This window comes from Mucilaginibacter sp. OK283 (assembly GCF_900110415.1).
GTDB lineage: Bacteria > Bacteroidota > Bacteroidia > Sphingobacteriales > Sphingobacteriaceae > Mucilaginibacter.
Genome location: NZ_FODR01000014.1, coordinates 1 through 115,343 on the forward strand (window position 1 = coordinate 1; position 115,343 = coordinate 115,343).

General features: G+C 40.9%; 87 protein-coding genes (1 of these 87 running past the window's edge). 16 read left to right on the top strand and 71 right to left on the bottom strand.

Annotated elements, in window-relative coordinates; genetic code table 11:
• Window positions 1–689 precede the first annotated feature (689 nt).
• From BMX56_RS25080 to BMX56_RS25090, 3 genes are all read right to left on the bottom strand, one after another.
• Entirely contained in the window at window positions 690–1,298 is a 609-nt protein-coding gene (locus tag BMX56_RS25080; protein WP_090652458.1) for a porin family protein, read from the bottom strand.
• Between the two features lie 532 nt (window positions 1,299–1,830).
• Window positions 1,831–3,027, bottom strand: coding sequence for a glycoside hydrolase family 88 protein (locus tag BMX56_RS25085; RefSeq protein ID WP_090652459.1), 1,197 nt, complete (start codon window positions 3,025–3,027; stop codon window positions 1,831–1,833).
• A gap of 202 nt (window positions 3,028–3,229) precedes the next feature.
• Window positions 3,230–4,141 (bottom strand): AraC family transcriptional regulator, encoded by a 912-nt coding sequence (locus BMX56_RS25090; protein WP_090652460.1) that lies wholly within the window; start codon window positions 4,139–4,141, stop codon window positions 3,230–3,232.
• 124 nt (window positions 4,142–4,265) lie between these two features.
• Between BMX56_RS25090 and ppsA the strand changes: the two genes are divergently transcribed.
• Both ppsA and fbp read left to right on the top strand, forming a co-directional pair.
• Entirely contained in the window at window positions 4,266–6,758 is a 2,493-nt protein-coding gene (ppsA, locus tag BMX56_RS25095) for a phosphoenolpyruvate synthase (RefSeq protein WP_090652461.1), read from the top strand.
• Window positions 6,759–6,788: 30 nt separating this feature from the next.
• Window positions 6,789–7,835: a class 1 fructose-bisphosphatase gene (gene fbp, locus BMX56_RS25100; protein ID WP_090652462.1), complete on the top strand. Its 1,047-nt coding sequence runs from the start codon at window positions 6,789–6,791 to the stop codon at window positions 7,833–7,835.
• Between the two features lie 73 nt (window positions 7,836–7,908).
• Here the strand turns inward: fbp and BMX56_RS25105 are convergent, their stop codons facing one another.
• The 15 genes from BMX56_RS25105 to BMX56_RS25175 form a co-directional block, all read right to left on the bottom strand.
• Window positions 7,909–8,271 (bottom strand): cupin domain-containing protein, encoded by a 363-nt coding sequence (locus BMX56_RS25105; RefSeq protein ID WP_090652463.1) that lies wholly within the window; start codon window positions 8,269–8,271, stop codon window positions 7,909–7,911.
• Between the two features lie 216 nt (window positions 8,272–8,487).
• Complete coding sequence (locus BMX56_RS25110) at window positions 8,488–10,920, bottom strand: glycoside hydrolase family 2 TIM barrel-domain containing protein (RefSeq protein WP_090652464.1); 2,433 nt, start codon at window positions 10,918–10,920, stop codon at window positions 8,488–8,490.
• A gap of 360 nt (window positions 10,921–11,280) precedes the next feature.
• Window positions 11,281–12,486, bottom strand: coding sequence for an alginate lyase family protein (locus BMX56_RS25115; RefSeq protein ID WP_090652465.1), 1,206 nt, complete (start codon window positions 12,484–12,486; stop codon window positions 11,281–11,283).
• 478 nt (window positions 12,487–12,964) lie between these two features.
• Window positions 12,965–13,876 carry an SDR family oxidoreductase gene (locus BMX56_RS25120; RefSeq protein WP_369829654.1) on the bottom strand — a complete coding sequence of 304 codons (912 nt, stop codon included), beginning with the start codon at window positions 13,874–13,876 and terminating at the stop codon, window positions 12,965–12,967.
• A 6-nt stretch (window positions 13,877–13,882) separates the two neighbouring features.
• Window positions 13,883–14,659, bottom strand: coding sequence for an enoyl-CoA hydratase/isomerase family protein (locus tag BMX56_RS25125; protein ID WP_090652466.1), 777 nt, complete (start codon window positions 14,657–14,659; stop codon window positions 13,883–13,885).
• 8 nt (window positions 14,660–14,667) lie between these two features.
• Complete coding sequence (locus BMX56_RS25130) at window positions 14,668–16,482, bottom strand: AMP-dependent synthetase/ligase (RefSeq protein WP_090652467.1); 1,815 nt, start codon at window positions 16,480–16,482, stop codon at window positions 14,668–14,670.
• 31 nt (window positions 16,483–16,513) lie between these two features.
• Window positions 16,514–17,689 carry an acetyl-CoA C-acyltransferase gene (locus BMX56_RS25135; RefSeq protein ID WP_090652468.1) on the bottom strand — a complete coding sequence of 392 codons (1,176 nt, stop codon included), beginning with the start codon at window positions 17,687–17,689 and terminating at the stop codon, window positions 16,514–16,516.
• A 28-nt stretch (window positions 17,690–17,717) separates the two neighbouring features.
• Window positions 17,718–20,099 carry a 3-hydroxyacyl-CoA dehydrogenase/enoyl-CoA hydratase family protein gene (locus tag BMX56_RS25140; RefSeq protein ID WP_090652469.1) on the bottom strand — a complete coding sequence of 794 codons (2,382 nt, stop codon included), beginning with the start codon at window positions 20,097–20,099 and terminating at the stop codon, window positions 17,718–17,720.
• A gap of 29 nt (window positions 20,100–20,128) precedes the next feature.
• Window positions 20,129–20,581, bottom strand: coding sequence for a DUF2147 domain-containing protein (locus BMX56_RS25145; protein WP_090652470.1), 453 nt, complete (start codon window positions 20,579–20,581; stop codon window positions 20,129–20,131).
• A gap of 357 nt (window positions 20,582–20,938) precedes the next feature.
• Window positions 20,939–21,208: an acyl-CoA-binding protein gene (locus BMX56_RS25150; protein ID WP_090652471.1), complete on the bottom strand. Its 270-nt coding sequence runs from the start codon at window positions 21,206–21,208 to the stop codon at window positions 20,939–20,941.
• Window positions 21,209–21,218: 10 nt separating this feature from the next.
• Complete coding sequence (locus tag BMX56_RS25155; RefSeq protein ID WP_090652472.1) at window positions 21,219–21,668, bottom strand: acyl-CoA thioesterase; 450 nt, start codon at window positions 21,666–21,668, stop codon at window positions 21,219–21,221.
• Window positions 21,669–21,681: 13 nt separating this feature from the next.
• Entirely contained in the window at window positions 21,682–22,659 is a 978-nt protein-coding gene (locus tag BMX56_RS25160) for an electron transfer flavoprotein subunit alpha/FixB family protein (protein ID WP_090652473.1), read from the bottom strand.
• Window positions 22,660–22,719: 60 nt separating this feature from the next.
• Complete coding sequence (locus BMX56_RS25165; RefSeq protein ID WP_090652474.1) at window positions 22,720–23,463, bottom strand: electron transfer flavoprotein subunit beta/FixA family protein; 744 nt, start codon at window positions 23,461–23,463, stop codon at window positions 22,720–22,722.
• A 437-nt stretch (window positions 23,464–23,900) separates the two neighbouring features.
• Window positions 23,901–25,697 (bottom strand): acyl-CoA dehydrogenase family protein, encoded by a 1,797-nt coding sequence (locus BMX56_RS25170; protein ID WP_090652475.1) that lies wholly within the window; start codon window positions 25,695–25,697, stop codon window positions 23,901–23,903.
• A gap of 411 nt (window positions 25,698–26,108) precedes the next feature.
• Entirely contained in the window at window positions 26,109–26,996 is an 888-nt protein-coding gene (locus BMX56_RS25175; protein WP_090652476.1) for a helix-turn-helix domain-containing protein, read from the bottom strand.
• A 234-nt stretch (window positions 26,997–27,230) separates the two neighbouring features.
• Here BMX56_RS25175 and BMX56_RS25180 point away from each other — a divergent pair, with 234 nt between their 5' ends.
• Together BMX56_RS25180 and BMX56_RS25185 are read left to right on the top strand one after the other, a co-directional pair.
• Window positions 27,231–28,454 carry an OmpP1/FadL family transporter gene (locus tag BMX56_RS25180; protein ID WP_090652477.1) on the top strand — a complete coding sequence of 408 codons (1,224 nt, stop codon included), beginning with the start codon at window positions 27,231–27,233 and terminating at the stop codon, window positions 28,452–28,454.
• A gap of 19 nt (window positions 28,455–28,473) precedes the next feature.
• Window positions 28,474–29,793 carry an SGNH/GDSL hydrolase family protein gene (locus BMX56_RS25185; RefSeq protein ID WP_090652478.1) on the top strand — a complete coding sequence of 440 codons (1,320 nt, stop codon included), beginning with the start codon at window positions 28,474–28,476 and terminating at the stop codon, window positions 29,791–29,793.
• A gap of 138 nt (window positions 29,794–29,931) precedes the next feature.
• Here BMX56_RS25185 and BMX56_RS25190 read toward each other — a convergent pair whose 3' ends face one another.
• A complete protein-coding gene (locus tag BMX56_RS25190) occupies window positions 29,932–30,741 on the bottom strand; it encodes a patatin-like phospholipase family protein (protein WP_090652622.1) in 810 nt (269 codons plus the stop codon).
• A 217-nt stretch (window positions 30,742–30,958) separates the two neighbouring features.
• Entirely contained in the window at window positions 30,959–31,339 is a 381-nt protein-coding gene (locus BMX56_RS25195) for an RNA recognition motif domain-containing protein (protein ID WP_090652479.1), read from the bottom strand.
• Between the two features lie 172 nt (window positions 31,340–31,511).
• On the opposite strand from BMX56_RS25195, the gene BMX56_RS25200 reads away from it, so the two are divergent.
• Window positions 31,512–34,187: a DUF7133 domain-containing protein gene (locus BMX56_RS25200; protein WP_090652480.1), complete on the top strand. Its 2,676-nt coding sequence runs from the start codon at window positions 31,512–31,514 to the stop codon at window positions 34,185–34,187.
• A gap of 354 nt (window positions 34,188–34,541) precedes the next feature.
• Here the strand turns inward: BMX56_RS25200 and BMX56_RS25205 are convergent, their stop codons facing one another.
• The 32 genes from BMX56_RS25205 to glmS form a co-directional block, all read right to left on the bottom strand.
• Window positions 34,542–35,501 carry a hypothetical protein gene (locus tag BMX56_RS25205; protein ID WP_090652481.1) on the bottom strand — a complete coding sequence of 320 codons (960 nt, stop codon included), beginning with the start codon at window positions 35,499–35,501 and terminating at the stop codon, window positions 34,542–34,544.
• A 3-nt stretch (window positions 35,502–35,504) separates the two neighbouring features.
• Window positions 35,505–36,785, bottom strand: a complete 1,281-nt coding sequence (locus BMX56_RS25210) for an MBOAT family O-acyltransferase (protein ID WP_255369917.1) — start codon at window positions 36,783–36,785, stop codon at window positions 35,505–35,507.
• A 581-nt stretch (window positions 36,786–37,366) separates the two neighbouring features.
• A complete protein-coding gene (locus tag BMX56_RS25215) occupies window positions 37,367–37,795 on the bottom strand; it encodes a helix-turn-helix domain-containing protein (protein ID WP_177183913.1) in 429 nt (142 codons plus the stop codon).
• Window positions 37,796–38,110: 315 nt separating this feature from the next.
• Window positions 38,111–38,491 carry a response regulator gene (locus tag BMX56_RS25220; protein ID WP_090652484.1) on the bottom strand — a complete coding sequence of 127 codons (381 nt, stop codon included), beginning with the start codon at window positions 38,489–38,491 and terminating at the stop codon, window positions 38,111–38,113.
• Window positions 38,492–38,555: 64 nt separating this feature from the next.
• Entirely contained in the window at window positions 38,556–40,031 is a 1,476-nt protein-coding gene (locus tag BMX56_RS25225; RefSeq protein ID WP_090652485.1) for a PAS domain-containing protein, read from the bottom strand.
• A 151-nt stretch (window positions 40,032–40,182) separates the two neighbouring features.
• A complete protein-coding gene (locus tag BMX56_RS25230; RefSeq protein ID WP_090652486.1) occupies window positions 40,183–42,138 on the bottom strand; it encodes a polysaccharide biosynthesis protein in 1,956 nt (651 codons plus the stop codon).
• A gap of 26 nt (window positions 42,139–42,164) precedes the next feature.
• Window positions 42,165–43,202, bottom strand: coding sequence for a GNAT family N-acetyltransferase (locus BMX56_RS25235; RefSeq protein WP_090652487.1), 1,038 nt, complete (start codon window positions 43,200–43,202; stop codon window positions 42,165–42,167).
• 26 nt (window positions 43,203–43,228) lie between these two features.
• On the bottom strand, window positions 43,229–43,735 hold the full coding sequence (locus BMX56_RS25240; RefSeq protein ID WP_090652488.1) for a GNAT family N-acetyltransferase: 507 nt from the start codon (window positions 43,733–43,735) through the stop codon (window positions 43,229–43,231).
• Complete coding sequence (locus BMX56_RS25245; RefSeq protein WP_090652489.1) at window positions 43,732–44,703, bottom strand: hypothetical protein; 972 nt, start codon at window positions 44,701–44,703, stop codon at window positions 43,732–43,734. Before BMX56_RS25245 ends, BMX56_RS25240 begins: the two co-directional genes overlap by 4 nt.
• A 31-nt stretch (window positions 44,704–44,734) precedes the next feature.
• Window positions 44,735–45,538 carry a phytanoyl-CoA dioxygenase family protein gene (locus BMX56_RS25250; RefSeq protein ID WP_090652490.1) on the bottom strand — a complete coding sequence of 268 codons (804 nt, stop codon included), beginning with the start codon at window positions 45,536–45,538 and terminating at the stop codon, window positions 44,735–44,737.
• A gap of 16 nt (window positions 45,539–45,554) precedes the next feature.
• Entirely contained in the window at window positions 45,555–46,709 is a 1,155-nt protein-coding gene (locus BMX56_RS25255) for a glycosyltransferase family 4 protein (protein WP_090652491.1), read from the bottom strand.
• A 189-nt stretch (window positions 46,710–46,898) separates the two neighbouring features.
• The gene (locus BMX56_RS25260) at window positions 46,899–48,329 is read right to left on the bottom strand and encodes a pectate lyase family protein (RefSeq protein ID WP_090652492.1); all 1,431 of its coding nucleotides are present in this window, start codon (window positions 48,327–48,329) and stop codon (window positions 46,899–46,901) included.
• A 205-nt stretch (window positions 48,330–48,534) separates the two neighbouring features.
• Window positions 48,535–49,617 carry an NAD-dependent epimerase gene (locus BMX56_RS25265; protein WP_090652493.1) on the bottom strand — a complete coding sequence of 361 codons (1,083 nt, stop codon included), beginning with the start codon at window positions 49,615–49,617 and terminating at the stop codon, window positions 48,535–48,537.
• Between the two features lie 233 nt (window positions 49,618–49,850).
• Window positions 49,851–50,327 (bottom strand): hypothetical protein, encoded by a 477-nt coding sequence (locus BMX56_RS25270; RefSeq protein ID WP_090652494.1) that lies wholly within the window; start codon window positions 50,325–50,327, stop codon window positions 49,851–49,853.
• A 41-nt stretch (window positions 50,328–50,368) separates the two neighbouring features.
• The gene (locus BMX56_RS25275; RefSeq protein WP_090652495.1) at window positions 50,369–51,442 is read right to left on the bottom strand and encodes a glycosyltransferase; all 1,074 of its coding nucleotides are present in this window, start codon (window positions 51,440–51,442) and stop codon (window positions 50,369–50,371) included.
• 2 nt (window positions 51,443–51,444) lie between these two features.
• Window positions 51,445–52,353 (bottom strand): glucosamine inositolphosphorylceramide transferase family protein, encoded by a 909-nt coding sequence (locus tag BMX56_RS25280; protein ID WP_090652496.1) that lies wholly within the window; start codon window positions 52,351–52,353, stop codon window positions 51,445–51,447.
• Window positions 52,350–53,081, bottom strand: coding sequence for a hypothetical protein (locus BMX56_RS25285; RefSeq protein ID WP_090652497.1), 732 nt, complete (start codon window positions 53,079–53,081; stop codon window positions 52,350–52,352). The genes BMX56_RS25280 and BMX56_RS25285 overlap by 4 nt, the downstream gene beginning before the upstream one ends.
• Before the next feature lie 15 nt (window positions 53,082–53,096).
• Entirely contained in the window at window positions 53,097–54,938 is a 1,842-nt protein-coding gene (gene asnB, locus BMX56_RS25290) for an asparagine synthase (glutamine-hydrolyzing) (RefSeq protein WP_090652498.1), read from the bottom strand.
• A 32-nt stretch (window positions 54,939–54,970) separates the two neighbouring features.
• Window positions 54,971–56,032, bottom strand: a complete 1,062-nt coding sequence (locus BMX56_RS25295) for a glycosyltransferase (RefSeq protein WP_090652499.1) — start codon at window positions 56,030–56,032, stop codon at window positions 54,971–54,973.
• Window positions 56,033–56,067: 35 nt separating this feature from the next.
• Window positions 56,068–57,279, bottom strand: a complete 1,212-nt coding sequence (locus BMX56_RS25300) for an O-antigen ligase family protein (protein ID WP_090652500.1) — start codon at window positions 57,277–57,279, stop codon at window positions 56,068–56,070.
• A gap of 13 nt (window positions 57,280–57,292) precedes the next feature.
• Window positions 57,293–57,886: a sugar transferase gene (locus tag BMX56_RS25305; RefSeq protein WP_090652501.1), complete on the bottom strand. Its 594-nt coding sequence runs from the start codon at window positions 57,884–57,886 to the stop codon at window positions 57,293–57,295.
• Between the two features lies 1 nt (window position 57,887).
• The gene (locus tag BMX56_RS25310; protein ID WP_090652502.1) at window positions 57,888–59,132 is read right to left on the bottom strand and encodes a DegT/DnrJ/EryC1/StrS family aminotransferase; all 1,245 of its coding nucleotides are present in this window, start codon (window positions 59,130–59,132) and stop codon (window positions 57,888–57,890) included.
• Between the two features lie 67 nt (window positions 59,133–59,199).
• Window positions 59,200–60,003, bottom strand: coding sequence for a DUF2334 domain-containing protein (locus BMX56_RS25315; protein WP_090652503.1), 804 nt, complete (start codon window positions 60,001–60,003; stop codon window positions 59,200–59,202).
• Window positions 60,004–60,012: 9 nt separating this feature from the next.
• A complete protein-coding gene (locus tag BMX56_RS25320) occupies window positions 60,013–61,155 on the bottom strand; it encodes a glycosyltransferase (protein WP_090652504.1) in 1,143 nt (380 codons plus the stop codon).
• 24 nt (window positions 61,156–61,179) lie between these two features.
• Window positions 61,180–62,037 carry a glycosyltransferase family 2 protein gene (locus BMX56_RS25325; protein ID WP_177183915.1) on the bottom strand — a complete coding sequence of 286 codons (858 nt, stop codon included), beginning with the start codon at window positions 62,035–62,037 and terminating at the stop codon, window positions 61,180–61,182.
• Entirely contained in the window at window positions 62,034–63,203 is a 1,170-nt protein-coding gene (locus BMX56_RS25330) for a DegT/DnrJ/EryC1/StrS family aminotransferase (protein ID WP_090652506.1), read from the bottom strand. Before BMX56_RS25330 ends, BMX56_RS25325 begins: the two co-directional genes overlap by 4 nt.
• Window positions 63,200–64,639 (bottom strand): lipopolysaccharide biosynthesis protein, encoded by a 1,440-nt coding sequence (locus BMX56_RS25335; protein ID WP_090652507.1) that lies wholly within the window; start codon window positions 64,637–64,639, stop codon window positions 63,200–63,202. The genes BMX56_RS25330 and BMX56_RS25335 overlap by 4 nt, the downstream gene beginning before the upstream one ends.
• Before the next feature lie 10 nt (window positions 64,640–64,649).
• Window positions 64,650–65,948 carry a nucleotide sugar dehydrogenase gene (locus tag BMX56_RS25340; protein WP_090652508.1) on the bottom strand — a complete coding sequence of 433 codons (1,299 nt, stop codon included), beginning with the start codon at window positions 65,946–65,948 and terminating at the stop codon, window positions 64,650–64,652.
• Window positions 65,938–66,501 carry a UpxY family transcription antiterminator gene (locus tag BMX56_RS25345; protein ID WP_090652509.1) on the bottom strand — a complete coding sequence of 188 codons (564 nt, stop codon included), beginning with the start codon at window positions 66,499–66,501 and terminating at the stop codon, window positions 65,938–65,940. Before BMX56_RS25345 ends, BMX56_RS25340 begins: the two co-directional genes overlap by 11 nt.
• 285 nt (window positions 66,502–66,786) lie before the next feature.
• Complete coding sequence (locus BMX56_RS25350) at window positions 66,787–69,036, bottom strand: GumC family protein (RefSeq protein WP_177183916.1); 2,250 nt, start codon at window positions 69,034–69,036, stop codon at window positions 66,787–66,789.
• 97 nt (window positions 69,037–69,133) lie between these two features.
• Window positions 69,134–69,880: a polysaccharide biosynthesis/export family protein gene (locus BMX56_RS25355; protein WP_255369918.1), complete on the bottom strand. Its 747-nt coding sequence runs from the start codon at window positions 69,878–69,880 to the stop codon at window positions 69,134–69,136.
• A 485-nt stretch (window positions 69,881–70,365) separates the two neighbouring features.
• On the bottom strand, window positions 70,366–72,204 hold the full coding sequence (glmS, locus tag BMX56_RS25360; RefSeq protein ID WP_090652512.1) for a glutamine--fructose-6-phosphate transaminase (isomerizing): 1,839 nt from the start codon (window positions 72,202–72,204) through the stop codon (window positions 70,366–70,368).
• A 678-nt stretch (window positions 72,205–72,882) separates the two neighbouring features.
• Here glmS and BMX56_RS25365 point away from each other — a divergent pair.
• From BMX56_RS25365 to BMX56_RS25375, 3 genes are all read left to right on the top strand, one after another.
• Entirely contained in the window at window positions 72,883–73,740 is an 858-nt protein-coding gene (locus tag BMX56_RS25365; RefSeq protein WP_090652513.1) for a glycosyltransferase family 2 protein, read from the top strand.
• Between the two features lie 628 nt (window positions 73,741–74,368).
• Window positions 74,369–75,445: a GNAT family N-acetyltransferase gene (locus tag BMX56_RS25370; protein WP_090652514.1), complete on the top strand. Its 1,077-nt coding sequence runs from the start codon at window positions 74,369–74,371 to the stop codon at window positions 75,443–75,445.
• Between the two features lie 21 nt (window positions 75,446–75,466).
• Window positions 75,467–76,270, top strand: coding sequence for a phytanoyl-CoA dioxygenase family protein (locus BMX56_RS25375; protein ID WP_090652515.1), 804 nt, complete (start codon window positions 75,467–75,469; stop codon window positions 76,268–76,270).
• A 287-nt stretch (window positions 76,271–76,557) separates the two neighbouring features.
• Here the strand turns inward: BMX56_RS25375 and BMX56_RS25380 are convergent, their stop codons facing one another.
• The 17 genes from BMX56_RS25380 to BMX56_RS25460 form a co-directional block, all read right to left on the bottom strand.
• Window positions 76,558–78,711: a glycoside hydrolase family 31 protein gene (locus tag BMX56_RS25380; protein WP_255369919.1), complete on the bottom strand. Its 2,154-nt coding sequence runs from the start codon at window positions 78,709–78,711 to the stop codon at window positions 76,558–76,560.
• Window position 78,712: 1 nt separating this feature from the next.
• On the bottom strand, window positions 78,713–81,292 hold the full coding sequence (locus BMX56_RS25385; RefSeq protein ID WP_090652516.1) for a glycoside hydrolase family 95 protein: 2,580 nt from the start codon (window positions 81,290–81,292) through the stop codon (window positions 78,713–78,715).
• A gap of 1 nt (window position 81,293) precedes the next feature.
• The gene (locus tag BMX56_RS25390; RefSeq protein ID WP_255369920.1) at window positions 81,294–82,139 is read right to left on the bottom strand and encodes an SMP-30/gluconolactonase/LRE family protein; all 846 of its coding nucleotides are present in this window, start codon (window positions 82,137–82,139) and stop codon (window positions 81,294–81,296) included.
• 28 nt (window positions 82,140–82,167) lie between these two features.
• Window positions 82,168–84,222, bottom strand: coding sequence for a glucosidase family protein (locus tag BMX56_RS25395; protein WP_090652517.1), 2,055 nt, complete (start codon window positions 84,220–84,222; stop codon window positions 82,168–82,170).
• A gap of 26 nt (window positions 84,223–84,248) precedes the next feature.
• Window positions 84,249–85,850, bottom strand: a complete 1,602-nt coding sequence (locus tag BMX56_RS25400) for a glycoside hydrolase family 28 protein (protein ID WP_090652518.1) — start codon at window positions 85,848–85,850, stop codon at window positions 84,249–84,251.
• Window positions 85,851–85,852: 2 nt separating this feature from the next.
• On the bottom strand, window positions 85,853–87,073 hold the full coding sequence (locus tag BMX56_RS25405) for a glycoside hydrolase family 88/105 protein (protein ID WP_090652519.1): 1,221 nt from the start codon (window positions 87,071–87,073) through the stop codon (window positions 85,853–85,855).
• Window positions 87,074–87,101: 28 nt separating this feature from the next.
• Window positions 87,102–87,545 carry a c-type cytochrome gene (locus tag BMX56_RS25410; protein WP_090652520.1) on the bottom strand — a complete coding sequence of 148 codons (444 nt, stop codon included), beginning with the start codon at window positions 87,543–87,545 and terminating at the stop codon, window positions 87,102–87,104.
• 8 nt (window positions 87,546–87,553) lie between these two features.
• Complete coding sequence (locus tag BMX56_RS25415) at window positions 87,554–88,837, bottom strand: PQQ-dependent sugar dehydrogenase (RefSeq protein ID WP_090652521.1); 1,284 nt, start codon at window positions 88,835–88,837, stop codon at window positions 87,554–87,556.
• A 16-nt stretch (window positions 88,838–88,853) separates the two neighbouring features.
• Window positions 88,854–90,410, bottom strand: a complete 1,557-nt coding sequence (locus tag BMX56_RS25420) for a rhamnogalacturonidase (protein ID WP_090652522.1) — start codon at window positions 90,408–90,410, stop codon at window positions 88,854–88,856.
• Window positions 90,411–90,582: 172 nt separating this feature from the next.
• Window positions 90,583–92,292: a RagB/SusD family nutrient uptake outer membrane protein gene (locus tag BMX56_RS25425; RefSeq protein WP_090652523.1), complete on the bottom strand. Its 1,710-nt coding sequence runs from the start codon at window positions 92,290–92,292 to the stop codon at window positions 90,583–90,585.
• 11 nt (window positions 92,293–92,303) lie between these two features.
• Window positions 92,304–95,669, bottom strand: a complete 3,366-nt coding sequence (locus BMX56_RS25430) for a SusC/RagA family TonB-linked outer membrane protein (protein WP_090652625.1) — start codon at window positions 95,667–95,669, stop codon at window positions 92,304–92,306.
• A gap of 165 nt (window positions 95,670–95,834) precedes the next feature.
• Window positions 95,835–96,722, bottom strand: a complete 888-nt coding sequence (locus BMX56_RS25435) for a FecR family protein (protein WP_090652524.1) — start codon at window positions 96,720–96,722, stop codon at window positions 95,835–95,837.
• A gap of 97 nt (window positions 96,723–96,819) precedes the next feature.
• Window positions 96,820–97,383, bottom strand: a complete 564-nt coding sequence (locus tag BMX56_RS25440) for an RNA polymerase sigma factor (RefSeq protein WP_090652525.1) — start codon at window positions 97,381–97,383, stop codon at window positions 96,820–96,822.
• Between the two features lie 415 nt (window positions 97,384–97,798).
• Entirely contained in the window at window positions 97,799–98,599 is an 801-nt protein-coding gene (locus BMX56_RS25445; RefSeq protein ID WP_090652526.1) for a DUF4350 domain-containing protein, read from the bottom strand.
• Window positions 98,600–98,625: 26 nt separating this feature from the next.
• Entirely contained in the window at window positions 98,626–100,794 is a 2,169-nt protein-coding gene (locus BMX56_RS25450) for an alpha-galactosidase (RefSeq protein WP_090652527.1), read from the bottom strand.
• Complete coding sequence (locus tag BMX56_RS25455) at window positions 100,787–101,677, bottom strand: AraC family transcriptional regulator (RefSeq protein ID WP_090652528.1); 891 nt, start codon at window positions 101,675–101,677, stop codon at window positions 100,787–100,789. The genes BMX56_RS25450 and BMX56_RS25455 overlap by 8 nt, the downstream gene beginning before the upstream one ends.
• 35 nt (window positions 101,678–101,712) lie before the next feature.
• A complete protein-coding gene (locus tag BMX56_RS25460; protein ID WP_090652529.1) occupies window positions 101,713–103,140 on the bottom strand; it encodes an alpha-L-fucosidase in 1,428 nt (475 codons plus the stop codon).
• 2,163 nt (window positions 103,141–105,303) lie between these two features.
• Here BMX56_RS25460 and BMX56_RS25470 point away from each other — a divergent pair.
• Window positions 105,304–105,597: a hypothetical protein gene (locus BMX56_RS25470; protein WP_090652531.1), complete on the top strand. Its 294-nt coding sequence runs from the start codon at window positions 105,304–105,306 to the stop codon at window positions 105,595–105,597.
• A 14-nt stretch (window positions 105,598–105,611) separates the two neighbouring features.
• On the opposite strand, the gene BMX56_RS25475 is transcribed toward BMX56_RS25470, so the two are convergent.
• Window positions 105,612–105,947 (bottom strand): hypothetical protein, encoded by a 336-nt coding sequence (locus tag BMX56_RS25475; protein WP_369829653.1) that lies wholly within the window; start codon window positions 105,945–105,947, stop codon window positions 105,612–105,614.
• A gap of 154 nt (window positions 105,948–106,101) precedes the next feature.
• Window positions 106,102–106,635, bottom strand: a complete 534-nt coding sequence (locus BMX56_RS25480; protein WP_143065527.1) for a UpxY family transcription antiterminator — start codon at window positions 106,633–106,635, stop codon at window positions 106,102–106,104.
• Between the two features lie 606 nt (window positions 106,636–107,241).
• Between BMX56_RS25480 and BMX56_RS25485 the strand changes: the two genes are divergently transcribed.
• The 7 genes from BMX56_RS25485 to BMX56_RS25515 all read left to right on the top strand — a co-directional run.
• Window positions 107,242–107,988: a polysaccharide biosynthesis/export family protein gene (locus BMX56_RS25485; RefSeq protein ID WP_090652534.1), complete on the top strand. Its 747-nt coding sequence runs from the start codon at window positions 107,242–107,244 to the stop codon at window positions 107,986–107,988.
• Window positions 107,989–107,992: 4 nt separating this feature from the next.
• Window positions 107,993–110,323 (top strand): GumC family protein, encoded by a 2,331-nt coding sequence (locus BMX56_RS25490; RefSeq protein ID WP_090652535.1) that lies wholly within the window; start codon window positions 107,993–107,995, stop codon window positions 110,321–110,323.
• Window positions 110,324–110,437: 114 nt separating this feature from the next.
• On the top strand, window positions 110,438–111,751 hold the full coding sequence (locus tag BMX56_RS25495; protein ID WP_090652536.1) for an MATE family efflux transporter: 1,314 nt from the start codon (window positions 110,438–110,440) through the stop codon (window positions 111,749–111,751).
• The gene (locus BMX56_RS25500; protein WP_090652537.1) at window positions 111,735–112,724 is read left to right on the top strand and encodes a glycosyltransferase family 2 protein; all 990 of its coding nucleotides are present in this window, start codon (window positions 111,735–111,737) and stop codon (window positions 112,722–112,724) included. The genes BMX56_RS25495 and BMX56_RS25500 overlap by 17 nt, the downstream gene beginning before the upstream one ends.
• 298 nt (window positions 112,725–113,022) lie before the next feature.
• Window positions 113,023–114,165, top strand: a complete 1,143-nt coding sequence (locus BMX56_RS25505; RefSeq protein WP_090652538.1) for a hypothetical protein — start codon at window positions 113,023–113,025, stop codon at window positions 114,163–114,165.
• A gap of 50 nt (window positions 114,166–114,215) precedes the next feature.
• Entirely contained in the window at window positions 114,216–115,331 is a 1,116-nt protein-coding gene (locus BMX56_RS25510; RefSeq protein ID WP_090652539.1) for a glycosyltransferase, read from the top strand.
• Window positions 115,328–115,343, top strand: the start of a protein-coding gene (locus BMX56_RS25515) for an NAD-dependent epimerase/dehydratase family protein (RefSeq protein WP_090652540.1). Its footprint extends 920 nt past the window's final position; the window shows 16 of its 936 coding nt (coding positions 1–16); it begins with the start codon at window positions 115,328–115,330; its stop codon lies off the right edge, out of view. The genes BMX56_RS25510 and BMX56_RS25515 overlap by 4 nt, the downstream gene beginning before the upstream one ends.

Genomic DNA, 115,343 nt, shown 5'->3' on the forward strand with positions numbered 1-115,343 from the left:
TCATCCGAATCCGCTATATAATCTTTACAAGTTGCCTTGTCTGATTTGTCATTTCTATTACCGGAATCGCTCCGGCTTTTTAACTTCTTTTGCTCCTCAAAGCAACCCTCCGTTTGGGTCTGCAAAGGTAGTATTCCTTTTTACTTTTCCAAAACTTATTTTTTCTTTTTTTTTATCTCTCGATCTTCAAAGAATCTCTTCCGTTTTGTCCGCCTAACCCCTCTCTTCTCTCCCTCCGTGGCGGGGTGCAAAAGTAGTAAACTTTTTCGCTTTCCGAAATTTTATCTGAAGTTTTTTTTGAACCTCTGTTTTTATCCCTTCTCTCCTATCCCTGCTTCAAAAAACCCTTCAGTAAACTTTCTAAGAACAATCCCGCTTCCTATTTGCGGGCTGCAAAGGTAGCTACTTTTAACACTTATGCAAACTGTTTTTAATATTTAATTAACAATAAAATGTAACTCGCTATTGTTCAAAGAATAAAAATATAACGGATAGCTATAATTAGCGGATTAATGGGAAATGTAGCGGCTAACTTATTGCAGGCGCATATTATCTTATAATTAGCCGTTAAAAACCGTATCGCCCCGGGCGACTTAATCTTTGCCAGGGTTTTGGGATAGCAAAAAAGCCCCGATGCGCTCTGCAACCGGGACATCCATTATTATATATTGACTTTGAGTTAGATTCCGTTAAAAAACGTAGAAAATACTGGCCTGGATACTGTTATTCTTGAAGTCACCTAAGATAGCAGAAGGTGTTTCCTGAACCTTTTGCAATCCATAAACATACCTGGCACCAATACCCAAACCAATTTTAGATTGATAACCAAGGCCACCAGCCATACCAAAATCAATCTTTTTAGCAAATTTCGCATCGGTTATACCCCCAAGGTCTTCTTTTACTTTAATACTCGTCTGTGGCCCCGCTTCAACAAAGAAACCTGAGTTAGTACGATATTTGAAGAGGATTGGAACAGATGCATAAGAAAGTTTTATATCCTGTGTGCCAAGTGTACCGCCCTTAATTTTGGCGCCTTGCAGGGAGTATAAAAACTCTTCCTGTACCATAAAATTATCGGTAAACTTATAGGCAACAGTAAGCCCAGCGTGGAAGCCAGGTAATGGATCTGTCGGAAAATTGGCACTTGTAAAATTACTATAGTTCCCTCCTGCAGTAATGCCGAATTCTAACTTTTTCATCAGCTTTTGACCGAAACTCTGACTCTCGGGAGTTGTCTGACTGAAACCTTTGATTGATATCGCAACCAAAACGACTAACATTGATAATAGCTTTTTCATAAATTGTTTCTTTTGTTTTGACTTTTTTGAGCGCCGCCCGCTGGCTGGCTGCTTGATTTAGATCAAAGGTGAGCAGTAAAGAAGCGCCATTATAGCAAAATGTGAACGAAGCGGGCAAAGTTGGGCCCGAAGCGGGATATAAAAGATTCAACTAAAAGCTTCACCATGTTTTTAGTGTAATTGTACATAACGATACGCACAGGAATATAAAGAAGACATCAGCGGAAACTCGCGTCCGAAAAAAGCGTGTGCTAAAGGCACCCGGAGTAGTTAATGTAAAAACAAGGGTACGCGAGACGCGCCGTCGTTTAACGAAAGCGCAATGGAACAATTGGCAAACTACCTGCTATTAACAACAAAAAAGGGACAAAATAGCAAACTAATCTTGTCCCTTTTTAATAGATTATGGTATAAATTTTCAAAGTGAACCACTATCACTCGTCTTTGATTTCAGCAAACAAGTAAACATAGTTCTTTCCACTGTCGGGTTAGCCCCGCAGGAATCGCCGTTGCAAGTCATAATCTTGAGAAATCAATCTACCACCGGCTTTTTGTCATCCAGGTGTTTTTGTCGCAGCAGCGCTTCAAGATAATAGTAATCAGCATAACTTAACGGTAAATCAACTTCGGTGTTCGCTGGCCTTGATCCTGTGCTGTGCAGCAAAATAAAACCTTTGCTTGTACCGGGCCCTGCTGTGTAACGATCGGTTAAGTTTTTAACTATTAAATCGGCTTTCCCCCGGTACAATTTCCCATTGGTACTATAAGTACTTAGCTCATACAATGCAGAAGCCATTACTGCGGCTGCCGACACATCGCGCTGTTCATTTGGTATGTTAGGGGCATTATAGTCCCAATAGGGCACAAGATCCTGCGGCAAAGCAGGATTATCTAAAATAAATTTGGCAACATTTTCTGCCTGGCGCAGGTAAGTTTTATCTCCGGTTTCGCGATAGCACATGGTATAGCCGTACAGGGCCCAGCTTTGCCCGCGTGACCATGCCGATTCATCGGCATAGCCCTGGTGGGTTTGTTTTTTAAGCACTTCGCCGGTTTCGGGATCATAACTTACTACATGATAGGAACTGTAGTTTGCCCTGAAATGATTTTTTATTGTGGTATTTGCATGAGTGACAGCGATTTTATAAAACGATGAATCGCCCGAAAGCTTTGTGGCTTCAAAAAGAAGTTCAAGGTTCATCATGTTATCAATAATAACCGGAAACTTCCATATCCTGTTATCCCATGATTTAATACAGCCCACTTTGGGGTTAAACCGGGTTGAAAGCGTTTTTGCGCCTTCAATAATCACGTCCCGGTAATGCGGATCTTTGGTGAGGCGGTAACCGTTACCCACGCTGGTATAAATTTTAAAACCCATATCATGGGTGCCGCCGTTGGTTTTTTGGTCTTCAATAAACGCGGTAAATGTTTTGGCCAGTTTTAACCATTTCTCCTGACCTGTATATTGATACAGGAACCAAAGCTCGCCAGGAAAAAAGCCACTGCACCAATCTTTAGAAGGCACCAATGCTAAATCGCCATTAGCCGTTAACGAACGTGGTGTTACCCCGACATTGCCGGAATTTTTGGCCTGATCAATTGAGGATAGCATAACCTCGGTTTGCTTTTGAGCCAAGGCAAAACCTTTTGACACGCTTTTTTGAGCAAAAGCATTTAGTTGCAAAAACGCACCTAAAAGGCATACAATTGTATATTTCTTATTCATCATTTAGTTATATATGGGGTATTATTAATTGGCTTTCTGAATTTTTTGACCAGCGTTTTTCAAACAAATAGCGCTACAGTTGTTAATACACGCGCAATTGCATTTGGTACCACGTTAGCCGTCAATTATTTTACGACAACGTTTTCGACAGCATAAATTTTCGATAATAACCGCACGTCTTTATACACCGTGCAAACGTTTTTTATTGGGCGTAGGAAAAAGATGCCCGGGAGCTGCCCGGATTTTTGCGGTACTCTAAGGGAGTTTTTCCGGTGAGTGTTTTAAAGTGCCGATTGAAATTTGAGAGGTTTCCGAAACCGGAGTTATAACATATTACAGCTGTGCTATAATCCTTTTCGCGCAATAACCTGCATGCATAGTCAATCCTGATTTCAATTAAAAATTCAAAATAACTTTTGTTGGTGCGCAGTTTAAAATAACGGCAAAAAGCGTTCGGACACATGTAAACAATATCTGCAACATCCTTTAGCTTAATTGCCCTTGTAAAATTGTTTAACGTGTATATATATATCTTAGATAGCCGCTTTTCGTCAGTTTTATTTAAAGTATCCGCGTCAGGGGTTTCTGTCAGAAATTGGTGTTCCTTCCCCAGGGCTATCGTGTTGAAAAGATTCATTAGAATTGAAAAATGCTCATATACCGGGGCACTCAATAACTTTGACATTAATTCACTAACACTTTTTTTCTCCCCGCCTTCAATATGCAATCCTTTTGCAGCTTCAGTAAAGAGGTTGCTCATTGTTTCGTTTTCGGGGAGCTTCATAAAAGCATCGCCCCAAATATGGGGGTCAAAATGCAGTGTTAGTAACTGCACCTGCAACGGAATTTTCCCGCGCTGCATCAAATCATCCTGGTAAGTGAAGGTATCAAACTTAAACATGTGCGGTGTGTTTTTGCCAATTAATATTAACGTATCGCGTGATACCCGTATTAATTTATCGCCCAGCAATAGGGTTCCCTCACCTTCAATAATATAAATAAGTTCGGTTTCTACATGATAATGAAAATCATTTAAGGCATGATACCGGTTAGCCTCCGTTATGCTTAACGATTTTTTTTGCTGCTTAAAAAATGAATAAAAATGCGTTTCCATTGTACAGTTCTAACCATTTTATAAAACCAACAACAATTATTGGTTAATATAGTATCAGTTATGATTAACATTTACAAATTAAGCTAAATTTTAGCAGGATAATTTTGAGCAAACGCAATTGTTTATGAAAACAGAAAAATTTATCCTCAAACTAACTGAAGCGTCAATTGATGATATTGACATTGTAGGTGGCAAAAACGCCTCGCTTGGCGAAATGCTGCAAAACCTTGGCGGCTTTGGCATTAATATTCCAGATGGATTTATTATCACAGCTGCTGCTTACTATCATTTTATTTCATCAAATAAACTTGATGAAATTATAAAGCAGATTGTTGATGAAACTAATATAGACGACCTGGAAGCGTTGATGCAATGCGGTGCCAGTATTCGTAGCCTTATATGCAGCGGCGAATTTCCACCTGTTCTGGAATCCCAGATAATTGAAGGATATAAAAAGCTGAGCCAGCAATACAATCAAAATAATGTAGATGTAGCAGTTCGGTCGTCTGCTACTGCCGAAGACCTTCCGGATGCCTCCTTTGCCGGTCAGCAGGATACTTTTTTAAACATCAGCGGGGCCGAAAGTCTCCTGGCGGCTGTAAAAGATTGTTTTGCCTCTCTGTTTACCGATAGGGCAATCAGCTACAGAAAGGTATTCGGATACGATCATTTTCAGATTGGCCTTTCTGTATGCGTTCAAAAAATGGTTCGTTCTGATCTTGGTGTTTCCGGTGTTGCTTTTTCATTGGATACCGAAAGCGGATTTAAAGATGCAGTGGTAATTAACGGATCATACGGCCTTGGTGAGATGATAGTGCAGGGGGCGATAAACCCGGATGAATATATTGTATTCAAGCCCTTATTAAAAGAAAGCTTCCGCGCAATTATCGAAAAAAAATTAGGCACCAAGCACCAAAAAATGATTTATGGCGATACCATACAGGAAAGAGTGCGGGTGGTAGAAACATCATCTAATGACAGTACACAATTTTGCCTCAGCGATGACCAGATTTTACAGTTGGCCAAATGGGTGGTGATCATCGAAGATTATTATTCGGCGCTTAAAGGGCGGTGGTGCCCTATGGATGTGGAATGGGCTGTTGACGGAAACTCCGGGGAACTTTTTATAGTACAGGCCAGGCCAGAAACCATACATTCAAGGAAAACCGCGGGCATTGTTATTGAATTTAAAATAGATGATGAAATGCGCCATGAAAAGGTGTTGCTTAAAGGCATTGCCGTTGGCGACAAAATAGCTTCGGGCCGGGTGCATTTACTTAACGGCCTTGAAAAACAAAATATTCACGAGATTAATTTTCTGCCTGGGGATATCATGGTTACCGACATGACCGATCCCGACTGGGAACCCGTGATGAAAAAAGCCGCTGCTATTATTACGAATAAAGGCGGCAGAACGTGCCATGCTGCAATTGTAGCGCGCGAATTGGGCGTGCCGGCTATAGTAGGTTGCGAAAATGCGACCGATATATTGAAAACAGGTCAGCTAATAACAGCATCATGCGCCGAAGGCGAGGCTGGTATCATTTATAACGGCTTAGTCTTTTTTAAAAAAATCGAACAAAACCTGGCTGACTTGCCGGAAATAACAACCCCGGTAATGATGAATGTGGCTTCGCCAGAGATGGCTTTTCAATACGCTTGCTACCCCAATAAGGGGGTGGGCCTTGCCAGGGAAGAATTTATCATTAACAATTATATCAAAGTTCATCCCCTTGCCCTGCTTAAGCACACCGAGTTAAACGATGCAGCATTAACAGAGCACATTGCCGGGATAACAAAAGGGTACGCAAGCGGTGAGGATTTCTTTATCGAAAAACTATCCTACGGGATTGCCAAAATAGCAGCGGCATTTTACCCTAATAAAGTTATCGTAAGGTTTTCGGATTTTAAAACCAACGAGTATTTCAATATGCCGGGAGGTAAGTATTTTGAACCCGTTGAAGAAAACCCGATGATTGGCTGGAGAGGGGCATCACGGTATTATTCTACAGCATACAAACAAGCTTTTGGAATGGAGTGTAAAGCCATTAAAAAGGTAAGGGAGGTAATGGGCCTTGACAATGTGGTAGTCATGATCCCCTTTTGCCGCACGGTTGATGAACTGTTAATGGTTTATAATACGATGGACGAGTTTGGCCTAAAACGAGGCGAAAACAAGCTGGAGGTTTATTTAATGGCCGAAGTTCCATCTAACGTGATACTGGCCGCGCAATTTGCCCAACATATTGACGGGTTTTCGATTGGATCGAACGACCTGACGCAACTTGTTTTAGGGCTCGACAGGGATTCATCATTAGTAGCGGGTTTATATAACGAACGAAATGAGGCGGTAAAAATGATGATATCCCATTTGATCCGCATTGCTAAAAAGCTGAACGTAAAAGTGGGCATTTGCGGGCAAGGGCCATCCGATTTTTCGGACTTTGCCCAGTTTTTGGTTGAAGAAGGTATAGATTCTATTTCGGTAACCCCTGATTCTTTTATGAAAACAGTTAAAGCTATTGGCCAGATTGAGCAGGAGATAAAGCTTAAACAGATCACTTTACCGCAACAACTCATCGAATTACAGAACATAACAGCGAATAGTTTATTTTAATTTTCAAACACTACCATTATCCCATTTACCATGAATGAAATTAAGACCTTAGGCCAGTTTATTATCGAAAAACAAAAAGATTTCCCTTATGCAAAAGGAGAATTATCGAGATTATTAAGAGACCTTGCCATTGCCGCAAAAATTGTGAACCGCGAAATTAATAAAGCGGGGCTTGCCTCCATACTTGGCGATTCGGGTACGGTAAATGTGCAGGGCGAGAGCCAAAAGAAACTGGATGTTTATGCCAATGAACAATTTATAGCCGCGCTACGAAGCGGTGGCGAATGTTGTATGATAGTATCTGAAGAAAACGACGAACACATTAATATTGATTCGGAAATTTCAAAGAACGCCAAATATGTTGTCGCAATAGATCCCCTGGACGGCTCTTCGAATATTGATGTCAATGTGGGGATTGGGACTATATTTTCAATTTACCGCAGGACTTCGGTTTCCGGAGCGGCAACAGTGGAAGACATTTTACAAAAGGGCACCAGCCAGGTGGCCGCCGGTTATATTATATACGGCTCATCTACCATGCTGGTGTATACAACCGGAAAAGGTGTTAACGGATTTACCCTCGACCCATCAATCGGCGAGTTTTGCCTGTCGCATCCCAATTTAACAATCCCCGAAAGCGGGACCATTTATTCAATAAACGAAGGTAATTACATCCACTTTCCGCAGGGTGTTAAAAAGTATATCAAATACTGCCAGGAGGAGGATAAAAATACATTCCGGCCATATACATCGCGTTATACGGGCTCGATGGTGGCCGACCTGCACCGGAATCTTATCAAAGGCGGTATATTCATTTATCCTTATACATCAGCATCTCCTAAAGGAAAATTGCGGTTGGTATACGAGTGCAACCCCATGGCTTTCATCATGGAACAAGCTGGCGGAAAAGCATCTGACGGAGCAACCCGCATACTCGACCTGGAAGTTTATGAATTGCATCAACGCTCTCCCGTCTTTATCGGATCGCGGTTAATGGTTGAAAAAGCCGAAGAATTTATGCGGGTGTTTCACCAGGAGGTGCGTAAAGTACTCAACGGCTACGCGCTTGATGTTTAAAAATTACAATATGAGCTAAGGGGGCTATCGCCCCCTATCTTGTTTCGCTACAAATAATAAGGTGATAAGTTAACTATAGCGTGTATCGCCGGTGGTCATGGTCAACAAACTCCCAACGGCATGGGCCAAAGGCATCAATAAGCATACCGGCCTCCAAACAAACGCAGCCGTGCACAGAATACGGAGGGATGTAATAACCATCGCCCTTGCGTATTATCTTTTTTGTTCCATCTATGGTCATTTCAAATACGCCGCTCTCTACATAACTAACCTGCGAATGCGCATGATTGTGCAACACGCCACAGCCGCCTTTTTCAAACTTTACCTTAACCAGCATAACTTTGTCGTCGTAACCAAACACCTGCCGTTGTACGCCATCCCCAACGGTTTTCCAATCGGTTGCTTCATTATATTGAAAAAGATTACTTTGTATCATGGTAAATGTTTTAGTGGCTGATAGCTGTAAAAATCAATATTACACTCAAATCCCCTAAACTTCACACATAAGCCTTAATATTTCTACGCAAACGATTTAGTTAGGCGCCAAAAATTTAAAAAACTGTTTATAGGTAATCATCCTGGTTTTTAAGGAGTAAAGCGGCTGAGAGCATCCATTAAACGAATTTTAACAACACACCATATACGCTGTTATTTAAAGGCTTAAAAACACAGTTTGCAGCCCCGGCGATTGTACACTAACAACGCTATTGCCTTTATTGGTTTTTATGCTAATAACAGCCCGGCCATTAATAGCCTGCAATTTTGCCGATCCTTTTGAAGTACCCAAATCATCCAGCAAGGTGCCATCGCCGGTTAACGAAAAACTGACCCAGTTAACCGCATCTAAACATAATACGCCCTTGCTATCCAACAACGTTGCCTGTACGGTGACCGAACCATTTCCTTCGCCAATTTTTTCCAGTTTTAGTTTAGCTGGTTTGCCCCATTTTTCGGTTTGATATACTTGTGATACAATATCAGTAACGATAACCCGCCCCTTGCGGGCTTTAAGTATAAGCTCATTTCTGCCTTTCTTAAACTGAACCATCCACCTTAAACCGGCCGCTGGAAAGTCCTGGCTGTTACGCTTTTTGATGCCATAACTTTTGCCATTTACAAATAGTTCTGCCTCGTTGCAGTTTGAATAGGCTTTTACCATTTTTAATTCACCATCATCGCCCCATCTAACCGGCCAGTTATGCCCGTAGATATGCGCCATAGGCTTATCTGCCCAATAAGACTGAACCAAATAATAAATTTCCTTTTTTGTCAAATCACTTTCAACCACCCCCTTCTGGTTCATGTAAGGCAGCGGGTTATCAAATCTTATCGGGGTGGAGAAATCCTTGAACGCCCAAAACGCCGATCCGCTTAGCCAGGGCATAGTATCCTGCTCTTTCAATGTCCAATCGAACAGGTTACAGGTGGCATTCTCGCTCCAATCAGCGTTTTTTAAAAGTTCGGCTGATTTATTGAAGAGCGTAGTATCAATTATTCCGGCGCTATTCCTGATGTTTTCCAGAGCCTTGTCTGCAAGCTCGGAATTGCGGCCCGAGTGGCTGTCGCCGCCCCATTCTGCATGGAAAAAATGCTTTACATTCTTAAACTCATCTTCACTATATTTCCTATACTCTGTATATTTTCCCTTATACCAGCCGGCCCATATGGTAGGTGAATAAACATCCGGAATATCCTTACAAAAATCGCACCGGCGAATAACTGTTTTGCGGGATGGGTCGAGCCGATGCGACAAATCATTTTGTTCGCTCATAAATGCCCTGATTTTAGCTTTATCAAACTCCGGGAAATCGCCGGGCCAATCATTTTCGTTACCCAGTCCCCACAAAATTATGGACGGATGATTGTAGTGCTGATGAATCATGTTGGTTAGCATGCGGCGGGCCTGTTCTTTATATTTATCTCCGCCCAAGCCACCACGGCACCAGGGTTCTTCTTCCCACACCAGCAAACCCAGGCTGTCGCATAAATTTAAAATAATACGCGATTGCTGATAATGCCCAAGCCGGATAAAATTGGCTCCCATCTCTTTTATCATCCGCATTTCCCGGTACATCATGCTATCGGTCATGGCAGCTGCCACACCCGATTGATCTTCATGCCTGTGCGTACCACGGATTAACAGCCGCTTGCCGTTTAAGTAAAACGGACCATTATCGGCAAATAAGAAATCGCGGAAACCTATTTTTTCCTTTCGCGTATATCCACCAGCATCTATCGTGATCTCATACAAGTAGGGATCATTGGGCGACCATAAATGCGGATTATTAACTTTGAATTTGCCAACAGGAACAGCACCATCATTATCAACATCAATGTTGTAAACAGTTTCTGCAACCGTTTTACCCAAGGCATCGGTTATTTTAATATTCCCGATCGCTTTTTTTACCTGATCGGGATTGTAAAATGTAGCCTGAACATCGATTGTACCGGTTTTATATTGTTTATCTAATACCACGCTCGCAAATAAGTTATCGATGCCCAGAGCGGGTTGATAAACCAAATCGAGATATCGGTAAATACCGCCAAAAACATCAAAATCAGATAGCTGCGAGGGGATACTTTCCACATCGCGCGAGTTGTCACAACGTATTTCGATGGGTATAGTTCCTTTAAATTGTTTAGCGAAGGCATCTGTTTTTTTAAAATCTTCAACCGCTTGTGTAATATCAACAAACCATTCATCGTAACCGCCAGCATGAGCGCCAACTTTTGTGGAGTAAACATACACATCGGTTTTTTGGCCTGCCCCTTCAAAAAACAACAGCGTGCGCCCGTTTTTATATGGATTGTTAATGTTTAACCGGCTGCGGTACCAGCCTGGCCCCTGGTAGTAATTCCCTGCGGGGTCAACGGCGTCACGGGCGTTAAAACAGTGGGGCAAAGTTACCTTTTGCCATAGGGGGTAATTGTCCGGCCCGTCTTTAGTCAGCGGCCGTACGGTTTCCCATATGCTGCCTATATCCTGCTTTAAAAATTCCCAGTTATTATTCAGCCTTATTTTTTGCTGGGCGTTTGTAACCAGGTTTATCAATAAAATGCCAACAAACAGTATAATTCTTTTCATCCTCATATATTAATGAGCGTTCCGCTACATGGCAAACGCATCTAATTGGGTTAACATAACTTAACACATTTCAGATAAATACCTTACAAGTACATGATAATCAATATATTATATTTAATCATGGTTAACATTAAACTCATCGCGCAATTTAGGCTCATCCAAATATTTGTGCCTGTCGCCGGCCAATACATGTCCCTTCGGCACCTTGATCATTTTACCAGGACCAGGCAATACAAACAAGGTATTGTTTGATGCTTATATCTTCCCAACGCCATAAGCTTATTCTGTTAGCTATTATTAAATGACAGCTTATCGTCGTTAACTATTTAGATCTGTTTACCCTGGTTGTAGCTATTAAACTTAATGATGGTCATCTCCCCACGGCCTTGGACGAGGATAAATTGCAAAAACCTTATTAAAATCAATCCCCGGGTATTTTTCCTCAGCAAGGCTGCAAATGGTTAATGTTTCGCCATAACTAATAGGTTCTATTTGTTTGTACGGCCAGTCTTTTTGTTTCAATAAGTACGGCATTATCCATTCAATACATTTTTTAATTCCCCTCCCCTGTTTTTCGGTATGCCATAAATCAATATCCACCCGGTCTGCAAGTGTAGCCAGCATGCTCCAGCCGGTCAGGTTCATGTTCGAATAACTCCATGACCGCGTACGCTCCAGTTCTAATGGCTGGCGGCCCTCGGCTGTAAATTGTGTATCTATCCTGGCGATAGTCCGGTTTTGGAGAACTTCCTTTGCCAGCTTGTCGTTTCCGGTAAAAAGGGCAAAATCAACTACCTGCACATCGTAAAAAGTACCGTGGTTGTTGCGTGCCTGCCTTTCTTCATTCCCGTTTTTGCTTTTTTGCAGCCATGTCAAATATTCGGCAAACCAATGCTTTACATTTGTTTTGAGGTCGGCGGTTATACTTTTACTATCCTGCATCATGGCAAGGGCATCCGGAATAACAGCCAGCGCACGGCTTTCAATTATACCTATACCACGGCCATCATTAATGCCAGGAATATATTGGGCATAGTTAAAGTTGGGGGCCATTTTTGTGGCGGTATCAATAAACCAGGTACGCATTAAGCCCGCTGCTTTTTGGGCATACTGCTCATCGCCAGTAAAATAGTAGGCAAACCCCAGTTTTTTAACCGCCCGGCATAAATCATTTAGTTGCGAATCGTCGTGCAGCAGGTATATTTCGGGGTTGCGTTCGCCATCTTTGCGAATGTAGGGCTTGCCATCCGGCTTCGACGGGTCGGCCCACCAGTAAGGGGCCTGGCTAACATAATCATGCGGGTTACCGCTTGGCGCAACCCTGGTTTTATGGAAAGTTACCGAATATGGGCCCGCCGCTAACTCTTTATCAGCATCGGCTAACAACGATTTAATTTGGTTGCTGATAGCTGTATCACCGGCCTGGTACTGTTTTTTTAAGACGGATAATTGCTGTACATTCTGTAGCAGGAACCCACTTACCTTTTTGTTTTGAGCGGAGGCATTAACACCTGCCATAATTAAAACAACAACGAGGTATCGCACGGAAAACAATTTCTTAGGCATATCAATAAATTAAGTTTTTCAGTTTATTGGCAAATGGGATTAAATCAAACATCCGCATAAAAACCATTCAAAAATTTAGTTGGGGAGTATTTATTTACGAAAACGATGGAGATACGTTTTATAATAAGCTGTTTGCCTGAAATTTAGTTAGGAGGCCCTGGTTTTTCAAGAACGCGCTATCATGTTACAGATATTATAGATGCACGGGTGTGGCATCTCTTTTGAAATTAAGAAAAAACAAGAGGCTCCTACGGAGCCAAAAACGAGATATTTTTCGCTATAAACATGTAACTCGGCTGAAGTTGGAAGTGGTTGGTTTATGATTGACTCCGGAGGAGTCGGGTGTTTATAGCACAAGAAAATCCGAAAACCGGGCTCCGCAGGTGCCTCCTTTTGAAAGCGATTTCGTAAGAGGTGTGGCGCTGCCGGTTAAGCAAACCAGGCTTTGGCTTAAATTATTAGTGTTGCCGAAAGGTAACTATGCCGAGCGGGTAGATTTCTCAATTTCATCCCACATTTCGGCAGGTATCATTTCGAGTGCGCTGAACTGGCCGGCACCCTGCAGCCATTCGCCGCCATCTATGGTAATTACCTCGCCGTTGATATAAGCTGAAAAATCGGACACAAGGAAAGCGGCCAGGTTGGCCAGCTCCTGGTGCTCACCTACACGTTTAAGGGGTACCCGGTTTTTAAAATCAAATTTTTGGGCCATGTCCCCCGGGAGTAAACGTTCCCAGGCTCCTTTGGTTGGAAAGGGACCGGGCGCAATGGCGTTTGTTCTGATGCCGTGCCGGCCCCATTCAACGGCTAACGACCTGGTCATGGCCAGCACGCCACCCTTGGCACAGGCCGAGGGCACCACATAAGCCGAACCTGTAAAAGCATAGGTGGTAATAATATTCAGTATGTTACCCGGTATTTTTTCACCGATCCAATATTTGCCCAAAGCCAATGAGCAATTGGCCGAGCCTTTTAACACGATATCGATGATGGCCGAGAACGCGTTTGCCGACAAGCGTTCGGTAGGCGAAATAAAATTACCCGCCGCGTTGTTCAGCAATACATCTACCCTGCCAAAAGTTGCAATGGCTTGTTGCAGCATCGTTTCAACTTCGTCATACTTTCGTACATCGCAGACTATGGGCAATACCTTGCCGCCGGTTGCAGATTCCATTTCGGCTGCCGTTTGCTGCAGCACATCCAGTTTGCGGCTGGTGATAACCAGGTTGGCGCCCAGTTGTAAAAAGTAAGTGCCCATAGCCTTACCCAAACCGGTGCCGCCACCTGTTATGATGATGGTTTTACCTTTCAAGGCATCATCCCTTAACATACCGCCGGCATTTACTGGATTAGGGCTTTTAGAATTATCGGGAGTTGAAGGATCTGTCATCATCAATTAATTTGCGGTTGTATTTTTTGCTTTTAAATTCTGGATCATCATTTGCAGGCCTTGCCTGGTGGCCGGGGCCCACCATTGCTCCAGCATCTTATTTAAAGTACGGGTTTGATCGGTCTTTAATTTACTTATCAACTGCTTACGCAAATTTAGCTTACTTTCACTCCAGGTAACGGGGTTCAGTTTCATATAAACAGTTATCTTCTTTACAGCAGCCTTCATCAAGCTATCCGGTGCACTAATTTCATCAATCAAACCCGCTTCCAGCGCTTCATCTACCTGGAGCAATTTGCCCTCCAGTAAATATTGATAGGCTTTGCGCCTACCAAGCCAGAATGAATACAAATTAAAAACACTATCCGGAACAATAATGCCCACAGGAACTTCATTTAACCCAATGACAAATTTCCCTGCAGCCATTACCCGGTAATCGCAGCAAATAGCTAATATGCAGCCTCCGGCCGGGCTATGACCGCTTATGGCAGCAACCATTGGCTTCCTGAAAGCTGTTAGCGTATTTTGCAACACTAAAAAGTCGATCCAAAATCCGCGGCTTTGTTCCTGATCGTAATCATAAGCCTCTATCAAATCAATACCGGATGAGAAAAAGCCTTCCTTACCGGTTAAAATCACGCCGCCCACATTGTCATCATTCTCGAGTTTGTGGATACAATCAGTCAGTTCTTTAACCATCTGATGATTGATAGGATTTGAACGCCCCCTGTCAAGTGTAATTACAACAAGTTTATCCTGTATGGTTGTTTGAAATGTGCTCATCTGCTAAATCAATTTACAAGGGTTGGGTTATCACTCACTTCGCTGAGATACATTTTATCTATCTGGGCTTTGTACTTTTCGGCTATCACCTTCCGTTTCATTTTCCCGGTTGGTGTAAGCTCGCCGCTATCTATCGACCATTCATCTGGAAGCAAGGTTATTTTTTTTACCTGTTCAACATGGTTAAACTCGGGATTGTATTTATTGATAATTGATTGGTACAGTTCAATCACCCTGGTATCTTTAATTAGTTCCCCGTTGGATGAAAACGAGATCTCGTGTTGCTTGCACCAGGGTTTTAAATGCGTATAAGAAGGTACAATCAATGCCGAAACAAATTTTCTCTCCGAGCCACACACCATCATCTGTTCAATAAAATAGTTTTCTTTCATTTTATTTTCGATGGGTAGCGGCGCAACATATTTGCCGCCGGATGTTTTAAAGATCTCTTTTTTGCGATCGGTTATCTTCAGGAAGGAATCCTTATCCAGTTCGCCAATATCGCCGGTATGGAACCAGCCGTCTTCTATCACCTCAGCGGTAAGTTCCGGGTTTTTATAATAGCCGGCCATAACGTTAGGGCCCTTGCAAAGGATTTCGCCATCGGCTGCTATCCTGGCCTGCACACCGTCAAGAAGGGGGCCAACGGTCCCAAATTTTCTGCCGCTTTTTTCATACCGGTTAACAGCAATTACCGGCGAAGTCTCGGTAAGCCCGTAGCCTTCTAAAATAACGATATTGGCTGCCGTAAAAATCCGTTCCAGTTTAATAGGGCAAGCCGAACTGCCAACCACTACCGCTTTTATGTTGCCGCCTATAGCATTACGCCACTTGCTGAATACCAGTTTATCGGCTATGGCAAGCTTAATTTTATACCACTCGCTGTTGCCATTAATCTCATATGCTTCGGCCAGTTTTACCGACCAAAAGAAGATCTTCCTTTTAATACCGGTTAGTTTCTGGCCCTCGACCATGATTTTTTCAAACACTTTTTCGAGCAAACGCGGAACAGCTGTAAAAAGAGAAGGCTTTACCTCTTTCAAATTTGCGCCAATGGTATCCATATTTTCGGCGTAGTAAATAGAAAAACCGTTGAAGAGATAAACATAGGTACACATCTTTTCGAAAATGTGGTTGAGTGGCAAAAAACTCAAAACACATTTTTCTTTCAATGGGATCCTGGCAAGCACTTCGCCGGATGCTGCTGCATTGCTCATGATATTTTTATGGGTAAGCATCACTCCCTTAGGGCGGCCGGTAGTACCGGAAGTATAAATGATGGTTGCGATATCATTTTCGGTAATCTGATCGCTGACTTGCCTTATTTTTTGCAGGTCATCTTCCTTTAAAGGTTTAAGTAATGTGCCCCAATGCATGCAGCCATCTATATCATCAAAAGTATAAATGCCTTTTAATGATGGTATATTTAAATATACCTCTTTAACCTTATCGCATAAATCTTTACTGCTTACAAATACGTATTTAACTTCGGCCTCATTTAATATCTGTTCAATATCTTTAGTGCCCGTATTAGGGTATAACGGAACCAGCACGGCACCTGTTTGCTGCACTGCCAGGTCGGTTATTACCCATTCGGGCCGGCCGTTGCTGATCAGCCCTATTTTATCGCGCCCTTCCGTGGTGCCATCACCAGCCGAAACGCCCAGATTCAATAAAGCAATGGACAATTGGTAAATTAAATCGTGCGCCTGTTTTGTGCTGTATGCCTTCCAGGCACCGTTCTCTTTTGCATTTAGGAAATTTGCCCCTGGCGCCTTGGCCTGGGTATCCATGCAATCAAATAGTCTTGTCGCGCGTTCCATATTGCAACAATATTTAAATAAAGGTTGCCCTTTACAGTAATTCAAATACACCCGCTGCGCCTTGCCCGGTGCCCACACACATGGTAACTATACCATATTTTTTTTCACGCCTTTTTAATTCATTAAAAAGCTGAACCGAAAGCTTGGCACCTGTGCAACCAAGCGGATGGCCCAATGCTATGGCACCGCCATTTACATTAATGATGTCGGGATCAAGTTCCAGCCCTTTAATAATAGCTAATGACTGTGATGCAAATGCCTCATTCAATTCTATCAAGTCAATATCCTGCTGTTTCATCCCGGCCATTTTTAACACTTTGGGTATAGCTACCAATGGCCCTATCCCCATAATGCGCGGCGGCACACCCGCAACAGCGTAGTTAACCAGCCTTGCAATAGGTTTAAGATTATTGGCTTTTAAAAACCGTTCGCTCACCACCATTACAAAGGCCGCACCATCGCTTGTTTGCGATGAGTTGCCGGCTGTTACCATCCCTTTTGCATCAAATACGGGTTTTAACTTGGCCAAGGCATCAATGGATGTATCGGCACGCGGCCCTTCATCCACATCTACCTTAAACTCCCTTTTCTTTTTTTTCCCGCTTTCGTCAACATAGGTTTCCACAATATTTACCGGGGCTATTTCATCTTTAAATTTGCCCGATTTGATGGCATTGATAGCTTTTTGATGTGAGTTATAGGCAAACTGATCCTGCTCTTCGCGGCTAACATGATATTCTTTTGCCACAGCTTCGGCTGTAAGGCCCATCCCCCAGTAATAATCAGGATGCGCCAGGGCAACATCGGCATTTGGTACAATGCGCCAGCCTCCCATCGGAATCAGGCTCATACTTTCTACACCGCCGGCAATAATGCAATCGGCAATGCCGCTGTGTATTTTTGCCGAAGCTATCGCGATAGTTTCCAGGCCGGATGAGCAGTAGCGATTTACCGTCATGCCGGGTACTTTATCGGTATCCAATGCCATTAACGAGATGAGCCTGGCCACATTTAAGCCCTGCTCGGCTTCGGGGGTGGCATTGCCCACAATCACATCGTCTATCTGCTCCTTATCAACATTAGGCACCGATGCCATTAACTGCCTGATAACATCTGCGGCAAGCGTATCCGGCCGGGTAAACCTAAATCCACCCCGGGTAGCTTTTCCAACAGCGCTGCGGCTGGCTGCCACTATGTATGCGTTCATTTTATCGAGATTTTATACTTATTAAAACTTAGTTCCTTAACACTTTTCCGCCTGTTAAAATAGATTGTATCCGCTCAAGCGTTTTCTTTTCGGCGCAAAGCGAAATAAAGGCTTCGCGCTCCAGGCCAAGCAAATACTCTTCGCTTACTATCGAGGGTTGAGACAGATCACCTCCCGAAAGCACATAGGCCAGCTTCTGGGATATTTTTACGTCATGTTCGCTAATGTAGTTGCCGCTATACATCGTATTGGCGCCCACATATCCAAGGCCAAGGGCCTGCTTGCCCAATACCCTGATATCGCTGCGCGGAATAGGCTGTACATATCCCTCATTTGCCATTTGCAGGCATTGTTGTTTTGCTTCGGCAAGCAACCTGTCGCGCGATACCACTACCACATCCCTTCCCTTTTTAAGGTACCCGAATTCAAAAGCCTCATAAGCCGATGTGGATACTTTTGCCTGGCCAATGGTTAAAAACCTGTCGCGGAAATTATTCAGCTCAACATCGCCTTCCTGTAACTCGTCTGAAAGCCGGAGGGCAAATTCTTTTGTTCCGCCGCCACCCGGTATCAAACCAACGCCAAATTCAACCAGGCCCATATACAATTCGGCATGGGCTACCACTTTATCAGCATGAAGGCACATTTCGCAGCCACCACCCAAAGCCATCTGGTGAGGGGCTATCACAACCGGGATGGATGAGTAACGGATCCGCATCATGGTATTTTGGAAGGTTTTCACTACAATGTTCAGTTCATCAAACTCCTGTTCAACCGCCATCATAAATATCATACCTACATTTGCCCCGGCGCTAAAATTGGCTCCCTCGTTTGATATTACCAGGCCTTTGTAGCTGGTTTCGGCAAGGGTAATGGCTTTGTTGATGCCTTCAATTACCTCGCCGCCGATGGTATTCATTTTAGTATGAAACTCCAGGTTTAATATACCATCGCCAATATCGGTAATGGTGGTTCCGCTGTTTTTCCATACGGTATTTGTAGCGCGAATGGTATCCAGCAAAATAAGTCCTTCGGTTCCCGGAATTATTTTATAATCCTTAGCCGGAATATCGTAATACAAGCGTTTACCGTTCTCAATTTTGTAGAAGCTTTTTGCGCCTACGGCCAGCATATCATATACCCATTGGGCAGGTTTATTGCCGGCTGCTTCCATGGCTTTTACGGTATCTTCAACACCCAGTGCGTCCCATTTTTCAAAAGGGCCCATTTCCCAGCCAAAGCCGGCCTTTGTGGCTGCATCTATTTTATAAAGCTCGTCGGCTATTTCGGGAATACGATTGCCGGCGTAAGCAAATAACTCGTAAAACGTTGCCCGGTAAAAATCACCGGCTTTATCTTTTGCAGCGATTAATATTTTGAGGCGGGCCGGGAGACTGTCAACTGCCTTAGTAGTTTCCAGCGAGGCGAATTTCACTTTCTGAGAGGGCTTATATTCCAGCGTTTTTAAATCGAGCGCGTAAAACTGGTTTACGCCGTCAACTTTTTCTTTTTTATAAAAACCCTGGCCTGTTTTACTGCCCAGCCAGTTGTTTTTTACCATGCCATCTACAAATGATGGCACCTTAAATAACTCTCTTGCTTCATCATCCGGTGCGTTTTGATAAAGGCCATTGGCTACGTGTACCATGGTATCTAAGCCCACCACATCATTGGTGCGGAATGTTGCCGATTTAGGATGACCTATTACCGGCCCGGTTAGCTTATCAACCTCTTCCACTGTCATACCGGTTTTCTCTACGTATTGCAGCACACTCATGATGCTGAACACCCCAATGCGGTTGCCGATAAATGCAGGGGTGTCTTTAGCCAAAACGGTGGTTTTGCCAAGGTATTTGCTGCCATAGTCCATCAAAAAGTTAACCACGCTACCTAATGTTTCTTTTATGGGGATGATCTCCAATAATTTTAAATACCGGGGCGGGTTAAAGAAGTGGCTGCCGCAAAAATGCTTTTTGAAATCATCGCTCCTGCCTTCGGCCATTAAATGTATGGGGATGCCGGATGTGTTTGATGTGATGAGCGTGCCGGGTTTCCTGTATTTTTCTACCGTTTCAAATACCTGGCGTTTAATATCAAGGCGCTCAACAACTACCTCGATAACCCAATCGCAGTCGGCAATTTTGGGCATATCGTCGGTAAAATTCCCGGTAGTGATGCGTTTGGCAAATGATTTTAGGTAAATGGGCGATGGATTGGATTTTAAGGCAAAATCCAGCGCATCATTAACAATTTTATTCCGGGCTTTTTTATCGTCCGGCGGGGCATCTTTAGGTACAATATCAAGCAACAGCACCTGTACGCCGGTATTTGCGAAATGGCAGGCTATACGGCTGCCCATCACTCCCGACCCCAGTACTGCAACTTTTTTTATAATTCGTTTAGCATCCATCGGTAAAGCTTGTTTATTAAATTCTAAATTTATTCGGCCCGCGACCAGGTTGTAGTACGCCCAAACAGCGAAATGCCGATGTAGCCGCGGATATCTAAGGTTTTGCCCTTATAAGTTATTTTGCAGGAGTACGTTTTCCCGTTTAGCGGATCGTAAATGGTACCGCCTGTATACTTGTCGTCGCCATCTTTTTCAAAATCGGCCAAAACAGGTAAGCCCAACCGGGGCCTTGTGCGCAATTTTTCGTCAACGTTCATTTCGTCGACTTTTGGTTTGCCGTTTTTAAGGGGTTCTTTAAGCCACACCACCTTGCCATAAAACTTACCATTGCTTTCTTTTGTGATCTGGATTTTAGCGCTTTTTACATCGTTATACCACATGCCCTCAATTCTGTCTGCCTGCGCTTTTACGCAAACGCTTACCGAGAGCAGACTTAGCAGGATTAGTGCAAAACGGATAGGTTGTTTTTTTGATACAGACATTGTTTCAGGTATTATTTTTACAAAAAAACCATCTCTTTTTTTGAGGCATATCCATGATTTTCAGATTTACAAATAGTAATCCCGGCATCAGAAGCCATCTCTCAATAAGAAACAGGTAGAATTATAAAATGATTAAAATAATTTAGCCCCGCTAATTAACGGGATGGTTTATAATAACAAATATCAGCTTATGCTACGCTTAACAAAGGTTAAAACGACGGAAACATTTGTCAATATTTCGGAAATTAAAGTTAACCTCTTTTGTTTGATAATTGCGCTACTAAATAATATTAAGTCGGAAGTTCTAAGTCTGAAGTCCTAAGCCGGAAGTATTATTTTTGACTTAAGATTTCCAACTTAAGACTGTCCGCCTTTCAGGGTTGCTACCAAATCAATATATAGTTGCATTGCAACATCGGCTGCCATACCCTTCTGTTTTAGCCAGGCGTCATATTTTGCCTTGGCCACAAAATCAAACATACCCGGAGTATTTTGAGTATTAATATCCCCTTCTGTTGCCTGTTTGTATAGGCTATATAAGCTTAGCAATATTTCGTTATCCGGTTTTGACGGCAGTTGCTTGCTTTCGGCAACCGCCTTTTCAAAGGCATCTTTTAAGTCGGTCATGGTTTAATTATTAGTTGCTGGCAGTATTGCGCTCTTCAATATAATCACTACTCCGGGGTGCATTCATAAACATCTGGCTTAGTTCTGCGGGCAATATGGCAAGCCTGCGTTTTTCCATATCTATCCAGGCACCTTCGGCATTTACTATTGCGGCTTTAACACCATCGCCCCGGTATAACTCGTGCCTGATTGCCCAGCGGGAGCCGTCGGGCCGCGAGCTTATAAGTTCGCAGCTTACCCGGATCAGGTCATTAATCCCAATCTCGCGCAGGTAAATCAATTCTTCCCGGAACAGTACGGGCCCTATTTTATATTCGTAAAGTTTGGGGAGTTTTAAACCCAGGTTTTCCAGCATGGTTATACGTGCCTGTGCTGCAAAATCGGCATAAGCAGAATGCCGCATGTGCTGGTTTGAATCTATTTGCGACCATAGTACCTGGCCTTCATAAAAAAATTCCATAACCCTTATTGTTTTATTTATGCTGTTGCTTAAACTTCCTGACGGCTGCTGTCAGTCTTGGTAAAATCTCCATGGCATCGCCTACAACACCGTAATTGGCAGCTTTAAAAAAAGGAGCTTCGGGATCTTTGTTAATCACTACAATGATTTTTGAACCGTTAACGCCCGCCAGGTGTTGTATAGCGCCTGATATCCCTACTGCTATATAAAGATTTGGGCGAACTGTACCGCCTGTTTGGCCAACATGCTCGTGATGTGGCCGCCAGTGCGAATCGGCCACCGGGCGCGAGCAGGCTGTGGCAGCACCCAGTTCTTTTGCCAGTTCTTCCAGTATTCCCCAGTTTTCGGGCCCTTTCATGCCGCGCCCGCCGGAGACAACCAGTTCGGCGTCAGCAAGCGCCACCTCGCCGGTTACTTTATTTACAGCTTTCACTTTTACACCGAAATCTTCTTCGCCAAAGCTTACATCCAATTGCTCTATAACTGCTTTCCCTTGAATTTTGGCTGCCGGGAAAGTATTCGGCATCAGCATAATTACCTTTATATCGCTTAAAATATTCACATAGGCGAAAGCCTTGCCCGAGAATACGGCTTTTTTGATCACAAATCCTTTTTCGGTATCGGGATACGACAATGCACCCGCCACCAGGCCGGCCCCTAATTTCACGGCCACCCGCGGGGCAACCATCCTGCCGCCGATGTCATGAAGCGTTATAATTATTTTACTCCCCTCCTTTTGAGCTGCAGCTATCACCGCGCCGGCGTAAGCCCGTGCATGCAGCTCGTTTAAACGGCTATCAGCAACATGTAAAACTTTTTGAGCGCCATATTCACCAAGGCTCTCCATTTCGGCAGCGGCAACGGTGCCTAAAACAAGGGCAGTTACCGCGGTACCCGTTTGCTTAGCTATGTGTGCGGCATAGTGTAGCGCCTCAAAATTTTTCTTTTTAATCGTTCCCCCGGTATGTTCTATCAATACAATTACAGACATTTTTTTAAGTTTTTTGGTTTGAGAAATGCCCGGTACAGGTAGCGGGCAAAAAATAAGCTATCAGATTACTTTGGCCTCGATATGCAGCAATGCTACCAGCTCGTCCATATCATCGGGGCTTACCAGTTTAATCCCGGCTTTGGCCGGCGGTAATTCATAAGACAGTATTTGGGTAAGCGGTGCTATTTTAGTGGGCACAACAACCTTTAACGGGCGTGTACGCGCAGCCATTATACCACGCATGTTGGGTATGCGCGCCTCGGCAACTCCTTTTTGGCAGGATATTACCACGGGTAAATTACAGGCATCAGTTTCTTCGCCGCCTTCTATTTCACGGGTTACCACTGCCCCATTATCTTCCACTTGTATCCCCGTTGCAAAACCAATGTAATTGATATCCAGCAATCCGGCCAGCATGGTACCTGTAGTGCCGTTATTGTAATCGATAGATTCCTTGCCGCATAAAATAAGATCGTAAGCGCCCCCGGCAGCATACTCCGCTATATAACCGGCGGTTTCATACGGATCATCGCTATCGGCATCAATGCGGATGGCTTCATCGCCACCCAATGCAAGCGCTTTCCTGATCACCGGCTCGACATTGGCAGAACCAACAGTTACAAGGTGAACCTCAGTAGCTATACCGGTTTCCTTTAGTTCAATTGCCCGGATGAGGGCATACCATTCATCGTAAGGGTTAATTACGTAAGTAACACCATCGCTGCTGATGGCGGTGTTATTGTTTTTTAACACAATTTTAGTACTGGTATCCGGTACCTGGCTTATACAAACTAATACTTTCATTATTAGATTTTTATTTTTTAGGTTGATGTTGTTAAAACGGCGGGGATTCCCCCCTGACCTTTTCTATCTTTTGTCATCCTGACTGGTGAAATCCGTAGATTTTGAAGAGGAAATGACATTCAAAATAAAAGACTGTCATCCTGAGTGATAAAATTTCACGAAATTCTGAAGCGGAAATGACATCAAAAATAAAGACTGTCATGCTGAGGAACTAAGCATCTATTCGCGAACTTTTCTATCGGTCATGCATAGCTGATAGATCCTTCGTACCTCAGGATGACAGGAAAATTGGAAGCATCTATTCGCGAACTTTTCTATCGGTCATGCACAGCTGACAGATCCTTCGTTCCTCAGGATGACAGAAAAATTGGACATGTTATTTTCCGCGTCAGAGTCATCATGGATTTTACCACTCAATATGACAGTCTTTCCCCGGCTTAAAAACAATATTTATTTTCGGCTATCAGTTTTGCGGCAACGTTCCTGCGTGCCTGGGTGGTATTAAAATCTTCGGTTTTGGTGAAGCGCTTAAGTCCCATCAGCATCATTCTTCTTTCATCGCCTTCGGCAAACGAGTTTAATGCTTCCCGGCCGGCTTTTGCAAGATGTTCTGCCGCATCGTTAATATATACGCGCATGATATCCAACTGTTCTTTACAAGCTTCTTCACCCCTTAAACCCACCAGCTTTTCTACCCGCAGTTGCAACGATTCGCTCACATAAAGTTCTATCAGCATATCGGCCAGGTTCATCAGCACCTCTTGTTCTTTACCCAATTGTGTCATCAGTTTTTGCACGGCCGCGCCTGCTACCATCAATATGGCCTTTTTAAAATTGGCTATGTATTTCTTTTCTTTAGCAAACAGTCCATCATCTTCGGCTGCACCAAAATCGGGGATGCTTACCAGTTCGCCGGCTACTTTTTGGGCCGGGCCCATCAGGTCAAGTTCACCCTTCATGGCGCGTTTAAGCATCATATCAACCGTTAACAAGCGGTTAATTTCATTAGTGCCCTCGAAGATCCGGTTAATCCTCGAATCGCGATACGCTCTGTCCATTGGTGCCTCGGCGCTGTATCCCATCCCGCCGTAAATCTGTACGCCTTCGTCGGTTACATAATCCAAAACTTCGGATGCGTGAACTTTAAGGATTGCCGCTTCTATAGCATATTGCTCGGTTCCTTTTAATTTAGCTTTGGTTTCATCAAGCCCCGATGCCATTAACATTTCGGTAGCTTCCTCCATATTCTGACAGGCCCTGTAAACAGCCGATTCTGAAGCATAAGTGCGGATAGCCTGTTGGGCCAGCTTGTATCTTATAGCCCCGTACTTCGAAATCTGGCGGCCAAACTGTTCGCGTTCATTGGCGTAACGTACAGATGCGGTAATTACATCTTTGCTTGCCCCTACCGTCCCACCGCCTAATTTGATACGGCCGAGATTTAATATATTAACCGCTATCTTGAACCCATTCTGACGTTCGGACAGCAGGTTCTCAACCGGTACTTTGCAATCGTTAAAAAACACCTGCCGGGTCGAGCTCCCTTTGATACCCATTTTGTGTTCTTCGGTATTCAGCGAGAGGCCTTCAAAATCTTTTTCGACAATAAAGGCGCTTAGGTTTTCATCATCATCTATTTTGGCAAAAACGGTAAATACATCGGCGAAGCCCGCATTGGTGATCCACATTTTTTGACCTGTGATGAGATAATGTTTACCATCAGCAGACAGCTTCGCCTTTGTTTTGCCCGAGTTGGCATCTGAGCCTGCGGCTGGTTCGGTTAGGCAATAAGCGCCTTTCCACTCGCCGCTTGCCAGTTTAGGAACATATTTTTGTTTTTGCGCTTCGGTACCGTAGTATAGTATCGGCATGGTGCCTATACCTGTGTGTGCCGAAAACGCTACTGAAAACGAATGCCCGGCCCCCAGTTTCTCGGTAACCAGCATAGATGTTTTAAAATCTTTACCAAAACCGCCGTATTCTTCAGGTACCGATATGCCTAACAACCCAAGCGCGCCAGCCTCGTCCATTAAATGCCGCATCAGTCCTTCCTCCTGCTCGTCAATACGCTGCAGGTTGGGTGTAACCTGCTGGGCAAGAAAATTGGTACATGTTTCGGCAATCATCAACTGCTCTTCATTCCATTCTTCGGGAATAAAAATGCTGTCTGCAGAAGTCTCCCGGATCAGAAACTCCCCTCCTTTTATGGCTTTCATTGGTTCAGTGGCATTCATAAATAAGTATTTAATGGTTGTGTTTTGTCTCGTTTTAAAATTTAGCCGATTATATTAATCACTATGTTATATCAGTAATTATCAGCATGTAACATGCGCCCCGGTTTAAAGAGCTGCAATTGGTTTTATAATCAGGAGTAAAATTAGCAGCGATGTTAAACTAAAGAAAGGGCTGCAATGCGGAGATATTAGTCAAAAAGTCGGATTGGGGTTGATTGGGTGAGTGGTTGATTGGGTTGGATTGAGTTGATTAGGTTGGAATAGTTAAGAGACGATCAGAATTAAGCTACATTGCTGTTGAGTTGTTCTGAACCGGATCAAACAGATTTTCCTGAATTTGATTTGAATCAACTTAATAACTTAATCAACCACTCACCCAATCAACTCAATCCAACCCAATCAACCACCCACTCAATGCCCAGACACCGCCCTGTAATCAGACGGGGACATGCCTGCATGTTTTTTGAAGTATTTGCCAAAGGAGGATTGATCGGGGAAATGGATATCCTCGGCTACACGGGCTATGCTTACATCGTGGTTTCTTAATAATACTTTGGCCTCCAGTATTACCGCGTCATCTATCCATTCGCCGGCGGTTCTGCCGGTAACTTCTTTAACGGTTTCTGTTAAATGTTTGGGGGATACATACAGTGCATCGGCATAATACTGCACATTACGATGTTCTTTATAGTGATGAAAAACCAGTTCCTGGAAAAGTACGTTCAGTTCCTGTTTCCGGGTTTGCTTGCCTTTTATGATGATGTGCTGCTTTTCGTAAATGGCCTGTATTTCATAAAGCAGGGTCATCAAAATACTCCTGGAAATTTCCACATTGTAGGGATGTCCCTCACGGTCTAATTTTTTTTGTATCAATAAGTAAATCTCCAGTATCATCCTGGCATCTGCTTTATCGGGATAAATTACCGGGATAGATGCACTTTTAAAATAACTGAACGACTCCAAAAAATGGCTGTTGACGCTATTTTCTGTTAAAAAAGCTTTGCTAAAAACAACAAAACGGCACAGAAAGTCATCGCTGCTGTTATAAATTCGTAAAACATGAAAGGGGGTCGCCAAAAGCATGGCATCGGGCCTGGCATCATAAACCTGCAGATTAACTTCTACTTTGGCGGTACCCCTTGTACAAATACCTATAATATAACCATCCGAACGGTACGGATACTCGCTCAAACTCAATAGCTGTTTTTCGTCAACAACAAAAAAATCAGCACCGGCCAGCTTGTCGGCGTATAGATCGGCAAATTTTGATAAGCTTAATTGTCCAACCTTACTACTCATGTGTATATTTAATTATATTTATTTAATTCTTCTATTTTTCAAAAGCTCCCGAAACGCCGAAGGTTTTAAAGTATTTTTTGCCCATAAACTTAAATATAAGCGTTATCCCGACTTTTTGACTAATATCTCCGCATTATAGCCCTTTTTTTCTTTTCAATCCAAACTAATTTTATTCCCGATAGTTGCCAATTGTAATCCACATACAATTGCCTATTATAAACCAATTATATTTTTATGAGAAAAGTATTACTATTGATGCTTATTGTATCGCCGCTGATGGCTTTTTCCCAGGGTTTCCAGGTAAACCTGGAGGGGCAAAAGCAAATAGGTATGGGCCATACCGGGGTGGGAACCTTACAGGATGGCGCTTCTGTATTTTTTAACCCGGGTGCAGTAGCCATGCTGCCAGAAAACTACATACAGGGCGGCATAAGCCCGTTATTTTTCAAATCTGATTTTAACCCGGCCGGCACATCAACGCAAAACAGAACCTCCAATAAGATTGCAACCCCGTTCGAGTTTTACGCGGTTTGGGGGCCCAAATCGTCTTTTTGGAAATTAGGGCTTGGTGTTTATACCCCCTTTGGCGGTTTAACCGATTGGGGTAACACCTGGCAGGGCAAATACGTGCTGGAGAGCCTTAATTTGAAAGCTATTTATTTTCAGCCTACGCTAAGCATTAAGCTGGCCGACTTCCTGAGTATTGGCGGCGGTTTTGTTTATAACCATGGCAGCGTTGACCTTACCCGCGCCATACCCCTGGCAAACAGCTCCGGCGAACCCGGCCAGGCCGAATTGAAAGGTAGCGGAAAAGGTTACGGATGGAATGCCGGCATCTACATTAAAACAGAATCGGGCATAACCGTCGGGATAACCCACCGTTCGCGGGTAAATACCACTATTTCCAATGGTAATGCTATTTTTAAAGTACCTGCATCAATACAAAGTAGTTTCCCGCAGCCAAATACATTTACTTCAACCATACCATTACCGGCCACCAATTCTATCGGCTTCGGTTTTTACCCTTGCAGTAAATGGATACTGGCGCTTGATGTTAACCTGGTTAACTGGGATGCCTATAAAACATTATCATTTGATTATAAAACCAATACAGCAGCTTTACAGGATACACACTCGGCCAGGAATTACCAGCAGGCTGTTAGCCTGCGCGGCGGTGCACAATACAAAGCTACCGATAAACTTGCCCTGCGTTTTGGCGGAGGCTATGCCAGCACCGCTGTTGCAGATGGTTATGTAACACCCGAAGCGCCTGATGCTAACCGCGTTTATGGTACGCTGGGCTTAGGTTATACATTGGCCAAACACCTTGATATAGATATCTCCTTTGAGTATGAACACCTGATGCAGCGTACCCAAACCAATATCGAATCGCAGCTATCGGGAACATTTAAAACAGATGTATACATTCCTGGTATCTCATTGGCTTATCACTGGTAATTCTTAAAGAAATTAATACATGAAAACACTTAAACAGCATATTTATATTATTGCAGGGTTACTTTTATTAGGCGCCTGCAAGCCCGAGATCCATACACCAAAACCGGTTGCCGGCTCGGCCGATTTCTCGAGGTACATATCGGTGGGCAATTCGCTTACAGCAGGCTATGCCGATGGTGGCTTATACCTTGCAGGGCAACAGGTATCCTACCCCAGCATTATTGGTAAACAAATGCAGGCTGTGGGTGGCGGAACGTTTACCCAGCCATTGTTTAGCACCGCGCAGGCAAACGGATCGGGCTATTTATCATTAACCGGGTTTAACGCCGACGGTACACCAATAACCACAGCGGTTACCTCAAACCTGGGTATCCGTGGCCAGGTAACTGTTCCTGGTTTTGGCAATGTTATTTTATATACCAAATACTCGGGCGATATTAATAACTACGGTGTACCGGGTATTAAACTGTTGCACATCACCTATGCACCTTATGGCAACCTTAACGGATATTTTGAACGCCTGCTACCCGGAAACCCGCCAACAAACTCGACCACCTATCTTGATTTTGTTACGGCGAAACCATTTACCTTTTTCTCAAACTGGCTGGGTAACAATGATGCTTTAAGTTATGCAACATCGGGCGGTGCCGGAGATGTACTGACAGATAAGAATACCTTTGCTTATTTGTATAATGTATTGATAACTACCCTAACCTCCAAAGGCCAAAAAGGCGTAGTTGCGACGATACCCGATGTAACTTCGATACCCTATTTTAATACCATCACCGTATCGGCAATACTGGCCGGAGTTCAAAAAGCGAATCCCGCAGTGCAGGCCCTGTATATTAAAGCACTGGTTTCGGGTAGTACATATGCACCACGCGCGGCAACAGCCAGTGACCTTATTGTACTCACCTTCCCTACAAGTAAAATTGGCCAGCCGGTTGCAACGCCTTTTGGCAACCTGCCTTATGGCTTAACCCCTTATACGCCCATAGACAACCAATATGTGCTTGATGAAAAAGAAATTGCCCTTACCGAAGACTATGTTACATCATACAACAATACAATAAAAACGATAGCCGCAGCAAAAGGCCTGGCTATTTTTGACGCCTACACTTTTTTGCGGAATATAAAACAGAACGGACTGGTTGTAGATGGCGTAAGTGTTAATTCCAATTATATAAGCGGTGGCCTGTTTTCGCTGGACGGGGTACACCTTACACCACGCGGTTACGCTATAGTAGCCGATGAATTTATCAAAGCCATTAATGACAAATACAATTCGTCTATCCCGCGGGTAAACATATCTGATTATAACGGGGTGAAATTCCCTTGATACAGTTGGCGGTTTTCGGTCGGCAGTACGCAATTTACAGTTTGCCAGCTGGGGAACATCTAATAGGCGTTCGATAAACCACCATTACTTATGCAAAAACAGGATAAGCTACTCATATACGGGTAGCTTATCCTGTTTTTACTTTTTTTGTCCCTGGATTAACTCTTTCAATTTTTCGTTGCCATTAATAGCTTTTAATCCTTCTTCGTAGCCTATCATATAAATTTCGTCCATCGCATCAGTGTCAAAAATACCGTAGCCACCTAAATTATGTGGTTCAATAACTATATCGCACAGCATTTTCCGCGCACTGAGGCTTGAATTGATGGTTATCATAGCGGCCCTATCAACCAGGTTGCCGAATGACTTAATGCTGCTAACCACTGGTAAATGATTACAGGACGAGCCAATGATCAGGTCGCAATTGCCCACTAATGGCTCAACCGGAAAGTTATTGAGTATCCCTCCATCTACATACATATGGTTGTTAATTGTAATAGGCGCAAAAATACCTGGCAGGCAGCACGACGCCAAAATTGCCGTATCCAGCTCGCCATCGGTAAAATAAACCAATTTTGCTTCACCCAGATCGACGGCCGAGATTGTAACATGGGTTTTGAGATTTTGAAAAGAATTATGCGGAATAAATTTAGATATCAAAAAACGGGCCTTTAAAATCGAAATTAAACCATGACTGCCAAAAGCAGGGCGCAGCAATTTAAGCAGGCTATTTTCTTTTAACATGCGTAATATTTCTTGCGGGGCATATCCCTCGGCAAAAAAAGCTGCGGCTATTGCCCCGGCGCTTGTGCCGGATATATGCGAGAATTTAATGCCTTGATCGGTAAGCGCTTGTAACACCCCTAAGTGAGACACACCTCTTACGCCGCCACCTGAAAGTGCCAATCCAATTTTTTTTTCCTTATATTGATCGATACGTGGATCCATTATATTTTTTTTACGTGCCTTCATCAGTGCCAAAGGTATCTGAGGGCCCCAATTCGCATTTTACTTTAATTCAAATAAGGTTAAAAAATTCGTCAAATCATATTTTAATATGTTTTAAACTGACCGGCAAAATACTATGCACGATAACAAAACCGTCTAAAACGGAATTTTGAACATATTAAGGATTATGTAGCTTTGAGAAAAATGTTATCATCGGTTAGCGCCTGGGCCGTTTAGCCCGTTGAGTTTTTGAACCCTGATCGGGTTTCCTGGAAAACGGCCTTGCGGGTTCTTGTTTTTGTGACGTTTCGTTCCCGGTGAGTCTTACACTTATCGTCCGGCCGTCAATAACGATACCGTCCAGCGCTTCAATTGCTCTTTTTGCACCAGCGGGATCAAGCACTGTTACAAATCCAAAACATCTACTTTCATTCGTTTCCTGATCACGGACAATTGTGAGCGTTCCTACAGTGCAATAAGTTGTAAAGAGTTCTAATAAGCTGATCTCGTCCATTTCGCGTGAAAAGCCTACCACAAATAATTTAGCCATAGGGTTAAAGATAATCGATAAAATGTTAAAGTAGCGCGGCTTTTGCATATTTATTTAGGAGGCTACTGTTACCCCCCATGTAGCACCACCTGGCCGTTCCGGCTTAGGAAATTTGGCTAAGCCACACAAAACAAATTAAAAATAATTATAACTATTCTTCAACTAAACACATAGCTTTATCTTTTGAATAACCTGCTTATTTCAAATCATTTATAAACCTATGTTAAAAGTTTCCTTCAGTTTTTTATTTGTTTTTGCTTTTTTAGCTATGTCCGGCTACTTAACCGGTACCATTTTTCAACAAGAACAAGGGCGGCCTAAGCCCGCGTTGCCTCATCAAAAAACGGCTGCCGGTGGCCCGCAACCGGATTCTTTACATTGGCCGGCCGGTTTAACCGTGAACACATTTGCTGGGCCCGACCTTACGCCAAGTCCTGCCTGTATCGCAACGGCGCCTACCGGCGAGGTATTTGTTGGTATAGATATGATTGGCTCATTAGGTAAAACCCCCGGCAAAGGAAAAATTTTGAGGCTGGTTGATAGCGATAACGACGGCAAGCCGGATAAGCATACCGATTTTGCCGAAGTGGACGATCCGCGGGGGATACTGGTAATGGGCGACCAGGTTTTTGTTATGCATACCGTTTTTAGTAAAGAAACAGGTAAAGCAACCGGAATGAACCTGGAAGTTTTTGAAGATAAAGACCGGGATGGCATTGCCGATGGGCCACCCAAACCGCTTATTGAGCATATAAGCAATGCGCACATGCTGGCCGAACGGGGCACAGACCATGCCACCAACGGTATCCGGATGGGTATTGACGGATGGATTTATATTGCTGTAGGCGACTTTGGCTTTCATGACGCCATTGACCGCAGCGGCAAAAAACTGACAATGCTGGGTGGTGGTATTGTACGGGTACGGCCAGATGGAACCGAGATGGAAATTTACACCCACGGAACCCGTAACATTTATGATGTAGCCATTGACCCTTATATGAATATTTTTACAAGGGATAATACCAATGATGGCGGCGGGTGGAACATTCGTTTTTCTCACCATATTCAATCGGCCGAGTATGGCTACCCTGTATTATTTCAGCATTTTACCGATGAGATATTGCCAGCCCTTGTTGATTTGGGTGGAGGATCGGGCACCGGTTCTTTATTTATGGACGAACCAACCTGGCCTGAAAAATACAATCATGTGCCCATGACAGCCGACTGGGGGCGAAGTGAATTGTATATCAACCGGTTAACACCCGATGGTGCCAGTTTTCAGCAAAAAGAAGAGGAATTTATATCGTTGCCGCAAATTACAGACCTGGATGTAGATGGTTCGGGGCGGCTCTATCTTTCGGCATGGGATGGTGCAGGTTACTCGGGCGATCCGGCCAAAGGTTACGTGGTAAGGGCGATACCCAATAATTGGAGCTACAAAGCTTTTCCCGACCTTAAAGCTGCTTCAACAAGCGAGTTGGCCGCTTACCTGAAATCGGCCAGTGCGGTTACAAGGCTAAATGCCTCCCAGGAATTAATTACCCGGCCTGCTGACGAGGCCGGGAGGCTCTCGCTGGCTATTGCTACTGATGCTACCCTGCCATTATATGCCCGTGTAGCAGGTTTGTTCACGTATGCCCAGGCAACCCGTGAAAAAGGGGTGCCAGCATTGGTACAATTATCGGGCGATAGCAGATTAAAGGAATTTGCCTTAAGGGCAATGGCCGACAGGAAACGGAGCATAAAACAAATACCTTTGGAGCCCTTTTTAGCCGGCCTGAAAGATCCTTCTGAACGCGTAAGGGCAGCGGCTATTGTAGGATTGGGCCGACTTGACAACCTGGTAGCAGCACAGCCATTGTTAGCTACGCCTGTTCCTGCAAGTTTTGTGGCACCCGGCAAGAATGAGGAAGGCCCACATGCCAAACCTAATTCTGCAATTATTCCGGCGCATTTAACAGTAAGGGCGCTTGTTAATTTAAACGCGGTTGATGATTGTGTTAAGGCTGTTGGTACCGCACATGCCACCCTGGCGCTATGGGCTTTAAGGTATATGTATGATACCAAAGCGGTTGATGGTTTAATAGCGTCGTACTCAACAGTTAAGGATGAAAAAACAAAAAAGCAAATACTGGTAACCCTTTCACGCCTGTACAAAAAAGAAGCTGATTATGATGCTTCCTGGTGGTGGGGCACAAGACCAGATTCGCACGGGCCAATTTATAAGGGTGTAAGCTGGGATGGCTCAACCCGGATCGAGCGGTTTTTAAAAACTGAATGGACAAAATCGGGCCCGAAAGGAAAACAGTTTTTTGCAGATTTAAACGCCCGCCATCAAATGGGGATTGCGGCGTTTGGCGGCGAAGAAAAAAGTGTAGCCACGAAAGAAGTAAAGGTAGACCTTGCAAAAATCGTTAACAAGAAAGGTCAGATTGGGAAATCCTCTATCGAGGATATTATGCTGATGCTTGCCAAAATAAAGGGCGACCCTTTTAAGGGAAAGGTTCTTTTTGCCCGCCAGGGCTGTATAGCATGCCACAGTTTAACCAGGGCCGAAAAACCGAAGGGTCCATTCATGGGGCAGATAGGCTCTATCATGACACGGCAACAAATTGCAGAATCGGTTCTTAAACCGAATGCATCCATCTCACAGGGTTTTGCTACAGTCATGATTTCTGCAAAAGGAAACAAAAGCTATATGGGTTTCATTACCGAAGAATCGGCCCGGAAAATCGTGATGAGGAATATTGCGGGTGAAGTTTTTACAATTAACACTGCCGACATTTTGAGCCGAAAAGAATTGAAAACATCCATGATGCCAACCGGTTTGGCCAATGCTTTATCTTATGATGAGTTTGCATCCCTGGTCACTTTTCTTTCACAACAAAAAAACTAAGCCTGTTGCCAACAAGTGCCAGGGTGATTGTTCGGCATGTGATTGGTGTTATTACAACCCTTTTAACGCAAAAAAGCCGCTCATGTTTATGAGCGGCTTTCGGGTGGACCATAGTAGAAATTTCAACCAGGTTTATATATGGTTATCACGTTATATGGGGGCAAACAAAATTAAATGTCACATTAAATAAAAACAATAATCATAAAATTGCTCATCAGTACTGCTTAAGAGGCTCCTAAATTTGATTTAGAGTTATGTATCGTGTAAGAAATCATTGCCGTTAACTTCGGTCAACGGAATAACAATTAAGAACGGAAATATTTGGATGGTACGGTGTATCATTCAGCACCAAACTCATCTTAACACACCGGCAGAAGCATTAACCGCCCGGGCGTTAGCCATAATGGAATTGCTACCGGAAACCAGGATACCTGCTTCAATTTGTTTGTTAACGTAATTTGAAAACCTGAAAGCCCCTTTTAAATTTAAATGGCCGGGATCGGCAAATTCATCATCCCGTAACGGAAAATTATTAAAATCGATAAGTTTAACGTCGCTAAAATATCTATTTTTAATATCCAGATAAATTTTTTCATTGTGCCGGTATTCGTAATATTTGTATTGTGGGCTCCTAACCAAAAACAATTTTTTCTTTCGTTGTTTACAATAATCAATAATTTTCCTCAGGTATATCAGGTTAATATATGACAACCTTGATTTCAAAAAGCGGGCCTTATCTAATTCATGGGTCAAGCTATCGCCCTTGCTTAATGTTTGGGACCGGTCCAATTTCAAATACCCTCCCATCCTATCTGCAAAATTATAATTAAAAGTTATTGCTTTGAACAAGTTTTGCCTGGCGGATATAGATATACAATTGAAAAAAACTCCACGATCATGTTTAAATAAAACTTTGATATCTGAGGCATCCATAAATGATGAGTATAACGGGAACATATTAGACATGTATTTATAATCCCAGGTCCAGCCGTTCATTTTTTCATCAATCTGATTGTTTGAAAACTCAATCAATACCGTTTCAATTTGGGGATTTTGAGTTATTACTTTTTTAACTTTTTGATAGGTATAAAAATAGGGCTCTGCCGAGTGCGACAGGTTTTTTAAACCGGTTATCAAAGAATCATTAAAAGCGCATTCGGGATGCGAATGGCCAAACAATACAATTTTATTTTTTTTATTAATCTTAAAATCCGAAAATCTATTGACTAGGCAGGCTGGTATAGCAACTATACCACATAACAGCGTTAAACTGGTAAAAATAAAAAGCAAAGTATTTTTCAGAAAAAGCTTCATTGCTTAAAATTGAAAGTAAATAAATTGTTGTTCTTTGCCGGTAAAAAGGAAAATCAAAAAGACTAAAAGGTAGTAAAAAGCCATCCTGTAGGAGCGTTTTTGCAATTTAGGCAATGCCGAAATTGCGTAGGGGTTTTCGCGGCCGAGCCATTCAACTACCAGGAACAGTATTACCAGCAAAATGGTTTCAAATAACTGGCTTCGGTTAACATCAAGATTGAAGCCCGAAAACAGAGAGGCAGAAAATATTTTTGAAATATAGCTTAGTGCATGTGTTACGCTATTTGCTCTAAAAAATATCCAGGCAAATACCACCATCATGAAAGTTAAAACGATATGAGCTAACTCTGCAACGGTGGGTAAAAGTTTACCTTTGGCCACAATTTCCAGGTTATTTCTGTTTGTTTTTAAGATGATTGAGGGCATTATGAATAAAGCATTTAAAAAGCCCCAAACAATAAATGTCCAATTGGCGCCGTGCCAAAAACCACTTATTAAAAAAATGATAAAGGTATTCCTTATTTTCATCCAGGCGCCTCCCTTACTACCGCCCAAAGGCACGTACAAATAATCGCGAAACCAGGTTGACAGTGAGATATGCCATCTTCTCCAAAACTCCGCTACGTCTCTTGAAAAATACGGGAAGGCAAAATTCCTTAGCAGTTCAATCCCTAACAATCTTGCTACGCCGAGGGCTATATCTGAGTAACCGGAGAAATCGCAATAAATTTGGAATGCAAAAAACAAAGCGCCCAATACCAAGGTACTACCGGTATAAGCGGAGGAATTTGCAAAAATCATATTTGCATACCCTGCGCACTGATCTGCTATAACTATTTTTTTAAATAAGCCCCATAATATCTGGCGTAAGCCATCCGCCGCTTTGTAATAATCAAATGAACGTTTTGTTTTTATTTGCGGCAGCAAATGTGTTGCCCTTTCAATGGGCCCGGCCACCAACAGCGGAAAGAAACTGACGAATAGCGAATAGTCAACAAAGTTTCTTTCGGCCTGTATCCTATTTTTATAAATATCTATTACATAGGATAAACCATGGAAGGTATAAAAAGAGATACCAACCGGTAAAATTACCTTTAAAGTCCAGGGGCTTACGTGCAAGCCAATGTTTGCAGAGAACTGTGCAAATGACGAAGCAAAAAAATTATAGTATTTAAAAACACACAGAAAACCCAGGTTTATTATTACACTAAGCCAAAACCACATTTTTTTTCGTCTATTACCATCAGAACCCGCCATTTTAAGCCCGGTAAAATAGTCTAACAAGGTTGAAAAGATTAATAGGAAGAGAAAACGCCAATCCCAACAGGCATAAAAAAAGTAACTGGCAAAAAGCAGTAACAAGTTTTGCGTTCTTAAGCTTTTGTAAAATAATAACCAATAGAGGCCAAATACAACGGGTAAAAAAATTGCAAAGCCAATGGAGTTAAAAAGCATAAAACAAGAATTGATATTTTAGATGATAAGGAATTGTAAAACTCAATTAAACGTGTGCTCAAGATTGAAAAGCGGGTTTAACAAGCCCCTGAATTTTTGATTGAGGCTTTGGCTTAAGTAGTTAAAGTAACCGGCAATATTAAATTACTCCAGATGAAAAATTCAATTGGATAGCGATAATACCATGTATTGCTATTGCTGATTTGCCGGTTTACTAATTGCTTGGTTTTTATTGCATTTGGCCTTCTTAACGCTTAAATCCCTAAACGCATCCTTTTTGTTCATAAATAACATCACGAACAAAAATTCAATAAAGCCGCACATACTTAATAGTTTTTAAGTATGTGCCAAAAAATGCTTCTTTTATTAAAGAGTAGTTTTTTATTTATAATAACGAGCTGATTGAATATTCAATTCTTACCTTCGTGGCTCAACACCTCGTTAAATTTTTCAAGCAGCTTAATATATTTATCCATCCAATAATAGGTGGCATCGCGTGGTTGCTCTTTACCTACCAGGCGCTCAAAACCACTATCTGCATTTACAGAATTGATTTTCCTGGCAAAGGCATCTGGAAACTCCTTTGAAAAATCGTGGTCTATCACAAAACCAATCTGGCAGATAACATCCAAACTTAATTTTTTTGTTTCAAACCAATTATATAATGTACGACGACTAACATTTAGTTTGCGCGCAATTTCACTAATTCCCATATGATCTCTCCTCACAATACGTTCAACTATTTGTCCATAGTGCAAATCATTGCACACCGTTGCCTCGATTGTGGTGCCACCATTATCGAAATAGTCATTTACCGAGTAATCTTTAGTGCTGATCATAAAATACATCGTTTAGGTGAAAATTATATTATAAGAATTTTGTACATCAAATAAAATTTGTTGAACATGAATAACAGCACCAGGGGCGAGTGCTAATTGATTTTTTTAATAATAATTTAGGCGTTCAATTGAAAATATTGGTCGATCTTTACAATTGATTTTTTTATTAAATTTAGAGACATTAGAACAATAAACCAACCTTTTAAAGTCCAATTAATAACTACAAAAGGTCTGGAAAAGAGATATTTAACTTTAAATTACAGCCAATTACATAAAATTTCATAATAAGCAAATATCGTTATTCCGTAGCTGAAATCATTCAATTTTTATGCCAAATCCGGAGAAACGGGTTGTTATAAAACTTATTAAATCACGATCATTGCCGGCCTGGAAGGTGCAGTTTTTTACATTAATTATTTTAAAATGATGCTCAGCATCACCTGATTTTGCCGTAAATTGAATAAATGGAATTTTGTTTGTGTACAAATAGCTAAACATTGTTTTGTAAACATCAAACCCATTCATACCTGACATAATAATTTCGCATATAACCAAATCAGGCAAATACTCTTCCAGGTAACCAATCGCACTAAAACCGTCACTGGCCTCTAAAATTGTATATCCTTCAACCGAAAGAAGATCAGCGATATTTTTTCTGGTCACATCATTATCCTCAATGAGCAAAATATTGTTCATAAACAACCTGGTTTTGATAATAAAAAAATGTTATGCCGGCGTTAGGGAAATTGGCGGCGTTATTTTAGAAAGTTATATCTATAAGAATACCCGATAGTTTCTCGCATTTGCCATCTTTAAACTCCGGATAACCTGCTACTTTCACCTTCAGCAGGTGTCCTTTGGCCGTAATCATTTCAAAATCGCCGCCAAAAGGTTTTGCGTTTAACATGGCATTTTTTAAACCGATGGCTGCCCTGTCACGATTCTCGCCCTCTTTATAAAAGCTAATGGCAGTTTCAAGATCGGGCGTAAAATCAGCCGGTACCTCAAGCATTTCCTTTAATACCTTGCTCCAAACAGTTGTATTATCTTTAAAATTCCGGCTCCAGGCGCCTATACGCGCTATCTTCTGTGTTTTATTAAGTATTTCTAAAACTTCTTTATTTTCATTGATGCTAAGCCTAAAAGGCACGTAGTTTTGCGTCATAATCATAAACCCGCCTACTTCCTTTGAATCATCATACCAGGGTCTGATATCCCAGTGCATCCATGATAAGGTTCCATCCTTTTTTTCGACGATGCCATCATCAAAATAAATCTCGCCCTTGAGGCAGGTGGGTAGCAGGTCTTGAAATTGTGACGGAAACTCAGGCAATAGCTCATATAAATTACATCCGGTAATATCTTTATCTTGCAAATCATAATCTTCAATCCATTTCAATGATGCAGCTATAAAATGCATATCTATATCAAACATGGCAATGGCTATTGGCTCTTGCTCGATAAAAGCCTTGTAATTTATAACCTGGGGGCCTGCAGAATGATGATTTGAAGATTTATCTTTTAAATATTTTTGGTAACATTTTGAAAAATTAGAAGGGTTTGAAAAATTTAATAAAGATGCCATTTGCGATTTATTGTACCTTTTTTCGGCAATGTAGCGCTCGGCAAACTCCATTTGAAGCATGCGATAGTATGAAAAAATAGTATCGTTGTATTTTTCTTTAAAATCCCGTTTCAGCTTTGATTCGGATATAAAATGTTTTTTTGCAAGCGCAGCTATACTCGGAAACCCCGTAAAAATCCAGGATCTCAGGGTTTGAATAACCTCATCAAGATTATGATCGGTTGGATTCAGAAAGGCCTTTTTCTGCGGTAAATGTTCGTTATCAACTATCTTCTTTTCCATTGGGTTTAGTATTACAACCTGTACAAAAAAGCCATCAACCTGCCCTTCTACAAAATTTGGTGTATAAGTGGCACGTGTATTCATCATTTGCCCGCTACGATCCTGCAAAAACCGTTCAAAAACCTGCACATGTCCGTTTAAAGCGCCGTCTATATACTTTAAGTTATTTTGATATAGTGATTGTCCCAGTAACTCCCACAAATACATTTTATTTATCATTGCATCTGGTTCAATACCAAACCAGTTTCTGTAAGCATCATTTGCAAACCGGCAGATAAGGTTTTTATCCCAATACCCAAGCATCGCATCGCTGTGCTTTAATATCCCGGTGATAATTTCAATTAGAGACAGTTTAACTAAAAGCGGCATTTGTGCAAGAATATAAATGTAGCAATTTTCATAAACCCATTAATTCATGAAAAAAAATCAGGTTATCAAAAGTGCAAATAACAAATTAAGTTATTGTCTTAAAGAGATATAAAAGTTGTAAAAATATGATACATGTCATTTTTTTGGGGCTTTAGCACCGTATGCTCACTGGTATCCGGGCATCCAATTTTTCATATCGCGAATTATTGCTAATAAAGTCGGGCAGAATATTTTTCATTTTGGCTACCATTAAATCAATATCCCTGCATAAATTAAGTTCAAGTAGTTCATTTACAACCTTATTAACATCAGCGTATTTTACAGGGATGGTTTTTGAAATTTTTATATCCTTGTTGTAAGTGGGTATAACTTCCTCTTCAATGTTTAGCAGCTCCTCGTAAAGCTTCTCGCCGGGCCTTAGGCCGGTATAAACAATTTTTATGTCTTCGCCAGGCACCATTCCCACTAATTTTATCATGTTGGCAGCCAGATCGGCAATTTTAACAGGCAGTCCCATATCAAATAAAAATATTTCGCCGCCATTGCCCATTATCGCGGCTTCAATTACAAGTTGCACAGCTTCGGGTATAGTCATAAAATACCGCGTAATTTCGGGATGGGTTACGGTAACCGGTCCCCCTTTTTCAATTTGTGCTTTGAACCGTGGTATTACCGATCCGTTTGACCCCATTACGTTGCCAAAACGCGTCGTAATAAATTTAGTTTGATTTAGCACTCCATTACATAAATCGCTACAAAAAAAACGGTTGTCAAATGTTTTGCTGTTTAACGATTGAATATACATTTCGGCAATGCGTTTTGAAGCACCCATAACATTAGTTGGCCTTACTGCCTTATCTGTCGATATCATCACAAACTTTTCTACACCAAACAAGACCGATATATCGGCTAAGTTCTTAGTACCTCCTATATTTGTCAGCACCGCTTCTGTGGGATTATTTTCCATCATGGGCACATGCTTGTAAGCCGCCGCGTGGAAAACAATTTGCGGCCTGTACAATTCAAACAAGCTTTTAATACGGGTTTCGTTTTGGATATTGGCAATAAAAATACGCGCTTTGTCGGCATGTATTCCCTCTTCAATCTCTAATTGAATTTCGTGCAATGGGGTTTCGGCCTGGTCGCACAACACCACAAATTCGGGTTCATATCCTAAAATTTGCCTTACCAGTTCAGATCCTATTGAACCTGCTGCGCCTGTTACTAAAACTCTTTTACCCTGTATATCATCAAAAATATGCTTACACGAGAGTTTAATGGGCTTACGTTCAAGCAAATCTTCAATTTTCAGATCCTTAAACTGCTTTAAATTAGGTTGGCCGTTTATCCATTCATTTGATGGCGGAACTGTAATTACCTTGATACCTAATTCAACACACTTTGCTATTGCCGTTCTTTTACCTTCGGTTTGTATATCTTCAGACGTTATGAACATTTTTTTGATACCGTATTTATTGTTCAACCTGGTAATAGCTGTAATAGGATAAACCCGCTTTTGCTCAAGGCACTTATAAACTTTGTCGTCGCCTGTGTCGATAAAGCCCTGAACATTTATCATAAACCCCCGCTGGCCTTCCAAAGTATTCTTTATCAGGATAGAAGATGTACCCGAACCATATATCAAAACATTTTCTTTTTCTATTTTATACCCGGGTTCATCAAAGTATTTAAAAACGTCTTTGATAACAATACGCATGCCCATCAGCAGCGATGAGGAGATAAAAAAATTAATAAACAAAACATCTCCTAAGCCTTGCAAATTTATGTTAAGATATGTTGCGAACACCAAATGATAAATTATCACGAAGGCAACAGTGCTTACAAAAACAGCTGTAAGAATGCGCAGCATGTCGCGGGTGTTTGAATGCCTTATAATATGCGTGTGTACCCGCATTACTAAAAAGATAAACACGGCGTTACTGCAATAAAATGCTATATAGTAAAGGTTGTTCTGTTCCAGATCGAGTTTACCTTTTACCGAAAACGACAAGCATAAGGATATGAGGACAATACCAAGATCGGTTAATAGTATTAGCCACCTTGAATGAAATTTGTCCTGAAACAATAAATTCCTGAGGTATATCATAGCAGTTAGTTGTTTAGGTAAAAAAATTATGCGTAGCGATAGAGTGGGAAAAAATCTATTTCCGGGTTATTGTTAATTCCTTTTTGAGCAAGTAAATTTTGATAAACGGCAGGGTTTGCAATATAACGCCAGGTGTTAAATTCAAAATGTAATTTCGAAAATGCGGCTTTCCATTCAAAAAGTTTATCGTGTTTGTAGCCAAGGCCACCACCCAAATTATAATATCTCATCCCCTCGCGCCTGCCAATGAGCGTAATTTCGTCAACCAGAAACTTTGTGGGGCTTTCGTGCAGATATTCGGCCCGCGTGCCAACCAAATGAGCCTGTATAATATCGTTGGTAAAAGTTATAATGGTGCTTGACATAACAGTGGCACCGTCATAAACCATTAGCACCCGTGCATCATATTCATTTGTATTGCATATGTTGTTAAAATATTGATCATTGAATAAATAAGAATCGGCTGCTCCTACCCTTTTCATGCTCTCCCTATAAATACCGGCAAAAATCTCCAGGGCCTTTGGGCCCTTTTCTTCTACTACCCTGAACCCCTTTTTCCAGGCATGTTTAATGGCATCCATAGTGCTTTGCCGGTAATCCTCACGCTGGTCGTCAATGCTTTTAAACAAATCAATCACTACCGTTTTGCCATTTGAATGTACCCCTCCAAATTTATCAAGCAGCTTTTGCTGCTTGTAAAAGGGATGCATTCGAATAAATAGCGAAATGTAATTGCTGCCGGAAAGAAAGGAAATAAATGCACCCCTAAAATTCTCAATAAAGCTATCCTCAAGGTTTTCCATCTTTTTGTTCGAAACCGGGCCCGAGAATCCATAAACACAAGTAAGGTCAAAAAAATCCGTTCCAGGTATATTACGTTCAATTAACGGGAATACGATATAGTCATCGCCCTGCTGGTATACAAATAAAAGCGGCCGGGATTTACTTTCAAGTGAATTTTCGATAGTGTGATAATGCCAGGTATGATAAAAATCATATTCGGCCGCCCCCCGAATGTAGTTTGTCCACTCTTCCCTATTAAGAATGGTTAGTACTTTTGTCATAATTGGTATGGTCCTATTGTTGTATGTTAATTCTTACAGTTTTGTGCAGCTATGAACTTACTTTTGGTAATATTCATACAAATAAGGTCATCTTGTTTACCCTTAATTTCAAAGCCAGCCTTTTCATATACTGTTATGGCCGATATATTTGAGGGGTGAACCTTAAGATAGATAAGGTCCAGTTCTTTTATCAGGAAACCATAATTTAGAATTTTCATAGTTGCCTGGTAACCAATGCCTTTACCCCAATAAAGCCTGTTGCCGATAAAAAGATGTAGTTCGGCATCATGAGCGGTTAAATCTAACAACTGAACGTTACCTATATAGGTATTAAGTTCTTTAACGCAAATTGCAAATCGTGCCTGATTTTCTTTAAGTAATTCGCCCTGCAGCCAGGCGGTTTCAATCACTGCAGTAATGTAATTAACTGGTTTGTAGCCTGTGTAAATCCAAATTAACGGATCGTTGCGCCAGGCGTAAGAAACCAGTGCATCTTCTACAACCAATGGCCGTATGTATATTGATATTGTCATAAAAAAACGCGTAAGGTGTTTAACATATAATACATATCCTGCAAATTATAGCGCTGATCTATTGGTAACGGAACCAAGCAGCGGGCAAGGTAATTTTCATACATACTTTTTTTAGTCCATTTAAAAACGTTTGGCCAATAAGTAGCTACGTATATTTTTTTTTGAATTAAATGAACCTTCAAGTATTTGTCGTTGCACAAAAAGGGGTAAACCATGGGCGCACAATCCTCGGGGACTTCAAATTTCAACAAATTATACTCATGCAGGTGCTTATGTAAAAAATGAAAATTCCGCTCTCTTATCTTCGCACAGGCATCATAATCAATACCCGAAAGTATTTTTTTAGTAACCGCAGACATTGATCTTATCTCGTTGTTTTCCAAATCTTTATTACTTTCTTTAAAAGCTTCATAACCTTCCTCTATTCCACAATCAATACTTTTAATAAGGTAGGAAAACCGGTGAATGGATTTATCTATGGGTAGTTTCTTTGCCAGCTTTCTTTTAATTTGCAAATATGCCCCGTCCGAAACACCAAAAAATTTGCGGCACGAATAGAAGGTATCTATTTTGGGCAACGGCTCCGAGAAAAAAGCCTGTGAGTTATCAATTATCAGGTTACTAATTTTGTAGCTTAATGCCGTAACAGTCTCTTGTTTTAACCCGAAGTAGTTGGTGTACAAAAAACAGGCATCATGTTCGATATCGAAATTAATTATCGGATCAAGATTCTTGTCAATTGAATAAAATTGGTATCTGATGCCCAGTTTATCGATGGGCTCAAGTAAAACATCGCACGTAAAATATGGGATATATATTTTAGTATATCCTTTTTGCCTTAAAATATACTCAAGGGCATTCCGTCCGGTGTTTAAATGAATCAGGTTTGGATAAAATTCATTTCCCACAGGCAATTCCAGCTCTAAATATCCACCGATGGATTTTAAAGCGGCTCTATTATTTTGCATAGCCGTAAATTAGTTGCGATTTAAAGGCTGTTTAGCCCTGATCCCGTTGATACATTCTTAGGTGCGAGGGCTGATAGTACTCTTCCAGACTTTCGGGTACCCGGGCATTATAACCTATTACCTGGCGTAAGCCGGGATTAAGCTGCGCAACAAAGTCGTAACCTAATAATCTTGGGTAATCCATTTGCTGTTTAAAACACGGGCGGGTAAACCCTAAAGTTAATGCCCGGCGTACATCATTTGTAGTATTTTCGCCGGCTGCATGCCAAATGTTTGAATCAAACAATATTATACTGCCCTTGGGTACAATAGCTCTGTCTGCAGTGTCAAAAAAATAATTTTCGTTAGGCTGCAACGCCGATTTGTGCGAACCTGAAAGAAAATGCGTAGCGCCATTAGCTTCGGTAAAATCATCCAGTGTAACAATCATTTGTAGCAACAACTTGGCATCAGATACAAAAGTTCGCGTATCGCGATGCATGTTGCTCAGGTAAGGGTGCGCATGTTTGGAGTGTATCACCGCGTTAATACCGTTTAATATGTATTTGCCCCCTAAAAATTGTGCTATTTCATCATCACAATACATTTTTTGAAGAAAAGGAATACTAAAATTATTTCTCTCTAACAAGTGATGCAGTGTACCCTGCATGTTGGCACTTATATTATTTTTTTCCTGGATAGCTCTTCTAACTTTGTATGCTACTTCAAGGTCGGCATTTATTACATCCAAAAAAAAGTTATCAATCGCATTTTCATACACTACCCAACCATATTGGCGCATAGATTCCGGAAAAGTGCTAAATTCCTTCTCGTTATACTTAAATCTATTTTTCATATCTGTTTAATCCGTTTTATATTAATGATCTTGTTTTTAGCTGCATAATTTCCATCATGCAAGCATTAATAAGTTTCACATCAAATTTTTCTTTAGCCAGCGTTAATCCATTTAATCCATGTTCAACAATATCTCCGGGGTGCTGAATATAATGTTGAATTTTAAAGATCAGCTCGGCAACATTTTTAACAGGCACCAAAAAACCATTTGAAGCAGCGCCAGAGATGACAGTTTCGCGGCAGCCAACAGAATCGCAGGTGATAATTGCCCGCCCGGTAGCCATAGCTTCCAGCAAGCAACGTGGGATACCCTCGCCGTAATAGGACGGAAGAACAACAACAGAGGCTTCTGAAATATAAGGCCTTACGTCATCAACTTCCCCAATATATTCTACGGTATCGCCATATTGAATTTTGAATAGAAGGTCGGCGTTAATTGAATCAATATTTTTATCAGACGAGCCTATAAGCTTGAATTTCACTTCGGGATACGCTAAACGGGTGATTCGGGCCGCTTCATAATATTCATAAATGCCCTTTGCATTTATAAGCCGCGAAATCATCAGGAAACTAATGGCACTGGTATCCGGCAATGAGCGCCGGTAATGGCTTAAATCAACCCCCGAACCGTTAACTACAAAAGCCCGGTGTTTAGGTGTTAATATTTTCTTACTGAGTAGCGTTTGATAGTCGTCCTTATTTTGAAAAATGATTCTTAATGACGGACTTGCCCTTAGGCTAAATTTGAGCATTTGTTGCGCCATGCGACTCACCAGCGACTTTTGGCTGCCAGGCACAAAACTATACCCAAGCCCCGATAGCATTGGCGTTATTAGTTTTACATGGTTTAGTTTTGCCGCTAAAGTACCATAAATAACAGGTTTTAGCGTATAGGGGAAAAAAATATCGGGCCGCACACGTTTAATTAGTTTATAAAGCGCGATGGCATATTTTACATCTTCGATGATAGCAACGGTACTGCCTTTTAACTTATTCTCGTGAATAATCACGTTAAGCACATTAAGTTTTTTGCGCATGGCCAGCGGTAACGCTGGGGTAAAAACATATACCTGGTGTTGTTTAGCTAAATCCTCGATGAGTTTTCCTCTAAAATCGATTAATGATTTAGCCGAATCACAGGCTATTAGTATTTTTTGCCTGGTAACTATCATAAAAATGGTGTGATGTGGTTTAGATTGGATATTAATGTTGGCCTATTAAAGCAAGCGTATTTTTTATAGGGAGTAGAGTTTTAAAACATACGGTTTAAAGATTAAAAAAGTGACACGGAAGAAACTGAAATAATGTCCGGACTACTAAACCGTAATCCGGACATTTTATAATTAGATTAAAAAAAATTATTAGTTAGAAAGTATTGCCCCAGCTCCTTTTTGAACTATAGCAGGCACGTTTGCAGCAGCGTCGAGCACTGCGCTGTAACTATATTCAGGTACCCATGTAGATAATGCGGTTGTTATATCGTTTGCACCACAATTTGAATAAATGTTGGTGCTTACCCCGCTAAAGTATCCCGGAGGGTCGCCGGCAAGGTTGGTACTTATTGGTTTATGGCAGCCTGAAAAATATTCGTTATCTGTACGGACAATTCCGTTAGCCCTTGCACCCAAACTATAGCTACTGTTATTCAAGTGATAGTTATTGAATACATGTACACGGCCATAGTTCATATCGGGCTCCCGTTCGCTAACATTATACCAAAAATTGTGGTGCAGCGTAACATGTAAATGACCAATATCTGACTCATGTCCGGCAATACCACCACTTATCAGGAGCGACAAATTTGTATCGTGAAACCGGCTCCAGGAAACTGTAACAAAATCTGAAGCCCTTGTTATCGCTATGTCTTTACCCCAATAATCCCATCCATGACTACGATCTGTAGAAAAGTCGCAATGATCAACCCAAACATGCGTAGTTGAAAACTTGATCATCAAAGCGGCATCTGTTACATAATTTTTAAAGGTTATATTTTGAACAATTATATTGTTAACCGTAAACATGTACAGTGATATACCTGTTATTGTTGCTCCTGGCTGACCGATAATTGATTTGTTGGATGATACATACACCGGATCATCACCCGAGCCTGCAATTGTACCACTTACGTATACTATTTTAGGAGCACTGCCCGATAGTGCTGTTTTTAAAGCCGCCAGTGTCGATACTGTTACGGTGGCACCTCCGGCACCTCCTGTTGTTGTGCCATTATACATTGCATAACCCATTAATGCCGATGTTACACCTGTTTTAGTTGCCGAACCAGTGGTAGTAGTTGTTGTTGTTGGGGTAGTAGTTGTTGTTGTGCCACTTGCAGATCCGCCAAAAGTGTAAGTGTACTTGCGTCCATTTGTTGCCGGGTTTGTATTATCAGACGCCGAGAAATATAAACTGGTGCCCCAATGGCTAAAACGCCCTTTACCAAGGTTACGTATATCGTCATGTAACGAGTGCGCGGGACTTAACTCAACCCCATTTTCAAACAATCTCAGTGTTGATGCTGTAGGTGCCGTATTGGAATCACCAGAGCTACTTAACGGGTAAGTAGTTTTATAGGCATACCCACCATCCGACTTAATACCGGTTAAATTTACAGCATAACTTGTTCCTGTAGTTGCTGTTGTAGCAAATGAAGCCGAACTTGCTGTTAACTGGTCTTGCGACAAATTATCAGGAGTATCCTGCGTTCGTTTACAACTGCCAAAAAAAATAATTGTACTTAGTACCAAGCTGAATACAGCCATTTTGTTGTAGTGTTTTTGTGTTTTTTTCATGCGTTTTTAATTTTGGCTTTTCAAACGAGACTGTGTTTGAAAAATTACGATTAAAAATTTTCCGCGATGAATAGACTGGGTTAATTAAAAGTACAAAAAGGGGGTTTATTACAACCTGAGGCTATAAAAAAGTGTAAAACTTAATTGTAAAGAAAGTGTATAAATTGCACACTTCGTGACATTAAAATGACAAAACTATTTTTTTTCAGGACAATATCGCCGATTGGGCACCAATTTCAACTTCGTAAAACTGTTTATACCAGGAAATAAAACGGGCTACTCCTACCGAAACGGAAACCTGGGGTTTATATTTTAAAACTTCATCCAAATTGGAAACATCGGCACAGGTTTCGCCTACATCGCCGTCTTGCATGGGCTTTAGTATCTTTACCGCCTTAATACCAACCTGGCTTTCAATCTCACTTACAAAATCAAGTAGTTTAACAGGTGCGCCCCTGCCTATGTTGAAAACCCTGAATGGCGCCGCTGATGTGGCAGGATCGGGATGGCAGGCATCCCAGGTGGGATTTGCTTTGGCCGGCCCGTCAACTACATGGACGATACCTTCAACAATATCATCAATGTAAGTAAAATCACGTTTCATATTACCATTGTTAAAAACCTCAATTGGTTCGCCTGCCAATATAGCCTTTGTAAAAATAAATAACGCCATATCGGGCCTTCCCCACGGGCCATAAACTGTAAAAAAACGCAATCCTGTTGTTTTTAAACCAAACAAATGGCTATAGGTATGTGCCATCATTTCATTTGCTTTTTTTGATGCAGCATATAACGACACCGGGTGATCGGCAATATCGTGTTCACTGAATGGCATTTTTTTGTTCAACCCGTAAACGCTTGACGAGCTTGCATAAACCAGGTGCCCTATTTTAAAATGCCGGCAACATTCCAGGATGTTAAGAAACCCTTTAATATTTGAATCGATATAAACTTCGGGGTTTGTTAAGCTATAACGAACGCCTGCCTGCGCAGCAAGGTTGCATACCGTATCAAATTCACCGGCTTTAAAGATGTCTTCCAATAATTCGCGATCCATCAAATCTGCTTTTATAAACGTGTAGTTTGGATGTTTTATGCTTTTAATCGGTTTGCCATACTCAATGTTTGCTGCATAAATACCGGTATTTTCAAGCCGGGCATATTTAAGCTTTACATCGTAATAATCGTTTAAATTATCTACACCAACCACGGTGTCCCCTCTTTCGAGCATTTTTTGGGCCAAATGATAGCCAATAAAACCAGCTGTACCGGTAATTAAAATTTTCATGAGTATGAGTTTAAGTTTTGGAAGAATGCTTGCTGTTGAACCAGGTGCCTGGCAGATTTTATGGCCCTTATGCTTTCCGACTGGAGTCGATTCTGGCCCTGATTTTATTGGGTTTTATTGTAGTTGCTATAATAAAACCCAATAAAATGTATTGTGAAGAAGATGTTTGGTGTTGCGATCACGAAATGCTTTTTTGCATTTGCAAATACCGTATAGTATAAAATATTGCCAGCTTATTTCATCTTATAGCTATATTTTCTGCCGTTATTGAGTGGGCTGGTGTTATCTGAAGTTGAGAAATATAGTTCATCGCCCCAGTGACTAAACTGTCCGAGCCCATACACCCTAATAGACTTGTGGTTAGAATGTGCAGGAGATAATTCGACACCATTTTCAAAAAGGCGCAATGTTGAAGTGTTTGGTTTGTCATTTGAATCGCCGATAACCGGAAGGTGATATCCAATTTTATAGCAATACCCCGAGTCGGATCTCAAACCTATTAAACTTATTGGTATTAAAGCAGCTGTATCCGTTACCGTATTCGAGGTATCTTTAACGTATATGATAGAGTCGTGTACTAACCTTACCGTATCATGTAAGACAGATGATGGTGATAAAGCTGCTTTTTTGCAGCCGCCAAATAATGTATTACCTATTGCCAGCGCAAACAGGACTAATACTTTCAAAAAAGGTTTGATTTGTGGTTTCATGATCGTTTAATTAAGATGAATATTTGTTACTTTAAAGAAATCTATTTTATAAGGGACGTCATTATGGAATGGATAAAAACCTGTGGGCTTCTGCCATCTAAATAATGCTGATTTTGCTCCTGGTAATGAGCTGTTGAATTCAATGCTGTTCTGATTGCATTTGTGAGTTCGCTTTCGCTGTTTATATCGGCCTTAAAAACACCCTCTATATCCTCAATCCCGCCGGCACATTTGGTGCATACAACTTTGGGATTCAGGCTCATCATTTGCAGCAAAACGTTAGGAAAACCTTCTTTGATAGATGACACAACACACGCCCTGGAAAGTTTAAAATATGGCATTGGGTTTTCAACCCACCCCTTCAAAATTACGCGCCCGCTCAATTGGTATTGGGCAATTAATTTTTCGAGAAGGCTCCTTTGAGGGCCATCGCCAAAAATCAGCAATTTCAAGCCGGGGAATTCTGCCTTCAATATATTGAAAGCAGCTATTAATATTAAAAAGCCTTTTTCGGGAATCAATCGCCCGGCCGCACAAATAAATTCAGTTTCGGCATCTGCGTCATTTAATGCAGCCTTTGCATTAACAATATTTTGCTTTATATCAAGCGGATTTGGCTGTACTATTAGCGATTCGGGAATAACAAACGAAACATTTTTTATAAAATCACAGCGCATTTGTTTTGTTTGGCAAACAACCAAATCAACAGCAGGGTATCCTAAACGATAAGATAGTTGATAACTCCACTTTTTAAGGCCGCTGAACCGTGTAAAAACAGAAGTGCACTCTCTTACAATTACTTTTGATTTTAAAAATCCTATACGCTTCAACAAACCCAGATAAGCATTTAAATAAGGGTGTGTGCTAACAATTACATGACCTGTTCTGAATGCTTTTAATGCCTTTATAACACCCAGAAAGCCAATAATTAGGCTGTTTTTTGTAACGTACGTAACGTTTAGTCCGAAAGGAATTTTAAGGCCTCCTTTAGCTACTTTTTTTAAAAATATAAGGGGGGCTTTACTGGTTGCTGCGCACATTAGCAAAATATTTTCTGCCCCGTTTGCCTGGTCAGACATGGACACAAAAACTAACTTGTATGTATTGGGTTCCATTGTCAAAATTTGAGGTTCCTTATTTTTCCGATAATTTTTTTTAACGGTCCCAGGGCACTGAATACTTTTCGTTTTCCATCAATAACCATTAAGCCGCCCGCAAAATTTATAGTATGCAACCCCTTATCATATGGCGGCTGCGGCAGTAATTCAAACACTGTTTGATATTGAAATTCTGTTTCGCTTATATTGGTTATTTCATTTATCATTACCGACCCGCCATAACATTTTTCGGGGTTTTGAGTGGGCATGTAGAGTCTTTGGTCAACTATAAACAACCTGCCGGCTGATCGGTTAACATTAAAAGCAACATTTATTGGGTTTAGGCTATGTGGTTTAAAAGGAGCATCCAGGCCATCGGCATGAAAAATATAAAGTTTTCCGGGCTTACGGGACATACTGCTAAACAGCCAGTATTTATTTTTGAAATGAACTATTGAACTATCAACAAAAGCCTCCCCCTCTAACAATAATCTTATTTTTTTAAACCTGCAGGGGTCTTTTTCGTCAATCTGGTATAAAGCAACTTGCCTGGCCGTTGCCGTTTCAGGGATGCAATAAAGTTGATTCTGAACTGTAAACAAGTAAGGATATGACAAATGTATAGCATCGTTAACGATGCCTTTGACCTTTTTTTTGCTTTTAAAAAGCATATCGTCCGTCATCATGATTTCGCCCTTGCCTTTCCAAAAATTCAGCTCTTCATAATAAAGATGTGTTTTACTGTTTACCTGTATTACAAAAGGATCTGCCGCATAATCAACAGTATCCTCAGTAAGCCAGTTAACATCCCCATTGAGTTTTTGCGTAAGAATCAAATTTTCTGGAGTTTGGCGTAGATAACCAATATTCCACCTATCGTATAAAAATATTTTATCCAAAAATTTGCTTATCGTTTCGGTTATTTTCATACCCTTACTATTTTTTTTATAAATGAGTAAACAACAACCAATATTGGTAAGTAGTCGTTTTCAAGAACCAGGGTGCCTCCAAAGCTGTCTTTGAATTGATTAATCTTAGCGAGCGACTCATCCGAAGTTTGATAAGCGTAGCCGCCGAGATCGTAGCTCTCAAAACCTTGCTGTTTAAAAAAACACATGTCTTTAAAGTGTAATAGCCTGTTGGCGCGGCCGATAACCGCTCTTGATTGCTTGTCTGATTCGTTTCTGAAAAGCGACGCAGAGTGTAACAGCCGTACCCTTTTCAATGTATTATCGCGTAGGTAGGCGTGCATTACAACATCCTGTCCATTATAAATTGCTTTTGTAATTACCAGGGACGATTGATATTTATAAAAATCTTTTGTTAGTTTTTTAAGCTGTTTTGTTTCGGCAAAGGAATTATAGAATTCTATGAAACGCCTTAAACCTGTTTCCATCACGGTAATAACGCCATCTTTAATGGCACGTCTTATTTCGTATGTTGTATTCTGTTCAAAGCCAGCTTCAAAAGTTTCTTTTGAAACCCTTAGATCAATTATTTTGGTATAAAATGATTCTTTTAAATATCCCGGGATAAAGCCGCTATATGAACTTTGTTTATAAGAGCTACACAAACAATTCCAAAAGTTGGGCTTGTGGGCAAACCATATTACGTTGTACGGTATAACCCTAATTAAGGAACTTTTAACTTGTACCATGAAAATATATCTTTTTTAAACCGGTTGATATTTAAAAGACCTGGAGGCTGTTTGGCTTTTTAACCATTGCGTAAAAACTAACAACTTCCATATCTGTGGAAACCGATTCCACTTGCCATCCATGTGTTGATTGACCATTGCCAATGCCTTTGGAGCGTTAACCCCCGGAATATTTTTGAGCTCGTTTAACGTGAGGTGATCCATTACATAATCTTTTAGCTCGTTTCTAAACCACCACTGTAGTGGTACAGTAAAACCTGACTTTGATCTGTTAAAAAATTCGGGGGGGACATGTTGATATAAAATATCCTTTAAAATCCTTTTTTGATGTCCGTACTTAAACTTATAGTCATCGGGCAGATTTTGCGCGAAAGTAACTACCCTATGATCCATTAATGGGGCGCGCGCTTCAATTGCAAACGCCATTGACGCACGATCTACTTTTGTATTGATATCGCCATTCAAATAGGTCTTAGTGTCGAAAGCCGACATTTGTTGCAAAATGCTAAGAGATTTCATTGACCAGATATCCATAAATGGCACTTCCAATCCCTTTTCAGGGTGGTCAAGCCAGGAATATTCTAAGCCACCGAGCATCAAACCATATAATGAGCTAATTTTTGAACTACAAAGCCCCAAGGCAATCAATTGGTGACGATAGTTTGGCGATAAACTTATAACCCGGGCTAACTGCTTTCGCACCGAAAGCGGGCAGCTAAATAAATGGTTAACCATATTAAACCACTTATACCGGCTATACCCCATAAAGCTTTCGTCGCCCCCATCTCCGCTTAAAGCAACGGTAACGTATTTTTTAGTGTATTTGCTCAACAATAACGTTGGTATTGCACTTGAATCTGCAAATGGTTCATCGTAATATTCGCCAAAGTTTTTAATTAACTCAATACCTTCCCCACTGCTGCATTCAATTTCATGATGGTCTGTTTGTAAATAATTGGCAATTTTTTTTGCGAATATGCTCTCGTCAAACCCCTTTTCGTTAAATTTTATGCAAAAGGTTTTTACTTGTTTGTTATGCTGTACCGCAAGTGCCGTTATTAATGAAGAATCTATTCCTCCGGAAAGAAAAACACCAACATTGACATCTGCCTGCATCCTGATGTCTACCGCACTGGTTAAAAGACTCTTGAGCGAGGACCTGGCATCAAAATAGGAGCCTTCATATTTGTTTACAAAATTGAGATCAAGATCCCAATATTTATTCATCTTAAACGTACCCGTACCTATTGTGAAAGTAAAAGAATGTCCGGCTTCAAGCTTCTTTATCTGTTTCCATGCCGATTTGGGTTCCGGCACATAGCCCCATATCAGATACTCCTTAACTGCCTCTTCATCCAGGCGGGTATTTCTGCCTATGCAAATTTGCGACGGCTGGCTTCCAAATTCAAAATCAAGGCCTCTGTGTGTATAATAAAAGGGTTTTTTACCCAAACGGTCCCTTGCTCCAAACAACTTACCAGAAAGGGTATCGTAAATTACGAAGGCAAACATGCCAATAAACTGATAAACACAACGCTCACTGTACTCAAGATAGGCAGCGGCCAGTACCTCGGTATCCGAATTGGTAAAAAACTGGTGGCCTAAATTTTGTAGCTTTACTTTTAAATCCTTGTAATTATATATTTCGCCATTAAATACAACTTTAATATGCCTGTAGCTAAAGGGCTGGTTTGACCTGTGGTCCAAATCTACAATTGCGAGACGGTTATGGCCTAAAACAACCGGGCCAACACGTTCAAAAGCAGAGTAATCCGGACCGCGAAAACCCACCCTTTGTAGTTTGGCAACAATTACCTCGTCTGGGTATTGGGTAGTTGCCCCATAAATTCCACACATATATAAATGATTAGGTTATAAGGTAAATAAGCTTAGTTTAGTATAAGCATTTCGTATGATTTACCAATTTTATCAAGGGCAAAGCGATTATAGATATCGGCTTTTATCTCTTCATGATGCCAGGTTTGATTGCAGGCACGGATAATATGTCTTTTTAAATTCACTAAGTCGTTTTGCTCAGCAACAAATCCATTGAAGCCCTCCCTTATTAATTTGCTAATACCTCCAACACGGAAAGTAACTACAGGAACTCCAACTGAGAGCGATTCGAGCACTACGTTTGGAAAGCCCTCAGTAAAAGAGCTCAAAACCAACAGGTCGTTCCTGGCAATTTGCAGCGCAACGTTGCTTATTTCGCCAGTAAAAGTTACCCGGTTGCAAAGATTGTTTTGGCAAACAAGTGTTTTTAGCTCTTTCATTAAAGGCCCGTCACCAACTATTGTTAACACATAATTTGTTGGGAGGTCTTTAACAATTTCAAGCAAACGAAGCAGTCCTTTTTCTTTTCTTAACCGGCTTACAACCACCAGGCGTTTTAATCCCGATATGCTACGGCCATTTTTGAGCAAATGTGACGGAAGAATCGGGTTATGAATTACAGTTAATTTTTTAACGGGAATGTTGTAACACACAGCCATTTCGCGAAGCATCTCCTCCGATTGGCATACAATAAAATCGAAACGAAAAAACAAAAACCTGGTGAAAAAATTATAAAACCTGGCTTTAAAATCATAGTACTGACGCATTTGAAAGGGGTTATTTGAGGCCCTGGCTATTAAGTTAGGTACCTTTACAAAGCAACCCACCATTGCGATCAAAATGTTTATATGGTCGGTTGTTGAAAAAACAGCATCTGGCTTTTCATCTCGAAGCAATTTTAATAGCTTAAAAAATGACTTCGACGCCTTAATGGTATTCAAGTTGATAAAACGGATCCCTTTTATATCAGCAGAAAAACATTGATGATGACCGCTCAAATAAACAACCGATACGTCATATTTTTCGTTGTTAAAATACTGGGAAAGCAGCCAATAAACGCGTTCAGAACCTCCGGCTCCAAGGGAACCAACTACCAGGAAAATTTTCTTTCTCATACAGGGGCCGTGTTAAAATTTAAGGTGATTTTCTCTCAGGTAAGTAAAATATCGTTACCGGTATCTGATGTAACGTTGTATTGAAGTATTGCGAAATACAAAAATACTGTTGGCCCATCTACGCTTAACAGCCAACCATTGTGCGATAGTGCATTTATTGAAATAGCAAAAAACGAGAAAAATAAAGCCAGATATAGAGGCTGATTTTTTTTATGAATATTTTTAACTGTATTCCAAAAAAGGGAAAGTATACGATAATAAATTGCCCCTAATAATCCCAAACCTAAAAATGGACCCAATAAGGTAACAAACATCAAATAAGCGTTATGCGATGACAAACCAAAAGGGAAAGAAGGATTTCGATAAGTAACCTCATCCCAGGTTTTTCCATAAAATATTAGCCCAAAGGGATAATTTGCTACTATTTTAAGATTTTCTGCTGCCAGATCTGCACGATTAAAATCATTCGCTTCTTTTGCAGCATTTTTTGACAATATGTTATTCTTATTGTCGAAATTGCCTTTTAACATATATGTATAAGCTGCAAAACATACCAGAATGGTAATTATGAGCAAAAAAACAGCCTTGTATCGGTAGTAAATAATCAAAAATATTGCTGTTGCTGCACAAAAACTTATAAATGCCGACCTGTTCATGCCAAGATAAATACAAATCAAACAAGAACACAGCACAACTAATTTAATGAGTAAATTTTGCTTAAAAGTAAATGCTGCCACCAAAATCATTGTGGTAAAAGCCGCAACCTGGTAACCAAAAGTAAACTGAGTTATTGACAGTCCTGAAGGGCTTTGTTTAACCTGTTCATCAAGCATTGCAATCCTTATAGGATCAATAATCGATGCATAGTTGTGGTCAAGTATCATGATGATCATTGACACCATCAACAGTAAAAAAAACAATACTATCGATGTAACAAACCTACTTCTGCTGGAGCCGACAAAATAATTAAAATATAGCGCACATATAAAAATTGTAATTAAGGTGGCAAAAAAAGAGCGATAATCATTCATTCCCACTATATTGTATAAAAACAAGGCAGTGATAAAAAAAAGCATCTCTTTATAGTATAAAAAACGTGTTGCAGGTTGCCCTGCAAAAAAAATAAGGGGCAAACCAAATACAGCGGGCGCGGGTATTTTCACTGTCTCTGTCATAAATATGCCAAATGCAAGGACATATAGATAGAAAATGACAAAACAATAAACCAAAAGCTTTTTAAGTTCCATAAAAGATCGCAGCTTATTTAAGTAATCTTTTAAGGGTGCTTAATATAATTCTGATGTCCATCAGGAAATTTCGATTGTCAATATATTCAAGGTTTTGAAATATTTTTGACGGCAAAATTGTATTTACATAAAGCCTCTCCGGGTCTTCGGCAGTTGCCAAAAGCTCATTCTCATTAAAGTATTTGATAGAGGCCCAGTCGGTTAAACCTGGCTTTACACTAAGTACCCTTAATTGCTGAACGCTGTAAATTGCAACGTACTTACTTACTTCTGGCCTGGGGCCAACAAAACTCATATCGCCAATAATAATATTTATCAATTGTGGCAGTTCATCCAGTTTATATTTGCGAAGCCAATAACCCACGGTGGTAATCCTAAAATCGGCGTATCCAATGGTTAACAAGCCTGCCCTATCTGAAAACTCATACATGGTTCTGAATTTAAAGAGGTTAAAATCCGATCCATTTTTGCCGATTCTGCGCTGTACGTAAAATACGCTTCCTTTTGAATTGAATTTAACAGCCATAGCTATTATAATTAATAACGGGGTTAAGGTTATCAATAAAATCGAAGCAAAAATCAAATCGAAAATTCTTTTTAAAATCATTTCAAAAATCTGTTATTGAGGAAGTTTTCAATTGGCTAATTTGCTTGTTTACAGCATTTTTTACAGTTTGTATTATAAAGTCCACTTCTGTATTAGATAATTGGGGGTAAATGGGGAGTGAAATTTCATTTGCGTACTGAGCGTAAGCTACTGGGTAGTCTGCAATGTTGTAACCTAATGATTTAAATAAAGTTAACATAGGTAATGGTATAAAATGAACGTTAACACTTACGCCTTGCTCCGTAATATCTTCTATAATCTGGTCTCGCTGCGACTCAGATATTCCCCTGATTCTTAAAGAGTAAAGATGATAGGAAGACTCACGGTTCCCATCAATAAGTGAGGGCGCCATAAACCAATTCATTTGCCTAAAGCTTTTGAAATATTTTATCGCAATCAGCTTTCTTAAAGGAAGCAATAACTGCGTATATATTTTTATTTGGGCCAGGCCAATTGCGGCGCATACATCGGGCATATTTATTTTAAGGCCCTGAAATAATATATCATACTTCCACCCCCCACCGTTCGATTTAGTGAATGCATCTTTAGTTTGCCCATTCAGGGTAAACATTTTCAAATACCTATACTCATTTTCAATATTGAAGGTTGCCGGCAAATTCAAACATATGGCCCCCCCCTCTGCTGTTGTTATATTTTTAACGGCATGAAATGAGAAAATAGCAATATCGGCTTCCCTTGAGGCTGCAACTCCATGTATCGTAGCTCCCAGGGAATGCGCAGCATCGGCAATTAGCAGTATTCTGCCCAGTGTCGTTTGCTTGTCATTTGTCGGCTCAAATAAGTTTACAATTTCGGGCCTGCCTATAATCTCATTTAAAGCCCCGTAATCGCATGGCCAGCCGGCAACATCAACTGCAATAATCGCCTTTGTTTTGCTGGTAATGGCTTTCAAAACGGCTTGTGTAGATATACAACAATCGTTATCAACATCAACCATTACGGGAGTTGCCCCGCAATGCAGCACGCATAAAGCAGTAGCGCAGTAAGTATAAGCGGGTACAATAACCTCATCTCCCTCTTTTACGCCAAACCATTTTAACATCAGTATAGCGCCCGACGTCCATGAATTTACACACACAGCCGCTTTGGCTGTTGTTAAATTTACTATCTCGTTTTCAAGTTCGGCTACCTTAGGGCCGGTAGTTATCCATTTAGAAACAAGTGCATCAATAACCTCTTTTATAACAGATTGGTCGATAAAAGGAGGTGAAAACGGAATTTTCATATAAGAGATAGAAATGGAGTGAATAAATTAATTTCAGAAAAATGTTCAGGTTTCTGCCCTCTGCCGGTTAGGTTGGGATTTTTTCGGCCTCAACAAGCAGAAAACTTATGTAGCCCCGAATCAGGCGTTTGTATATGCAGAACTTCTCTTTTATGAAATCTACCCAACCATAGTTTACAAATGATAAATCGTCAAGCGAAACAAAGTGCTTATGATACTTTACAATAAAGTCTTCGAGTTCATCAAAGGCACTATCAGTGCAGGTTTCGGGGTGATAGTTAAAAGTCCAGGTATTTTCTGTTTTGGGTTCAACTTCAGATAGTTGTACAGGGATCCAGTTAAACCCGAACCGGACGTAGGGCGATTTTAATAGCCCATCACTTATTACCTTAATATCGGTATACTTCTCCAGCGCCATAAGTGTGTTCCTGTCAAATGTATGTGCCGGTGCTATAAACAATGAAGGGCGAACCTTTTCACGACGAAATATTGCAGCGGCAGCTTTAATCTTCTGCTCTTGTATCTGTGATGGTAAGCCTGCGAATTCTGATCGCTTGTTCATTTTTAGGATTCCAGAGTTTCGATTTACGTAACAGTGATTATATCCGTGCATCCCCATAATATACCCTTTACTTTGAAGCCCGCGTACCATCGGCCAATAATTTGAATTGAATTTTCCGCGGCTTTTTAGTTTGGGGTCCTTGTTATCAGGTATTACAGCAATTATTGGTTTAATTTTATACTTGTCAAACAACCTAAAAAAACGCTGCCATTTATCTATATCATTAGTTGGACACAAATCGTCCAAACGGATTAAATATTGTAACATATGATTAAGATTAAATTCGAATGAAAAATTTGCCGGCATCATGTTTTAAGTTCAGGGTACATTAGGCGTATACCTGGCATGCTTGTTTATTAAACCCGCCCACTCACCTAAAATTTTTTGTGCACTGTTGCTTTCACAAATATTTCGTGCTGCTCCCCCTATCCGTTCCCTGAGGCCATTATCGTTGTGTAAACAAACTATCGCATCCGCCAACTCAACAATCGACTCCTTAGCTACTAAAATACCGTTATCGCCATCTCTGATAATCTCCACAGGCCCAAAGTCACAGTTTACCGCTATACAAGGACAACCTAAGCTCATTGCCTCGACCAATGCATTAGGATAGCCTTCATTACGGGAAGGCAACACAAACATTTCGGCCTGGCTATAATAATCCTGCAGGTTAGTTTTTGATCCGGGAAGCAATACTTTTTCCTGTAGTCCGAGGCGATGGATCTGGCAAAGAAGATTTGATCTTTCTTCGCCTTCGCCTATTATTAATAAATCAGTATCGTCAAGATTGGCGAGGCCGAACGCGGCAATCAGCATGTCAAAACCTTTAACAAAGGCTAATCGTCCGACGCCCAATATAAATTTCCGGACGTGTACTTTACCCGTAGTTACCCTATCAAATGTTGTTACTGCGTTCATTATCCTGTTTATATTATCCAGATGTTTAAAAGCTGTTATCTTTAACAGGCAGTCTCCTACACCCTTTGCGCTAACAACCACGGATGCCGATTTGAGATATATTAATGCGGCAAGCTTCTTATGCAGATAACCAAACTGATTTACACTCCGGTTTGGCGATGTTCGTTCGGATACGATATACGGGGTATTGGTAAAATAGCAGGTTATGCCCGCCCATATATTGGCCGATGTTATAAATGATATTGCACAAACAGGCTTTTCGGCTCTCAACAATTTAATCAGCACATAAAAGGTTTTTAAAAAATAGTACAACCGGTATACCAGGCTATGCCGTCTTCGGCTTAATATTTGAACTACTTTTACATCTTTGTCAATAGCATAAGCTGGAACATCCTGATTTAGTGAAACGATTATTGATTGAAAATTTAACTTATTAAAATGGTTTGCCAATGATATTAATACTCTTTCGGCGCCGCCGCCCATCAGGGTAGGAATAATAAAAAACAAGCGGGGTTTTACTTGTAAATCGTATTTTATTTTCATGAAGGTTTGTTTTTCCCGGATGAATTAAAGCAGGTATTTAATAGTGTTGTAGGCCCTTTTTATTTGCAGATTACTCAACTCAAAAAACAAATACCTTTTAATATACAAACCAAGTAGTTTTCTTCTCAGTAACCTTGGATAGGAGAAATTCCTTATAATTAAATCAAAGTCGCTTATCATCCTTTTCATCCTTGTATTAGCGTTTATCATGCTCCATATTCCGCCTTGGTGGTTACGGTAACAACTCATTACTTCGGGCATTACATATACTTTTTTACCCGTATGAAAGGTGGCATAAAGTTTAAAAATCTTATCGCCGGCATAACAATTAAAAAACAACTTACTTAAAAATAAACTATGAACTATTGGGAGATTACGGTAAAGTACCGTTGCTGTTTTTGTTTCATCTTGTTTGCCGGCAAGCAAATCATGATAGGTATGCGTTAGTGGCACCGGCCTAGGGTGTGCGTATATTGTTTGGTTATCGGCAGTAATAACGCGGGTATAATGGCAACACATAACATAGCCAGGATTAGATTTTAAAAAATCTACCTGTTTTTGCAACTTATAGTTATCTGTCCAATAATCGTCGCCCTCGCAAAGTGCTATATATGTGCCTTTACACGCTTCAACACACCTGATAAAATTACGGTGAAAACCTATGTTTTCAGGAGATGTGAACACCTTGATCTTTCCCGGATATTTAACCGAAAACTGATTGATAATGAATAATGTATTATCTGTAGAACAATCGTCGCCAATAATTATTTCGAATTTGAAATTTGTTTGCTGCCTCACGAAATTATCAATAGCCTGTGCAATAAATTTTTCGTGATTATAAGTAATACAGCAAATACTAACTGTAATTTCGGTTCCATTCATATTTTGCCGTTTTTTACATTTAATTCCCATTCAATTTTATCCGTTACCAGCTTACCAAAGCGATCTGGCCTCGGTTGGCTTCCCTCGGTAAAATTTTGAGTTCGTAGTAACAAACGGCAAATCAGATCCAAATCTGACAATCCTAAAGTATGATATAAAGGAAGACACAAAATGCGGGACGCTATACTGTCGCAAATAGGCATTTCCGCACTGTTTACATACGGTAAACTTGATAAAGAAGGAAAAAAATACCTACGACTGTATATTTGCGCCAATTCAAGTTTGGCCTTGCTCTCCAACATTAGCTCCTCCGAGCTAAACAAGACCGGGAAATACGCGTAATTATAATCGTCGGCATTTTCAACTTTTTGAAATTGAACGTCCAGGTTAGTTAATCGCAGCATATATTGCTCGGTTAAATACCTTCTTTTTTTTAATATCTCATCGGCATAGCGTAAATTACAAAGGCCCATAGCTGCATGAAATTCGCAGTTTTTTGCATTGATGCCTTGTTCTGAAAAGCAGTCAACTCCAGAAAAACCAAAATTGCGCATCAACGCCAATTTTCTCAGAATTTCCGGATCCTGGGTAAATACTGCGCCCCCTTCTATGGTATGAAATAACTTTGTTGAATGAAAACTGGTTGTGCTGATATCGCCATATTCGAATACCGACCGATTTTTATACAAGGTACCAAAGCAATGTGCTGCATCGTAAATAACTTTTAAACCATACCTGTCGGCAATGTCCTGTATAGCCGCAATATCGCAAGGGTTACCAAAAACATGCGTAGCCAATATTGCTGTTGTTTTTGAGGTAATTGCAGCTTCAATTTTAGCGGGATCGATATTATATGTTTCCGGATCAATATCAACAAAAACGGGAGTGCATTCTTGCCAAACAATTGCGCTTGTTGTTGCCACAAAAGAAAATGGCGTGGTAATAATCTCGCCATGTAATGACAATGCTTTAATTGCAAGCTGTAACGCAATTGTACCGTTTGCAACATATAACAAATGATTAACACCCAGGTATTCTTTAAGCTTCAGTTCAAGCGTATTTACCAACGGACCATTATTTGTGAGCCACTGGCGTTCCCAAATACTTTTCACATAATCGCAAAATTCTGTTTCTGTAGGCAGAAACGGCTTGGTTACAGGTATCATTTTTTAAGAATTAATTGGTTAAAATCTTTAATCGCCGAAAGTTTCACTAATAAGCCTGCGCCAAAATAAACACCAAAATAAATTATGAAAACAATGCCAATTTGCATAATTGCGGGGGTATAAAGGCTGGTTAGCAACATATCGAGAAAGTAACAAGTAAAACCTAACGTACCGGCTATAGCCAAAATGGGAAAAATATCCTCAATTTGTTCCCTTACCGGGTAGGCTATTAGCCTGCCACTATAAACTGAATTGATGTAATAAGCAATAAGGTTAAAAAATAGCTGAAAATACAACAGACCGTATATCCCAAAGGGGATGAAAAGCAAAATTCCGGCAACGCTTAATATTTTTTTTAGCACCTCCAACTTAAAAAACAGAGCGCTTTTACCCAATACTTTTAAAATATTCAGATTATATACATGAAGTGGGTACATAATACCGCAAAGACATAATATCTTAAAAAAAGGCACAGCGGGTAACCACTTATCTGTTAATAAAATATGAAAAAGCGGCTTAGCAATTAAACTCAGAAATATTAGCGCCGGTGCATTCCAAAACACAACCTGTTGCATTAGCTTTTTATAAACATCTTTTAAACGCACCGGATCATGGGCTATTTGTGCAAACATTGGGTAAGCAACCTTATTAACCGCGGTAGAAATATTACTTATAGGCAACTGACTAATGGTATCTGCACGCCAATAAAAACCAAGCAGGCTTGCAGAAAAATATTTGCCAATAATTATTAAGTAAAGGTTTTGATAAACAGTATCCAATAAACCAGATAAAGTCATTTTATACCCAAACGAGAAATGTTTTTTGAAACACTCCTTGTCAAACAATAAAGCCGGGCGCCACGGCGAATAGATCCAATGCATTGCTGTTGATAAAAAAGATGTACATAATCCCATCCAAACCAGGCTCCATACCCCATAACCTAACCTTGCAAGCAGGATGCCCAAAAGCCCTCCTCCAATGGCTGCCGGAATCTGAATGTTTGTTTGCAGTTTAAACTTCATATCTTTTACCAGTAAAGTACTTTGAACACCAAAAAAGGCATTGATAATTAAAATAAGTCCGTATACACGTACAATGGCTGTTAAAAGCGGCTGTTTATAAAAATCGGCAATGAAAGGGGCAGCAAAAAATAATACACCATATAAAAAACAACTGCCCAACAGGTTAAAATAAAAAATTGTCGAAAAATCGCGCTCATCTGCATCTGGGGTGCGTATCAACGAAGCCGTTAATCCGCTATCTAACAGCGAATTGCCAATTGCAATAAAAATTGCCAACATGGCTATTAAGCCAAACTGAGCGGGATCAAGCATACGGGCCAGAAATAAGGAGATCAGGAACCCAACAATTTTTGAACTCACCTGCTGCCATAAGGACCATAGAATGCCCGATACGGTTTTTTCTTTATAATTCATCTGAGTGATATTACAGGCGTGCGTTTACCAGGCCATCCGGTAAAAAAGCTTTCAGATCATACAGCACAGTGTGAGGTTTACAAAGGCTGGCTAAATTGAGGTCTTTAAACTCATTATGAGCAACCGCGAGTAAAATACCGTCGTATTTTCTTTCTTTCGATTCGCCGTTTTCGCAGGTTATGCCATAAATCCGGTTTGCCTGCTCTGCGTTAGCCCAAGGGTCATGAACATGCACCTTTATCTTATATTCTTCCAACCGTTTAACAATATCTATTACCCGGGTGTTTCTTACATCGGGGCAGTTTTCTTTAAAAGTAAAGCCAAGTACCAGCACTTCGGCATCTATCAGCGATGTTCCTTTGCGCGTTATTTGCTTTATAAACTGATCGGCAACGTAAGCGCCCATTGAATCGTTTATGCGGCGTCCGGCTAAAATAATCTCAGGGTGATACCCAGCTTCCTGGGCCTTTTGAGCAAGGTAATATGGATCGACCCCGATACAATGCCCGCCAACCAAACCCGGTCTGAAATTTAAAAAATTCCATTTTGTACTGGCGGCCTCTAATACCTTATTTGTATCAATCCCAAGTTTATTAAAAATCATGGCAAGCTCATTTACGAAAGCTATGTTGATGTCGCGCTGGGCATTTTCAATCACCTTTGCCGCCTCGGCCACTTTTATCGAATCGGCCTTAAAGGTACCAGCTGTAATAACGGAGTTGTAAAGTTTATCTACGATGTCTGCAGTTTCGGCCGTTGAGCCCGAAGTGATCTTCCGGATATTTGCTACAGTGTGATACTTATCTCCCGGATTAATTCGCTCGGGGGAGTAGCCTGCAAAAAAATCGACATTATAACGTAATCCAGATACTTTCTCTAATATGGGCATGCATTCGTCTTCGGTAACACCCGGATAAACCGTCGACTCATAAATCACAATATCACCTTTTTTAAGTACTTTCCCAATCAACATGCTGGCGTTTATTAAAGGTGTCAGATCGGGGCGATTGTTCTTATCAACGGGTGTTGGCACTGTTACAATGTATCTTGTACATGGTCGTAATTTTTCGATATCGTCTGTAAAAAACAACCCTGTTTGTGTTGTACACACCGGCGTTATCACTGCATTCAATTCATCTTCGCTAATTTCTAAAGTATGATCGATACCGGTTTTCAGCTGGTTAATTCTGGCTAAATTTATATCGAAACCAAATACTTTATATTTTTTTGCGAACTCAACGGCCAGGGGCAAGCCCACATACCCAAGGCCTATAATTCCAATTTTTGGTTGGTACTGTTCAATTTTCATGGTTTTGATTTGAATTTTGTATAGTTAAATTTTGCATAAGAACACGGGTTACCAAAGCACAGTTAATACTGTCAAACACCATTAAAACGTGCTTGCCTTTAATTTCAACCACTTTGCCTGTTTGATTGGTAAGCACACCGGCCTTTATTTTCACAACATCGCCTATCGCTAATCCTTCCAGGCTTATCATCTCTAAGTCTTTGTAATTGTCAAGGTTGTACTTTATTTGGTCGATAATATTATCTCTCACCACAGCTGGTCTGCCCATATAATACACATAGCCCATTACGCCTAAAACGTACAGTACTTTGGCCTGTTCAAAAAGATCAACCCTTACAAACACGTACGAACTAAACAAGGGTAGGCTTACCTCCTTTTTCCTATCAGCCCATTGGTTAACAACTTCCCTGACAGGACAATATGATTCGACGCCTTGCTGCTTTAACAATTTGTCAACCTTTTTTTCCCAGCGGGGCCTGGTATAAATTACAAGCCATTTTTTTTCGCGCAAATTTGATATCGACACTTTCGAGGTATTTAATGAAGATTGCATGTTGGTATTTATTTGTAAAAGGCAGTATTTAAGGATTGGCTACGGCTTCGCCATCTCACTTACATGATGCGGCTATTTGTTTTTTGATATGTGCGTTTAAGCAAAGGGCTTAAAGCAAGCAAACTGTAAATGCAGCCCTATTTAGCTTGGGGTTGCTTTTGAAAAACACTGTTCCTGGCTGGCTCACTACTTTATATAGCTTCGCCAATCCACTTACAGGGCCTATTTTTTAAATTATGCTACAAAAGATTATTAGCGGACAGATTATTACGTAAAGAATAATTACTATACGCCGTACGGAACGTAACCATAGCCCCCGTACGCATAGGCATTACGATTTTGCTTTTTTGCATCGTTTAAGACAACCATAATATTTTTCAATTTCCCGTTATCATAAATATCCTTCAGTATGTCTAATTGTTGGGTGCTGGTATAGTTATAACGCACCAGGTAAATACTTAAGTCGGCAAAGCTGGCCAGACTTAGCGCATCTGAAACTGCGCCCACCGGCGAAGTATCAACAATTATATAATCAAATTGGGCTTTGCACCAATCGAACAACTGTTCAACCCGTGCGTCCATCAATAACTCCGATGGCCTTTCAGAAAGTGTACCACAACCCAAAACAAACAGGTTATCCGATTCACCAACGGGCTGAATGTATTCATACAAAGAGTCTATATCACCTTCTATATAATCGGCCACCCCCTTTGTTTGCGCCAGGTTCAGGCTTTTCAGGAGATCTGGTCTTCGCAAATCAAATTCAATGATGAGTACTCGTTTACTTAATAAAGCGAGCGTAATTCCAAGGTTAACACTGAAAAACGTTTTACCCTCGCCCTTCATGGTAGATGTAACCAATATTGTTTTTTGCGGCAGGCCCTGGTTTAAAATACCTATATTACTACGGATGTATCTGAACAATTCAGAAATGACGGTTGTACGCCCTTTATGTACAGCAATTGCGCCCGCAAGTTCTTGATTATGGCTTAGTTCGCCAAGTACCCTAACTCCTGGTATTTCTAATAAATTGGCTGTAGTTGTAACTTTTGCATTAAATTTTTGCCTGAAAAAAATTGAAAACCCGGGAATTAACAAGCCAATTACTCCGCCAAGCAAATATGTTAATTGCTCCTTTGGAAATTCAGGAACAGGATCATACGCCGGTCTGTCAACAATTTGTGATGACGGAATAGTTGCCGAAAGAGATAAGGCCGTTTCCTCGCGCTTTTGCAATAAATATTGATATAGGTTTGTTTTTACGCCTTGCTCGCGACTGCGCTGCAATAACCCTCTTTCAATGGCGGGTACCGACTGTATCCGTGAATCATACTGGGCCGAATTTTGCTTAAGAAGCGTATGCCCTATCATAAACCCTTTTTTAATATTTGTTAAATTCTCCTTTATGTTGGTACGCAAACTTGCAATCTGGCGGCTCAAATCCTGTACCAACGGATTGCTGAGGTTGGCGGTGTTTAACATCCGGTTCCTTTCCAATTGAAGGTCGTTGAACCTGCTTACAAGTGAATTTAAAACCGGGTCTTTCAATCCCATGGTGCTTGGAACCGCGTTAAATTGATTGCCGGATTGGTTTAGATAAAATTCCATCGATTTTACAATGCCAAGTTGAACATTAGATTCTTCAAGTAACTGGTTATATTCTGCCGACTTTGTCAGATTGACCTGATTGCCGGCATTAATTTCAGATGCTCCGCTTTGTTGTTTATAGGTTTCGATGTCTTTTTCGGCAGCTGACAGATCATCCTCCATTGTCTTGAGCCGTTTATCGATAAATAAAATGGTATTAAGTGCTGTTATATTCTTTTTCTTAACAGTTTCATCATTATAAGTACTAATAATATTGTTAAGAATTGCCACTCCGCGCTCTGGCACGGCATCATTAATGCTCAATAATAGCGTGTTAGATTCTTTAATTACCGGGTTTACCTGCAATAATCCGGCACTGTACAAGGCAGCCAGGGTTTTTAAATTATTAAACCTGATGGTAACCTGTTTATCTGTAGTAGCAAAACCAGGCCCTTTTTCAACTTTGAATGCATAATCCTTATGATTCACAACTTGTCCGTAACGATATAACCAACTCTTCTTTTCGACGGTTAATAAAAACTTATCTCCGGAGTAATTTTGAAGGTGAAGTTTTTTCAAATACGCCCCATTACTCAATTTAACTACCGTTACAATAAAAGGGCGGTCATCCCCATAATATTCTTTGGTTTTAAAAGCAGCTTCATCAAAATAAGAAACTTCAAGATTCAGTCGTTCAAAAACATTATAAATCAAATCTTTCGAGCGCAAAACTTCAATTTCATTATCTACTGTTTTTGCTTCCTGAAACATATTCAAATCACTAAACGCTGTTGCCTTGAGTATGCCGTCTCCTTTTTTATCGTCGGGAATAAGTAACGTACTTGTTATTTTATACCTGGGTGTAACATAATGAAGATACCCCCAGGCAACCAGCAAACAAACAAACAGGCCTGCCAGAAAAGCGTACCAATTTTTTAAGTATGGCATTGCTTTAGTCTTGAAGTCACCTCCTGGCAAGGTTTGTTTTGGTTTAGCGTTAATGTCCATGTCGGCTTTTTTTTAACATTATGAAAAGGGGTATCAATTATCTTTTTAAAAGTACAGCTGCTAATACTGCTACAGCAGATATAGAAGCGATTATCAGGGGCATCAGGCGTGTATTTTGACTATACTCAACTGCTTTTGACCGGTCGGGCTCTATATAAACTATATCATTTTGCTTCAGGTTGAAATAGGGCGATTTCATCGACTCGAGTTTGTTCAGGTTCAACCTTGTCATGGTTTTATTTCCGTCTTCATTTCTGATGATCAAAACGTTTTCGCGCCTTCCATAAACGGTCATATCGCCGGCAAGGCCCAGTGCTTCAAGTACATTTACCTGTTCGTCGTTAATAATGAAGGTTGCTGGCTTGTTAACTTCGCCGATAACTGTAATTTTGAAATTACTCAACCTTAAGTCCACAACCGGCGATTTCACATGTTGCATTAACTGCGTCGCTATTGCTGTTTGGGCATCTTCAACGCTAAGGCCTCCAATTTTAATCTCACCAATCAACGGAAGTTGAATATTGCCATTTTTATCTACTTTGTAGCCTTCAGAGCCCGGCCTGGGGTTTGTTCCCATATTTTTATTACCATAAAACAGGTTATTCGATTCGGGGCTTAGACTGTTAAGCGTAATATTTACAACATCGCCCCTTTTAATCAACACCTGTTGATCTTGTGATTTGTTTACTGTAGCAGTCTCGGCCATATTGCTAAAGTAAACCAGGTCGCGGCGGGCTGCACAGCCAGATAACATCATCAATGACACAATACAGCTAATTATCATTATTCTTATCATCTTTTAGTTTATCAAAAGGCTTATGATTTGTTCCTGTTTGATAAACTAAAATTACCCGATTGAGGTTCAACAACATAGCGTTTTTAATGATTGAAAATAAATTGTAAACCTGGCCGGTTTAGTTTACAAAACATGTAAAACAAAAGTCGTGGTCATGTGCAGGCCGTGTAAACCCGTTGTAAAAAATTATCATTTTTGAGCTATTTATTACCGCTGCGCTATATAGTTTCAGATGCTAACCGCTGCTGATTTTATAATAATTCGTCTTTTTTTTACCAGTTTGTTAAATAACCGATCGCTGAAAACGCTATTGTTATCAAATTTGCGTTTTAAGGCACATGAAGAGTATTGTTCGCGGTAACAGTATCACATAAAAAAAGCAGGCTTACACCTGCTATGTTTATCGTAGTATATTGAGGTTGTGAACATATGCTATCGTCTTAAAATAGCATTGATATCAGCTTATCATAATCTTACTCAACCGTAACTGATTTGGCAAGGTTACGTGGCTGGTCAACATTACAGCCCCTAAGCACGGCAGTATGGTATGCCAGCAGTTGCAAGGGTATAGTTGCCAATAGTGGCAAAAACGCTTCATCTGCGCCAGGTATCTCTATACAATAATCTGCCATGTTTTTCACCGTCACATCGCCCTGGGTAACAATAGCAATTACAATCCCTTTCCGGGCTTTAACCTCCTGTATATTACTTATAACTTTGTCATATGATGAGTTTTGGGTAGCAATAAACACCACGGGCATCGCTTCGTCAATCAAAGCGATGGGGCCATGTTTCATTTCTGCCGCCGGGTATCCTTCGGCGTGGATATAGGAGATCTCCTTGAGCTTTAATGCTCCCTCTAACGCCACCGGGAAGCCGCTGCCACGACCAAGGAACAAGCAATTGGAGGCGTCTTTAATTTTCAACGCAATATTTTTTATCAAATCATTATCCTGAAGAAGCGTTTGAATTTTGTCGGGAATTGTTTCAAGTTCAGATAACAAATAAATAAGTTTTGACGACGAGATAGTACCTTTTTGTTGAGCTATATACAAAGCCAATATTGTAAGTACGGTAACTTGCGCCGTAAAAGCTTTTGTTGAGGCCACCCCAATTTCGGGCCCCGCGTGCGTATAAACTCCGGCGTGGGTAATTCGGGGTATAGAAGCGCCAACAACATTGCAGATACCTAAAATTGTGGCACCTTTTTCTTTCGCAATTTCTATCGCGGCCATCGTATCTGCAGTTTCACCGGATTGAGAGATTGCCAATACAACGTCCCTTTCAGTTATTATCGGGTTTCGGTATCTAAATTCCGAAGCATATTCTACCTCAACAGAAACACGCCCATATTCTTCAATCAGGTACTCCCCCGCCAAACCTGCATGCCAGGAAGTACCGCATGCAACAATAATTATCCGGTCAATATTTTTCAGCTTATCAGCGTATTCTTTTAGCCCTCCTAACTCCACTCTGCCAATTTTCGGAAATATACGTCCCCTCATACAATCTGTTACAGAGCGTGGCTGCTCAAATATTTCCTTTAACATAAAATGTTCAAAGCCCCCTTTTTCAAGAGACTCCAACTTCATTTCAAGCTCTTGTATTAATGGTGTCTGGATAACATTATCGAGTTGTTTAACCAATAGTTCGTCATGCTTTATGAGGGCTATTTCATTATCTTTTAAATAGATAACATTTTTTGTATATGCAATAATCGGTGTTGCGTCCGAAGCGATAAAATATTCGCCTTTGCCAACCCCAATAACCAGGGGGCTACCCTTTCGCGCGGCAACTAATTGCCCGGGATTTTCCCGGTCCAAAATCACAATGGCATAAGCACCTATTACGGTATTCAAAGCCAAACGAACAGCCTCCATCAGATCAGTTTGTTCAATATTTTGAATTTCTTCAATCAGGTGAATCAGCACCTCGGTATCCGTTTCACTTTTAAAATGATGTCCGCGGTTAATCAGCTCTTCTTTCAGCGTGGCATAATTTTCGATGATACCATTATGAATAATGTGCAACCTGTTATCATTCGACGTGTGGGGATGAGAGTTAACATCAGACGGCGCACCATGGGTAGCCCAGCGGGTGTGGCCAATGGCTACGTGTCCGCTTTTATCTTCAGCTTCAGTAAAAGCTTCAAGCGACGACACTTTGCCAATCTTTTTATAAATACTAAAACCCACCTGATTTATAATGGCAATACCGGTGCTATCATACCCACGATATTCCAATCTTTTAAGGCCATTTATTACAATTGGCCAGGCATCACGAAATCCTATATAAGCTACTATTCCACACATAATTTTGAGTTTTATTTTAATACCCTTAAGTAATTATTTACAAACTCAAATTTATTTAATTGTATAACAGCATATTACAAAACAAAAGAATTGAACACCGATTGTAAATTATATGAAAAATTACACAAAAGGTGTAAAATACTTTATCGTTAAAATTTACATTACCTATGCAGTTTGCGTTAATTAGAAAGCCATGGCAACTACCGGATTTAATAGATAAGCAGTGCCAATACCGATGACGACAGCATAAAACTTTGTCATAACTATTTAAGCGTCAACCTAACTAATACCCTTTTACACAAATGGAAATAATTTCACCATTTGTGTGAAAGGGTTGACTATCCTTTACAATTTATTTTCAAATAAACACGCGAATAAAAAATTGAAAATCTATTGAATACATTTGTTAAATCAAAACCCAAAATGAGCGCGTGTTTGTTGTTCAGATGCAAAAACGATTATAACAAACATATACCGCTCAGTTTCTTAATAATGGTTTGTTTATAATATCCGGCTCGTGTAACCGGCATTGCGAATGCTATTGCCAGCATTAATTTATCAATGATGTTTATTGTAAAAGAACCTTACTCCCACTATTATAATTCTGTCCTGATACAATTTTAAAACAAAAACAACACGTACCTGGGCCTATTTCAATACCGATTAAAAAATACAAAAATGATTAAAGAGAATTTCATGCTAAGTGTCGCCTGCACAACTTACAATCAGGATAAATTTATTACTCAAACAATTGAAAGCTTTTTAATGCAGCAGACAAATTTCCCGTTTGAGATTGTAGTGGGCAATGATTGCTCTACTGATAACACCGCGGCCATATTGCAATCGTTTAAAAAAAAATATCCCGGCAAAATAAAGGTAGTTACTGCAATTAAAAATGTTGGTGCTCATCAAAACATGATTGATACGCTGGATGCTTGTACCGGAAAATACATTGCCCTTTGTGATGGTGATGACTACTGGACAAACCCACTGAAACTACAAAAACAAGTGGATTTTTTAGAGCAAAACCCCGAATATATTATTTGCTGCCATTACACGCGCGTAATTGACACCGACGGAAATACTTTATACGTTGCGCCAAAACCGGTACCACTAATACACACCTATCATGATTTACTCACAGGCAAGCAGGTTGAAACAAAAACTGCAACTGTGGTTTACCGTAACTTAAAAAAAATTAACCAGTTGTTTCATCAACCCTGGTATTTTAGTTGTTTTGCAGCCGACAAATTCTTTAAAATATTTTCAACTTCTGTTACAGGCGGTAAAATATATGTAATGCCCGAGGTAATGAGTTGCTACCGTAATCATGTTGGCGGTATTTGGAGCATGATTAAAACAGAGGCAAGGATGGAAATGGTAATCAGCGATTTTAACCTGATTATAAAACATTTTAGCTATAATGGCATTCAACGGGCAAAGTTGTTGTTGTTGTATATTAACAGGTATCTGTTATTTGAATTGAAGAGACACCGTTTTCAAAAAATATACAATACGGTAAAATTCCTGATTTAATCTACAAATACACCATTGACTTAATAGGAATGGTAAATCCCAATTACCAAAAGCCTATACACCTTATCCGTACTGCTTCACAGAGTTAAGTACAATTAATGCCACAGGCCCGGCTTTAAGCATTACCCGGGGCCTATTGCCTTAATAACAACAGGTCAACTGAATTTAACATTTTTCAATCAAGCCTATATTGGCCCGGGTACCAGAGGGTTGCTAAATCACAAAAAATATACTAAAGGTGAAGAATCCCCCTTCTCGACACCCTACATTTCAGGGCAAACGCATCTAATTGGGTTAACATAACTTAACACATTTCAAATAAAACATTTACAAGTATTTAATAATCAATGTTTTATATTTTATCATGGTTAACACTAAGCCGATTGCGCAATTTAAGCGCCTCCAAATATTTGTGCCTGGTGTTGGCCAATCCAAGTCACTTGAGTAACTCCATCATTTAACCAGGATCAGGCAATAAAACAAGGTATCCCTTTATGCTCATATCTTCCCCACGCCATAAGCTTATTCCGTTGGCTATTATTAAATAACAGCTTATCGCCGTTAACTATTTAGTTGAGTTTACCCTGCACTACATTTCTATTAATTCTTTTTTCTAACTAAAATCATTATGGGTTACAAACAATTTACCATCCGGGATAAAGATGGCTGGGATGCCTATATACATCGTGCATATACTCACGATGTTTTCCATAGCTGGCACTACCACTCTTTAAACAAAGAAGGCGAGCAACTTCTTTTTGTTTATGAACAGGGCCATCTTTTTATTGCTCTCCCGGTAATAAAAAGGAAGATAGAAAATTCTCTTTTTTTTGATATGACCTCTGTTTATGGTTATGGCGGGCCGGTGTCAAATGTCGATTTGCGCACCGTACCGGCGAGCATAATCCCAGCTTTCAAGCAGGCTTTTACTGATTTTATGAGACGTGAAAATGCGATCTGCATATTCACCCGACTTCATCCTTTCCTAAATCAGGATTACGTACTTGACAGCATTGGCGGCTTAAAAAGCAATGGTACAACTTTATACATCGACCTGTCAATATCCATTGAAGACCAAAGGAATAAATACGAAAAAAGACTTTCCCGACAAATAAGAAAAATGCGCGAAAAAGGCTATATCATAAAAGATAATAACAGCCCCGACGATGTGAAATATTTTATAGATATGTACTATAAAAATATGGATCGGGTAAATGCCTCGCCAAATTATTACTTCGACGAAAAATACTTTTCTGACATTATTAACATGGAAGGCTATGAAAACAAGCTTATCCTGATATATGACGGCACAGAACTCATTTGCGGCGCGGTTTTATTGCTTTCAGAAAACATCATCAGAAATCATCTTTCAGCCACGTCGCCCGATTATTTAAAAGAATCGCCAAGTAAATTACTTACCGACGAGATAAGTATGATTGGGCGCAGGCTTGGCAAAAAAATCTTTCACCTGGGTGGCGGGGTAGGCGGAAAAGAAGATTCGTTATTTGAATTCAAAAGGTATTTTTCGGATTTACAAATAACCGACCGGATATGGTGCTATGTTAACGACCATGAAGCATATGACGCCCTTGTAGCAAAAAGTTCGTCGGAGGCCGGTTCAGGGTCAGCATATTTTCCGCTATATCGCCGCCCGGCCCCTAAAGCAGAGACAGTAACCCCAATTATCAATACAACCATTATTTAATTCCTCGATAAAATAAATATTATGAAAAATAAATTTAATTATTCTGAAGCCGATCTGGCAACTTTTGACACCATTATGGCTGACTGCGGCTGGATTGTTTACGAAGACGCGTTGGATGTGGATTTTGTTGATGAGATTGCCAATTCGTTAGTTAATGCTTATGATGAGCGAAGAAAAATCCAGGTAAAAAATGGCATTGCGGCAGTCATGAACGGCACATTACATCATCTTGTTGAAAAGGATGCATTCGCCCTAAAATTTCTGGATCAAAAATATTGTGACAGCCAAATAAGGCATTTTTTAGACGGCAACTATATCCTCAATTCCCTGGGTGCAGTAATTAATTTAAAAGGCGACAACCCCTATGTTCAAAACATTCATCGGGATATTCGAAGTTATACCGGCAATTTTAAGCTAATGATTCAGATGATGGTTATCCTGGATGACTTTACCCTCGAAAACGGAGCAACTCATTTTCTTTCGGGCTCGCACCATTCTAAAGAAAAACCCGAAGCCGACTTTTTTTACAAAAATTCTGACCGTGCGGTAGTAAAAAAAGGAAGTATTATTTTATTTGACTCTAACCTATGGCACGCCAGCGGAAAAAACCATACCAATGGACAAAGGCGTACGCTTACCATGGCTTTTACGCGGCCATTTTTTAAACAGCAATTGGATTACCCCCGGGCATTAGGCTACACATTTGGTGAAGGATTAAATGAAAGTTTGCGACAGGTTTTAGGTTATAACGCACGAACACCAGAAAACCTGGATGAATATTATCAACCTGTAGAAAAGAGAATGTACCAACCAGGTCAGGGTTAATTGATAGTTTTCTTATAAGTAACCCAACTTCAAAACCAATATAATCGGATGGGCGTTTGAAGCACAATGTTATAAAAAATGGATTCATAGAAAATTACACTCCACTATTTAAGATGTCGTTGTAATTGTCAATCCTGAACAAGAATTATAGCTGAATATGTATTTCCTATAATGTGCTAATGAAATCACAATCCGGTGATGAAATGCGAAATATAGTTGCGGTCGATATTTTCTAAAAGAAACAGTTACCAATAACCTTTATAAAAAATGGGGGCTTGATACCAAAGCTATAGCTCCGTCATTGCTTTGAAAGTTACCTTACCAACATTATCTGGTTTCCCTTTTAATGCCGGGGTAATTGTGCCTTTTAATTTCCCGTTTACTTTGCTCACCATGATCTTCCGGAAGCTGTAATTACCCTTTTCATAATCATATGTTTCTCCGTCATCATCATATAAAGAATAAGTACCCGGTTTGCTACCATAATACCTCACCTCCAGGTCAACTTTCTGCCCTGTTTTGGGCGCGTGCAGCATTACGGGCATCATGGGGATAATACCGCCGTCCTTTACATAAACCGGTATTTTATCCAGGCCCGGCGTAACGTTGATGATTTCTCCGTCACCTGCGTACTTCCCTGTGTAAAAATTGTACCATTTACCCTTTGGCAAGATCACTTTTCTGCTGGTTTGCCCGGCAAATATTGGTGCTACCAGCAAATATTCGCCGGCCATGTACTGGTCTTTAACCTCTTTGGTTATGGCCTCTTCGTAAGGATTTTCCTCCAGGTTTACTTTTCTGTTTTCATTTTTAGCTTCCCCTCCAACAAAGCCATCTTCCAGGTACATGGCCCGGAAAGGCGGGATGCCTTCAAAGTGATATTTGGCAAATTCGCTATACCAGTAAGGCATCATCTGCATGCGCAGGTTGGCCATTGTTTTTACCTGCTCCGCAACCTCCGGGAACGACCATGGCTTGGTACCGCTGGCCCAGGCATTAATCATCGCCATAGGCGAAAAAACATTCGACTGAAACCGGCGTAACCATTCCTCGCCGGTTTTGGAGGAACGTACCTCAGGCGTCCATAACACACCTGCAAAACCACTGTTTACCAATGCTGTTATAAAATCGCGGTGATCGTAATAATCGTTATAGATAACATAAGGGAACGATGAACCACCGCCATTTGAGGCGCGAACCAGGCCAAATGTACGTTGATTACGTTCATGGTAAATTTGGCTGGTGTAACGTTGCATCATCAAGCCATACGTCTGACGCATTTGTTCGGCATCGTGGCCTGACGGGAAAGTTGCTACGTCGGGCCATAAATAATTATCCCCGCCATCAACCTCATCCATTTTATAGCCGCTGATGCCAATATCTATTTTGCCTTTTTCCAGTTCGCCAAAAAAGATCTTACGTGCTTCGGGCATACTTATATCAGGTACAATGCCGTTCCAAACCGTATGCGTACCACTGTAAGGTAAAATACTTTTATAAACAGGTGCCTCCGGAGATACATAAGGATTAGTCCATAAATTGAGCCTGATATTCTTTTTCAGCATATCCTGTATAAAACCTTTAGGATCAGGAAACCGGCTTGCATCCCACTCAAAAGTACAGGGGTATGATTTACTTTGCCAGCCTGGCTCAAGCCCGATAAAATCAAGCGGATAACCCTTTTCCTCAAATGCCTTTGCTTCGGCTGCAACACCCTGCGCATCGGTTAAACGCTGCATACGCTGTGTAAAGCCCAGGCCCCAGCGTGGTGGTAAACAACCGCCGCCGTTTAGCAAATTATAACGCCGTACGGCATCTAAAGTAGTTGGACCAGCAAATACATAGATCTCTACCCCGGAAGCGGGCACCAGCATTTCCACACCATCTGAATATGGATGCGAGCTCCATGTTTTATCAAGATTCCTGTCTTTTACTTCGGGAGGTACTTTACTGTCGCGCCTTACTGCTGTACCGGCATATACGTCGATATACCTGGCCGAGTTGATAAACACACCATAACCATTTGATGATACATAAAAAGGTGTGGGTGCATGGGTGCGCCCATTATCCTTACCGGCATAATTGTCAACATGCAGCGTAAGCACTTTGCCGCGCTGAAATACTGTCTGGAAATTTAAACCGAAACCAAACAACTGCTCTTTTTTTTCCAATGGAAAGCGCAGGTAAGTTTTACCACCCTGTACACTACCTGTAATTTCCTGCTGCGGTAAGGGGAAGGCGGCCCCTGGCATTTGCGCTAAACCGGCATGATAGGGTTGTACCCCGGCCACTTTCAGTAAGTCAAATTCTTCGGGCTTACCTATAATGCCTTTCCATATTCCGGGTTCTATTTCCGTCCAGGCGATGGATTGGGCGTGAAGCTCCGCGATGAAACTCCCAAACAAACAAATCAGCCAAAAGCATTTCAATTTTTTCATCATGTTAGTTAGGTATAATGGTATAGGTTTTACCTTTTTCTGTAGCAAAGTCAATTATATAACCTTTATTAAAGGATACATCCGGTAGTTTGGCGTCATCTGCCTGCTGGTAAACCGGTGTTACCGGCTGCGTATCTAAAATGTTTTTGTTGATACCTGTAGCCGCTTTACTGCTTACCTCCACCACTTTTACAGGTATCGGGGTTCGTAAGCGACAGTTGCCCCCAATGTTCGATTTGATAAGCGCCTTGCTCAGTTTCCCTTCTTTCCAGTCAATCGCTACCTCAAAGTTTCCGCGGGCTTTGATGCCTTTAATGCTGCCATCGGCCCAGGCATCGGGCAGGGCGGGCAACAGTTCTATCTCCCCATCCTGGCTTTGCAACAGCATTTCAGTCATACCAGCCGTTCCTCCAAAATTTCCGTCGATCTGGAAGGGCGGGTGGGCATCAAACAAATTGGGATAGGTACCGCCGCCACTCATTTGTCCTTTTTTTTGCAAGGGGTCCATATAGTTAAATGCTGCGCCTAATATTTTATAGGCATGGTTGCCATCGTGCATCCTCGACCACCAGTTCACTTTCCAGGCCATTGACCAGCCTGTGCTTACATCGCCCCTGTAAATCATTGATTGTTTTGCCGCAGCAGCCAACTGGGGCGTATTAAACACAGAGATCTGCCTGCCTGGAAACAAACTAAACAAATGCGATATATGCCGGTGTGTATCCGTGGTATCGTCCCAATCCTGAAACCACTCCTGTATCTGGCCATATTTGCCTATATGAAATGGATAAAGCTTATCATAAGCGGCTTTTACCTCGGCTGCAAACATTTTATCGGTACCCAATATCTCCGCGCTGCTTATACAATCCTGGAACAACTCGCGGATGATAGACATATCCATAGTAGAAGCCATACTTACCTGGTATTCCTTACCACTGATTTTAATAGTATTTTCGGGCGAGGTAGAAGGATTTGTTACCAGGTATCCCGTTTTCGGGTCGGTTACCAGCCAGTGCAGCATAAACTGTGCAGCGCCTTTAATGATAGGGTACGCGGTTTTGCTCAAAAAAAACTTATCGCCGGTAAAAAGGTAATGGTCATATAAATGAAGGCTCATCCAGGCGCCGCCCATTGGCCAGGCTGTCCAGCGCACCGCGCTCCTGGGGTCGTGATTAAAATTACCAACGGTTGATGTTTTAGCCCAGATATCGGTGTTATGATGTTGTACCCAGCCTTCATCAATGTTATAATTTACTTTGGCTGTAATTGCGCCGTTCACGGCAAGCTCTTTCAGAAAATCAAATAAAGGTTGGTGGCACTCCGAAAGATTGGTGTTTTCGGCCAGCCAGTAATTCATTTCGGTATTGATGTTGGTAGTATAATTACTGCCCCAGGGCGGTATCACCTGGTCGTTCCAGATGCCCTGGAGGTTGGCGGGCGCACTGCCGGGTCTTGAGCTGGCAATCAGCAAATAACGCCCAAACTGGTAATACAGGGTTTGTAATTGCTTATCGGGATTAGCTACACTGAAACTCCTGAGCCGTTCGTCCGTAGGTTGTTTTACCATCACCGTATCTGCACCCAAATTAAAATCGACCCGTTTAAAAAGGCGTTGATAATCGGCAATGTGCCTTTGTTTGAGCTGTTCGTACGTTTTTTGCAATGCGGCAAACAGGCTGGCATTGGCTTCAACGGCCGGATCTTTCCCCTGCAGCCCCGGCGATTTATTAAAACCGTTAAAGCTGGTTGCCTCGGTTAAATAAAGTATAACCTGGTTAGCGCCTGTAACTTGTAATGCGTTGTTATCGGCCATCACCCGCCCGCCATTATTTTTTATTTTGAGGTTGATCTGGAAACTCATGCCCTCGCCTTTGGGCTCATCATAAATTACCTGCCGTGGCTCGGATTCCCGGTTGGCCACATAACTTGGGGCTTTACCCTTTAAAATCAGCTTATTGCTGCCATCCATTTCGATGCTGAAGTGCAACTTGCTTTGCAAATTGGCTGTGAAATTAATAGCGCCTTTTTTATCCGCGGTGATGCGTACCACCATTACTTTATCCGGGTAGCTTATAAATGTTTCCCGTTGATAATGCACGCCGCCAGCCTCAAACCGCACGGTAGCAACCGCGTTATTTAAGTTCAGGTCGCGGTAGTAATGAATACTATCTTTCAGGTTAAAGTTAAGCAGCAGATCGCCCAGGGGCAGATACCTGGCTGTGTATGGCCCTTGTAAATACTTTTTCCATATCTCCGCCGCCTTATCAAAATCGTTATCAAACACAGCCTTTCGTACTTCGGGCAAATGCGCTGATGCCTGTGGGTTATTCCCGGCTTCGGGGTAGCCGGACCACAGGTTATGGTCGTTAAGCTGGTAATGCTCGTGGTTAATACCGCCAAATACCATAGCTCCGGTGGTGGCATTACCCAGGGGCAAGGCCTCTTCCCAGGTAACAGCCGGTTTGGTATACCACAGTTTTAAATAGGCATCGGTGTTGTGTGTTTGCGCTGTTGCAAGTTGAGTACTTACCAAACCTGCAACAACCAAATATATTTTTGGAAAACGTATTTTACAAAACCTCATATTATTTAACTGTTGTTAACTTAAAGGCTATTACCTCTTTAGCCCAAAAGGTAGGCACATACAAAATGTGTTTCACTGTATCGTAAGCCAGGTCGGCAGTATTTATTTTTTGCTCCTGTGTATCAAGCAGGGTTTCTATTTTACCATCGGCGGTTACATAAAATATATGTCCCGACCAGCAGGTGATCAGGAAATCGCCGTTACCAACAGGCTCAAGGCCATCGCCTCCGCAGCTTAGCATGGTTATTTGTGTTAAATTACCCTGGCTATCTGCTTTCATAAATTTTTGGCCACCCAATATATAAAGATCGGTACCGATAGCTTTAAGCCCGTTTACACCGCTTACGTTTGTTAAAAACGTGCTTGCATGACCGTTTTCAATACGGTGTATTTTTTTTGTTTTACTATCTGATACATAAACAACGCCTTTATCATTAACAGTAATATCATTTAAAGCTTTGGCACTATCAATAGCAATCTTATTTTTAACCTTACCTGTATTGATATCAATAACTACCACCTCCGACAGATCTGCGGCGTATAAATCATTACCAAACCGCCCCAGTCCTTTAGGTGCATTTAAACCGGTTGTAAAATCAAGGTTAATGATCTTTCCGTCAACAGTAATTTTGGCTACGCCACCTTTACCATCAACAGCGTTGGGGTTTCCATCTATCTCTGATACATATAATATACCTTTTTTAAAATCCGGCAAAACTGATTCGGGAACCCTTATAACTGTATCCGTTTCCCAAAGCTTTTCCAGTTGATGTGTTTGGGCATTACTGTCATAAACAGTAACTACCATTAAAACAGGCAATATGTATTTAAAAAGTTTGCTCTTCATAGTTATATTATTTGTTTGGTATTGATACTTATAAAGTGACCGCTTGTGTACCCCCGTCATTTACTTTGTATTTGATGGTTTTGCTACCCTCGGTTATGGTAATATTTAACTTCTCCTTATTCACCCTCGATATTTTAAGGTTGAACACGTGCCCGAAGGAATGGATGTTATTTAGCGCCATTTCATTCCAGCCATTTGGCAGCCGTGGTGTGCAATTGAAGCTGTTAAAGCCTGTTGGCCGCATACCAAATAACCCTTCAGTGAATATTCTGCAATAAAGTCCGCTCTCGGCAGATAGATGTCTTTGGTTACCTTCGGGATAAGCTTCTACCGGGTAGGGCACATGCTCTCCCAATAGTCGCCTGCGTGAATAATAACGCAGGTATTCCATTGCTTTTTCTGTTTTACCAGCCTGCAATACACCGCGAAGCGCATACAGGGTTGAGCGGTCCCAAAAAGTTTCTTTGCCTGCCTCGGTAGCCAATCCATCAGCCGTCCATAAGCGGGGCGAAAACAGGGCTTGGATGGTTCCTTCGCTCCTATCTAAAATACCCATGGTAAGGGGCAGGCAGATCCAGGCGCGCAGTACATCATTGGTTTCGTAGTATTTGTAGGTTTTAAAGCCTTCTATGGTTGTCCCGAAGTATTTTTCGATATTACTTTTAAGCGTTGCAGCTTGTTTTAAATATTCGTCTGTTTGTGCTTTTGGCTGATGCAATTGTTTGCCAAGGTAAGCCGCCGATATCAACGCATCATAATAAAGGCTATTGGTTGACAGGTTGGCTTTACCAGATGGAAAGCGACCTTCCAACTCATCATGATCTGAAGTAATCACGCCCTGGTCGTTTAGCTTCCTGTGGCTATATTCCAGGCACCAGGTAATGAGCGGCCACAATACTTTTGCAGAATCTGGGCGGCCATAGGTTAATGCATACCGCGAAGCGCCATAGGCAATCATGGCCTGGTCGCCACGGTCACCCGCGCCTTTCCATACGGCGTCGCCTTCGGCAACTATGGAGCTGGGTATGGGTTTGTACTCCGGGTTCATATACCTGGAAAATAAGCGGTAGCACGTCATGGCCGACAGGTTGCCGATACTATCTCCCGAAAACGCGAAGAAGGGACTAATATACTCGGCCTGGTCATTTGCCCAGATCGCAGCATAGTATGCCAGCCCGCCCGGCCCATGCAGGTAGCCTGCTTTGGTTTTGTAAATACTCTCTGTCCCCCTGATTTTGGCAAAGGCGAACGCAGTATTTAATAAAGTATCGGGTGTTTTTAATTGCAGCGGTAATAAAATTGTATTTACACGGTTTTCACGGGCTTTTTCTTCCGCATCTGCGTTAACCGTAATAGGCTGACCAGGAAAATCTGTTGCCAAATAATAAACCGCGAAAGTCGTATGCTCACCGGCTTGCACTATACGGCTGCCACTATTGGCAGATCCCATGATAATGGAATGGGGCCTTACTTTACTTTTAAGACTATCCGTCCTCACCTCATGCCGCAAATACTCCATGGAAATGGTGACCGGTTTATCGGTAATATTAGTAAACACAAACTTTTCAATAGCCATAGGTTTATCTACCGAGGGGAAAATACTCCGTTCAATTTTTACCAGCGCCGGATTGCTTGTTGTCGCCTCAATCCGCATAATGCCTTTGTGGCTGATGCTTTTGATATTGTACGAAAGATCGCCCGATTTTTTTCCGTTTGCTAAATCGGTTTTCAGCTGACGATTATTAATATAAAACCGTGGCAGTCCGCTATCCTGAAAAGAATAATCAATATGGGTACGGGTACCATCGGGCAGCATCCTGAATGTGGGGAACACTACCGTTCGCAAAACAGATGATCTGCCAGCGCTATCTAACCCATACTGAACCCAAACCGATACTTTCTCTCCCGACATTTCTATATGATCTGTATGCGGTAACCTGCCATTAATAGTCCATTTGATACTTCCATCTGGTTGTATGGCCCAACGGTCGGTTTGTTTTGGTAAAGCGCTCTGCTGGGCATAAAGCCTGCAGGGCAGCAGAAAAACTAAGCCTAAAAACACTTTGCAAACATTTGCCTTCATTTTATATTGATCATCAATGTGTTATTCTAATCCAAAACAGCTGCTCCGGCTTTTGCACCGGCAGCTAAATCGATATTTTTTTGTATGCCTGAGATTTTATTTCCCAGGATATGTATATCGCGGCTTGCATCGCCTTCAACACGCACAAATGCATCCGCGGATCCGGCTACCGTGGTATTATTCATACGCGCCCCGGCAACATTCTCTAACCTTATTACAGCCTGGGCTCCGGTAGTTTCGGGAATGATGCAGGAATTAAGCTCTATGTTTTCCCCATCTTCACAGATAATCGCTGGCCGAAGATCATTATGGCTTAGGGTAAATTTTACATTGCTCACCTTTAGTCCTTCCACATGCCTGGCCCAAACACCGTAGGCCGGTACCAGCGGACCAAATGTTTTTACTTCGGGATACTTATCAATGGCCTCGGGTACAACCTGCCTGGCATTTTCATTGCTTCCGCCGCCTGCAAGGTTTATCTCTATGTTTTCCAATACCAGGTTTTTAATGGCATGCCCAGGGATACCCGTTATAAGGATACCCGATGGCGGCATCAGCTGTGCGTTATCGGCCGCCTTTGCTTTTACATTTTTGATGGTTACGTTTTCAAGCGTCCCTATAGGTTGCTGACTATCCTGATCTTTACGGAATACACTTAACCTGGCACCTAAACGAATAAGTATAGGCGTTTTTACCTCAACCATGGTAATATCGCTGATTTGGACATTCCTGATATTTGCCCCATCAACCGAAAGCAGCTTTATACCGCCATTAGTTGTATCATAAATATAACATTGCGATATGTTGATGTTCTCAAATGCCGCCATGGATTCAGTGCCGATTTTGATGGCTCCCTGGCCGCTTTTTAACCGCAGGCCCGAAACAACAATGTTTTTACAGGCCATTTTACTTGATGTTGTTTTAAAACACAAAGCGTCATCGCCGCTTTCCACATCACAATTTTTAATAGCAACACCCTGGCAACCATCTATATCCATACCATCATTGTGCGCTACGCCCCTGCTTACAATTTTTACATTTTTAATACTTACCTGTTTGCATTGAAAATAATGAGATGTCCAGGCTGCGGCGTAATTTAGGGTAACACCATTCAAGGCAACATTCTGGCAGCGCACAATACGCAATAAAAACGGGCGCCTCCCCCAGCGCTGCGATTCGGCACGTGTATCCGTTAATATTTGCTGCGCTTTGAGTTTTGATCCCTGGCCATCAATGGTACCCTCGCCCGCTATGCCTATATTTTTTTTATCAACGGCTACAATCAGGGCCCAGCCAACACTTATGCCAAGTCCATCCACAAACGGATCAAGATTTTTATAATCGTTAACATCGGTGCTGCCTAATAAAACAGCCCCTTTGTTTAGCTGCAGGGTAATATTATCATTCAGTGCAATTGTACCTGTTAAAAACACTCCCGAAGGAATAATAACTTTACCACCACCGCTTTTATAACAAGCGTCAATTGCTTTTTGAATAGCCGCGGTATTTAATGTAGTGCCGTTGCCTACGGCACCGTAAGCCGAGATATCCACATCGGCAGCAAACAAACTTAAATTACATGTTGCTATAAGGATAATACCCAACAATAGCCTGGTTAGCTTGTACATGGCTATTTTTTCCTTTCTGCTTTAAGCATTTCGGTTCCGGCCAATAATAAGGCTCCTAAACCATGTGTATCGTTTAGCTCGGTTGGCCGGGTGTAGTAAAAATTAATGTCGGTATCCATGTTGGTACCAATACAAACATCCTGCAATTGCCCATCGACTGTAATTTTGGTAGTTAATCCTTTCCATCCTTCCTTGGCTATAGCTATATATTTTTCATTGATCCAGCCCTGGTTTACTGCACGGGCTACGGCATAAGTGTACATAGCAGTAACTGATGTTTCCAGGTACGAATCGGGTTTATCCAATAACTGGTGCCATAAACCGGTTGGGTCCTGGTAGCGGGAGTAACCTACAATTTGCCTCAACAGTAATTTGATCAGTTCGGGGCGTTTGGGATGGTTTGCCGGCAAATTGTTTAACAGCTCAACCTGTGCCATGGCTATCCAGCCATTGCTGCGACCCCAATGACCTACACCATTGGTTTGATCGTCAGAATAATAATTATGAAAGAAAAGGCCGGTAGCAGGATCATAAAGATATTTGTTAAAATTCTCTACCTGTTTTATAGCGTCATCGAAGTATTTGTTGTCGCCTGTAAGCTTGCCCATACGTGCCAAAAACGGGATACTCATAAACATATCATCGGCCCAAAGGGTACCAAAACGAGGCTGCGGACGGGCAAACGTACCATCTGCCAAACGCATCTGTTTAGTTGAAATATAAGCTGCAGATCTTTCTAAATACGCCTGGTAATCTTTTCTTTGTGCCAGCGCATTTACATCAAACAATCCGGCAGACATTGCACCGCAAGCGTCGAGGTTGGTGATATTGAATACCGAACCATATTCTACCCTCGGGGTTGTTTTAGCTTTGTAAAGGGCTTCAAAATAGTTAAGGTTATCAAAAATGAATTCAAAGTTGTGCTGCGAATATTCCGAGTACTTTTTATCCTTAAGCACATCGGCAGTTTGCACCATGCCAATGGCTAAAACACCGTTTACATAAGCCCACTTATTGTATTTGCTATCCGCTTTAATGTCAGCCGATGATGCCAATCCTTTTGTAGAATCGTATTTTTCTTTGGTACTGGAATTGATAAATTTAAATGAGGTATTTTGAACAATATTGTCGGCAACTTTGCGAACAACCGCTTCGGTGTTGGTATCCTGCCCAAATGCTATCGCCGGGCAAACCATTAGTAATAAGTATAAAAATGATTTCATAATATTGAGGTATCTGTTTAAAAAGGATTTATTTTTTATTAGCGGCCCTAACAGCCTTTACCTGTGCCGTACTTATTGCACCCGCTTTATTGGTAAAGTTTTTCCTGACATAGGTTAACACGGCAGCAATTTCCTGGTCTTTCAAAAAATCATGTGCCGGCATTACGTTGGAGTATGATTCACCATCAATATCAACGTTTTCTGAAAATCCGTTAAGCACAACCTTAATCAGGCGGGTTTTATCGTCCAGCACATAAGATGTTTTAGTTAACGGCGGATTCATGTTGGGTACCCCGCCCCCATCGGCCTGGTGGCAGGTCAAACAATATTTTACATATACACTTTTGCCGTCAACCACCGGATTAGCGAAGCTCGGCCGGGGCCTAACCCTGGCTTTCGCCGGAGTTTTAACCTGGGCCATTAACTGATAGCAGCTAAAAATGAAGATGATAATCATTAAATATTTTCTCATTGCAGCAATTACTTTTTAGTGTAGATAATGCGGTATATGGTACCTTTTGAATCATCAGTAACATACAAAGAACCATCGGCACCCTGGGCAAGCCCGCAGGGGCGATGATCGGCACGACCAGCGGCGGTTTTTTCGGGTGAGCCCGAAAAACCATCTGCAAATACTTCCCAATCGCCGTCGGGCTTTCCATTTTTAAATGGCTGAAAAACTACGAAGTATCCGGCCTGTGGTTCGGGAGCCCTGTTCCATGAGCCATGAAATGCTATAAAAGCGCCGTTTTTATACTTCGCCGGAAATTGATTGCCGGTATAAAACAGCAAACCATTGGGCGCCATATGGCCAGGATAGGCGGCAGCCGGATCGATAAATTTAGCATCAGCTTCTTTTTTTCCATCGCCGCCATACTCAGGGGCTAGTATCTTTTTATGCTGAATCTGGTCATAGTACATAAACGGCCAGCCTGCATTGTCTCCCTTTTTAAGGGCGTATAAACATTCGGCTGGTAACTCAGCAGATTGTTTGGTGGTATATAGTTCGGGCCACGAGCTGTTGAGGTTATCCCTGCCATGCTGCATTACAAAAAGCTGGTTGTCCTGCTGATTCCAGTCCATACCAACCATATTCCTTAGCCCGGTTGCATACCGCACACCATCGCCATAGGTTTGGTTTAATTTGTCGGCCTTAAACTGCCACACCCCACCCATCGAATCAAGAATAGGGCAGCCCGGTATTCCGGGTGAATGTAACCCACGGTCTTTTTCCTGGCATGAATTAAACCAGGCGCCTATGTTTACATAAATATTGCCATCGTTATCCAATGCAAACGATTTGGTTTCGTGCTGGCGGCCCGCCTTTAAGCCGGTAACTATTTTTTCGGGCTGATCGGGGTTAATAACTTCATTTTTATCATTCACCTTATACCTGAATACCTCGGTATTGGATGAAGCATACAGGTAGCCGTTTTTTAAGTAAACTTCGGTACCACCGTAAGTGCCAAAGCCCGATTTGAGTTCTGCCTTGCCATTTGCAGCTTCATGAAATACCAAAATACCTTTACCTTCTTTGTTAACCTTTGCAAGCTTTACATAAATATCGCCCTGTGGCGTAACCACTAAATGCCTTGCCTTGGCACCGGTTTCGGCAACTTTTAAGGCGCCAAATCCGGCGGGTAATTTTAAGCCTGCATTATCGGCATCGGGTACTACATCGGCTGCTGGTTTTAGGGCATAAAGTGTTACGCTTACTGCGAGCGCTGTAAGTATTATTATTAACCTGGATAGTTTACTTTTCATGCAATTATTTATTTTATTAAAGTTCCTTTTTATTCACATCCGCCATCCTGGTGTTTGCTACCGGCAAGCTGTTATATATGTTAAAATCCTTTACTTCATTTAAAATAAATGCCGGTGCATTGGCCGCTTTCTGCGCTTTGATATGCTGAAAATCGGCACCGGTTACATGGTCAAGTATAAATGCCGGGCGAAGATCCTCATCAATATAACTTACCTCCACATCGTTCATTTTAAGATCTTTAACATTGCGGATAAAGAAGCCATAGGATGGCATTGTACCAAAACGGTATGGTTCGGGATACTCTTTTTCTAAACCAGGTACTTCACGTGTTGATTGCTCTTTAGTACCGCCGCCTTTGTAATAAATCCTGATATTGCTTAACCGCAGGTCTTCAATATCATGGCCAGGAATTCCGCTTATGATTGCACCATGCTTATTATCGGCATTATAACATACCACATTGCTGATGATAACGCGCCTCAGTGCGCCTACAGGTGTACCTTCGGGGGCACGCATGCGCGCGCCTAAACGAACAAAAATGGGTGCGTTTACAATATCGCGCATAGTAATATTGGTAATGGTAACATCTTCTAAAAGCGCACCATCAACCGTTTCAAGGGCCAAACCACGGCAATAATCAAACACACAATTGGATATGGTGACATTTTTAAATCCGCCATTTGATTCGGTGCCCATTTTTATACGGCCTGTAGGATTGCCGTCGGAGTATTTTTTTTCGTTCCGTTTAAAAGTGCCGTCTAAAAACGAACCTTCATCATAACCGCTTACCTGGCAGTTGGTAATAGTAACATTTTCTGTAGCGCGGGCAAAGCCAAGCCCAAAGGTGCTTTTCAAACATATACCATCATCATAAGGCGAGTTAACGCTGCAGTTAGAAATACGCACATTACGGCAACAGTCAATATCCATCCCGTCGCGGTTGGTATCCATTTTTACATTATCAATAGTAAAGTTATCTATCCCGGTAGCCAGGATGCCAAACCAACCGCCATGCAATATAGATATGTCTTTAATGATTACATTGCGGCATAAATAAAGGCTGATTGTTTTGTTGGGGCGCTTGTCATCCTCTCCTTTGTTACTCCGTACCAGGTCTTTTCCCCAAAGGGTGCCGGGGCCTAATATGGAAATATCATGCAGGTTTTCGCCCCATATCAAACTGTTATGCCAATGCCTGTGCCCAAAATCCTGGTATTTGTTGTCGATCTTATCTTCGGGTAAATCATAACCTGAATCATCAGCAATTGGAGCTGCAATTATTGTAGCTCCCTGGTCTATGTACAAAGAGATATTGCTTTTGAGATGAATAGAACCGCATAAATAATTACCGGCAGGAAAGTAAACAGTGCCTCCGCCGGCTGTTGCCGCAGCATCTATTGCTTTATTAATCCCTTTGGTATCAATGGTTTTTCCATCTCCTTTTACGCCATAAAGTTTTACATTATATGGTGATGTTTCGGGTGCCGGATAAACTCCAGCATAAGCTGTAAGGCCATAAAAAAACAAAAGAAAAGTAAAAAGAATACCTGGAACCGGGTTATGCTTTTTCATAAGGTTTTAATTATTGCGTTTTGTTTGTTATAAATAGATGTTAAGTGAACCCTGTATTAAGTAAACAGTTTTTAGTCGGTAGTCTCAAGTCGTATTTTGCTTGTTTCTTACTCAGAACTTAAGCCTTCCGACTTAAGACTAACCGACAATTTAAGTATGACAAGACACTAACTTACCAACCAGGGTTTTGAGGATAAGGGGTGCCGGTAATAGTGGCATCAATTTGTGTTTGCGGAATTGGGCGCAGCACGTGAAATGGCTTAATGTTACTTTTACCATCGGTGTTATGCAGCTTTACCCTTTCCAGTAACTTACCTGTACGGGCCAGGTCAAGCCAGCGTACCAGTTCGCCGCATAGCTCTCTTGAGCGCTCATCCAAAATAAAATCCAGTGTGATTTTATCAGCAGTGATATCCATTGCAGCCGCGTTGCCCGATGGGTAAGCAGCTCTTTCGCGCACCGCATTGATATACGGTACCGCATCAGCTGCACGGCCATCCATATACAATGCTTCGGCAGCAATTAAATAGGTTTCGGCTAAGCGGTATATGATGATAGGCCTGCTGGATGGTGAATTTTGATCGGGCCGTTTGGTATCAAAATATTTGATCATGGCCGGCGACAGGGCAATACTGTATTTACCTGGCGGAATAACCTGGTAACGATACCCTGCAATTTGGCTGGATGTCATGTCATAACCCGGCATCCATATAGCTGTATCGCCTACCGTAAATTTAGGTGCGCCTGGTTGTGCACCCGCCGGAGCCCCTGCCGGTAAAGGATTGGGCCAGTTTGGTATAGATGCAGCATTGTTACACAACCACATGGTTTGAAACGTTTTATTATACCGTTGATCATTTACCCTTTCTTTAAACACGGTATCGGTAAGCCAATGGGTAGGTACAGCACGTATATAAGGCCGGCCATAAAGTGTGCTGCGCTGCATACCTGGCTGCACCTCATATTTAGGCGCAAATAAATGGCACAGCAAATTATCGGGGCCGCTATTATTTTGAGTTGGCGAACCATTGTAGGCCAGTGTTGTAGTGTGCTGTACTGTCCACAATATTTCGCTGTTGCTTTCATTGCCTTCGGCAAATACTTTTCCAAAATCCTGCTGCAGCTTTATGCCGGCACCAGGAGCAACATTGGTAATTAAATCAATTGCGTTGGTATATGCGTTTTTATAATCATCAGCTTGCTTGGCCGATGAGCCCGCCCTTGTTAAGTAAACTTTTGCAAGCATATGCTCTGCAGCAGCTTTGGTAGCCCTCCCCGGCTGTACGCCATTGGTTAACGGCCCTACAGGCAAAGCAGCTATGGCATCTTTAAGGTCCTGAATTATAAAAGTATATACATCGGCCATCGGCGCGCGCGTGGCAGAAGTTGTTGGGGTTGCCTGAAAGCTTTTATTTAAGGTTACATCGCCCCAAAACTGAACTAATATAAAGTAATAGTTGGCCCGCAGAAACTTAGCCTCGCCAATTAAACTTGCTTTTGTTGCATCATCCAGCCCGGCCGGAGCATTATCAATTAGACCGTTACAGGTATTGATATAGGTGTAACAGTTTTTCCAAATGCCGGCTACTATGCCATCGGCGGTATTGAAGTTACTGTTGTATTTAACCAGGCCGTTATTGCCATCGTTACCGGCAATAAATTCGTCGGTACCGGGCACGGTCATTTCAAAATAGGTATCAGGTCCCCAAATGGTCCTGAAACCGGCATAGGCTGCCGTAAGCCCCGACATGAAACCCTGTGTTGTTGTAAAAAAAGCTGGGGTTAAGGTTGATTTAGGAGCTTCTACCAATGTTTTTTTACACGAGGTAACAATCAGACCTAAAAATAAACAGCTGTATAAATATATAGATATCCTTTTCATCTTATTTTAATTTAAAGTGTCATGTTAATACCGAATATAAATGACTTTGTGGGAGGAGTATCAATGGCTAAGCTTCCAGCCGTTTCGGGGTCAAGACCGTGAAAAGTATTGCGATACGGCGAAAAAAGTATAAATGGATTTTGCGCCGTTGCATATATTCTTAATGACTTTGCCTTAATACGTTTTGTTATTGATTCGGGCATATAATAACCCAGTGTAGCGCTCCTTATTTTAAGGAAAGTACCATCAAAGTAGCTCAGTAACGATGAGTAAGGTGTATTGGTTGATGCAGAGTTTGGTTTTGGATAAAAATTTTGATGATTGGTTGGGGTCCAGTAATCTTCATTCAGGTTATTATAATTGCCCTGGAAGGTATTAACAAAACCGCCGCTTTGAAATAACCGGGAGGTTATTAAACCGCCTACCCTGTAAACTCCAACTACGGTAAAATCAAAACCCTTGTAGGCTATACGGTTGGTAAATCCACCTGTGTATTTTGGCTGATCTGATCCAAGCACTATCCTGTCGCTTGCACTAATCTTTCCATCCTTGTTTACATCTTCTACCCTTATGGTGCCTATAACCGAACCAGTACCTGTTGTGGTAAGCCCAAGGCTTTTTGCCTGCGCGGTATCAGCGGCAGTATTTTGCCAGATTCCCACTTTTTTATAGTCGAAGATGGCATTAATAGACTGACCTACGAAAAGGTTGTTCGCTATGTCCTGCGTAACACCGCTTGCTAATTTGGTTACTGTTCCGCGGTTGAAGGTAATGTTGGCACTGGTAGTCCAGCTAAAGCTGTTTCTGCCGTTACCCTGTATATTAACACTGCTTACGCTTATTTCGATACCCTTGTTTTGCGTTTGGCCAACATTGGTTAAAATGCTGTTGGGGATACCGGATGTTGGCGGTAAAGACAAGGGAAGCAACAACGACCTGGTATATTGATGATAAGCATCAACGGCACCCGTTATCCGTCCGTCAAGAAAACCAAAGTCAACACCGGCATTTAGTGTCGATGTATACTCCCAGGTAAGGTTGGGGTTGGGCACGTTTGTTGGGTATGCCCCGGTGAGGTTGGTAGAGCCAAAGTTATAGTTAACCGATGTTAACGCGCCTAATGTTTGGTAAGGGTTAATGGCAGTATTACCAACCGTACCATAGCTTACCCGCAATTTAAGATTTGATAACACGTGCGAATCTTTAAACATAGGCTCCTGAGTAATATTCCACGCGGCAGCGGCCGATGGGAACACATGATACTTGTTACCAGGCGCCAGGCGCGATGAACCATCTGAACGCATGGTTAATGTAAGCAGGTATTTATTGGCAAAGCCATAATTTACCCTTGCCATGTAGGATATAATATCCCATTTTGAGTACGAGCCGGATCCGCTCAAATTAGCGCCATACTGCGGGTTAAAATACTGAATACCATCTGACAGAATATTGTTATAACTGAATGAGTTAGATTGCGATTGACTTTCCTGCAAACTGTACAGACCAGTAAAATTGATATGGTGCTTTTGAGCAATTGTTTTGTCGTAAGTTAAAATATTTTCAAGCGTATAGTTGTAGCTGTAAGTACTTTGGTTATTTGCTGTAGATGCACCGCCCAGGTTATTAGTGGTTGCGCTGGCGTAGTAATTTCCGTATATATCGGGCCGTATTTCGGCACCACCGTTAAACCTGTATTTTAAGCCCGGCGCCAGGTTAATCTCGGCATAAGCAGTGGTAAATGTTCCAAACCGTTTGCGTGTTTCGGCAACAGCACCTGGAACAAAGTTAGCAAGCGGGTTCCAAACCTGGTTGGCACTGCCCGCTGTAAAACCTACTAATTGCCCGGTCGCATCATCATACGGGGTAGAAAGCGGGCTTGCCCTTAGCGCCTGCCCAAGTGGGTTAGCATTTTCGCCATTGGTATAGCTTAAGGTGTTTAAACTGCTTAAGCCTATTTTAACGTTTTTACCCAATTGCTGATCAATGCTTAATTTGATAGCGTACCGCACGAATGACTGGCCAAAATATATACCGGTTTCGTTATAATACCCGCCAGATATAGCATATTGGGTTAAATCGTTACCACCGGAAACGCCTAACTGGTGATCGGTAACAAAACCGGTTTTATAAATCAGGTCTTGCCAATCTGTACTGCGTCCGCTTTTAATTGAGGCTACTTCCTGCGGGGCAAAAGAGCCATCGGTTAAAAAGGCCGGATCATCCAAGCCCGAATATTTGCCGGGGTTCCCGTTGATGAGGCCCCATTTTTTAAGGTCTTCAAATTGAGTGCCATTCATTACATTATAATGCCCCATTGGCTTGTTAAAACCGGCGTAACCACTGTAGGTTATTGATGTACCGCCTTTTTTACCCCGGCGGGTAGAAACCAATAAAACACCGTTAGCTCCCCTTGAACCATAAATAGCGGTGGAGGAAGCATCCTTCAATACCTCTAACGATACTATATCATCCGGATTAATATCATTAAGGCTTCCGTTAAAAGGAAGGCCATCAACTACAATCAATGGTGAATTTGAGGCGTTTATTGACCTGGTGCCCCTGATTAAGATTGAAGGCGTAGCTCCCGGATGGCTGTTACCGGCGCTTTTTTGAATATCAACACCTGCGGCCTGCCCCTGTAACGCCTGGCCTATATTTGCGGCCGGAATATCGCGAAGCGCCTGCTCATTAACAGAGACTATTGAACCTGTTATGTCCGACTTTTTCTGAACACCATAACCAACCACTATAACATCGCTCAACGACCTCAAATCGCTTACCATAGTTACATTAATAACGGTTTGGTTGTTAATATTGATTTTTTGTGTTTTATAACCGATAGAAGAAAATATCAACGCTGCATCCGGAGCAGCTCTTAGCGAATAAGCTCCGTTGGTATTGGTGATAACACCTTTGGTACTGCCTTCAATCACAACTGATACACCCGGTAGGGGGCCGTTTAAATCTGACACCGTGCCTGTAACCGTAATATCGGCCGATTCGGTTTTTATATCCGGTCCGGAAGATTTATCGGTGAACAAGCTCGTTTTCAGTGTTGCTGTTTTGTCGTAAATTACAATACCGTCACTAATTTCTTTAAACGTAAGCTGTGTTTTAGAAAACAGGTAGTTAAGGATATTGCTCAGTTTTTCCTCTTTGAACTTATTAGGTTTAACCGAATACCCCTTTAAATCTTCGGGGTTGTAGGAGAATTTGATGCCCGTTTGTTTTTCGAGCTTACTGATGGAGCTCTGCAGACTTTCCTTGCCAAAGGAAATTTTGACAAGCGTGGCCGAAATCTGGCTCTTTGCTGTCTTAGCAAGCAGTAACTGGCAACACACCAGCGAGCATACTACTACAGTTATTGATACTTTCATGAAAAAAGTAAAAAATTTAGTCAATTTTTTTATCATCTTTACAAAGTTTTTGTCTTAAAAAACTATGTAAATCATTGGTTTAGCTTGGAACCTGCCAATAACTTACATTAACTCAGTGCCAATGTCTGCTAAGCTTTGCTCATAGACATTGGCATTTTTTATTTACTATTTGTTAGGTATTTTTTCTAAAGAAACCTCCTTTCCCTTTATCGTATAGTTTACGCGATGTATTGTTTTAATAATTTCGAGCACCTGCTGCAAATTATCGTTGTTTGAAAAATGAATAGTTGTTGGCAGGGTGTTCAATTTATCATGATCGTAGGTGATGTGAACGTTATAGATGTTTTCGAGCCTGAGCATCAGTTCAGCAAAAGAAACATCATATAAATTAACCTCGTTTGTTGTCCAGGCGGCTATCTTCCGTGAATCAACTTTGCGAATGATGTGCTGATTGCTTAGCTGATCATAGGAAACTTCATTATCACGAGCAAGCACGCCAAAACTTTCACGATTTTTTCCAACCTCTACGAGTCCCCTTGTTACGGTTACCCTTACATCACTAAGTTTTTTAAAGTATTTGATATTAAAGGCCGTTCCTAAAACACGTGCATGCAAACTGCCATAATGAACAATAAAAGGACTATGTTCGTCGTGTTTTATGTCGAAAAAAGCTTCGCCGTTAATCAACTGAATTTCGCGGGTTTTGTCAAACTTGTCGGGATAACGGATAGTGGAGCCCGAGTTTAACCACACCTTTGACCCGTCGGGTAAGTCAACAATATTGATATGCCCATTTGCCGCAGCAACCGTAACAAAATTGATTTTATTTTTTAAAGAGAGTTTAAGGCCCAATGCTATCGAGCAGCATAAAAGTACAAACGATGCTGCAACGGCATATTTACCCGACGTTGTTTTTATAAAATACCACTTACCATAAATTTCTTTATGAATAGCATTTAACATCTGCTTTTCTATCGCCTGCATAGCTGCCTCATCATGCAGATGTGCTTCACCGCCAATAGGCTTATGACCAGGCTTCAGCCATTTTATCATTATTGTAAAAGTGTATTTTGGTTTTTAAATATCTGCCTACAAGGCAGTTTATGCATTGGCACTTATAATACAAGCGCAACTGGTTTTGGTACCAGATTTATTTTATAAAAAGAAAAGTTATCACAAGGAACACATCCAATCCTGTGCGTAATATTTTAAGCGCGTTAGAGATCTGGTTTTTTACTGTACGGGGGGCTATATCAAGCATCTCAGATATTTCGCTGATGGATAAATTTTGCTGACGGGACAACACAAACACCTGTTGCATTTTACCAGGTAGCTCTTTAATGCGGCCTTCAATTGTATTGGAGAGTTCTTTGGCAATTAAATCGTCTTCGTTGGTAAATTCGTTGCCGCCACTTAATTGCATTAGTTCATCCACTCCCCTCCTCCTGATCGCATCCTTTTTGTGAAAATTAATGATATTATTCTTTAAGGCCCTTAAGAGATACGATGAATTATATTGCTCGGGGCAAAGGGTAAACCTGCATTTCCATAAACTGATGAAAACCGTTTGAACAAGGTCCTTGGCATCATCAGATGAACCCGTTGAACGATAAGCAGCCTGGTATAAGCCCCGCCAGTTTCTTTTATAAAACTCGTCAAAGGCCCGGATATCTCCCTGCTTAATTAATGTTATTAATTCTACTTCAGACAGCATTTCTTATGTATCAAATAATACAGTCTGCTTTTGGCAACTTTGTATTATTAATAATTGGTTTTTATAATTGGTACTGCAATTAAATTATAATTACGGCTTGTTTATGCAATTAATTTAGCAATTTATTCATCTATATTGCTACCTGGTTAATTACACTAAAGTTAATTTATAAGCTGTTAAAACAACTCCATTTTATTTTAAGTATAAATAATTTATGCGATGTTAACTGGTTTATAATTTTTAACAGATACATCCTGCCACTATTTAAAAGTATATAAAAATTGAATAAGTACGAAACAGCAACATAAATGTTACTTAAAAACCCATGTCAATATTTGAATGTAAGGTACTTATTTACTGTAATTTATGCTCCAAAACAATCAAAACCGACATTTTTGGCACTTAGCTTATTAATTTATTCCTTTTTAGGTATTTGCGACAAAAGCCATTGGGTTATATCCTCTGCCGCCTTATCATTTTCGAACCCCATAGAAGGTGTCAGTCTTCCGTTAGTGTATTCATTATATATCCATGGGTCGCCAACTGTAAACACTATCCCCCTGCCATACTGTGCTGTGGCCACAATTACTTTACCGCTATCTGTAAGCGCAGGTTGGGCATTTAATGATAGTTTTATGGTTGCTATATCTTTTAAATAAACCTTGCGGGCTGTTTTAAATATAGGGTTACCCGGCGAAATAGCTATTGCTCCCATTTCAAATTGCTTGTCAATAACGTGCTTGTATAAATCATCGTTAAAATGGATCCCGAATTTTCCTGCCAGGTTGTTTAAATGAGGCAGTTCGGCATTAGCACTGTCATTTGCAAGCATTACCAGCACACCGCCTTTTTTGACCCAATCAGCTATAGCTTTAATATGCCTCGATTCAATATAATTAGGATTGGCCGTTTCTTTCTTCGTATCAGGGTCAACAATAATATAAATATCAGTGCCTTTTAAACTTTCTGCAGTTGGCTCGGCCATAAGGCTTTTCAGGCTTGCACCATTTTGTTTAAAAATATTCCCCCATATTGAATATCCCGAACTTTTGGTATCCTCCCAGGTATAATGAAAACGCTCCATTGTACCCGATGCATTTTTACGATATTCATTATTAAAAAAACAATCAAGGGTAACCGCTTTAGTTTGAGCCTTTGCTGCAGGTATAATTAATCCTGCAAGCAATGCTATTATTGTGTATTGTTTAAATTGCATCAATAGTTTATATTAATTGTCTTTTATTAATTCTCTGCATTTATCTCTATTACCATACTGGTTAACGGTATTAATTTCCCCGGGGTTAAATTAAGCCCCATGGTCATCAAATAATCGCCGCTAAAAACACGCCCGTTTTCCGCAAGATTTGATTTGGCACCGGGCATAAGGTTTGTTTCTTCCACTTTATATTTTTTTTGACTATCCAGGCCCTGTAATCGTACCCTGTTAAATACTTCTTTATACCTGGTGTTAAGGTTGTAATTAAACAAAACCGCCTTTGATTTTTCTGCATTTACATACATGGCCACCATTCGGTTTTCATCGTAGGGAGAAATAATACGGTATAGATCGCCAAACCAAATGGTATTACTTAAGCGGTTATAGTTTTTAACCGCCTGTTTACTAAACTGCAATTCATCATCTGTCATTTTACTCACCTTAATATCATAGCCAAGTTTACCCATCATAGCAACATCCGTATGGAATTTGATAGATTGTTTTCCCCAGGATGTAACATGACTTGAGATAGTTAAGGCCGGGAAAAAATTACTATATCCCCATTGTATATACACGCGCTCTAAAGGATCGGTATCATCACTTGGCCAAAACTCGGTGAAGTATTTTAAAGCCCCATAGTCGGTACGGCCCCCGCCTCCCGAACAAAGCATAATAGGTAAATGCGGATATTTTTGCCTTATACGATCTAAGATTTTATAAAGGCTTAAAGTATAGTCGACAAACAATGCCGACTGCCTATCCTTTAAATACGGCGACCAGGTATTACTCATACTCCGGTTACAATCCCATTTAATATAAGCCAGGCCGGGATTTTTTGTTAGCATATCAACCACTGTATGATATACATAATCGGCTACTTTAGGGTTTGTAAGATCTAACACCAACTGGTTACGTTGATAATTTTCATCCCGGTTGGGTAATTTTAAAATCCAATCCAGATGCTGCTCATATAATTCGCTTTTAGGATTTACCATTTCCGGCTCAAGCCAGATGCCAAATTTTAACCCTTTAGCTTCAGCTTGTTTAACCAAATAGCCTATCCCGTTTGGTAGTTTTGCCTTGCTCTCCTGCCAATCTCCTAATCCCGCTTTGTCGTTATCACGTGGGTATTTATTTCCGAACCATCCATCATCAAGCAAAAACAGGTCGACACCCAGTTTTGTGGCATCATCAAACAAGCCCACCAGTTCTTTTTCATTAAAATTAACATGTGTGGCCTCCCAGTTATTTAATAAGGTGAGGCGCGGTTTATTACCATCCAGTACACCATAATTACGTGCCCATTGATGTAAATTCCGGCTCGCCTGCCCCTTTCCTGTAGTTGAATAGGTAAAAATAAATGCCGGGGTTGTAAAGGTTTCGCCCTTTTTTAGCTTATAGGCTGATGCATAAGGGTTAATGCCCGATATTACTCTTAAGGCGTTGCGTTCATCTATTTCAAAATGGAATTGAAAATTACCTGTCCAGGCTAATGTGCCTGCAATTAACTCCCCGGTTGTTTCATCTGCCGGTTTATTTAGCGCGAGGAAAAACACCGGGGTTTGATACATATCGGCACGGGTGCCTAATTTACTGTCAATCTCTTTTACGCCGCTTGTAAGCTTGCTTTCCTGCATTTTCATTTCAGAAGCCCAATCGCCATGAAATTGTGTAAGCCAATAATCTTTAGCCTCAAAATGCAGCATAGATGAGGCATAGTTTTCTACGTTTATTTCGCCTTTTTCATCATTTTTAATCTCAGCCCACGATTTTATGATATCCTCCTCACTAAAAGCCTGGTAATGCAATATCACCTGCACCGGATATTTGGGATCCTGCAGCAGGATGTTGGTTTCTGAAATATTTTGGTCTGAATTTTTTGTTGTGTGGTTTACATACCTTAGTTCGAGCGATGGGTTACCATCGCTGTGAATTAAGCGGATGGCGGGTTGCAACAGGTCTTCCATCCCACCGGCAATATAAGCCTCATGTTTATTATTAGGAATTAAGCTATTATCTGCCTGATTTAAAAACCGTTTCCCCAGGTATGCCTGGTATACCCTGTTATTGGCCCCGACCGTAAATACCAAATTTACATTTTTTGTGGCAATAATTATTTGCTTGTTGCTTTGTGCTTTTAAAACAGTACCCCCGCAAAAAAAAGCCAGGTAAATAAACAGTACTAATTTACTCATATGAAACTTTTGATTTTACCTGGATAAACTCTCTTTGATAGTTTAAAGGGCTTTTGCCGGTAATTTGCTTAAAGTATTTATGGAAGTTTGCAAAATTGTTGAATCCGCTTTCATAACATAATTGCTTTAATGGCAACCTGTTTTCTATCAGTAACTTACAGGCATGCCCAACTTTAATCTCCAGCAAAAACTTAGAATATGTTTTTTGTGTGCGCGCTTTAAAATAACGACAAAATGAGTTAGGACTAACCCCGGCCAGTTCGGCAAGCTCATCCATGTGTATTTTGTTTTTGAAATTTGCCAGCGAATACTCATAAATTATATTAATGCCATCATTGCGGGATTCCTCCACATTCGGGCTAAAGCCAATTGATGATAAACAATCGGTGTGGTCGCCTTCGGCAATTGTATTCAATACCTCTATCAATAACAGTATTCGTTTTGCACCTTCGGCAGCCAGCAGCTTCTGCATAATTTCGGCAACCTGTTTTTTTACTTTACCGGTAATTTGTATTCCACGCCTGGCTTTTTCCAGCACGGTTTTTATATTTTTGTTCTCCGGCAGTTGCAAAAAATCATTCCCCCAAAAATTTTCGCAAAAATGGGCCACCCTTATATCAACCTCGGCTTTTTCATCCCGTGAAAAATAGATATCATCAAAACGCCAGTAGTGCGGCAGGTACGATCCTACCAAAACAATATCGCCGGTGTTAAACTGCCGTATGTTATCGCCTATAAACTGAGTTCCACTACCTTTTTCAAAGTGGATCAACTCTACTTCGGGATGGTAGTGCCATTTACTATTAATAGAAGGAACCAGGTCCTGTCGTACACTGAAGGACCGCGCAGGACCGGATGATACTTTTAGCAATTGTGGTCTCATTTATGTTGATTTACTGTTGACGATAGTTCGGTTTATTAATCCAGCGCACCTGTTTTCATTTTTTCAGCCGGCCTGGCTGCCTGTGTATCTATAAGCCCTTTTACTTCCACCTTAATTACTGTGGCAATGTTATCTGTGGCTTTATCGGCTACATTTATAGTTATGCCGTCGTTACTTACACCTGTTTTTAAAGTGCTGCCGCCGTCAAGCATTTTGGCGCCAATAATTTCATTTTTTAACCCGGGAATGGTTAGTTTCCCATCGGCAGGCCAGTTAAATACAGAAAAATACAGGATAGTATTTTTACCTTCAGGCTTCGATGTGCAGCGCCCCCAGCTCAGTGGTTGTAAAGGGCTTGCCTTGGTAGCGTAAATAGCTTCGCCGTTTACCTTCATCCATTCTCCCATCTTTTTTAAAGTAGTGATACTTTCCTGCGGAAACTCACCTTCGGCAGTAGGGCCAACATTTAACAGGTAATTCCCTCCTTTTGAGGCTATGTCAATCAGGTTATGGATTAGTGTTTCGGGCGTTTTCCATTTATGATCATAACTTTTATAACCCCAGGTACCGTTCATGGTCATGCAGGCTTCCCAATCCTTTCCATCAAGTTCGCTAAGGTTTGGAATTTTTTGTTCTGGGGTTTTATAATCGCCGGCAAAATTGGGGCGTTTAAGCCGGTCGTTGGTTATGATATTGGGTTGTAACTTTAATACGTCCTGAAGTTTTTGCGCAAACTCGTCGGTCATGGCTGTTGGTGTATCCCACCAAATTACCGCAACATCGCCATAGTTGGTAAGCAGCTCTTTTACCTGCGGTACGGCTACTTTATCAATATATTGCACCATGGTGCTCGAGGTTTGAACAGGATCCCAATGGCCGCTGTTTTCTTTAGTATAGGCATCAATCTTTGCCGAATCGGGATTAGCCCAGCCTTCGCTGCTTACTTTACGTGCCGCTGCACCGCCGGGATTATTCCAGTCCTGGGCCTGTGAATAATAAAAGCCCAGTTTAATACCATATTTGCGGCAAGCTGCAGCCAATGGTTTTAAAACATCTTTACCATAAGGTGTAGCATCGGCAATATTCCATTTACTGGCGTTTGATTTAAACATTGCAAAACCATCATGATGTTTTGCCGTTATTACAATATATTTCATTCCGGCTTCTTTGGCCAGCTTCACCCAGGCTTCGGGGTTATATTTTACGGGATTAAACTTTTGGGCAAACTGTTGGTATTCGGCTACCGGAATTTTGGCCCTGTTCATAATCCATTCTCCGCCACGCCCTACTTCATGCCCCTTATACATACCCGCCAATCCAGCATAATCGCCCCAATGAATAAACATTCCGAAACGGGCTTCACGCCACCATTTCATACGTTCGTCGCGGGTAAGCTCTTTCTGGGCAAAAACAGCGTGCGTAAAAAATAGTAATAGCAAACAGGCTATAAAAGGTTTTTTCATATTGGTTTATTTTTGACGGATTAACCGCCTTGGTTTATAATGATTGCGATTATGCTGAATGGTTAATAAGCATGTGTTGCACTGCTCTTATGTTACCATACAATCGTAATAATGACTGGTACTATATTGACATATAATAATCTACGCAAACGTTGTAGTAACGCCAGACCTTGCGCAGCGGGAAATAAAAGATTAAACCAAGTGCTTATACTCCTTTTTTTAACGGGATGGGTAGGTGACAGTAGGTGGCAGCGCGACAAGCATAAAGACAACCGCAACGGAGATTTGCATCTGATCTGATAAAAGAGAATTACTATCCAGCGCACCAATTGCTTAATAAGACCTGAGCCAATGTTCCAGAAATAAAGTACCCATAACGCGATTACGCTTTTAGCACGTACATCCTCATCCCGTTGATAAAACCAGTTGGGGGCGGATTGTGACACTTGTCTCGACGGGCGCTCATGCCGTTTCTCGGATTTATTTTCCAAAAATCGAACTTTTATTTAATTCACAATCAATTGATAATAATTAACAAAGCGATCTTTTCCGACCGCTTTTAAGAGCTACGGGCGGATGACGGTGCATCACTTAATATGGTAATGATATCGCAGTTGGGACAAGGATTTGTAAATAAGGTTTTATATTATACGCCTTGTGGATACCAAACCATCCCTATAAATAAATTAGGCTCCAAAGTTTTTCACCGCAGATAAACTTCACTTTGACTTCATTAAGCCCACGATCTACTATATCGTGAAATTGTTATACACTTTTTCCCACATTGTATCAGTTTACAACTTTACATTCTCCTGAGACAAATTTCATATATTTTTATGCTATTCATTTATCTGACAATACTTTTTGAGACGGTAATCAATCAACATTGTAACATAAATATTTAACTAAATCAAAACAAAATGAAAACCTTAACTAAATCATTCAAAGCAGTAATCTACGGTAATGCAGACGCCATACAGCTTAGAAACGTTTCTCTGGCACTAATTGTTCCAGCACTGATAATCTTATTCATTTTCGCAGCTCACGCTCAAAATGGTGGCCTAAATTAGACTGATGCACCAGCTCATTACCGCTTCGCTATCAGCAATATTCTATACAAATTTGCCCGTATAAAATTAGGTAGTGCAAATATATTTGCGGTTTAACCATCGATAAATTGGGCCTGCGCATCATTTGCGCAGGCACTGCGTGATTTAGATGAAATCTTTTCCGCCACCCAACCTCAAAAAAACATCTTTACAAATTCCATCATTCGCATTCAGGCCTTGTTGCTCAATTATTATCTTCAAAAACCAGTTCGTATATCGAGATTGCTAAATAGCTTTCTATATCCATGACATGTTGCCATTAAGCTGCCAGTCAGGATCATCAAACCCTCTCTATGCGGTGTTTCCAACTCACTCACCTTTCAAAATAGCTTTCTTGTTCATTATTATTTTAAGATAATCCGCAACGAGACTTTTGGGTTCAAATTATTCCTTTGGTGCTTAAATTTCTTTCTCAAATACCAGCGCTTGCTTTTCTCCATTAACGACATCATACACCGCAACAACTTATAATAATAAGCCAGAATTTGTTTGTTTTTATTATCAATGGCATAGCTTTCGCCTTACCAATTCAATTTCCATTAAATTACCCACAATTCACATCGCCAAATTAACAATAAACCAATTTCGTTGAGGTATTTTTGAATTATATGTAATTAACTTATACGCATCTTTATATATCACAACCAACATACAAATACAAAATATATAAACAATATATTAAAAAATATAATAAATACCCAGTATACACTATAAAAAATACCAAATAAACACAAATTGTTTAAAAAAAATATCCATATTTTAAATACTTGTTTAACAAAAATGTGACAAAATTCAATACAGAATATATTATATGGGTTCAAATCCCTGAATTTATACCGGGAATATTTATACACAAAAAAAGAAAATGATTACACAATTCGGGGTCGCCATTGATCGCAAAAATTCAAAAAATTCATTCCTGAATCTACATTACGATTGCGTTAGCAAGAAAATAAAACATAATATTTGAAACCTTTATAATTCTTTAATCGTAAAACACGGCTGTCCTATAGTTTTTTATTCTTTTATAGCTAAATTTTAAAAGCCCAAGCTGATGGTATTGGAAAGAACGACAACATCCGATGACAACAAAGAACAGACTTTCGGTCTTAATGGAATCAATTTTAAAATTAATATTGATGAATTTAAGGACTTTTTAAAGCATTGCTCAGCTTTTATGGACATTAGCAAAGAAGGATTTGATACCATGCTCGGGTCAATTTCAGACGCCATTATTGATAACGAAAATCAAAATACAACTATCGAAGAGATCAGGCCTCAACTGAAATTTCTCAGGGAAATTAATTTTTATTTAAAGAGTATTTACGATTTTGATAAATCAAAATAACTAATTGATTTTAATTATTTTTCATCTGATCGGTTTTTCATCTCCGATTCTATCTCCGCGGTATATTTTTCGGCCATTTTGGTTAAAAGCAAATTATACTTTTCCAGGGTCTCCAAATACTTATCTTTCCAATAACTAACTTCGTTTTGATGGGATAATTCATTGCCGCTTTTGGGACCTCTCTGGTAATCCACCTGAGCAAAGTCGTCAGGTTTAAATAAATGAGGAAATTCTACCGAGAAATCGTGTTTAATATGTACGCCAATCTGGTAAATCAGCTCTGTTTTAAGATATTGCTGATTAAACCAATAGTACACGGATCTCCTGTTAACCTTGGCAAGTCTGGCCAATTCACTTATGTTATATCCCTCACGCCTAACAACTAATTCAACGATTTGTCCATGATGAATATCCATAAAAGCAATCAATTTTTGTAAAAATTAGCAGTAACGATTATTTTAATTTATAACTATTATAAGAAATAATAATTGACCGTTTTTTTTGTTAGATGGCCGTACTCAACGTTAATTGGTCGGCGTTAACTTTTACAATAACAGCACAGTCCAGCTGCTCAATTACCATAAGCACTTTTGTACCCATTATTTTATTTACCAAACCCTCCATGTTAAAAAGTACGCCGTCGTTTACTTTAACCTTATCTCCAACCTTCAAGCTTTTTAAACTAACTACTTGTACATCAGTATATGACTGCGTGATAATTTTAATTTGTTCAATCTCATTATCACTAATAATCACCGGTTTTCCATTATTCGAGATCAGGTCAATCACACCTGGCACATATCTTATCTTACTTAATTGAAGCGGATTTGCTTTAACAAATAAATAAGATGGAAAGAAAGGTTTTTCTACCGTCTTAATGCGGTCAGCCCACTTATTTCGTGAGGTAATCACCGGACAATATGCTAAAATACCTTGCTCTTTCAGGCTTTTATCAATTCGTCTTTCAAAATTTGACCTGGTATAAATGACCATCCAGTGCTCTGGGGAATTATTAAGTTTCAATATTTTCGGGTTCACGGTTTTTTTTAATATCTCTTTATAAATTATCGTACCATTTAATTTGCCTTACCCTTTAATTAACAAACTCTGCTTATTTTTCCATGTCTAAACAAGCAAATTAGCCCGCCATTTTATTATTTATTATTTCACACAATGAATATATACATATTAATATAAAATATTTTTACAATAAGAGTAGCGTGGGTAGTTACATCATGTAATAAATGCTTTTTTCAACATTTGTTTTTTTTGCAATCAATTAAACTGGCAAGTACCGACAGACAACTCTAAAAATCGGCTGTTTTTATAGAATTTGCCTCCCTTCTCACTTTTTCACATTTTACGTGCTGTTTGTTATACACATCTTCACACATTGTATCAAGATGCAATAATATTGCGATATTAATAACACAAGACCTACTTTTATGCAAATATTCATATAAAACATCGCCAAACATGACGATTTAATCAATTTGAATATCTAATAAAAATATATTCGCTGTAAGTGAAATGGCGAAGCTTTACAATAAGCTGAAAGAAAGTGTAAAATAACTGCACATATATAGCACACTATACAACTCCTTCTTCACGCACCTAACTCAAATTTTAAGGTCATCCAAATTCATGAAAACTAAAACTACTATTTGCCTGGTGTTAATTTCAGTTGCATTTTGCTTTATGGCAAGTTCCTGCAACTCTTATAAAAACATACCTTATTTTCAAAATGTCAACCGGTCGGCTGCTATAAACGAAACTATCGACAACTACTCTTCGCTAACTATTCAGAAACAGGATATTTTAAGTATAGCTGTAAGTAGTTTAAATCCCGACGCCTGGAAAGACGACAACAATAAAATAAACGGCTACCTGGTTGATATGGATGGAAACATACAATTACCGTTAGTTGGAACTTTAAAAGCAGAGGGGCTTACTACCAATGTGCTAAGGCAGCAAATAGAATCGAAGCTCTCTACATATTTGAAACAGGTGTCTGTCAATGTAAGGATCACCAATTTTAAAATATCTGTAATTGGTGATGTTGCAAGGCCCAATATTTACCAAATTGCCAACGAACGCGTTAGCGTAACTGAAGCCTTAGGATTAGCCGGCGACCTGAACATAACAGGCATTCGCAATAATGTGCTTCTTATCCGCGAACTCGACGGTAAGCGACAATACATAAATATTGATCTTACATCTGCCGATCTTTTTAAATCCCCTTACTACTATCTTAAAAATAATGATGTAATCTACGTTCAGCCGGATAAAACCAAATCAAATTCCGGTGATAGAAGTTACCGAAACATCAGTTTAATACTATCGGCCTTATCCGTAATAACCATTGTACTCACCAGTGTTCTAAAAAATTAATCTTATGAAAAACGAACGCCTGTTTCTATCCTCATCATTTGATGATAAAGATGAACCAACCCAAAAAGATCTTGGCGGATTATTAAGCAAATACCTGCACAGCTGGCCTCTATTCGCCATTTGCTTGATAATCAGTTTGTGTATTGCCTATTTTTATATCAAAAACACCAAACCTGTTTATGATATTAAAGCCAAACTGGCCATAAAAGACGAAAAAAAATCGTCGGATGCCAAAGAGGCCCTGGCCGAAATTGATGTTGTAGGTCAGCCAAAAGATATCGAAAGTGAGTTGGAACTAATAAAATCGAGGCCACTGATAAGGCAGGTTGTTAATGATTTGCAACTACAAACCAGTTATAAGGAAAAAGCCAATTATAGCAGTAAGGATATTTATGCCACAACCCCGGTAAAATTTAAGCTGATACAAGCCCAGGGCGAAAACCGGGATTTTTCACTCACCGTTTTTATTAAAGATGCCCAATCATTTTCGATAAAAACAGATGACACGGAATCGCCCGATTACCATTTTAATACAGTACTAAAAAATAGTATTGGTGCATTGATGCTAACCAAAACCAAAAGTTTTGATAATTATATTGGTAAAACAATCAGTGTTAATGTTCAAAATCCTGAGGATGTTGTAACGCAATATCAAAATTCAATACTGGTATCTTTAAATAAAGATGCTCCCATTGTTGATATGGAATTGGAGGATGAAGTACCCGAAAGAGGAAAAGAAATTTTAGAACAGCTTATAAAGGCGTATAAAGTTTCGAGTATCCAGGATAAAAATAAAGCCACGCAAAGCACGCTCAAATTTATAGACGACAGGTTATCATCACTTACAGGTGAGTTAACCAATGTAGAAAAAGATGTTGAAGGGTTTAAGAGCAGCATTGGGTTAACGGACATTTCATCCAAATCAAAATTTTATCTTGATAACGTTCAATCAAATGATTCGCGCTTAAATGACGTTAATGTACAGCTGAACGTTATTGAAGGCATTGAACGTTACGCCAATTCAGGAAATAATTCGGGTAACGTACCTGCAACGCTTGGTATTTCCGATCCGGGGCTTATCAGTTTGGTAGATCAGTTATCTAAATTGCAATTGCAACGCGACAGGCTTTTAGCCACCACTCCCGAGCAAAACCCAATATTCGAACCTTTAAATCGTCAAATAAAGGCAACTAAAGCAGCTGTAAAAGAAACAGTTAGTGGCATTAAGGCTTCTTTATTATCGGTTCAACACGAACTTCAAAACAATAACTCTGGCTTTGAAGCCTCAATAAAAAATATCCCGGGCCAGGAAAGGCAGTACATCAGTATCAAAAGACAACAAAGCATAAAAGAAAACCTGTACATCTATTTATTGCAAAAAAAGGAAGAAGTATCATTGAGCTACGCCTCTACCCTTACCGGGATCCGCACAGTAGAAGACCCTTACTACATCGCTCCAAAATCAAAAAAACAGGTCCCTTACGTGCTTGCCTTTTTACTTGGCTTAGGGTTGCCTGCGTCATTCATATATGGCCGCGACCTCTTGAAAAACAAAGTATTAAACCGCGCCGAAATCGAAAAAATTACTGGAGTTGAGGTAATTTGCGAATTGAACCAAAACAAAGGAAAAAATCAGATTGTGGTACTCGAAAAAAATGCCTTCGCGATAGCTGAGCAATTCAGATCGTTACGAACCAACTTATTTTTATTATTTCAAAACAGGCAAAGCGGGCGGGTAACCCTATTTACTTCGAGCGTAGCCGGCGAGGGGAAAAGTTTTATTACCAGTAATATGGGAGCAGCACTTGCCGCTACCAACCGTAAAGTTATCATTTTAGAGCTTGACATGCGCCGGCCAAAAATAGCCGACATTTTTAATTTATCAGCGCAAAATAAAGGGTTGAGCAATTACCTGAACGGCGAAGTTGAGCTATCGGAAATAGTCCAGCCGTCCGGCGTGCATCCGCAACTCAGCATTATCGGTGCCGGGGCCATCCCCGAAAATCCATCAGAATTACTTGACAGCATTAAACTTGACGTACTTATCAATAAATTAAGGGATGAATACGATGATATTTTAATTGATACGCCGCCAATTCACCTGGTAACAGATGCGCTGATACTGGCAAGAATTTGCGATGTTACCTTGTACGTTGTAAAACAAGGCCATACCAATAAATCTGAACTTACATTTATTAAGCAAATGGCTAAAGAAGATAAGCTTCCTAACCTGTATATTATTTTCAATGGCATTCAACGCACAAAATATGGTTATGGATATAACTACGATAACAGTTATTACAACAACCCTAAATTAAAAAAGCAGCACGCTTAACTCCTCAGCCCGGTCGGTTTCAGCCTTTGCCCCAACATCAAATCAAACGGTTAAACTTCGTTTAATACTACCCAAAACTACCCTATCGGTTTATACACCGGCACTTATTTTTTTATGAAAGCTATTGCTCAAAACTTAACCATCAATTCAAAATATGCTAAGGCAATTGAATGGGGTAAGCTCATAACCATAACCGGATCGGCACAGTTAATCATACAAGTAATTGGCTTTCTAAGCGCTATTATTGTTATACGATTACTGCCCACAAAAGAATATGCCTTATATACTTTGGCAAATATGATGCTTGGCACAATGATCCTGTTAGCCGATGGCGGAATATCAACCGGCGTAATGTCGCAAGGGGGCAAAATATGGATGGATCGTGAAAAATTAGGTTTGGTAATAGCCACCGGTTTAGACCTAAGAAAAAAGTTTGCCGCAGGCAGCCTTATAATAGCCGTACCTGTTTTGTTGTACCTTTTGATACATCACGGTGCGGGTTGGTTATTTGCATCACTAATAACATTATCCCTTATACCGGCATTTTTCATGTCGTTATCCGGTACATTGCTGGAGGTTGCCCCCAAGCTAAAGCAGGATATTGCGCCACTTCAAAAAATACAGGTTGGAACCAACGTTTTGAGGCTTATACTTACCGGCCTTACCATATTCGTTTTCCCATGGGCGTATATAGCGGTGCTTGCTTCGGGTTTGCCCCAAATATGGGCAAACCTTCAACTGCGCAAAACATCTTACAAGTATGCCCGTATTCATCAGCAGCCTGATCCCCTTGTTCGTGCGGAAATATTGAAATTTGTTAAAAGGATTTTGCCAGGCGCAATTTATTATTGCGCCTCGGGGCAAATAACCATCTGGCTTATATCAATTTTTGGCTCAACAACAGCAGTTGCACAAGTTGGTGCGCTTGGTAGGTTAGTAATGGTGTTGGGGCTATTCAATGTCCTTTTCTCAACTTTAATATCGCCGCGTTTTGCACGCCTGCCCGATAATAAAAGGGTGTTAATGAGCAATTACCTTAAAATACAATTGTTGTTGTTTGTGCTGATGGCGTTAATTATAGCCATTGTGTGGCTGTTCCCGGTGCCTATTTTGTGGGTGCTCGGCCCATCATATGCAAACCTTAAAAACGAGATGGTTTTAAACATTGCGGGCAGCTGCGTTGCCTTAATTGCTGGTTCATCATTCTCATTGTATACCCACCGTGGCTGGGCAATAAAACCAATAATTCTTATTCCGGCGAGTATTGCTGCCATTGCCGTATGTGCGGCACTCATTGATATCTCGACACTTAGGGGCATTTTGCTACTAAATCTTTACGTTGCCGGCTTCGAGGCAGTGATGCACGTTGTCTTTAGCCTTATTATGATTAATAAAGTAAAAACCCAAAACTATGTCGTTACTGAATAAACTGCCGCGCATTGAGAGCAAAGAAGGCTGGCCGTGGACTGAAGAAGTAAACGCCGATATTTACAAGTCAAAAAAGCAATGGCCCAAAATTTCAATTGTTACACCAAGCTACAACCAGGGTAAGTTTATTGAGGAAACCATCCGCTCGATTTTATTGCAAAACTATCCCAACCTGGAGTATATTATTATTGATGGCGGCAGTAACGATGACACCGTTAATATCATAAAAAAATACGAGCCATGGATTAGCTTTTGGGTTAGCGAGAAAGATTCGGGCCAGGCAAATGCAATAAACAAGGGAATTACAAAATGTACCGGAGATATTTTTAATTGGATAAACAGCGACGACTACCTTGCGCCTGAGGCCCTCTGTAACGTTGCCTCTATCTATAAAAAAGGCGTTACCATCGCCGGGAAAGTGTTTAATTTTTACGACAATGACCCTTCTTTTAAAGATATAATCGAAAACAAGAACCTCACGGCGGGCGATTTTATATCGCTCAAAAGCACATTCCATCAGCCGGGTGTTTGGTGCGATTTGGTTAATATTAAAGCGGCGGGTAAGTTTCCCGAATATTCATCCTATTATTTCGACAGAATCTTTTTCACCTCCTACTTTGTTCGCTTTAAAACAGTTTTATATACCAACAACGTATTGGTTTATTTCAGATACCATCATGAATCAAAAACTTTGGTAATCAGGGACAGCAAAGCAAACGAGTTAATTGATTACTACCTGACACTCTTAGCCGAACCGCTATTTAAACCTTTTACCAAACAACTTAAGTCGGCACTTAAATATCAGCTGCTTCCCGAAAAACACATCAGCGATTGGGAGTATAAAAATGCGGATAAAAGTTTTGCAGCCAGGATATCAAGCTATTTAGGCCTGGCCCTTGTGAAACCCGGCTTATTACAAACGCGCCACTTTTTCACCAAGTTTAAAAGAAGCGTTCTGCATAGTTTAAACTAAACAACAACACCTTAAGGTTGATCAAAGAACTCTGTTAATCTCACATTTGGTAAACGTATTTAATTAAGGATCAGTCGTTAACATTCAACTTCTGTATAAAGTTTAAACATAGTGGTAGCGGTCTTTTATGATTAAAAACAGGTGATTTTCCCGTTTTTGGGTACTATGTATAACCAATAAAGTGTGTGTACCGGTACAGGGTGACACCCCCTGGTACACCCTGACACACCCTGGTACGGGGTGGTACACCGTAATGTATGTGAAATCAATCAATATAGGATATATAATAACTTAAAAGATGAAGATCACTTTTATCTGCGCCTCATTGCAAACAGGCAGCGACGGCGTAGGCGACTATGTTCGGCGTTTGGCATGCGAGATCATAAAAAGAGGCGATCAGGTTGAAGCTATAGCTATAAATGATAGCTATTTATTCGAAGTTAAAAATGAGGTGCAAAGCATCGATGGTGTGGAGTTAGCTGTACAACGTTTACCGGCCAATTTAAATACGACAGAAAGATATGACAGACTGCGAAAAAAAATAGCAGTATTTAACCCCGACCTGGTTAGTTTACAATATGTAGGGTTTGGATTCAATAAATACGGCCTGCCAATTAATATTTCACTAAAACTTGGCAAAGCCATTGGGGCCAGGAAACTACATATTATGTTCCACGAATTGTGGTGCGGGATGGCAGCAAATGCCCGATTTAAAGAAAAAATTTTAGGCCGGCTTCAGAAGACTTTTTTAAAAACCTTAGTTTTTGCATTAAAACCCGAGACTGTTTTCACAAGCATTAAACCCTACCAGCACTTTTTAAAGCAAATTGGCATCACAGCCGCGGTAGTTCCGATTTTTGGAAACATATCGGTAAGCGAATCAGGAAGCCAGTCTGATTGGGATGATCTGGCAACCAGGGCCGATCTGTTGCCGTTAATCTTAAACCGTAAAGATTGGTTAATATTCGGTTTTTTTGGTACCACATATAATTGTCCCGGGCTCGATAACCTGCTCAAAATGGGGGTTAGCACAGCAAAATCTTTGGGTTTACAATTGGGCGTACTGTTTATTGGCCACAACAGGCAACTCGAAACAGTCAACATGATCAGGGAATTACCAGGCATTTTTTATTGGGAAACCGGTCCGCTGCCGCCGGCCATGATAAACCGCAGCATGCAACTGGTACATATTGGCGTTGTAACCAGCCCTGTTGATGGCATTGACAAAAGTGGCTCGGCAATAGCCTGGATGGAGAGAGGGATACCAGTTATGATTTCATCGGCCGATACAAACTACCACGCAAAGCCGATGGAAAAACAAGGCATCTACCAGGCAAGTTCACCCAACGCTATTTTACGCGCCTATACCCTAAAAAATCAATTAACCGCTCCTAATAATCTCTTAAATGCAGCGGAAGCATACACAGCTTTTTGTCTTTAAAAGATCAGCCAAATCTAAGGCTTAAATACATCAAGCTAACGAACTAAATAATGACACAATCATCTCCGAAAAAAATATTATTAATGGGCCATACCGATGGCTTGGGCGGGGCACAAACCGCCTATCGAGAACTTTTTGACTTTACCATAACGGCTGGTTATACGCTAAAAATAATTAACATTACTGATAGGCCTGTTGCCGACCAACCATTTGGCGATAAAGCTATAATTGGCATAGTTGCTCACAAAGTATCCGGCCTGTTTCAAAAGATAAAGAAATACGTTGCGTTGATTTTAGCGGGCGTGAGGGCAAGATTGTATGGGCCCGATATATTTGTAAGTATTGGACTATCAAACTCATCCATTTTTATAACCCGGTTTCTCAAAGCCGGCAGTTTTAAAATCGCCCAGGATTTCATAGCCAATAGGTCGCAGGATGAACAAATATGGATCGATACCAGGACAAATTTCGACGGCATTGCTGTGCAGGCACCATCAATGCTTGAATACTGGACTACAACTTTAGCCAACCCACGCGGAGTGAATTGGCTGCCATGTTTCCCGCAGCCGCCTGTAGATGGAGTTTTAAAAACAAGCACCAATAAAACCAAAGGAAAAATAAAGCTGGCCTATTTCGGCAGGCTTGCCGGCAACAAAGGGCTACCATTACTATTTAAAGCAATCGCATCGCTTCCGTCACACGGTGATTTTTCATTGGATTTATGGGGCAAAGGCGAAGAAGAAGATAGGCTGCTAAAGCTTGCAAAAGACCTGAGGATTAAACATAAAATCAACTTTTTGGGAGGATATCCCGGCGACAGAGAGGGAGCAGAATTAATGGCATCTTATGATAGCCTGGTTTTAACATCTACAGAGATGGAGGGCCTGCCACTTATTTTATTAGAATCGATGGCCTACGGGCTACCCTTTATGGCAACAAATATCGGCGCTATAAAAGATTGCTGCCAAAACAATCCAGATTCTATCCTGGTACAGCCAACCCTTGACAATATTACAATCGGCCTTTACTTACTGATAAAAAGAATTGAGACCAATGACTTTGACCCCGCAAGATTAAAGGCATATTATGATCAGCATTTTTCTACAACCGTAATGGCCGCCCGTTGGCAACAGTGTTTTGATAACCCTAAACTATTCTTTTCATGAATAACCAAAAAA

Bases quoted from the DNA above. Each gene is read 5' to 3' on its own strand.
- BMX56_RS25495 (WP_090652536.1), top strand. From the start codon at position 110,438: ATGAAAGCTATTGCTCAAAACTTAACCATCAATTCAAAATATGCTAAG.
- BMX56_RS25160 (WP_090652473.1), bottom strand. From the start codon at position 22,659: ATGTCTGTAATTGTATTGATAGAACATACCGGGGGAACGATTAAAAAG.
- BMX56_RS25185 (WP_090652478.1), top strand. From the start codon at position 28,474: ATGAAAACACTTAAACAGCATATTTATATTATTGCAGGGTTACTTTTA.
- BMX56_RS25090 (WP_090652460.1), bottom strand. From the start codon at position 4,141: ATGGAAACGCATTTTTATTCATTTTTTAAGCAGCAAAAAAAATCGTTA.
- BMX56_RS25500 (WP_090652537.1), top strand. From the start codon at position 111,735: ATGTCGTTACTGAATAAACTGCCGCGCATTGAGAGCAAAGAAGGCTGG.
- BMX56_RS25280 (WP_090652496.1), bottom strand. From the start codon at position 52,353: ATGAAAATAACCGAAACGATAAGCAAATTTTTGGATAAAATATTTTTA.
- BMX56_RS25415 (WP_090652521.1), bottom strand. From the start codon at position 88,837: ATGAAAAGTAAACTATCCAGGTTAATAATAATACTTACAGCGCTCGCA.
- BMX56_RS25445 (WP_090652526.1), bottom strand. From the start codon at position 98,599: ATGCAATTTAAACAATACACAATAATAGCATTGCTTGCAGGATTAATT.
- BMX56_RS25450 (WP_090652527.1), bottom strand. From the start codon at position 100,794: ATGAGTAAATTAGTACTGTTTATTTACCTGGCTTTTTTTTGCGGGGGT.
- BMX56_RS25240 (WP_090652488.1), bottom strand. From the start codon at position 43,735: ATGACAATATCAATATACATACGGCCATTGGTTGTAGAAGATGCACTG.
- BMX56_RS25430 (WP_090652625.1), bottom strand. From the start codon at position 95,669: ATGAAAGTATCAATAACTGTAGTAGTATGCTCGCTGGTGTGTTGCCAG.
- BMX56_RS25485 (WP_090652534.1), top strand. From the start codon at position 107,242: ATGAAAACTAAAACTACTATTTGCCTGGTGTTAATTTCAGTTGCATTT.
- BMX56_RS25265 (WP_090652493.1), bottom strand. From the start codon at position 49,617: ATGAAAATTTTAATTACCGGTACAGCTGGTTTTATTGGCTATCATTTG.
- BMX56_RS25320 (WP_090652504.1), bottom strand. From the start codon at position 61,155: ATGAAAATAAAATACGATTTACAAGTAAAACCCCGCTTGTTTTTTATT.
- asnB (WP_090652498.1), bottom strand. From the start codon at position 54,938: ATGTGTGGAATTTATGGGGCAACTACCCAATACCCAGACGAGGTAATT.
- BMX56_RS25335 (WP_090652507.1), bottom strand. From the start codon at position 64,639: ATGAATTATAAAGAAAAAACCGTATCGGGCATTCTATGGTCCTTATGG.
- BMX56_RS25300 (WP_090652500.1), bottom strand. From the start codon at position 57,279: ATGGAACTTAAAAAGCTTTTGGTTTATTGTTTTGTCATTTTCTATCTA.
- BMX56_RS25140 (WP_090652469.1), bottom strand. From the start codon at position 20,099: ATGGATGCTAAACGAATTATAAAAAAAGTTGCAGTACTGGGGTCGGGA.
- BMX56_RS25145 (WP_090652470.1), bottom strand. From the start codon at position 20,581: ATGTCTGTATCAAAAAAACAACCTATCCGTTTTGCACTAATCCTGCTA.
- BMX56_RS25350 (WP_177183916.1), bottom strand. From the start codon at position 69,036: ATGCCATACTTAAAAAATTGGTACGCTTTTCTGGCAGGCCTGTTTGTT.
- BMX56_RS25125 (WP_090652466.1), bottom strand. From the start codon at position 14,659: ATGAGCACATTTCAAACAACCATACAGGATAAACTTGTTGTAATTACA.
- BMX56_RS25225 (WP_090652485.1), bottom strand. From the start codon at position 40,031: ATGCCGCTTTTAGTTAAACTGTCTCTAATTGAAATTATCACCGGGATA.
- BMX56_RS25410 (WP_090652520.1), bottom strand. From the start codon at position 87,545: ATGAGAAAATATTTAATGATTATCATCTTCATTTTTAGCTGCTATCAG.
- BMX56_RS25205 (WP_090652481.1), bottom strand. From the start codon at position 35,501: ATGAAGCTTTTTCTGAAAAATACTTTGCTTTTTATTTTTACCAGTTTA.
- BMX56_RS25235 (WP_090652487.1), bottom strand. From the start codon at position 43,202: ATGACAAAAGTACTAACCATTCTTAATAGGGAAGAGTGGACAAACTAC.
- BMX56_RS25230 (WP_090652486.1), bottom strand. From the start codon at position 42,138: ATGATATACCTCAGGAATTTATTGTTTCAGGACAAATTTCATTCAAGG.
- BMX56_RS25110 (WP_090652464.1), bottom strand. From the start codon at position 10,920: ATGAAAAGAATTATACTGTTTGTTGGCATTTTATTGATAAACCTGGTT.
- BMX56_RS25295 (WP_090652499.1), bottom strand. From the start codon at position 56,032: ATGAGAAAGAAAATTTTCCTGGTAGTTGGTTCCCTTGGAGCCGGAGGT.
- BMX56_RS25155 (WP_090652472.1), bottom strand. From the start codon at position 21,668: ATGGAATTTTTTTATGAAGGCCAGGTACTATGGTCGCAAATAGATTCA.
- BMX56_RS25180 (WP_090652477.1), top strand. From the start codon at position 27,231: ATGAGAAAAGTATTACTATTGATGCTTATTGTATCGCCGCTGATGGCT.
- BMX56_RS25285 (WP_090652497.1), bottom strand. From the start codon at position 53,081: ATGGTACAAGTTAAAAGTTCCTTAATTAGGGTTATACCGTACAACGTA.
- ppsA (WP_090652461.1), top strand. From the start codon at position 4,266: ATGAAAACAGAAAAATTTATCCTCAAACTAACTGAAGCGTCAATTGAT.
- BMX56_RS25105 (WP_090652463.1), bottom strand. From the start codon at position 8,271: ATGATACAAAGTAATCTTTTTCAATATAATGAAGCAACCGATTGGAAA.
- BMX56_RS25130 (WP_090652467.1), bottom strand. From the start codon at position 16,482: ATGGAACGCGCGACAAGACTATTTGATTGCATGGATACCCAGGCCAAG.
- BMX56_RS25375 (WP_090652515.1), top strand. From the start codon at position 75,467: ATGAAAAATAAATTTAATTATTCTGAAGCCGATCTGGCAACTTTTGAC.
- BMX56_RS25345 (WP_090652509.1), bottom strand. From the start codon at position 66,501: ATGCAATCTTCATTAAATACCTCGAAAGTGTCGATATCAAATTTGCGC.
- BMX56_RS25250 (WP_090652490.1), bottom strand. From the start codon at position 45,538: ATGAAAAATAGATTTAAGTATAACGAGAAGGAATTTAGCACTTTTCCG.
- BMX56_RS25310 (WP_090652502.1), bottom strand. From the start codon at position 59,132: ATGAAAATTCCGTTTTCACCTCCTTTTATCGACCAATCTGTTATAAAA.
- BMX56_RS25245 (WP_090652489.1), bottom strand. From the start codon at position 44,703: ATGCAAAATAATAGAGCCGCTTTAAAATCCATCGGTGGATATTTAGAG.
- BMX56_RS25460 (WP_090652529.1), bottom strand. From the start codon at position 103,140: ATGAAAAAACCTTTTATAGCCTGTTTGCTATTACTATTTTTTACGCAC.
- BMX56_RS25255 (WP_090652491.1), bottom strand. From the start codon at position 46,709: ATGATAGTTACCAGGCAAAAAATACTAATAGCCTGTGATTCGGCTAAA.
- BMX56_RS25470 (WP_090652531.1), top strand. From the start codon at position 105,304: ATGGTATTGGAAAGAACGACAACATCCGATGACAACAAAGAACAGACT.
- BMX56_RS25195 (WP_090652479.1), bottom strand. From the start codon at position 31,339: ATGCAAAAGCCGCGCTACTTTAACATTTTATCGATTATCTTTAACCCT.
- fbp (WP_090652462.1), top strand. From the start codon at position 6,789: ATGAATGAAATTAAGACCTTAGGCCAGTTTATTATCGAAAAACAAAAA.
- BMX56_RS25365 (WP_090652513.1), top strand. From the start codon at position 72,883: ATGATTAAAGAGAATTTCATGCTAAGTGTCGCCTGCACAACTTACAAT.
- BMX56_RS25435 (WP_090652524.1), bottom strand. From the start codon at position 96,722: ATGATAAAATGGCTGAAGCCTGGTCATAAGCCTATTGGCGGTGAAGCA.
- BMX56_RS25505 (WP_090652538.1), top strand. From the start codon at position 113,023: ATGAAGATCACTTTTATCTGCGCCTCATTGCAAACAGGCAGCGACGGC.
- BMX56_RS25405 (WP_090652519.1), bottom strand. From the start codon at position 87,073: ATGAAATCATTTTTATACTTATTACTAATGGTTTGCCCGGCGATAGCA.
- BMX56_RS25260 (WP_090652492.1), bottom strand. From the start codon at position 48,329: ATGAAAAAAACACAAAAACACTACAACAAAATGGCTGTATTCAGCTTG.
- BMX56_RS25220 (WP_090652484.1), bottom strand. From the start codon at position 38,491: ATGAACAATATTTTGCTCATTGAGGATAATGATGTGACCAGAAAAAAT.
- BMX56_RS25275 (WP_090652495.1), bottom strand. From the start codon at position 51,442: ATGGAACCCAATACATACAAGTTAGTTTTTGTGTCCATGTCTGACCAG.
- BMX56_RS25395 (WP_090652517.1), bottom strand. From the start codon at position 84,222: ATGAAGGCAAATGTTTGCAAAGTGTTTTTAGGCTTAGTTTTTCTGCTG.
- BMX56_RS25190 (WP_090652622.1), bottom strand. From the start codon at position 30,741: ATGGATCCACGTATCGATCAATATAAGGAAAAAAAAATTGGATTGGCA.
- BMX56_RS25270 (WP_090652494.1), bottom strand. From the start codon at position 50,327: ATGAAACCACAAATCAAACCTTTTTTGAAAGTATTAGTCCTGTTTGCG.
- BMX56_RS25455 (WP_090652528.1), bottom strand. From the start codon at position 101,677: ATGAGACCACAATTGCTAAAAGTATCATCCGGTCCTGCGCGGTCCTTC.
- BMX56_RS25425 (WP_090652523.1), bottom strand. From the start codon at position 92,292: ATGAAAAGGATATCTATATATTTATACAGCTGTTTATTTTTAGGTCTG.
- BMX56_RS25165 (WP_090652474.1), bottom strand. From the start codon at position 23,463: ATGAAAGTATTAGTTTGTATAAGCCAGGTACCGGATACCAGTACTAAA.
- BMX56_RS25120 (WP_369829654.1), bottom strand. From the start codon at position 13,876: ATGACAGATCCTTCAACTCCCGATAATTCTAAAAGCCCTAATCCAGTA.
- BMX56_RS25215 (WP_177183913.1), bottom strand. From the start codon at position 37,795: ATGATCAGCACTAAAGATTACTCGGTAAATGACTATTTCGATAATGGT.
- BMX56_RS25370 (WP_090652514.1), top strand. From the start codon at position 74,369: ATGGGTTACAAACAATTTACCATCCGGGATAAAGATGGCTGGGATGCC.
- BMX56_RS25400 (WP_090652518.1), bottom strand. From the start codon at position 85,850: ATGTACAAGCTAACCAGGCTATTGTTGGGTATTATCCTTATAGCAACA.
- BMX56_RS25080 (WP_090652458.1), bottom strand. From the start codon at position 1,298: ATGAAAAAGCTATTATCAATGTTAGTCGTTTTGGTTGCGATATCAATC.
- BMX56_RS25170 (WP_090652475.1), bottom strand. From the start codon at position 25,697: ATGAATGCCACTGAACCAATGAAAGCCATAAAAGGAGGGGAGTTTCTG.
- BMX56_RS25330 (WP_090652506.1), bottom strand. From the start codon at position 63,203: ATGATACCTGTAACCAAGCCGTTTCTGCCTACAGAAACAGAATTTTGC.
- BMX56_RS25135 (WP_090652468.1), bottom strand. From the start codon at position 17,689: ATGAACGCATACATAGTGGCAGCCAGCCGCAGCGCTGTTGGAAAAGCT.
- BMX56_RS25380 (WP_255369919.1), bottom strand. From the start codon at position 78,711: ATGATGAAAAAATTGAAATGCTTTTGGCTGATTTGTTTGTTTGGGAGT.
- BMX56_RS25315 (WP_090652503.1), bottom strand. From the start codon at position 60,003: ATGATGCCGGCAAATTTTTCATTCGAATTTAATCTTAATCATATGTTA.
- glmS (WP_090652512.1), bottom strand. From the start codon at position 72,204: ATGTGTGGAATAGTAGCTTATATAGGATTTCGTGATGCCTGGCCAATT.
- BMX56_RS25150 (WP_090652471.1), bottom strand. From the start codon at position 21,208: ATGACCGACTTAAAAGATGCCTTTGAAAAGGCGGTTGCCGAAAGCAAG.
- BMX56_RS25490 (WP_090652535.1), top strand. From the start codon at position 107,993: ATGAAAAACGAACGCCTGTTTCTATCCTCATCATTTGATGATAAAGAT.
- BMX56_RS25440 (WP_090652525.1), bottom strand. From the start codon at position 97,383: ATGCTGTCTGAAGTAGAATTAATAACATTAATTAAGCAGGGAGATATC.
- BMX56_RS25390 (WP_255369920.1), bottom strand. From the start codon at position 82,139: ATGAAGAGCAAACTTTTTAAATACATATTGCCTGTTTTAATGGTAGTT.
- BMX56_RS25420 (WP_090652522.1), bottom strand. From the start codon at position 90,410: ATGAAAAAGCATAACCCGGTTCCAGGTATTCTTTTTACTTTTCTTTTG.
- BMX56_RS25085 (WP_090652459.1), bottom strand. From the start codon at position 3,027: ATGAATAAGAAATATACAATTGTATGCCTTTTAGGTGCGTTTTTGCAA.
- BMX56_RS25325 (WP_177183915.1), bottom strand. From the start codon at position 62,037: ATGAATGGAACCGAAATTACAGTTAGTATTTGCTGTATTACTTATAAT.
- BMX56_RS25355 (WP_255369918.1), bottom strand. From the start codon at position 69,880: ATGATAATTAGCTGTATTGTGTCATTGATGATGTTATCTGGCTGTGCA.
- BMX56_RS25115 (WP_090652465.1), bottom strand. From the start codon at position 12,486: ATGCCTAAGAAATTGTTTTCCGTGCGATACCTCGTTGTTGTTTTAATT.
- BMX56_RS25175 (WP_090652476.1), bottom strand. From the start codon at position 26,996: ATGAGTAGTAAGGTTGGACAATTAAGCTTATCAAAATTTGCCGATCTA.
- BMX56_RS25385 (WP_090652516.1), bottom strand. From the start codon at position 81,292: ATGAGGTTTTGTAAAATACGTTTTCCAAAAATATATTTGGTTGTTGCA.
- BMX56_RS25200 (WP_090652480.1), top strand. From the start codon at position 31,512: ATGTTAAAAGTTTCCTTCAGTTTTTTATTTGTTTTTGCTTTTTTAGCT.
- BMX56_RS25305 (WP_090652501.1), bottom strand. From the start codon at position 57,886: ATGATTTTAAAAAGAATTTTCGATTTGATTTTTGCTTCGATTTTATTG.
- BMX56_RS25510 (WP_090652539.1), top strand. From the start codon at position 114,216: ATGACACAATCATCTCCGAAAAAAATATTATTAATGGGCCATACCGAT.
- BMX56_RS25340 (WP_090652508.1), bottom strand. From the start codon at position 65,948: ATGAAAATTGAACAGTACCAACCAAAAATTGGAATTATAGGCCTTGGG.